The 115,343-nt window shown below is 56.6% G+C and carries 96 protein-coding genes and 1 tRNA gene (2 of these 97 running past the window's edge); 56 read left to right on the top strand and 41 right to left on the bottom strand.

Annotated features, from left to right (window positions below):
• The 3 genes in view from ACQG1Y_RS15840 to ACQG1Y_RS15830 are tightly spaced (each overlapping or abutting the next) and all read left to right on the top strand, a layout consistent with a single transcriptional unit that may run on beyond the window.
• Positions 1–1,212, top strand: the 3' portion of a protein-coding gene (locus ACQG1Y_RS15840) for a PTS ascorbate transporter subunit IIC (RefSeq protein ID WP_017383437.1). It extends 180 nt beyond the left edge of the window; the window shows 1,212 of its 1,392 coding nt (coding positions 181–1,392); the start codon falls outside the window, past its left edge; the stop codon is at positions 1,210–1,212.
• Positions 1,209–2,039 carry a transketolase gene (locus ACQG1Y_RS15835; protein WP_015572264.1) on the top strand — a complete coding sequence of 277 codons (831 nt, stop codon included), beginning with the start codon at positions 1,209–1,211 and terminating at the stop codon, positions 2,037–2,039. The genes ACQG1Y_RS15840 and ACQG1Y_RS15835 overlap by 4 nt, the downstream gene beginning before the upstream one ends.
• On the top strand, positions 2,032–2,985 hold the full coding sequence (locus tag ACQG1Y_RS15830; RefSeq protein ID WP_015572265.1) for a transketolase family protein: 954 nt from the start codon (positions 2,032–2,034) through the stop codon (positions 2,983–2,985). Before ACQG1Y_RS15835 ends, ACQG1Y_RS15830 begins: the two co-directional genes overlap by 8 nt.
• 108 nt (positions 2,986–3,093) lie before the next feature.
• On the opposite strand, the gene pta is transcribed toward ACQG1Y_RS15830, so the two are convergent.
• On the bottom strand, positions 3,094–5,235 hold the full coding sequence (pta, locus tag ACQG1Y_RS15825; RefSeq protein ID WP_017383435.1) for a phosphate acetyltransferase: 2,142 nt from the start codon (positions 5,233–5,235) through the stop codon (positions 3,094–3,096).
• Positions 5,236–5,310: 75 nt separating this feature from the next.
• The gene (ackA, locus tag ACQG1Y_RS15820) at positions 5,311–6,513 is read right to left on the bottom strand and encodes an acetate kinase (RefSeq protein ID WP_015572267.1); all 1,203 of its coding nucleotides are present in this window, start codon (positions 6,511–6,513) and stop codon (positions 5,311–5,313) included.
• Positions 6,514–6,850: 337 nt separating this feature from the next.
• Between ackA and yfbV the strand changes: the two genes are divergently transcribed.
• The 4 genes from yfbV (at position 6,851) to ACQG1Y_RS15800 (ending at position 10,472) form a co-directional block, all read left to right on the top strand.
• Entirely contained in the window at positions 6,851–7,306 is a 456-nt protein-coding gene (yfbV, locus tag ACQG1Y_RS15815; RefSeq protein ID WP_017383434.1) for a terminus macrodomain insulation protein YfbV, read from the top strand.
• A 92-nt stretch (positions 7,307–7,398) separates the two neighbouring features.
• Positions 7,399–7,893: a YfbU family protein gene (locus ACQG1Y_RS15810; protein ID WP_003861461.1), complete on the top strand. Its 495-nt coding sequence runs from the start codon at positions 7,399–7,401 to the stop codon at positions 7,891–7,893.
• An 11-nt stretch (positions 7,894–7,904) separates the two neighbouring features.
• Positions 7,905–8,564 carry a sugar phosphatase gene (locus tag ACQG1Y_RS15805; protein WP_003861463.1) on the top strand — a complete coding sequence of 220 codons (660 nt, stop codon included), beginning with the start codon at positions 7,905–7,907 and terminating at the stop codon, positions 8,562–8,564.
• 75 nt (positions 8,565–8,639) lie between these two features.
• Positions 8,640–10,472, top strand: a complete 1,833-nt coding sequence (locus ACQG1Y_RS15800; RefSeq protein WP_368740624.1) for an SLC13 family permease — start codon at positions 8,640–8,642, stop codon at positions 10,470–10,472.
• Between the two features lie 80 nt (positions 10,473–10,552).
• Here the strand turns inward: ACQG1Y_RS15800 and yfbR are convergent, their stop codons facing one another.
• Complete coding sequence (yfbR, locus tag ACQG1Y_RS15795; protein ID WP_426736798.1) at positions 10,553–11,152, bottom strand: 5'-deoxynucleotidase; 600 nt, start codon at positions 11,150–11,152, stop codon at positions 10,553–10,555.
• Positions 11,153–11,269: 117 nt separating this feature from the next.
• Positions 11,270–12,484 carry an alanine transaminase AlaA gene (alaA, locus tag ACQG1Y_RS15790; protein WP_003861471.1) on the bottom strand — a complete coding sequence of 405 codons (1,215 nt, stop codon included), beginning with the start codon at positions 12,482–12,484 and terminating at the stop codon, positions 11,270–11,272.
• A 937-nt stretch (positions 12,485–13,421) separates the two neighbouring features.
• Here alaA and lrhA point away from each other — a divergent pair.
• The 14 genes from lrhA to nuoN all read left to right on the top strand — a co-directional run bounded on the left by lrhA (position 13,422) and on the right by nuoN (position 30,027).
• Entirely contained in the window at positions 13,422–14,360 is a 939-nt protein-coding gene (gene lrhA, locus ACQG1Y_RS15785; protein ID WP_017693002.1) for a transcriptional regulator LrhA, read from the top strand.
• A gap of 631 nt (positions 14,361–14,991) precedes the next feature.
• Complete coding sequence (gene nuoA / locus ACQG1Y_RS15780) at positions 14,992–15,432, top strand: NADH-quinone oxidoreductase subunit NuoA (protein ID WP_003861475.1); 441 nt, start codon at positions 14,992–14,994, stop codon at positions 15,430–15,432.
• Between the two features lie 15 nt (positions 15,433–15,447).
• The gene (gene nuoB, locus ACQG1Y_RS15775) at positions 15,448–16,122 is read left to right on the top strand and encodes an NADH-quinone oxidoreductase subunit NuoB (protein ID WP_003861482.1); all 675 of its coding nucleotides are present in this window, start codon (positions 15,448–15,450) and stop codon (positions 16,120–16,122) included.
• Positions 16,123–16,211: 89 nt separating this feature from the next.
• Complete coding sequence (gene nuoC, locus ACQG1Y_RS15770) at positions 16,212–18,014, top strand: NADH-quinone oxidoreductase subunit C/D (protein WP_003861484.1); 1,803 nt, start codon at positions 16,212–16,214, stop codon at positions 18,012–18,014.
• 2 nt (positions 18,015–18,016) lie between these two features.
• The gene (gene nuoE / locus ACQG1Y_RS15765; protein ID WP_368740625.1) at positions 18,017–18,517 is read left to right on the top strand and encodes an NADH-quinone oxidoreductase subunit NuoE; all 501 of its coding nucleotides are present in this window, start codon (positions 18,017–18,019) and stop codon (positions 18,515–18,517) included.
• Positions 18,514–19,851 carry an NADH-quinone oxidoreductase subunit NuoF gene (gene nuoF / locus ACQG1Y_RS15760; RefSeq protein WP_003861487.1) on the top strand — a complete coding sequence of 446 codons (1,338 nt, stop codon included), beginning with the start codon at positions 18,514–18,516 and terminating at the stop codon, positions 19,849–19,851. The genes nuoE and nuoF overlap by 4 nt, the downstream gene beginning before the upstream one ends.
• Before the next feature lie 55 nt (positions 19,852–19,906).
• Positions 19,907–22,630, top strand: a complete 2,724-nt coding sequence (nuoG, locus tag ACQG1Y_RS15755; protein ID WP_426736796.1) for an NADH-quinone oxidoreductase subunit NuoG — start codon at positions 19,907–19,909, stop codon at positions 22,628–22,630.
• The gene (nuoH, locus tag ACQG1Y_RS15750; RefSeq protein ID WP_003861490.1) at positions 22,627–23,604 is read left to right on the top strand and encodes an NADH-quinone oxidoreductase subunit NuoH; all 978 of its coding nucleotides are present in this window, start codon (positions 22,627–22,629) and stop codon (positions 23,602–23,604) included. Before nuoG ends, nuoH begins: the two co-directional genes overlap by 4 nt.
• A 14-nt stretch (positions 23,605–23,618) precedes the next feature.
• The gene (gene nuoI, locus ACQG1Y_RS15745; protein WP_426736794.1) at positions 23,619–24,161 is read left to right on the top strand and encodes an NADH-quinone oxidoreductase subunit NuoI; all 543 of its coding nucleotides are present in this window, start codon (positions 23,619–23,621) and stop codon (positions 24,159–24,161) included.
• Between the two features lie 10 nt (positions 24,162–24,171).
• A complete protein-coding gene (gene nuoJ, locus ACQG1Y_RS15740) occupies positions 24,172–24,726 on the top strand; it encodes an NADH-quinone oxidoreductase subunit J (protein WP_003861493.1) in 555 nt (184 codons plus the stop codon).
• Positions 24,723–25,025, top strand: coding sequence for an NADH-quinone oxidoreductase subunit NuoK (gene nuoK, locus ACQG1Y_RS15735; protein WP_003861496.1), 303 nt, complete (start codon positions 24,723–24,725; stop codon positions 25,023–25,025). The genes nuoJ and nuoK overlap by 4 nt, the downstream gene beginning before the upstream one ends.
• Positions 25,022–26,863: an NADH-quinone oxidoreductase subunit L gene (nuoL, locus tag ACQG1Y_RS15730; protein ID WP_003861497.1), complete on the top strand. Its 1,842-nt coding sequence runs from the start codon at positions 25,022–25,024 to the stop codon at positions 26,861–26,863. Before nuoK ends, nuoL begins: the two co-directional genes overlap by 4 nt.
• A gap of 170 nt (positions 26,864–27,033) precedes the next feature.
• Positions 27,034–28,563 (top strand): NADH-quinone oxidoreductase subunit M, encoded by a 1,530-nt coding sequence (gene nuoM / locus ACQG1Y_RS15725; RefSeq protein ID WP_003861498.1) that lies wholly within the window; start codon positions 27,034–27,036, stop codon positions 28,561–28,563.
• A 6-nt stretch (positions 28,564–28,569) separates the two neighbouring features.
• Positions 28,570–30,027 carry an NADH-quinone oxidoreductase subunit NuoN gene (gene nuoN / locus ACQG1Y_RS15720; protein WP_015572273.1) on the top strand — a complete coding sequence of 486 codons (1,458 nt, stop codon included), beginning with the start codon at positions 28,570–28,572 and terminating at the stop codon, positions 30,025–30,027.
• Between the two features lie 164 nt (positions 30,028–30,191).
• On the opposite strand, the gene ACQG1Y_RS15715 is transcribed toward nuoN, so the two are convergent.
• The gene (locus ACQG1Y_RS15715) at positions 30,192–31,196 is read right to left on the bottom strand and encodes a chemotaxis protein (protein ID WP_015572274.1); all 1,005 of its coding nucleotides are present in this window, start codon (positions 31,194–31,196) and stop codon (positions 30,192–30,194) included.
• A 64-nt stretch (positions 31,197–31,260) separates the two neighbouring features.
• The gene (gene rbn, locus ACQG1Y_RS15710; RefSeq protein ID WP_015572275.1) at positions 31,261–32,178 is read right to left on the bottom strand and encodes a ribonuclease BN; all 918 of its coding nucleotides are present in this window, start codon (positions 32,176–32,178) and stop codon (positions 31,261–31,263) included.
• A 71-nt stretch (positions 32,179–32,249) separates the two neighbouring features.
• Here rbn and ACQG1Y_RS15705 point away from each other — a divergent pair, with 71 nt between their 5' ends.
• The 8 genes from ACQG1Y_RS15705 to menE all read left to right on the top strand — a co-directional run bounded on the left by ACQG1Y_RS15705 (position 32,250) and on the right by menE (position 40,161).
• Positions 32,250–32,714: a GNAT family N-acetyltransferase gene (locus ACQG1Y_RS15705; protein WP_368740627.1), complete on the top strand. Its 465-nt coding sequence runs from the start codon at positions 32,250–32,252 to the stop codon at positions 32,712–32,714.
• 50 nt (positions 32,715–32,764) lie between these two features.
• Entirely contained in the window at positions 32,765–33,070 is a 306-nt protein-coding gene (elaB, locus tag ACQG1Y_RS15700) for a stress response protein ElaB (protein ID WP_017693006.1), read from the top strand.
• 86 nt (positions 33,071–33,156) lie between these two features.
• Positions 33,157–34,452: an isochorismate synthase MenF gene (menF, locus tag ACQG1Y_RS15695; protein ID WP_316374294.1), complete on the top strand. Its 1,296-nt coding sequence runs from the start codon at positions 33,157–33,159 to the stop codon at positions 34,450–34,452.
• An 88-nt stretch (positions 34,453–34,540) separates the two neighbouring features.
• Complete coding sequence (menD, locus tag ACQG1Y_RS15690) at positions 34,541–36,211, top strand: 2-succinyl-5-enolpyruvyl-6-hydroxy-3-cyclohexene-1-carboxylic-acid synthase (RefSeq protein WP_045347871.1); 1,671 nt, start codon at positions 34,541–34,543, stop codon at positions 36,209–36,211.
• A complete protein-coding gene (gene menH / locus ACQG1Y_RS15685) occupies positions 36,208–36,984 on the top strand; it encodes a 2-succinyl-6-hydroxy-2,4-cyclohexadiene-1-carboxylate synthase (protein WP_368740629.1) in 777 nt (258 codons plus the stop codon). The genes menD and menH overlap by 4 nt, the downstream gene beginning before the upstream one ends.
• Positions 36,981–37,838, top strand: a complete 858-nt coding sequence (gene menB, locus ACQG1Y_RS15680; protein ID WP_003859452.1) for a 1,4-dihydroxy-2-naphthoyl-CoA synthase — start codon at positions 36,981–36,983, stop codon at positions 37,836–37,838. The genes menH and menB overlap by 4 nt, the downstream gene beginning before the upstream one ends.
• On the top strand, positions 37,838–38,803 hold the full coding sequence (gene menC / locus ACQG1Y_RS15675) for an o-succinylbenzoate synthase (RefSeq protein ID WP_062938275.1): 966 nt from the start codon (positions 37,838–37,840) through the stop codon (positions 38,801–38,803). The genes menB and menC overlap by 1 nt, the downstream gene beginning before the upstream one ends.
• Positions 38,800–40,161 (top strand): o-succinylbenzoate--CoA ligase, encoded by a 1,362-nt coding sequence (gene menE, locus ACQG1Y_RS15670; protein ID WP_032654327.1) that lies wholly within the window; start codon positions 38,800–38,802, stop codon positions 40,159–40,161. The genes menC and menE overlap by 4 nt, the downstream gene beginning before the upstream one ends.
• On the opposite strand, the gene ACQG1Y_RS15665 is transcribed toward menE, so the two are convergent.
• The 3 genes from ACQG1Y_RS15665 to ACQG1Y_RS15655 are packed head-to-tail and all read right to left on the bottom strand — an operon-like array spanning position 40,162 to position 43,111.
• On the bottom strand, positions 40,162–41,676 hold the full coding sequence (locus tag ACQG1Y_RS15665) for a tripartite tricarboxylate transporter permease (RefSeq protein WP_015572280.1): 1,515 nt from the start codon (positions 41,674–41,676) through the stop codon (positions 40,162–40,164).
• 11 nt (positions 41,677–41,687) lie between these two features.
• A complete protein-coding gene (locus ACQG1Y_RS15660; protein ID WP_047741417.1) occupies positions 41,688–42,119 on the bottom strand; it encodes a tripartite tricarboxylate transporter TctB family protein in 432 nt (143 codons plus the stop codon).
• Between the two features lie 11 nt (positions 42,120–42,130).
• On the bottom strand, positions 42,131–43,111 hold the full coding sequence (locus ACQG1Y_RS15655; RefSeq protein WP_006811363.1) for a Bug family tripartite tricarboxylate transporter substrate binding protein: 981 nt from the start codon (positions 43,109–43,111) through the stop codon (positions 42,131–42,133).
• Between the two features lie 152 nt (positions 43,112–43,263).
• On the opposite strand from ACQG1Y_RS15655, the gene tctD reads away from it, so the two are divergent.
• The 4 genes from tctD (at position 43,264) to ACQG1Y_RS15635 (ending at position 47,299) form a co-directional block, all read left to right on the top strand.
• Positions 43,264–43,938: a transcriptional regulator TctD gene (gene tctD, locus ACQG1Y_RS15650; protein ID WP_006811361.1), complete on the top strand. Its 675-nt coding sequence runs from the start codon at positions 43,264–43,266 to the stop codon at positions 43,936–43,938.
• Entirely contained in the window at positions 43,925–45,334 is a 1,410-nt protein-coding gene (locus ACQG1Y_RS15645) for a sensor histidine kinase (protein WP_032654323.1), read from the top strand. Before tctD ends, ACQG1Y_RS15645 begins: the two co-directional genes overlap by 14 nt.
• Before the next feature lie 128 nt (positions 45,335–45,462).
• Positions 45,463–46,005 carry a YfaZ family outer membrane protein gene (locus ACQG1Y_RS15640; RefSeq protein WP_017383419.1) on the top strand — a complete coding sequence of 181 codons (543 nt, stop codon included), beginning with the start codon at positions 45,463–45,465 and terminating at the stop codon, positions 46,003–46,005.
• Positions 46,006–46,099: 94 nt separating this feature from the next.
• Complete coding sequence (locus ACQG1Y_RS15635) at positions 46,100–47,299, top strand: nicotinamide mononucleotide deamidase-related protein YfaY (protein ID WP_017383418.1); 1,200 nt, start codon at positions 46,100–46,102, stop codon at positions 47,297–47,299.
• A 31-nt stretch (positions 47,300–47,330) separates the two neighbouring features.
• Here the strand turns inward: ACQG1Y_RS15635 and glpC are convergent, their stop codons facing one another.
• From glpC to glpA, 3 genes are read right to left on the bottom strand one after another with little or no spacing between them, the layout of a single operon-like run.
• Positions 47,331–48,521, bottom strand: coding sequence for an anaerobic glycerol-3-phosphate dehydrogenase subunit GlpC (gene glpC, locus ACQG1Y_RS15630; protein ID WP_368740631.1), 1,191 nt, complete (start codon positions 48,519–48,521; stop codon positions 47,331–47,333).
• Positions 48,518–49,735 carry a glycerol-3-phosphate dehydrogenase subunit GlpB gene (gene glpB / locus ACQG1Y_RS15625; RefSeq protein WP_368740632.1) on the bottom strand — a complete coding sequence of 406 codons (1,218 nt, stop codon included), beginning with the start codon at positions 49,733–49,735 and terminating at the stop codon, positions 48,518–48,520. Before glpB ends, glpC begins: the two co-directional genes overlap by 4 nt.
• Complete coding sequence (gene glpA / locus ACQG1Y_RS15620) at positions 49,725–51,353, bottom strand: anaerobic glycerol-3-phosphate dehydrogenase subunit A (RefSeq protein WP_062938276.1); 1,629 nt, start codon at positions 51,351–51,353, stop codon at positions 49,725–49,727. Before glpA ends, glpB begins: the two co-directional genes overlap by 11 nt.
• A gap of 250 nt (positions 51,354–51,603) precedes the next feature.
• On the opposite strand from glpA, the gene glpT reads away from it, so the two are divergent.
• The gene (gene glpT, locus ACQG1Y_RS15615; protein WP_003859423.1) at positions 51,604–52,956 is read left to right on the top strand and encodes a glycerol-3-phosphate transporter; all 1,353 of its coding nucleotides are present in this window, start codon (positions 51,604–51,606) and stop codon (positions 52,954–52,956) included.
• An 11-nt stretch (positions 52,957–52,967) separates the two neighbouring features.
• The gene (gene glpQ, locus ACQG1Y_RS15610; protein ID WP_368740633.1) at positions 52,968–54,029 is read left to right on the top strand and encodes a glycerophosphodiester phosphodiesterase; all 1,062 of its coding nucleotides are present in this window, start codon (positions 52,968–52,970) and stop codon (positions 54,027–54,029) included.
• An 83-nt stretch (positions 54,030–54,112) separates the two neighbouring features.
• Here the strand turns inward: glpQ and yfaE are convergent, their stop codons facing one another.
• From yfaE to ubiG, 4 genes are all read right to left on the bottom strand, one after another.
• Positions 54,113–54,367: a class I ribonucleotide reductase maintenance protein YfaE gene (yfaE, locus tag ACQG1Y_RS15605; protein ID WP_003859419.1), complete on the bottom strand. Its 255-nt coding sequence runs from the start codon at positions 54,365–54,367 to the stop codon at positions 54,113–54,115.
• The gene (gene nrdB / locus ACQG1Y_RS15600; protein WP_026080618.1) at positions 54,367–55,497 is read right to left on the bottom strand and encodes a class Ia ribonucleoside-diphosphate reductase subunit beta; all 1,131 of its coding nucleotides are present in this window, start codon (positions 55,495–55,497) and stop codon (positions 54,367–54,369) included. Before nrdB ends, yfaE begins: the two co-directional genes overlap by 1 nt.
• Before the next feature lie 108 nt (positions 55,498–55,605).
• Positions 55,606–57,891 carry a class 1a ribonucleoside-diphosphate reductase subunit alpha gene (gene nrdA, locus ACQG1Y_RS15595; protein ID WP_368740634.1) on the bottom strand — a complete coding sequence of 762 codons (2,286 nt, stop codon included), beginning with the start codon at positions 57,889–57,891 and terminating at the stop codon, positions 55,606–55,608.
• 349 nt (positions 57,892–58,240) lie between these two features.
• Positions 58,241–58,969, bottom strand: a complete 729-nt coding sequence (gene ubiG / locus ACQG1Y_RS15590) for a bifunctional 2-polyprenyl-6-hydroxyphenol methylase/3-demethylubiquinol 3-O-methyltransferase UbiG (RefSeq protein WP_006811346.1) — start codon at positions 58,967–58,969, stop codon at positions 58,241–58,243.
• A gap of 146 nt (positions 58,970–59,115) precedes the next feature.
• Between ubiG and gyrA the strand changes: the two genes are divergently transcribed.
• Positions 59,116–61,752, top strand: coding sequence for a DNA topoisomerase (ATP-hydrolyzing) subunit A (gyrA, locus tag ACQG1Y_RS15585; protein WP_015572288.1), 2,637 nt, complete (start codon positions 59,116–59,118; stop codon positions 61,750–61,752).
• Positions 61,753–61,887: 135 nt separating this feature from the next.
• Positions 61,888–64,734 carry a two-component system sensor histidine kinase RcsC gene (gene rcsC / locus ACQG1Y_RS15580; protein WP_017693023.1) on the top strand — a complete coding sequence of 949 codons (2,847 nt, stop codon included), beginning with the start codon at positions 61,888–61,890 and terminating at the stop codon, positions 64,732–64,734.
• Between the two features lie 84 nt (positions 64,735–64,818).
• Here the strand turns inward: rcsC and rcsB are convergent, their stop codons facing one another.
• Both rcsB and rcsD read right to left on the bottom strand, forming a co-directional pair.
• Positions 64,819–65,469 (bottom strand): response regulator transcription factor RcsB, encoded by a 651-nt coding sequence (rcsB, locus tag ACQG1Y_RS15575; protein ID WP_003859405.1) that lies wholly within the window; start codon positions 65,467–65,469, stop codon positions 64,819–64,821.
• 16 nt (positions 65,470–65,485) lie between these two features.
• Positions 65,486–68,158 (bottom strand): phosphotransferase RcsD, encoded by a 2,673-nt coding sequence (gene rcsD, locus ACQG1Y_RS15570; RefSeq protein WP_017383411.1) that lies wholly within the window; start codon positions 68,156–68,158, stop codon positions 65,486–65,488.
• Positions 68,159–68,902: 744 nt separating this feature from the next.
• Between rcsD and ACQG1Y_RS15565 the strand changes: the two genes are divergently transcribed.
• From ACQG1Y_RS15565 to mgtE, 6 genes are all read left to right on the top strand, one after another.
• Positions 68,903–69,997: a porin OmpC gene (locus ACQG1Y_RS15565; RefSeq protein ID WP_045327789.1), complete on the top strand. Its 1,095-nt coding sequence runs from the start codon at positions 68,903–68,905 to the stop codon at positions 69,995–69,997.
• Between the two features lie 114 nt (positions 69,998–70,111).
• A complete protein-coding gene (apbE, locus tag ACQG1Y_RS15560; RefSeq protein WP_015572290.1) occupies positions 70,112–71,167 on the top strand; it encodes an FAD:protein FMN transferase ApbE in 1,056 nt (351 codons plus the stop codon).
• A 72-nt stretch (positions 71,168–71,239) separates the two neighbouring features.
• Positions 71,240–72,298, top strand: coding sequence for a bifunctional DNA-binding transcriptional regulator/O6-methylguanine-DNA methyltransferase Ada (gene ada / locus ACQG1Y_RS15555; RefSeq protein ID WP_047636913.1), 1,059 nt, complete (start codon positions 71,240–71,242; stop codon positions 72,296–72,298).
• Positions 72,298–72,948 carry a DNA oxidative demethylase AlkB gene (gene alkB, locus ACQG1Y_RS15550; protein WP_015572292.1) on the top strand — a complete coding sequence of 217 codons (651 nt, stop codon included), beginning with the start codon at positions 72,298–72,300 and terminating at the stop codon, positions 72,946–72,948. The genes ada and alkB overlap by 1 nt, the downstream gene beginning before the upstream one ends.
• Positions 72,949–73,024: 76 nt before the next feature.
• The gene (locus ACQG1Y_RS15545; RefSeq protein ID WP_017383408.1) at positions 73,025–74,668 is read left to right on the top strand and encodes a multidrug ABC transporter permease/ATP-binding protein; all 1,644 of its coding nucleotides are present in this window, start codon (positions 73,025–73,027) and stop codon (positions 74,666–74,668) included.
• Positions 74,669–74,808: 140 nt separating this feature from the next.
• The gene (gene mgtE, locus ACQG1Y_RS15540) at positions 74,809–76,245 is read left to right on the top strand and encodes a magnesium transporter (protein ID WP_006811337.1); all 1,437 of its coding nucleotides are present in this window, start codon (positions 74,809–74,811) and stop codon (positions 76,243–76,245) included.
• Here the strand turns inward: mgtE and ACQG1Y_RS15535 are convergent.
• Positions 76,208–77,503, bottom strand: a complete 1,296-nt coding sequence (locus tag ACQG1Y_RS15535) for a SulP family inorganic anion transporter (RefSeq protein WP_040118313.1) — start codon at positions 77,501–77,503, stop codon at positions 76,208–76,210. The genes mgtE and ACQG1Y_RS15535 overlap by 38 nt on opposite strands.
• A 187-nt stretch (positions 77,504–77,690) precedes the next feature.
• Between ACQG1Y_RS15535 and mqo the strand changes: the two genes are divergently transcribed.
• Positions 77,691–79,340, top strand: a complete 1,650-nt coding sequence (gene mqo / locus ACQG1Y_RS15530; protein ID WP_163313247.1) for a malate dehydrogenase (quinone) — start codon at positions 77,691–77,693, stop codon at positions 79,338–79,340.
• Positions 79,341–79,474: 134 nt separating this feature from the next.
• On the opposite strand, the gene eco is transcribed toward mqo, so the two are convergent.
• Entirely contained in the window at positions 79,475–79,984 is a 510-nt protein-coding gene (eco, locus tag ACQG1Y_RS15525) for a serine protease inhibitor ecotin (protein WP_032648923.1), read from the bottom strand.
• Between the two features lie 202 nt (positions 79,985–80,186).
• Between eco and ACQG1Y_RS15520 the strand changes: the two genes are divergently transcribed.
• Complete coding sequence (locus ACQG1Y_RS15520; protein WP_006811332.1) at positions 80,187–80,447, top strand: DUF2534 family protein; 261 nt, start codon at positions 80,187–80,189, stop codon at positions 80,445–80,447.
• Between the two features lie 66 nt (positions 80,448–80,513).
• Here the strand turns inward: ACQG1Y_RS15520 and ACQG1Y_RS15515 are convergent.
• From ACQG1Y_RS15515 to ACQG1Y_RS15505, 3 genes are all read right to left on the bottom strand, one after another.
• A tRNA-Pro gene (locus ACQG1Y_RS15515) sits at positions 80,514–80,590 on the bottom strand.
• Positions 80,591–80,663: 73 nt separating this feature from the next.
• Complete coding sequence (gene yejM / locus ACQG1Y_RS15510; protein ID WP_017383404.1) at positions 80,664–82,424, bottom strand: LPS biosynthesis-modulating metalloenzyme YejM; 1,761 nt, start codon at positions 82,422–82,424, stop codon at positions 80,664–80,666.
• 19 nt (positions 82,425–82,443) lie between these two features.
• Positions 82,444–82,671, bottom strand: coding sequence for a YejL family protein (locus tag ACQG1Y_RS15505; protein WP_001135586.1), 228 nt, complete (start codon positions 82,669–82,671; stop codon positions 82,444–82,446).
• Between the two features lie 134 nt (positions 82,672–82,805).
• On the opposite strand from ACQG1Y_RS15505, the gene yejK reads away from it, so the two are divergent.
• Positions 82,806–83,813: a nucleoid-associated protein YejK gene (gene yejK, locus ACQG1Y_RS15500; RefSeq protein WP_017693031.1), complete on the top strand. Its 1,008-nt coding sequence runs from the start codon at positions 82,806–82,808 to the stop codon at positions 83,811–83,813.
• 51 nt (positions 83,814–83,864) lie between these two features.
• Here the strand turns inward: yejK and rplY are convergent, their stop codons facing one another.
• On the bottom strand, positions 83,865–84,149 hold the full coding sequence (gene rplY / locus ACQG1Y_RS15495) for a 50S ribosomal protein L25 (RefSeq protein ID WP_015572298.1): 285 nt from the start codon (positions 84,147–84,149) through the stop codon (positions 83,865–83,867).
• A gap of 125 nt (positions 84,150–84,274) precedes the next feature.
• On the bottom strand, positions 84,275–86,035 hold the full coding sequence (locus ACQG1Y_RS15490) for a DEAD/DEAH box helicase (RefSeq protein WP_368740635.1): 1,761 nt from the start codon (positions 86,033–86,035) through the stop codon (positions 84,275–84,277).
• A 151-nt stretch (positions 86,036–86,186) separates the two neighbouring features.
• Here ACQG1Y_RS15490 and rsuA point away from each other — a divergent pair, with 151 nt between their 5' ends.
• The 3 genes from rsuA (at position 86,187) to ACQG1Y_RS15475 (ending at position 88,730) form a co-directional block, all read left to right on the top strand.
• A complete protein-coding gene (gene rsuA / locus ACQG1Y_RS15485) occupies positions 86,187–86,894 on the top strand; it encodes a 16S rRNA pseudouridine(516) synthase RsuA (RefSeq protein ID WP_017383401.1) in 708 nt (235 codons plus the stop codon).
• A 15-nt stretch (positions 86,895–86,909) separates the two neighbouring features.
• A complete protein-coding gene (locus ACQG1Y_RS15480; RefSeq protein ID WP_426736786.1) occupies positions 86,910–88,109 on the top strand; it encodes a Bcr/CflA family multidrug efflux MFS transporter in 1,200 nt (399 codons plus the stop codon).
• A 276-nt stretch (positions 88,110–88,385) separates the two neighbouring features.
• Positions 88,386–88,730: a YejG family protein gene (locus tag ACQG1Y_RS15475; RefSeq protein WP_003859372.1), complete on the top strand. Its 345-nt coding sequence runs from the start codon at positions 88,386–88,388 to the stop codon at positions 88,728–88,730.
• 3 nt (positions 88,731–88,733) lie between these two features.
• Here ACQG1Y_RS15475 and yejF read toward each other — a convergent pair whose 3' ends face one another.
• From yejF to ACQG1Y_RS15430, 9 genes are all read right to left on the bottom strand, one after another.
• Positions 88,734–90,323: a microcin C ABC transporter ATP-binding protein YejF gene (gene yejF, locus ACQG1Y_RS15470; RefSeq protein ID WP_032103234.1), complete on the bottom strand. Its 1,590-nt coding sequence runs from the start codon at positions 90,321–90,323 to the stop codon at positions 88,734–88,736.
• A 1-nt stretch (position 90,324) separates the two neighbouring features.
• Positions 90,325–91,350 carry a microcin C ABC transporter permease gene (locus ACQG1Y_RS15465; protein WP_017693033.1) on the bottom strand — a complete coding sequence of 342 codons (1,026 nt, stop codon included), beginning with the start codon at positions 91,348–91,350 and terminating at the stop codon, positions 90,325–90,327.
• Entirely contained in the window at positions 91,350–92,444 is a 1,095-nt protein-coding gene (locus ACQG1Y_RS15460) for a microcin C ABC transporter permease YejB (protein WP_126291498.1), read from the bottom strand. Before ACQG1Y_RS15460 ends, ACQG1Y_RS15465 begins: the two co-directional genes overlap by 1 nt.
• Before the next feature lie 9 nt (positions 92,445–92,453).
• Positions 92,454–94,259, bottom strand: a complete 1,806-nt coding sequence (locus ACQG1Y_RS15455; protein WP_017383396.1) for an extracellular solute-binding protein — start codon at positions 94,257–94,259, stop codon at positions 92,454–92,456.
• 75 nt (positions 94,260–94,334) lie between these two features.
• A complete protein-coding gene (locus ACQG1Y_RS15450) occupies positions 94,335–95,888 on the bottom strand; it encodes a cyclic di-GMP phosphodiesterase (RefSeq protein WP_033487356.1) in 1,554 nt (517 codons plus the stop codon).
• Between the two features lie 127 nt (positions 95,889–96,015).
• Positions 96,016–96,585, bottom strand: a complete 570-nt coding sequence (mepS, locus tag ACQG1Y_RS15445) for a bifunctional murein DD-endopeptidase/murein LD-carboxypeptidase (protein ID WP_003859364.1) — start codon at positions 96,583–96,585, stop codon at positions 96,016–96,018.
• Between the two features lie 415 nt (positions 96,586–97,000).
• Positions 97,001–97,714, bottom strand: a complete 714-nt coding sequence (locus tag ACQG1Y_RS15440) for a phosphatase PAP2 family protein (protein WP_017693036.1) — start codon at positions 97,712–97,714, stop codon at positions 97,001–97,003.
• Between the two features lie 33 nt (positions 97,715–97,747).
• On the bottom strand, positions 97,748–98,734 hold the full coding sequence (locus tag ACQG1Y_RS15435) for a CobW family GTP-binding protein (RefSeq protein ID WP_017383393.1): 987 nt from the start codon (positions 98,732–98,734) through the stop codon (positions 97,748–97,750).
• A 123-nt stretch (positions 98,735–98,857) separates the two neighbouring features.
• Entirely contained in the window at positions 98,858–100,324 is a 1,467-nt protein-coding gene (locus ACQG1Y_RS15430; RefSeq protein ID WP_257438329.1) for a mannitol dehydrogenase family protein, read from the bottom strand.
• A 205-nt stretch (positions 100,325–100,529) separates the two neighbouring features.
• On the opposite strand from ACQG1Y_RS15430, the gene uxuA reads away from it, so the two are divergent.
• Positions 100,530–101,720: a mannonate dehydratase gene (uxuA, locus tag ACQG1Y_RS15425; protein WP_017383391.1), complete on the top strand. Its 1,191-nt coding sequence runs from the start codon at positions 100,530–100,532 to the stop codon at positions 101,718–101,720.
• A gap of 116 nt (positions 101,721–101,836) precedes the next feature.
• On the opposite strand, the gene yeiP is transcribed toward uxuA, so the two are convergent.
• Positions 101,837–102,409, bottom strand: a complete 573-nt coding sequence (yeiP, locus tag ACQG1Y_RS15420; protein WP_003859355.1) for an elongation factor P-like protein YeiP — start codon at positions 102,407–102,409, stop codon at positions 101,837–101,839.
• Positions 102,410–102,573: 164 nt separating this feature from the next.
• On the opposite strand from yeiP, the gene ACQG1Y_RS15415 reads away from it, so the two are divergent.
• Positions 102,574–102,828: a YkgJ family cysteine cluster protein gene (locus ACQG1Y_RS15415; protein WP_003859353.1), complete on the top strand. Its 255-nt coding sequence runs from the start codon at positions 102,574–102,576 to the stop codon at positions 102,826–102,828.
• On the opposite strand, the gene setB is transcribed toward ACQG1Y_RS15415, so the two are convergent.
• Together setB and ACQG1Y_RS15405 are read right to left on the bottom strand one after the other, a co-directional pair.
• The gene (gene setB / locus ACQG1Y_RS15410) at positions 102,825–104,006 is read right to left on the bottom strand and encodes a sugar efflux transporter SetB (RefSeq protein ID WP_141414248.1); all 1,182 of its coding nucleotides are present in this window, start codon (positions 104,004–104,006) and stop codon (positions 102,825–102,827) included. The genes ACQG1Y_RS15415 and setB overlap by 4 nt on opposite strands.
• 103 nt (positions 104,007–104,109) lie before the next feature.
• A complete protein-coding gene (locus ACQG1Y_RS15405; RefSeq protein WP_139152869.1) occupies positions 104,110–104,343 on the bottom strand; it encodes a hypothetical protein in 234 nt (77 codons plus the stop codon).
• A 21-nt stretch (positions 104,344–104,364) separates the two neighbouring features.
• Between ACQG1Y_RS15405 and fruB the strand changes: the two genes are divergently transcribed.
• The 3 genes from fruB to fruA are packed head-to-tail and all read left to right on the top strand — an operon-like array spanning position 104,365 to position 108,135.
• Positions 104,365–105,495 carry a fused PTS fructose transporter subunit IIA/HPr protein gene (fruB, locus tag ACQG1Y_RS15400; protein WP_017693041.1) on the top strand — a complete coding sequence of 377 codons (1,131 nt, stop codon included), beginning with the start codon at positions 104,365–104,367 and terminating at the stop codon, positions 105,493–105,495.
• Entirely contained in the window at positions 105,495–106,433 is a 939-nt protein-coding gene (gene fruK / locus ACQG1Y_RS15395; RefSeq protein ID WP_006811313.1) for a 1-phosphofructokinase, read from the top strand. The genes fruB and fruK overlap by 1 nt, the downstream gene beginning before the upstream one ends.
• Positions 106,434–106,449: 16 nt before the next feature.
• Positions 106,450–108,135: a PTS fructose transporter subunit IIBC gene (fruA, locus tag ACQG1Y_RS15390; protein WP_015572312.1), complete on the top strand. Its 1,686-nt coding sequence runs from the start codon at positions 106,450–106,452 to the stop codon at positions 108,133–108,135.
• 74 nt (positions 108,136–108,209) lie between these two features.
• Here fruA and nfo read toward each other — a convergent pair whose 3' ends face one another.
• Together nfo and ACQG1Y_RS15380 are read right to left on the bottom strand one after the other, a co-directional pair.
• Entirely contained in the window at positions 108,210–109,067 is an 858-nt protein-coding gene (gene nfo / locus ACQG1Y_RS15385; RefSeq protein ID WP_023295060.1) for a deoxyribonuclease IV, read from the bottom strand.
• Positions 109,068–109,131: 64 nt separating this feature from the next.
• The gene (locus tag ACQG1Y_RS15380) at positions 109,132–110,178 is read right to left on the bottom strand and encodes a YeiH family protein (RefSeq protein WP_017383388.1); all 1,047 of its coding nucleotides are present in this window, start codon (positions 110,176–110,178) and stop codon (positions 109,132–109,134) included.
• A 97-nt stretch (positions 110,179–110,275) separates the two neighbouring features.
• On the opposite strand from ACQG1Y_RS15380, the gene yieE reads away from it, so the two are divergent.
• Positions 110,276–111,142, top strand: coding sequence for a DNA-binding transcriptional regulator YeiE (gene yieE, locus ACQG1Y_RS15375; RefSeq protein ID WP_017383387.1), 867 nt, complete (start codon positions 110,276–110,278; stop codon positions 111,140–111,142).
• A 180-nt stretch (positions 111,143–111,322) separates the two neighbouring features.
• Entirely contained in the window at positions 111,323–112,792 is a 1,470-nt protein-coding gene (locus ACQG1Y_RS15370; protein ID WP_006811308.1) for an amino acid permease, read from the top strand.
• Positions 112,793–112,846: 54 nt separating this feature from the next.
• Here the strand turns inward: ACQG1Y_RS15370 and ACQG1Y_RS15365 are convergent, their stop codons facing one another.
• Positions 112,847–114,832, bottom strand: coding sequence for a ligand-gated channel protein (locus ACQG1Y_RS15365; protein ID WP_015572315.1), 1,986 nt, complete (start codon positions 114,830–114,832; stop codon positions 112,847–112,849).
• Positions 114,833–115,099: 267 nt separating this feature from the next.
• A protein-coding gene (gene fghA / locus ACQG1Y_RS15360) for an S-formylglutathione hydrolase (protein WP_141414245.1) crosses the window boundary here: on the bottom strand, positions 115,100–115,343 show its final stretch. It continues 584 nt past the right edge of the window; 244 of the gene's 828 nt are visible here — the last part of the coding sequence; its start codon lies off the right edge, out of view; the stop codon is at positions 115,100–115,102.

Genomic DNA, 115,343 nt, shown 5'->3' with positions numbered 1-115,343 from the left:
GTGGGCTCTTTAAATCCGCTCGGCGGTATGTTTGAGCACGCCTTTAATATTCAGGGCATTATTCCCAACAATGAAGCTATTGTATCGATTGCCCTGGAGAAATATGGCGCTTCCACCGCGCTCATTATGGCCTTCGGGATGGTGGCGAATATTATTGTCGCGCGCTTTACCCGCCTGAAATACATCTTCCTCACCGGGCATCACACCTTCTACATGGCATGCATGATCGGCGTGATCCTGACGGTTGCAGGCTTCGAGGGGGTCGGGCTGGTCTTTACCGGTTCGTTGATCCTCGGCCTGATTATGGCCTTCTTCCCGGCGATTGCGCAGCGCTATATGAAGCGTATTACCGGCAACGATGAGATCGCCTTCGGTCATTTCGGTACGCTGGGCTACGTGCTGTCCGGCTGGATTGGCAGCAAGGTCGGGAAAGGCTCGCGCTCCACCGAAGAGATGAACCTGCCGAAGAACCTTAGCTTCCTGCGTGACAGTTCAATCTCCATCTCCCTGACCATGATGATTATCTACCTGATCATGGCGGTGAGCGCCGGACGTGAGTACGTGGAGGCCACCTTCAGCGGCGGCCAAAACTACCTGGTATACGCCATCATTATGGCCATCACCTTCGCGGCAGGCGTGTTCATCATCTTGCAGGGCGTGCGCCTGATTCTGGCGGAAATCGTCCCGGCCTTTACCGGCTTCTCGGAAAAACTGGTGCCCAATGCGCGGCCTGCGCTGGACTGCCCGGTAGTCTACCCGTATGCGCCAAACGCGGTGCTGATTGGTTTCCTGTTTAGCTTCCTCGGCGGGATTGTTGGGTTGTTCATCTGCGGTCAGTTTAGCTGGGTGCTGATCCTCCCGGGCGTCGTTCCGCACTTCTTCACCGGCGCAACGGCGGGCGTGTTCGGTAACGCCACCGGTGGACGCCGCGGGGCAATGATTGGCGCCTTTGCTAACGGCCTGCTGATCACCTTCCTCCCGGTCCTGCTGCTGCCTGTTCTGGGCGCAATTGGCTTTGCGAATACGACCTTCTCGGACGCTGATTTTGGTGCGGTCGGGATTGTGCTGGGCAACCTGGCACGCTTCCTGTCGCCGCTTGCCATCACCGGACTGGTTGTTGTGTTGTTCGCGCTGCTGGTGGCCTACAACGTCTTCGCTAAAAACAAACCTGCCAGCGGTAACGCGCAGGAAAACCCCGGAGCCAAATCATGAATGAGAATGAAATAACCGACCTGGCGCGTCAGATCCGCCTTGAGACGCTGAAATCCCTTACGCAGCTGGGTTTTGGTCACTACGGTGGCAGCATGTCAGTCGTTGAAACGCTGGCCGTTCTGTACGGCGCGGTGATGAAAATTGACCCGGCCGATCCGGACTGGCCAGAGCGCGATTACTTTGTGCTGTCGAAAGGCCATGCGGGGCCGGCGCTGTACAGCACGCTGGCGATTAAGGGCTACTTCCCGATTGAAGAGCTGAGCACGCTGAACCAGAACGGGACGCGTCTGCCAAGTCACCCGGATCGCCTGAAAACACGCGGCGTGGATGCCACCACCGGTTCACTGGGGCAGGGGATCTCCATCGCTGGCGGCATGGCGCTGTCGCACAAGCTGGCAGGTAGGCCAAACCGGGTGTTTTGCATCGTTGGCGACGGAGAACTGAATGAAGGGCAGTGCTGGGAAGCCTTCCAGTTTATCGCTCACCATCGACTGAACAACCTGACGGTATTCGTGGACTGGAACAAACAGCAGCTCGACGGCGAGCTGGACGAAATCATCAGCGCCTTCGACCTGGAAGGCAAATTCCGCGCCTTTGGTTTTGACGTGGTGACGGTGAAAGGGGATGACATTCCGGCGCTGCTGGAGGTGACCGCGCCGATCCCTGAGGCTGATGCGCGTCCGCGGGTGGTGATCCTCGACAGCATCAAAGGGCAGGGGGTGCCATACCTGGAACAGCTCAGCAACTCGCATCACCTGCGATTAACCGAGGAGAGCAAAGCGGCGCTTAACGAGACGATTCGCCAACTGGAGGCTTCACATGATTAAGGTTGCACCGACAGGACAGAAAGATGCCGTTGAGATGCGTAAGGTCTACGCGGGTTTTGTGGCAAAACAGATTGAGGCCGGGAGCGAGATCATTGCGCTCGAAGCGGATCTGATGAGTTCGATGGCGATGGACGGCGTAGCGCGTGATTATCCACAGCACGTTATCAACTGCGGCATTATGGAGGCCAACGTGATTGGGACGGCCGCCGGGCTGTCGCTCACCGGACGTAAGCCGTTCGTCCATACCTTTACCGCCTTTGCCAGCCGTCGCTGCTTCGACCAGCTGTTTATGTCCCTGGACTACCAGCGCAATAACGTGAAGGTGATTGCCTCGGATGCGGGCGTGACGGCCTGCCACAACGGCGGGACGCATATGTCTTTTGAGGATATGGGCATCGTGCGCGGTCTGGCGCATTCAGTGGTGCTGGAGGTGACCGATGCGGTGATGTTCGAAGATGTGCTGCGTCAGCTTATCGACCTGGAAGGCTTTTACTGGGTAAGGACCATCCGTAAACAGGCGCCGAGCGTGTATGCCCCGGGGTCAACCTTCACCATCGGCAAGGGCAACGTGCTGCGCGAGGGAACCGATATTACCCTGATTGCTAACGGCATTATGGTGGCGGAAGCGCTGGAGGCGGCGCGCCAGCTGGAGCAGGAGGGGGTAAGCGCAGCGGTCATCGACATGTTTACCCTGAAGCCCATCGATCGGATGCTGGTGAAAAATTATGCCGAGAAAACCGGGCGTATTGTGACCTGCGAAAATCACAGCATTCACAACGGGCTGGGGTCGGCGGTGGCGGAAGTGCTGGTGGAAACCTGTCCGGTGCCTATGCGGCGGGTGGGGGTGAAGGAACGGTATGGACAGGTGGGTACGCAGGACTTCTTGCAGAAGGAGTATGGCCTGACGGCACATGACATTGTGTCGGCGGCGCGGGAGCTGCTGTAATAAAAAAGGCGACCATTTGTGGTCGCCTCTCTTGCCGGATGGCGCTTCGCTTATCCGGCCTATAAAACCGTAGGCCCGGTAAGCGCTAGCGCCACCGGGCTTTTTAGCTTACTGCTGCTGCGAAGACTGGATCGCGGTCAGCGCGATGGTGTAGACGATATCGTCAACCAGCGCACCACGGGACAGGTCGTTCACAGGTTTGCGCATGCCTTGCAGCATTGGCCCGATGGAGATCAGGTCTGCTGAACGCTGTACCGCTTTATAGGTGGTGTTACCGGTGTTCAGATCCGGGAAGATGAACACGGTAGCGCGACCTGCAACCGGCGAGTTCGGCGCTTTGGATTTCGCCACGTCAGCCATTACCGCGGCATCGTACTGGAGCGGGCCGTCGATCATCAGATCCGGACGTTTTTCCTGTGCAATGCGGGTCGCTTCACGGACTTTCTCTACGTCACTACCTGCACCAGAGGTGCCGGTGGAGTAGGAGAGCATCGCGACGCGTGGTTCGATACCGAAGGCAATCGCGGAGTCCGCAGACTGGATAGCGATTTCTGCCAGCTGCTCTGCGGTTGGGTCCGGGTTGATCGCGCAGTCGCCGTAAACGTAAACCTGTTCAGGCAGCAGCATGAAGAACACGGAAGAGACCAGAGAGCTGCCCGGTGCAGTTTTGATCAGCTGCAACGGTGGACGGATGGTATTTGCGGTGGTGTGAACCGCACCGGAAACCAGACCGTCAACTTCGTCCTGCTCCAGCATCAGCGTACCCAGCACCACGTTGTCTTCCAGCTGCTCGCGCGCAACGGCTTCGGTCATGCCTTTGTTCTTACGCAGCTCAACCAGACGGGCAACGTAGCTTTCGCGGACCACGTCAGGATCAACGATTTCGATGCCCGCGCCGAGCTCAACGCCCTGAGACGCCGCAACGCGGTTGATCTCATCCGGGTTACCCAGCAGCACACAGGTCGCGATACCGCGCTCTGCACAGATGGCTGCCGCTTTAACGGTACGTGGTTCGTCGCCTTCTGGCAGAACCACGCGTTTGCCCGCTTTACGCGCCAGCTCGGTCAGCTGGTAACGGAAGGCTGGAGGAGACAGACGACGGCTGCGCTCGGAGGTCGCGGTCAGGGATTCGATCCAGTCTGCGTTGATGTAGCCCGCAACGTATTCCTGAACTTTCTCGATACGCTCGTGGTCATCAACCGGCACTTCGAGGTTGAAGCTTTGCAGGCTCAGGGAGGTCTGCCAGGTGTTGGTGTTCACCATGAAGACTGGCAGGCCAGTGGCGAACGCACGTTCGCACAGCTTGCTTACGCGTGGGTCCATCTCGTAGGCGCCGGTCAGCAGGATCGCGCCGATCTCCACGCCGTTCATCGCGGCCAGACAGGCTGCAACCAGCACGTCCGGACGGTCTGCGGAGGTTACCAGCAGGGAACCTGCACGGAAGTGCTCCAGCATGTGTGGAATGCTACGTGCGCAGAAAGTTACGGACTTCACGCGGCGGGTGTTGATATCGCCTTCGTTGATCACGGTGGCGTTCAGGTGACGCGCCATATCGATTGCACGGGTGGCAATCAGATCGAAGCTCCATGGCACCGCGCCCAGAACAGGCAGCGGGCTGGAATCCTGCAACTTAGCCGGGTCAACTTTGATGACTTTCGCTTTGGAAGAGTCGTCAAAAATTTCGGACAGGTCAGGACGCGTACGGCCCTGCTCATCTACTGGCGCGTTCAGCTTGTTAACAATCACGCCGGTGATGCTGGTGTTTTTCGCACCGCCGAAGCTGCTGCGCGTCAGTTCGATACGCTCTTTCAGCTGCTCTGGGGTATCCGTGCCCTGAGACATCACGAAAACGATCTCTGCGTTCAGGGTTTTCGCGATTTCAAAGTTCAGAGACTGGGCAAACTGGTGTTTACGGGTTGGGACCAGGCCTTCAACCAGCACCACTTCCGCGTCCTGCGCGTTTGCGTGGTAGTTGGCAATGATCTCTTCCATCAGCACGTCTTTCTGGTTGCTGGAGAGCAGAGATTCAACGTGGCTCATCTTCAGCGGTTCAGCCGCTGGCAGATTGGAGTTCTTGCGAACGATGGTGGTGGTCTGGTCTGGCGCATCGCCACCGGCACGTGGCTGGGCGATAGGCTTAAAGACGCTCAGACGAACGCCTTTGCGTTCCATAGCGCGGATCACGCCGAGGCTGACGCTGGTCAGGCCGACGCTGGTTCCGGTAGGGATCAGCATAATAGTACGGGACACGGTTTATCCTCTTTCGTTACCGCCGCGTTGGGCGGGTTACAAAACAGCACCGCCAGCATTGCTGGCGGTGTGGAATCAGGCAGTCAGGCGGTGCGCGTCTTGCGCGATGACCAGCTCTTCGTTAGTTGGGATAACGATAGCAGGGCGGGTGCCTTCTTTGTTGATGAAGCCAGACTTGCCGAAGCGGGCAGCCAGGTTACGCTCATGATCAACTTCGAAGCCCAGAACGCCCAGTTTGCCCAGGGACAGTTCACGTACCATTGCCGCGTTCTCACCGATACCGCCGGTGAAGATAACAGCATCCAGACGGCCTTCCATCAGCGCGGTGTAAGAACCGATGTACTTCGCCAGACGGTGGCAATAAACGTCCATTGCACGTTTAGCGTCAGCTTTTTCTGCGTAATTGTCTTCAACGTAACGGCAGTCGCTGGTGACCTCGGTCAGGCCCAGCAGGCCAGACTCTTTGGTCAGCATTTTGTTGATGTCGTCAACGCTCATGCCCAGGGTGTCGTGCAGGTGGAAGATGATCGCCGGGTCGATATCACCGGAACGGGTACCCATCACCAGACCTTCCAGCGGGGTCAGACCCATAGAGGTGTCAACACACTTACCGTTGCGGATAGCGGAAACAGAACCACCGTTGCCCAGGTGGCAGGTGATGATGTTGACTTCTTCAACCGGCTTGTTCAGCACTTTTGCGGCTTCCTGAGTCACATAGAAGTGGCTGGTGCCGTGTGCGCCGTAACGACGGACGCCGTGCTCTTTGTACAGGCTGTATGGCAGGGCATAGAGGTAAGACTCTTCCGGCATGGTCTGATGGAACGCGGTATCAAACACGGCCACGTTTTTGTCTTTCAGGCTCGGGAAGGATTTCAGTGCTTCAGCGATACCGATCAGGTGAGCCGGGTTATGCAGCGGTGCGAAAGACGCAGAGTCTTTGATACCCTGGATCACGGAGTCGTCGATTACCACGGAACTGGTGTATTTTTCGCCGCCGTGGACGATACGGTGACCAATTGCGGTCAGCTGAGCAGACAGTTCTGGTTTTTGTGCCAGAATAGTGTTAACGATAAAGTTCAGCGCTTCACTGTGAGCGGCGCCTGCACCTAAAGCCGCTTCTTGTTTGCTGCCGTCCATCTTCCACTTGATACGTGCTTCAGGCAGATGGAAACATTCGGCCAAACCAGAGAGGTACTCGTCACCGTTGAGCGCATCGATGATGGCGAATTTCAGTGAGGAGCTACCGCAGTTCAGAACCAGTACTAACTTACTCGACATGGAAGTACCTATTATTGATACGTGGCTAAAAAAACGTCAGTGAGTCTAAAAGCGTAACGCATGCTGACCCAGACATTTATGATTAACATCATGCCAAACAAACATTCTGGCAGGATGGAAGAAATACCTATGATTTTAAGCCATTTTGAACATTTTTCAGACAATGGCATAATATGCGATAATTTGACGAGTTAACGCTTATCGTCTACGGCCCTATCAGGCTGGCACAGGATACCCGATACGGGGTAGCGATGACAAAATATTTTGAACGTTGTCATAGCCTGTTGTGGTTTTGCACGAAAATTTTAATTTTTATATGTGAAGTTGAGGTACAGCCATGTCGACACCCGAAATCCCGTCCGTGAACTTTTTTAGTCTGTTTCGTCGGGGACAGCATTACGCAAAGACATGGCCGATGGAAAAGCGCCTCGCGCCCATGTTTATTGAAAATCGCACTATTCGCGCCACGCGCTATGCGATTCGCTTTATGCCCCCAATTGCCGTTTTTACCCTGTGCTGGCAGATAGCGTTAGGTGGACAGCTTGGCCCTGCCGTCGCGACGGCGCTTTTTGCGTTAAGCCTGCCGATGCAGGGGCTATGGTGGTTAGGCAAACGTTCCGTCACGCCACTTCCGCCTTCTGTTTTACACTGGTTTTATGAAGTGCGTGGAAAACTGGAGGAGGCGGGCCAGGCGCTGGCACCGGTTGAAGGCAAGCCAGACTATCAGGCGCTGGCGGATACCCTCAAGCGTGCGTTTAAACAGCTTGATAAAACATTCCTCGATGACTTGTGATTGATCATCGAAACGACGACCAAAAGAAGGCACAGTAACAATCAGTTACCGTGTCTTTTTTTTACAGTGCAATGCGCTACAGGAGTCGAAAGATGGAAATGACCCATGCTCAACGTCTGATTTTGTCTAACCAGTACAAGATGATGACTATGCTTGATCCCGATAACGCTGCGCGCTACAGCCGCCTGCAAACCATTGTTGAACGTGGTTTTGGCTTGCAGATGCGCGAACTGGATCGCGAATTTGGCGAACTGAAAGAGGAAACCTGCCGTATCGTTATCGACATCATGGAGATGTACCATGCGCTGCATGTGTCCTGGACCAATCTGAAGGACCAGCAGACCATTGACGAGCGCCGCGTGACGTTCCTGGGCTTTGATGCTGCGACGGAAGCGCGCTATCTGAGCTATGTACGCTTTATGGTGAATACCGAAGGGCGTTACACCCATTTTGATGCGGGTACGCACGGCTTCAACGCCCAGACCCCGATGTGGGATAAGTATCAACGTATGCTGAGCGCGTGGCACGCCTGTCCGCGTCAGTACCATTTAAGCAGCAACGAAATTCAACAAATCATTAATGCCTGACGGAGGTGTGTGTGCAGTGTAAAGGTTTTCTGTTTGATCTGGACGGTACGCTGGTGGATTCGCTACCGGTGGTGGAGCGCTCGTGGTGCCACTGGGCCGACCGGCACGGCATCGACCATCAGGACGTACTGAATTTCATCCATGGCAAACAGGCCATTACCTCATTGCGGCACTTCCTTGCGGGACGTTCTGAGGAAGAGATTCAGGCGGAGTTCCGCTATCTTGAGCAGATTGAAGCTACCGATACCGAAGGCATCACCGCGCTGCCCGGTGCGCGTGAACTGCTTGAGCACCTGAATGAAGCGCAGATCCCGTGGGCTATCGTCACCTCCGGCTCGGTTCCCGTCGCGCATGCCCGTCATAAGGCGGCAGGTTTACCGACGCCGGACGTCTTCATTACCGCTGAGCGCGTGAAGCGCGGCAAGCCTGAACCGGATGCGTTCCTGCTCGGCGCTGAACTGCTTGGCCTTGCGCCAGCGGAGTGCGTGGTGGTGGAAGACGCGGCAGCAGGCGTGCTGGCCGGGCTGAACGCCGGAAGCCACGTCATTGCCGTTAACGTCCCGGCGGGTTCCCCCCGGCTGGAGGAGGCGGATTTCGTGCTTAACACCCTGACCGCCATCGACGTCTCGAAGGCGTCAGACGGAGTTGTAACCGTCTCGCTAAAAATGTAATCCCATGATATAGCCCCGCATTACCGGGGCTTTTTTATGGCAGAATTGCTTCTCCTCCACTGACAAGGACATGTTGTGAACGGTGAACTGATTTGGGTCCTGAGCCTGCTGTTAATCGCCATCATTCTTTTTGCCACGGGCAAGGTGCGCATGGATGCCGTCGCCCTGTTTGTGATTGTCGCATTCGTTCTGAGCGGTACTCTTTCCCTGCCGGAAGCCTTTTCCGGGTTTAGCGATCCCAACGTTATTTTGATTGCCGCCCTGTTTATTATTGGCGACGGGCTGGTACGCACCGGCGTGGCGACGATGATGGGGTCGTGGTTGGTTAAGGTGGCGGGCAGCAGCGAAACCAAAATGCTGATTTACCTGATGCTGACGGTCGCCGGGCTGGGCGCGTTTATGAGCTCTACGGGCGTCGTGGCCATCTTTATTCCGGTCGTGCTGAGCGTCTGCATGAGGATGCAGATCTCCCCGTCGCGGCTGATGATGCCGTTGAGCTTCGCCGGGCTCATCAGCGGCATGATGACGCTGGTCGCAACGCCGCCGAACCTCGTCGTGAACAGCGAACTGATCCGTGAGGGGCTTGAGGGGTTTAGCTTTTTCAGCGTTACGCCGATCGGGCTGGTGGTACTGGTGATGGGCATTATCTATATGCTATTGACCCGTTTCGCGCTGAAAGGGGAGAAGAAGGATAAAGCCAAAGAGGGCTGGAAGCGGCGCTCTTTCCGCGATCTGATTAAAGAGTATCGTCTGACCGGGCGTGCCCGACGTCTGGCTATCCGCCCGGGATCGCCTATGGTGGGGCAGCGGCTGGATGACCTTAAGCTACGCGAACGCTATGGCGCGAACGTCATCGGGGTTGAGCGCTGGCGTCGTTTTCGTCGGGTGATCGTTAACGTGAACGGGGTGTCAGAGTTTCGCGCGCGTGACGTCCTGCTGATTGATATGTCCACCGCGGACGTGGAACTGCGGGAGTTTTGTAGCGAGCAGCTGCTGGAGCCGATGGTCCTGCGCGGCGAGTATTTCTCTGACCAGGCGCTGGATGTGGGAATGGCCGAGGTGTCGCTGATCCCGGAATCGGAGTTATTGGGCAAAACCGTGCGTGAAATCGGCTTTCGTACCCGCTATGGCCTCAACGTGGTGGGCCTGAAGCGCGATGGCGTAGCCCTTGAAGGGGCGGTGGTGGATGAGCCGATCCTGCTGGGGGATATCTTCCTCGTGGTCGGCAACTGGAAACTGATTAGCCAGCTCGGGCAGAAAGGCCGCGATTTTGTGGTGCTGAATATGCCGATTGAAGAGAACGATGCATCACCGGCGCACAGCCAGGCGCCCCATGCGATTTTTTGCCTGGTATTGATGGTCGCGCTGATGCTGACGGACGAGATCCCTAACCCGGTGGCGGCGATAATCGCCTGTCTGTTAATGGGCAAATTCCGCTGTATTGACGCCGAAAGCGCTTACAAAGCGATTCACTGGCCGAGCATCATTCTCATCGTCGGGATGATGCCCTTCGCCCTGGCGCTACAGAAAACCGGCGGGGTGGATTTGATCGTGAAAGGCTTAATGGACGCGGGAGGGGGATATGGTCCGTACCTGATGATGGTTTGCCTGTTCGTCATGTGCGCCACCATTGGTTTGTTCATCTCCAATACCGCAACGGCGGTGCTGATGGCGCCCATTGCGCTGGCGATGGCAAAATCGATGGGCGTTTCGCCGTATCCGTTTGCGATGATCGTTGCGATGGCGGCGTCCGCGGCATTTATGACGCCGGTCTCTTCCCCGGTCAATACGCTGGTGCTGGGGCCCGGGAATTATAGGTTCAGTGATTTCGTGAAGCTGGGTGTGCCGTTCACCGTGCTGGTGATGTTGGTGTGCGTGGTATTGATACCGGTCCTGTTTCCGTTCTGAGCATTTTGCCGGGTGGCGGCTACGCCTTACCCGGCCTACAACCCCGTAGGCCCTGCAAGCGCAGCGCCGCTGGGCGAAAATCAGAGTGGCGAATCCTGGCTAATCTCATCCAGCGACAAATGGAAGCTCGGCACAAACACGCGCATAAAGTAGTCCATCTCTTCGCTGCGACGGGATTCCAGCGTTTTTTCCAGACGCGTTTTTGCCAGTAAAAATTCGTTATTCCCGGCGGATAACTCTTCCAGACACTTCAGGTAGGCGCACAGCGCATCGGCCTGCTTAACCAGGGATTTCTCCTCTTCCGTATACTGGTGCTCATCGATCAGCGGCCCGAAGATATCGCGCAGCTCTTCAGGCACCATGTCGATCAGCTTCTGCTGGGCAATCTTCTCAATGGCCTTATATTCCTGGGCAATCTGCGAGTTGAAATATTTCACCGGCGTAGGCAGATCCCCGGTCAGCACTTCCGATGCATCGTGATACATCGCCAGCAGGGCGATACGTTCGACATTCACCTGCCCGTTGAATTTGCGGTTTTTAATCGCGGCCAGCGCGTGCGCGACCATGGCAACCTGCAAACTGTGCTCAGACACATTCTCAGTGCGCACGTTGCGCATCAGCGGCCAGCGGTTGATGAGTTTCAGGCGGGAGAGGTGGGCAAAGAAATGACTCTGACTCATAGGTTACCTTATGTCTTCACTGCGACAGACTTCATTGTGCGGGGAGGGGAGGGAAGATGCAAATTTGCGGATGTTGTAGGCCGGGTAAGCGCAGCGCTACCCGGCGAAAAGTCAGCGTTACTGATGGTACCCGGAGAGGAAGCGCCCGAAGCGGCTGATGGCCATCTCGAGATCGTCTTCGCGCGGCAGGGTGACGATACGCACGTGATCCGGCCACGGCCAGTTAAACGCCGTCCCCTGAACCAGCAGCACTTTTTCCTGCAACAGGAAGTCGAGCACCATTTTCTGGTCGTCGTGAATATTGAAGCGCTTCGCGTCGATTTTCGGGAACATGTACAGCGCGCCGTTAGGCTTCACGCAGGAGACGCCCGGAATATCATTAATCAATTCCCATGCGCGGTTGCGCTGTTCATACAGGCGGCCGCCTGGAACGATAAACTCGCTGATGCTTTGATAGCCGCCGAGAGCTGTCTGGATCGCATGTTGCGCCGGTACGTTGGCGCACAGACGCATGGATGCCAGCATCTCCAGCCCTTCAATGTAGCCTTTCGCATGTTTTTTCGGACCGTTCAGTACCATCCAGCCCTGACGGAAACCGGCAACGCGGTAAGTTTTAGACAGTCCGTTAAAGGTTACCGTCAGCAGATCGGGTGCCAGCGCGGCGATAGAGTGGTGCTGCGCCGCGTCGTACAGGATCTTGTCGTAAATCTCGTCGGCAAAGATGATCAGGTTGTGCTGGCGGGCGATCTCGACGATCTCCATCAGCAGCTCTTTTGAATAGACCGCACCCGTCGGGTTATTCGGGTTAATGATCACGATACCCCGGGTGCGCGGGGTAATTTTGGCGCGAATATCATCCAGATCCGGGAACCAGTCAGAGGATTCGTCGCACAGGTAGTGCACCGCTTTACCGCTGGACAGGGACACCGCAGCTGTCCACAGCGGATAATCCGGGGCAGGAACCAGCATTTCATCGCCGCTGTTCAGGAGCGCCTGCATCGCCTGAACGATCAGCTCCGAGACACCGTTGCCAATGTAGATATCTTCAACGGTGACGTCGCGCATACCGCGAGCCTGATAGTGCTGCATGATGGCTTTACGGGCGGAATAAAGCCCTTTTGAATCGCAGTAGCCTTGTGCAGTGGGCAGGTTACGGATCACATCCACCAGGATCTCATCCGGCGCTTCAAAACCAAATGGCGCGGGGTTGCCGATGTTGAGTTTCAGAACCTTATTGCCTTCCTCTTCAAGGCGTTTTGCCTCTTTGAGTACCGGGCCACGGATGTCGTAACAGACGTTGTCGAGCTTGCTGGATTTTTCGATAGGGGACATGAACCTTTAACCTTTTCGCTATTATTGCAACTTCCTGCCGTGGAAGTGAGCACGGAACAATGTACTCCCACCGCGCTTCGTTTTGAAGGGCGCACAGAAGAAGATTTCGTCCAACCGGGCAATGCCGCGGTGATCGCTTACTCTAACGACGGAGTGATTTTGTGCCTGAATTTATCGTGATAAAGAGGGGTGTTGGGTTGTTTGTGCTAAAAATTTCATATAAAGATGAATATTATTCTGGAATAAATAAAAAGACGATTCGGGCTGATGCATTAGTCCCCCTGAGTGACCATTCGTAAAACCTGAATGCTAAGATACCGATTGCCATATTAGCAAAGCCAGGTTAAAAGTTACTCATGTGAAATTAATGTTAAGGGTTATTAATGAATGGCCTGAATCTAAATTAAACTTTATTTATTATTAACGACGAAAATGCAACTTTCGTTAATTTTAATAAAAAGAGTGTAGTTGCTTATCATTGGCGGTAAATCCTTAATATTGCAATAAGACTTATAAATATAGTGGATTTGGGTTAAGATGTGTTTCGGGAATGCAGCATAGCGATAGGCCTGTTACGTATATCGGATACTGCTTTCCTGTATTAATCGATTGTTATTGTTAAAATTATCTCTGGCTGATTGGGTAAGTCACATCTTGCTACGTTGCCAACGCTGCGATATAGATGGCAGAAAACATGTCTTACTCTTTATGGTATTAACATCGACCTGCAAACAACGAAATATCCTGGACGCAAGAGAATAAAAATAACGTCATGAAACGTGATTTCTGACTGGTGATATACCGCAGTACAATAACTATCTGTCAGGCAGTCTGCCGGGCCGGGATGCGAGGGAAACTCTTCAGAAGGAATTGCTTAACTGTTACACACAGCTTCAACCCGGGCAGCTCCGCACGAGCAACCTGAAAGTGAAAAGATATGATAAATGCAAATCGTCCGATAATGAATCTCGACCTCGATCTGCTGAGAACGTTTGTTGCGGTCGCCGATCTCAACACTTTTGCAGCAGCTGCTGCCGCCGTTTGCCGTACCCAGTCCGCCGTGAGTCAGCAAATGCAGCGGCTGGAACAACTGGTTGGTAAAGAGCTTTTTGCGCGTCATGGACGTAATAAGCTTTTAACAGAACATGGTATTCAGCTTCTGGGTTATGCCAGAAAGATACTGCGCTTTAATGATGAAGCCTGTATGTCATTAATGTTTAGCAACCTTCAGGGAGTGTTAACATTAGGGGCGTCAGATGAATCAGCAGATACCATTTTACCCTTCCTTCTCAACCGAATTAGCTCGGTTTATCCGAAGCTTGCCCTGGACGTTAGCGTTAAACGCAATGCCTTCATGGTTGAGATGCTGAAAGAAAACGAGGTTGACCTGGTGGTCACCACGCATCGACCTGGCCAGTTTGACAGCCTGACGCTGCGTACTTCTCCAACGCACTGGTACTGTGCCGCGGAGTATGTATTGCAGAAAGGTGAGCCGATACCCCTGGTCCTGCTGGACGATCCGAGTCCGTTCCGCGATATGGTGCTGGCTGCGCTCAACGAAGCCGGTATTCCATGGCGCCTGGCGTACGTGGCGTCAACCTTGCCCGCAGTGCGAGCGGCGGTGAAGGCCGGGCTTGGCGTAACGGCCCGTCCGGTGGAGATGATGAGCCCCGATCTGCGTGTGCTGGGTCAATCCGAGGGACTCCCGTCGTTGCCGGATACGGAGTACCTGCTGTGCCATAACGCCGCCAGCAACAACGAGCTGGCAAAAGTGGTGTTCGAGGCAATGGAAAACTACCACAATCCATGGCAGTACGCGCCTGTTACTCCCGAAGGAGGGGACGACTCCCTGATCGTGGAAGGGGATTTTGAGTGATCATTCCCTCAAAATTCTCGTAACAAAATGTAAGTGCAAAAAAGAGCCACTCGCATGATTTTTTCCTGCGAGTGGTTTTTTTTGCTATTCATAACCGTGAACAGAGCAGGGATAAAGCAAATACCGCTTATTTATCAATGCAGAAAATGTTTTTGGTTAAGATGTAAACAATACCTGTTCTAACTTACCTCATACCCCGCCGATGTTAAAAAAACAGGAAATATGTTGCTGTTTTTTTGATTGAATTAACAAAAGCGTGTCTCAGATCAAGAAAATACTCCCATTTAGGGGGAGGAATCGTTGGCAAATCCTGTCAAAATAGGAGGGTTATTTTTTTTACTTCCAAAACGGACACGATTCAACAAGATGCATTTGACGGAAAGTCATGTACCCACCAGGGTTAAAGGGCACCAAATGTTAATGAGAATCGCACGTTGTAATTTAATGTGAAGAAACCTTTGTTAAAGTTGACAAAAGGTTATAGAAAGGAGTAAAAAACCCCATCATTTTGCTGTCTATGTCTCATTTCTGACAGTTAGTGTAAGGTTATTTTGTTCCTCCCCATGAATCGATGTGATACCCATCTGCCAGCAAGAGCAGTGTCGTCGGTATCACTTTTGATGAGTAAGCAATGAGTATGTCAACATCCACAGAAGTCATCGCTCATCACTGGGCATTCGCAATCTTTCTTATTGTAGCCATTGGCCTGTGCTGCCTGATGTTAGTCGGCGGCTGGTTCCTGGGCGGTCGCGCCCGCGCAAGGCACAAAAACACACCTTTCGAATCAGGTATTGATTCAGTAGGTACCGCTCGCTTACGCCTGTCTGCCAAGTTCTACCTGGTAGCCATGTTCTTCGTCATTTTTGACGTGGAAGCGCTTTACCTCTTCGCGTGGTCTACCTCCATTCGCGAAAGTGGTTGGGTGGGCTTTGTCGAGGCCGCAATTTTCATTTTAGTGTTACTGGCCGGTCTGGTTTATCTGGTGCGTATTGGCGCGCTGGACTGGACACCTGTGCGTTCACGCCGTGAACACATCAACCCGGAAAACAGTATCTCTAATCGTCAGCAGTAACAGCGAGGCAACAAGATGGATTATACGCTCACCCGCATAGATCCTAACGGTGAGAATGACCGTTACCCCCTGCAAAAACAGGAGATCGTAACCGACCCCCTGGAGCAAGAAGTCAACAAAAGCGTGTACATGGGCAAGCTCGAACATGCCATGCACGACATGGTCAACTGGGGTCGTAAGAACTCCATCTGGCCATACAACTTTGGCCTTTCTTGCTGCTACGTTGAAATGGTGACGTCATTCACTGCGGTGCATGACGTTGCGCGTTTTGGGGCCGAGGTACTGCGTGCTTCTCCACGTCAGGCTGACCTGATGGTGGTGGCCGGGACCTGCTTTACCAAGATGGCACCAGTTATTCAGCGTCTTTATGACCAGATGCTGGAGCCAAAATGGGTTATCTCCATGGGCGCATGTGCAAACTCCGGCGGTATGTACGACATTTATTCCGTTGTGCAGGGCGTTGATAAGTTCATTCCGGTGGATGTGTACATCCCGGGCTGCCCGCCGCGTCCAGAGGCCTATATGCAGGCGCTGATGCTGCTCCAGGAGTCAATTGGTAAAGAACGCCGCCCGCTTTCATGGGTTGTTGGCGATCAGGGTGTCTATCGCGCGAACATGCAGTCTGAGCGCGAGCGTAAACGTGGTGAACGTATTGCCGTCACCAACCTGCGTACGCCTGACGAAATTTAATTTGCGCCTGTGGGCCTGGAGAACACCTTCGCATATCACTACTCAAATAGCGCGAAGCCAGGCTTAACAGTCACCACGGACCATTTGCAATGGTGAACAATATGACCGACTTAACCGCGCAAGAAGCCGCCTGGCAGACCCGGGATCATCTCGATGACCCCGTCATTGGCGAACTGCGCAACCGTTTTGGGCCGGATGCCTTTACTGTTCAGGCCACCCGCACCGGGGTACCCGTTGTTTGGGTGAAGCGTGAGCAATTACTGGAAGTTGTCGATTTCCTCAAGAAATTGCCAAAACCTTACGTCATGCTGTTTGACTTACACGGCATGGACGAACGTCTGAGAACGCACCGCCAGGGTCTCCCTGCTGCGGATTTTTCCGTTTTCTACCACCTGATCTCAATAGACCGCAACACGGATATCATGCTCAAGGTGGCATTGTCTGAAAACGACATGCATCTGCCGACGATCACCAAACTTTTCCCGAACGCCAACTGGTACGAGCGTGAAACCTGGGAAATGTTCGGCATGACCTTCGACGGCCACCCGCATCTGACGCGCATCATGATGCCGCAGACCTGGACCGGCCACCCGCTGCGTAAAGACTACCCGGCACGCGCCACTGAATTTGACCCGTTTGAGCTGACCAAAGCCAAGCAGGATCTGGAGATGGAAGCGCTGACCTTCAAGCCGGAAGACTGGGGCATGAAGCGCGGCACCGAAAACGAGGACTTCATGTTCCTCAACCTCGGTCCAAACCACCCTTCTGCGCACGGTGCATTCCGTATTATCCTTCAGCTTGACGGTGAAGAAATTGTCGACTGCGTCCCTGACATCGGCTACCACCACCGTGGTGCCGAGAAGATGGGCGAGCGTCAGTCCTGGCACAGCTACATTCCGTACACCGACCGTATCGAATACCTCGGCGGCTGCGTGAACGAAATGCCATACGTGCTGGCCGTTGAGAAGCTGGCAGGCATCACCGTCCCGGATCGCGTTAACGTGATTCGCGTGATGCTGTCTGAACTGTTCCGTATTAACAGCCACCTGCTGTACATCTCCACGTTCATTCAGGACGTCGGCGCGATGACGCCGGTCTTCTTCGCCTTTACCGACCGTCAGAAAATCTACGATCTGGTGGAAGCGATTACCGGTTTCCGTATGCACCCGGCCTGGTTCCGCATCGGCGGTGTGGCGCACGATCTGCCGCGCGGCTGGGACCGCCTGCTGCGTGAATTCCTCGACTGGATGCCGAAACGTCTGGCGTCTTACGAGAAAGCCGCGCTGCGTAACTCCATCCTGAAAGGCCGTTCTCAGGGCGTTGCTGCCTACGGCGCGAAAGAAGCGCTGGAGTGGGGAACCACAGGTGCAGGTCTGCGTGCGACGGGTATTGATTTCGACGTGCGTAAAGCCCGTCCTTACTCTGGTTACGAGAACTTCGACTTTGAAGTCCCGGTTGGCGGCGGCGTATCCGACTGCTATACCCGCGTGATGCTGAAAGTGGAAGAGCTGCGCCAGAGCCTGCGCATCCTTGAGCAGTGCCTCAACAACATGCCGGAAGGCCCGTTCAAGGCGGATCACCCGCTGACGACGCCGCCACCGAAAGAGCGCACGCTGCAACATATCGAAACCCTGATCACCCACTTCCTGCAAGTTTCCTGGGGCCCGGTCATGCCGGCACAGGAATCCTTCCAGATGATTGAAGCGACCAAGGGTATCAACAGCTACTACCTCACCAGCGACGGCAGCACCATGAGCTACCGCACCCGCGTGCGTACGCCAAGCTTCGCGCACTTGCAGCAGATCCCGGCCGCCATTCGCGGCAGTCTGGTCTCCGACCTGATTGTGTATCTGGGTAGTATCGATTTTGTTATGTCAGATGTGGACCGCTAATTATGCACGAGAATCAACAACCACAAACCGAGGCTTTTGAGCTGAGTGAAGCAGAGCGTGCCGCCATTGAGCACGAGATGCACCACTACGAAGACCCGCGTGCGGCGTCCATTGAAGCGCTGAAAATCGTACAGAAACAGCGTGGTTGGGTGCCGGATGGGGCGATCTACGAGATCGCAAAAGTGCTGGGCATTCCGGCAAGTGACGTAGAAGGCGTAGCCACGTTCTACAGCCAGATCTTCCGTCAGCCGGTAGGCCGCCATGTGATCCGCTACTGTGACAGCGTGGTCTGCCACATCACCGGTTATCAGGGCATTCAGGCTGCGATTGAGAAGAAACTCAATATCAGGCCGGGCCAGACCACCTTCGACGGACGCTTTACTCTGCTGCCAACCTGCTGCCTGGGTAACTGCGACAAGGGGCCGACCATGATGATTGATGAGGACACTCACAGCCATCTGACGCCGGAAGCGATTCCTGACCTGCTGGAGCAGTACAAATGAAAACTGTAATTCGTACTGCTGAGACGCATCCGCTGACCTGGCGTCTGCGTGATGACAAACAGCCGGTCTGGCTCGACGAATATCAGAGCAAAAACGGCTATGCCGGCGCGCGTAAAGCCCTTGGCGGCATGGCGCCGGACGACATCGTTAACGCGGTGAAAGAGTCTGGCCTGAAAGGCCGCGGCGGCGCGGGCTTCTCCACCGGTCTGAAGTGGAGCCTGATGCCGAAAGATGAATCCATGAACATCCGTTACCTGCTGTGTAACGCCGATGAGATGGAGCCGGGTACCTATAAAGACCGCCTGCTGATGGAACAGCTGCCGCACCTGCTGGTGGAAGGCATGCTGATCTCCGCGTTCGCGCTGAAAGCGTACCGTGGCTACATCTTCCTGCGCGGTGAATACATCGAAGCGGCTGAAAACCTGCGTCGCGCGATTGCCGAAGCCACTGAAGCCGGTCTGCTGGGTAAAAACATCCTGGGCACCGGGTTTGACTTCGAGCTGTTCGTGCACACCGGTGCCGGGCGTTATATCTGCGGTGAAGAAACCGCGCTGATTAACTCCCTGGAAGGCCGCCGCGCGAACCCGCGCTCCAAGCCACCGTTCCCGGCAAGCTCCGGCGTGTGGGGTAAACCGACCTGCGTCAACAACGTCGAAACCCTGTGCAACGTCCCGGCGATCCTCGCGAACGGCGTGGAGTGGTATCAGGGCATCTCCTCAAGCAAAGATGCCGGTACCAAGCTGATGGGCTTCTCCGGTCGCGTGAAGAACCCTGGCGTCTGGGAGCTGCCGTTCGGCACCACCGCACGCGAAATTCTTGAAGACTACGCCGGCGGCATGCGCGATGGCCTGAAATTCAAAGCCTGGCAGCCGGGTGGGGCAGGGACGGACTTCCTGACCGAAGCCCACCTTGACCTGCCAATGGAGTTCGAAAGCATTGGTAAAGCAGGCAGCCGTCTGGGTACCGCGCTGGCGATGGCCGTCGACCACGAGATCGGCATGGTATCCCTGGTGCGTAACCTGGAAGAGTTCTTCGCCCGCGAGTCCTGCGGCTGGTGTACACCGTGCCGTGATGGTCTGCCGTGGAGCGTGAAGATCCTGCGTGCTATCGAACGTGGCGAAGGCCAGCCTGGCGATATCGAGACACTTGAGCAACTGTGTCGATTCTTAGGGCCGGGTAAAACCTTCTGTGCCCACGCACCGGGCGCCGTCGAGCCGCTGCAAAGCGCGATTAAATATTTCCGCGACGAATTCGAAGCAGGCATCAAGCAGCCGTTCAGCAATACCCATTCGATCAATGGTATTCAGCCGAACCTGCTGAAAGCGCGCTGGTAAAAAACAGAATTTTGATTAACGCTCGGTTTCGGCCGAGCCAACTGGAAGCATGCTAATGGCTACGATTCATGTAGACGGCAAAGAATACGAAGTCAACGGGGCGGACAACCTGCTGGAAGCTTGTCTGTCTCTTGGCCTCGATATTCCGTACTTTTGCTGGCATCCGGCGCTGGGCAGCGTCGGTGCTTGCCGCCAGTGTGCGGTGAAGCAATATCAAAACGCGGAAGACACGCGTGGTCGCCTGGTGATGTCCTGTATGACGCCAGCCGCCGAAGGCACCTTTATTTCGATTGATGACGAAGAAGCCAAACAGTTCCGTGAAAGCGTGGTGGAGTGGTTGATGACCAACCACCCGCACGACTGTCCGGTGTGTGAGGAGGGCGGTAACTGCCACCTTCAGGATATGACCGTCATGACCGGTCACAGCTTCCGTCGCTATCGCTTTACCAAGCGTACCCACCGTAACCAGGATCTGGGGCCGTTCATCTCTCACGAAATGAACCGCTGCATCGCCTGCTACCGCTGCGTGCGTTATTACAAAGATTATGCAGACGGACAGGATCTGGGCGTATATGGCGCGCATGACAACGTCTACTTCGGTCGTCCGGAAGACGGTACGCTGGAAAGCGAATTCTCCGGTAACCTGGTAGAAATCTGTCCGACCGGCGTATTCACGGATAAAACCCACTCTGAACGTTACAACCGTAAATGGGACATGCAGTTTGCGCCAAGCATCTGCCAGCAGTGCTCCCTTGGCTGTAACACCAGCCCGGGTGAACGTTACGGCGAACTGCGTCGTATCGAAAACCGTTACAACGGTACAGTTAACCACTACTTCCTCTGCGACCGCGGTCGTTTCGGCTATGGCTATGTGAACCTGAAAGACCGTCCGCGTCAGCCGGTTCAGCGCCGTGGCGATGACGTCATTACCCTGAACGCTGAGCAGGCGATGCAGGGCGCGGCAGATATTCTGCGTCAGTCGAAGAAAGTGATCGGCATCGGTTCCCCGCGCGCCAGCATCGAAAGCAACTTCGCGCTGCGGGAGCTGGTTGGGGCGGAAAACTTCTATACCGGTATCGCCCAGTGCGAGCAGGAACGTCTCCAGCTGGTGCTGAAAGTGCTGCGTGAAGGCGGCATTCATACGCCTGCGCTGCGCGAAATCGAATCTTATGATGCGGTTCTGGTGCTGGGTGAAGACCTGACGCAGACTGGTGCACGCGCGGCTCTGGCGGTTCGTCAGGCGGTGAAAGGCAAAGCACGTGAAATGGCAGCGGCGCAGAAAGTGGCTGACTGGCAGATTGCGGCCATTCTTAACATCGGCCAGCGCGCGAAGCATCCTCTGTTTGTGACTAACGTCGACAACACCCGTCTGGACGATATCGCCGCGTGGACCTACTGCGCGCCGGTTGAAGATCAGGCGCGTCTCGGCTTTGCCATTGCCCACGCGCTGGACAGCAACTCGCCGGCCGTTGAACTGGATCGCGACCTGCAAAACAAGGTCGATGTGATTGTTCAGGCACTGGCGGGGGCGAAGAAACCTCTGATTATTTCCGGTACCAACGCCGGTAGCGCTGAAATCATTCAGGCCGCAGCGAACGTTGCCAAAGCCCTGAAGGGCCGCGGCGCTGACGTCGGTGTGACTATGATTGCCCGTGCGGTGAACAGCATCGGTCTGGGTATGATTGGCGGCGGCTCGCTGGAAGACGCGTTAAGCGAACTGGAATCCGGTGCCGCTGACGCCGTTGTGGTGCTGGAAAACGACCTGCATCGCCATGCTTCTGCCGCTCGCGTTGACGCCGCGCTCTCCAGAGCGCCGCTGGTGATGGTTATCGACCATCAGCGCACCGCGATCATGGACAAAGCGCACCTCGTGCTCTCTGCGGCAAGCTTCGCAGAAAGCGACGGGACGGTGATCAACAACGAAGGCCGCGCCCAGCGTTTCTTCCAGGTTTATGACCCGGCCTACTACGACAGCAACACCGTGATGCTGGAAAGCTGGCGCTGGCTGCACTCTCTGCACAGCACCGTGCAGAGCCGTGAAGTGGACTGGACACAGCTCGACCACGTTATTGACGCGGTTGTTGAGAAACTGCCTCAGCTGGCGGGCATTAAAGACGCCGCGCCTGACGCAAGCTTCCGCATTTGCGGCCAGAAACTGGCGCGTGAGCCGCACCGCTACAGCGGTCGTACCGCGATGCGCGCCAACATCAGCGTGCACGAACCGCGTCAGCCGCAGGACAAAGACACCATGTTTGCCTTCTCGATGGAAGGGAACAACCAGCCGTCTGCGCCGCGTTCGCAAATCCCGTTTGCATGGGCACCGGGCTGGAACTCCCCGCAGGCATGGAACAAGTTCCAGGCTGAAGTGGGTGGTCACCTGCGCCACGGCGATCCGGGCGTGCGTCTGATTGAAGCCTCCGAAACCGGTCTGGACTTCTTCACCACCGTTCCGGCGAGCTTCCAGGCGCAGGAAGGTCACTGGCGTATTGCACCGTACTACCATCTGTTCGGTAGCGACGAAATGTCCCAGCGTTCTCCGGTATTCCAGCAGCGTATGCCGCAGCCGTACATCAAGCTCAACCCGGCGGATGCCGCGAAGCTTGGCGTTAACGCGGGTGCGAACATTGCCTTTAGCTACGACGGCCAGACAATCAGCCTGCCGCTGATTATTTCTGAACGCCTGTCAGCAGGGCTGGTGGGTCTGCCGATGGGTATGCCTGGCATCGCGCCGGTCCTGGCGGGTGCGCATCTTGATAACCTTCAGGAGGCAAAAGCATGAGTTGGTTAACGCCGGATCTTATCGACATCCTGCTGAGCATTCTGAAAGCGGTTGTGATTCTGCTGGTGGTCGTCACCTGCGGCGCGTTCATGAGCTTTGGTGAACGTCGTTTGCTCGGTCTGTTCCAGAACCGTTACGGACCGAACCGCGTGGGCTGGGGTGGTTCACTCCAGCTGGTCGCCGACATGATCAAGATGTTCTTTAAAGAGGACTGGGTTCCGCGCTTCTCGGACCGCGTGATCTTTACGCTGGCGCCGATGATCGCCTTCACCTCGCTGCTGCTGGCGTTTGCTATCGTTCCGGTCAGCCCGACCTGGGTGGTGGCTGACCTGAACATCGGCATTCTGTTCTTCCTGATGATGGCAGGCCTCGCGGTTTACGCGGTGCTGTTCGCAGGCTGGTCCAGTAACAACAAATACTCGCTGCTGGGTGCGATGCGTGCTTCCGCGCAGACGCTGAGCTACGAAGTGTTCCTGGGTCTCTCTCTGATGGGCGTGGTGGCGCAGGCCGGTTCATTTAACATGACCGACATCGTCAACAACCAGGCCGACATCTGGAACGTTATCCCGCAGTTCTTTGGGTTTATTACCTTTGCCATCGCGGGCGTGGCGGTGTGTCACCGTCACCCGTTTGACCAGCCAGAAGCCGAACAGGAACTGGCCGACGGTTACCACATTGAATATTCCGGTATGAAGTTCGGTCTGTTCTTCGTGGGCGAGTACATCGGTATCGTCACCATTTCCGCGTTGATGGTAACGCTGTTCTTTGGTGGCTGGCATGGCCCGTTCTTACCGCCGTTCATCTGGTTCGCGCTGAAAACCGCGTTCTTCATGATGATGTTCATTTTGATTCGCGCAGCGTTACCGCGTCCGCGTTATGACCAGGTAATGTCCTTCGGCTGGAAAGTGTGCCTGCCGCTGACGCTCGTCAACTTGTTGGTAACGGCGGCTGTCATTCTCTGGCAGCAGCCATAAGGGGCTTTGAGATCATGACCTTAAAAGAATTATTGGTAGGTTTCGGCACCCAGGTACGCAGTATCTGGATGATCGGCCTGCATGCGTTTGCCAAACGCGAAACCCGGATGTACCCGGAAGAGCCGGTATATCTGCCGCCGCGCTACCGTGGACGTATCGTGCTGACGCGCGACCCGGACGGTTCCGAGCGCTGCGTTGCCTGTAACCTGTGTGCGGTAGCGTGTCCGGTGGGCTGTATCTCTCTGCAAAAAGCAGAGACGGTAGACGGCCGCTGGTACCCTGAGTTCTTCCGCATCAACTTCTCACGCTGCATTTTCTGCGGTCTGTGTGAAGAAGCGTGCCCAACCACGGCGATTCAGCTGACTCCAGACTTCGAGCTGGGTGAGTACAAGCGTCAGGATCTGGTGTACGAGAAAGAGGATCTGCTGATTTCCGGTCCGGGCAAATACCCGGAATATAACTTCTACCGGATGGCGGGTATGGCAATCGACGGCAAAGATAAAGGCGAAGCAGAGAACGAAGCTATGCCTATCGACGTCAAGAGCCTGTTACCGTAAGGAGAGGGCAATGGAATTCGCTTTTTATATCTGTGGCCTTATCGCCATCCTGGCTACGCTGCGAGTGATCACGCACACCAATCCGGTGCATGCGCTGCTGTATTTAATCATCTCGCTGCTGGCTATTTCCGGGGTGTTCTTTGCGCTTGGCGCGCACTTCGCTGGTGCGCTGGAAATCATCGTCTACGCTGGGGCCATCATGGTGCTGTTTGTGTTCGTGGTGATGATGCTGAACCTGGGCGGCTCTGAAATTGAGCAGGAACGTCAGTGGTTAAAACCGCAGGTGTGGATTGGTCCGGCAATTTTGTCGGCCATCATGCTGGCGGTGATTGTTTACGCCATTCTGGGCGTCAACGACCAGGGTATCGACGGGACGCCAATCAGCGCGAAAGCCGTGGGTATCACCCTGTTTGGTCCGTACGTTCTGGCGGTTGAGCTGGCCTCAATGCTGCTGCTGGCGGGTCTGGTTGTGGCCTTCCACGTTGGCCGCGAAGAGCGTGTCGGCGAGGTGCTGAGCAACCGCACTGACGACCGCGCGAAAAGAAAAACGGAGGAACGCGCATGATCCCCTTAACACATGGACTGATCCTCGCTGCGATTTTATTCGTTCTGGGCTTAACCGGTCTGGTTATCCGCCGCAATCTGCTGTTTATGCTGATCGGTCTGGAAATCATGATCAACGCTTCCGCGCTGGCCTTTGTGGTCGCCGGCAGCTACTGGGGCCAGACCGATGGTCAGGTGATGTACATTCTCGCCATCAGCCTCGCGGCTGCTGAAGCGAGTATTGGCCTGGCGCTGTTGCTACAGCTCCATCGTCGCCGCCAGAACCTGAACATCGATTCAGTAAGTGAGTTGCGTGGATGAACATGCTTGCCTTAACCATTATTTTTCCGCTGATTGGCTTCGTGCTGCTGGCGTTTTCTCGCGGCCGCTGGTCTGAGAATCTGTCTGCCACCGTGGGCATTGGCTCTATCGGCCTGGCTGCGCTGGTCACAGCGTATGCGGGTATCGACTTCTTTAACAATGGACGTCAGGCCTACAGCGTACCGCTGTGGAACTGGATGTCGGTCGGTAACTTCAACATCGGTTTCAACCTGGTGCTGGATGGTCTGTCTCTGACCATGCTCTCCGTAGTTACCGGCGTCGGTTTCCTGATCCACATGTTCGCCTCCTGGTACATGCGCGGTGAAGAGGGATACTCCCGCTTCTTCGCCTACACCAACCTGTTTATCGCCAGCATGGTGGTTCTGGTGCTGGCCGATAACCTGCTGCTGATGTATCTGGGCTGGGAAGGCGTGGGTCTGTGTTCTTACCTGCTGATCGGTTTCTACTACACCGATCCGAAGAATGGCGCAGCGGCCATGAAAGCGTTCGTCGTGACCCGTGTGGGTGACGTGTTCCTCGCTTTCGCGCTGTTCATTCTTTACAACGAACTGGGCACGCTAAACTTCCGCGAAATGGTGGAACTGGCGCCGGCGCACTTCGAAGCAGGCAACAACATGCTGTGGTGGGCAACGCTGATGCTGCTGGGTGGCGCTGTGGGTAAATCCGCGCAGCTGCCGTTGCAGACATGGCTGGCCGACGCGATGGCGGGTCCAACCCCTGTCTCCGCGTTGATCCACGCCGCGACCATGGTCACCGCCGGTGTCTACCTGATTGCGCGTACCCATGGCCTGTTCCTGATGACCCCGGAAATTCTGCATCTGGTGGGTATTGTCGGTGCGGTTACGCTGGTGCTGGCAGGCTTTGCCGCGCTGGTGCAGACCGACATCAAGCGCGTGCTCGCATACTCCACCATGAGCCAGATTGGCTACATGTTCCTGGCGCTGGGCGTTCAGGCGTGGGACGCGGCCATTTTCCACCTGATGACGCACGCGTTCTTTAAAGCGCTGCTGTTCCTCTCATCCGGTTCGGTGATTCTGGCCTGCCACCACGAGCAGAACATCTTCAAAATGGGCGGACTGCGTAAGTCCATCCCGCTGGTGTATGTCTGCTTCCTGGTAGGCGGCGCGGCGCTGGCGGCACTGCCGCTGATCACCGCGGGCTTCTTCAGTAAGGACGAAATCCTTGCGGGCGCCATGGCGAATGGTCATATCAATCTGATGGTTGCGGGTCTGGTCGGTGCGTTTATGACCTCCCTGTACACCTTCCGTATGATTTTCATCGTCTTCCACGGTAAAGAACAAATTCACGCTCACGCAGGGAAGGGGATTACCCACCACCTGCCGCTGATTGTGCTGCTGGTCCTGTCCACCTTCGTTGGCGCGATGATTGTGCCACCGTTGCAGGGCGTACTGCCGGCGACAACCGAGCTTGAGCACGGTCGCGTTCTGACGCTTGAAATCACCTCCGGCGTAGTGGCTATCGCGGGCATCCTGATTGCCGCATGGCTGTGGCTGGGCAAACGCACGCTGGTGACTGCCGTTGCCAACAGCGCGCCGGGCCGTCTGCTGGGCACCTGGTGGTACAACGCATGGGGCTTCGACTGGCTGTACGACATGATCTTCGTGAAGCCGTTCCTGGGCATTGCGTGGCTGCTGAAGCGCGATCCACTGAACAGCCTGATGAATATCCCGGCGATCCTCTCCCGCTTTGCAGGTAAAGGCCTGCTGTTCAGCGAGAACGGTTATCTGCGCTGGTATGTGGCGTCCATGAGCATCGGTGCGGTTGTCGTACTGGCGCTGCTGATGGTGTTGCGTTGATTTTGAGTTAGCGGGGATTGTCGGGTGGCGCTAGCGCTTACCCGACCTACGGACCGTAGGCCCGGTAAGCGAAGCGCCACCGGGCAAAAGGCCCCGCACTCAAACGTGAATTTTGTCGAATTCGTTGAAAATCGGTCCCTGAGGGACTTTAACAAGGAATAAAAATCGCCATGTTACTACCCTGGCTAATATTAATTCCCTTCATCGGCGGCTTCCTGTGCTGGCAGACTGAACGCTTTGGCGTGAAGATGCCGCGCTGGATCGCGCTGATCACCATGGGATTGACGCTCGCGCTTGGTCTGCAACTCTGGTTGCAGGGTGGCTACTCACTGACCCAGTCCGCGGGCCTTCCGCAGTGGCAGTCTGAGTTCATTCTGCCGTGGATCCCACGTTTCGGTATTACGATCCACCTCGCGATTGACGGTCTGTCGCTGCTGATGGTGGTGCTGACCGGTCTGCTCGGCGTTCTGGCGGTACTCTGCTCCTGGCGAGAAATCGAAAAATACCAGGGCTTCTTCCACCTGAACCTGATGTGGATCCTGGGCGGCGTGATCGGCGTGTTCCTGGCCATCGACATGTTCCTGTTCTTCTTCTTCTGGGAGATGATGCTGGTGCCGATGTACTTCCTGATCGCGCTGTGGGGCCACAAGGCATCCGACGGTAAAACGCGTATCACGGCGGCCACCAAGTTCTTCATCTACACCCAGGCGAGTGGTCTGGTGATGTTGATTGCCATCCTGGCGCTGGTATTTGTGCATTACAATGCGACCGGCGTGTGGACCTTCAACTACGAAGACCTGCTGAAGACCCCGATGTCTCACGGTGTGGAATACCTGCTGATGCTCGGCTTCTTCATCGCCTTCGCGGTGAAAATGCCGGTCGTACCGCTGCACGGCTGGCTGCCGGACGCGCACTCTCAGGCGCCAACGGCGGGTTCCGTTGACCTGGCGGGTATCTTGCTGAAAACGGCGGCCTACGGTCTGCTGCGTTTCTCCCTGCCGCTGTTCCCGAACGCCTCCGCAGAGTTCGCGCCGATTGCCATGTGGCTGGGCGTGATCGGTATCTTCTACGGTGCATGGATGGCCTTCACGCAGTACGACATCAAACGTCTGATTGCTTACACCTCCGTTTCCCACATGGGCTTCGTGCTGATTGCCATCTACACCGGCAGCCAGCTGGCGTACCAGGGGGCGGTGATCCAGATGATTGCGCACGGCCTGTCCGCTGCCGGTCTCTTCATCCTGTGTGGTCAGCTGTACGAACGTCTGCATACCCGCGACATGCGTATGATGGGCGGCCTGTGGGGCAAAATGAAATGGCTGCCGGCGCTCTCCATGTTCTTCGCGGTGGCGACTCTGGGTATGCCGGGTACCGGTAACTTCGTCGGCGAGTTTATGATCCTGTTCGGCAGCTTCAACGTGGTACCGACGATCACCGTCATCTCCACCTTTGGTCTGGTGTTTGCCTCCGTGTACTCGCTGGCGATGCTGCACCGCGCTTACTTCGGTAAAGCGAAGAGTGAAATTGCTGCACAAGAACTGCCGGGGATGTCGCTGCGTGAGCTGTTCATCATCCTGCTGCTGGTCGTACTGCTGGTGCTGTTGGGCTTCTATCCGCAGCCGATTCTGGATACCTCGCACTCCGCGATGGGTAACATCCAGCAGTGGTTTGTTAATTCTGCTTCTACTACAAGGCCGTAATTCGCCATGACAATAACTCCACAACAACTGATCGCGCTGCTACCGCTGCTGATCGTCGGATTGACGGTGGTGGTTGTGATGCTCTCCATTGCGTGGCGACGCAATCACTTCCTGAATGCGACCCTGTCCGTTCTGGGTCTGAACGCTGCGTTAGTTTCCCTCTGGTTTGTTGGCCAGGCGGGAGCGATGGACGTCACGCCGCTGATGCGCGTTGACGGTTACGCCATGCTCTACACCGGTCTGGTGCTGCTGGCGAGCCTGGCAACCTGTACCTTTGCGTACCCGTGGCTCGAAGGTTACAACGACAACAAAGAAGAGTTTTACCTGCTGGTACTGATTGCCGCACTGGGCGGTATTCTGCTGGCGAACGCGAACCACCTGGCCGCGCTGTTCCTCGGTATTGAGCTGATCTCACTCCCGCTGTTCGGCCTGATTGGTTACGCTTTCCGCCAGAAGCGCTCTCTGGAAGCGGCAATCAAGTACACGATCCTGTCTGCTGCCGCGTCGTCGTTCCTGCTGTTTGGTATCGCGCTGCTGTACGCACAGACGGGTAATCTCTCCTTCATGGCGCTCGGTAAGAGCCTTGGCGACGGCATGATGCATGAGCCGCTGCTGCTGGCGGGTCTGGGCATGATGATTGTTGGCCTTGGCTTTAAACTCTCACTGGTTCCGTTCCACCTGTGGACGCCAGACGTATACCAGGGTGCCCCTGCACCAGTCTCGACCTTCCTGGCGACGGCGAGCAAAATCGCTATCTTCGGTGTGGTCATGCGTCTGTTCCTGTACGCCCCGGTGGGTGACAGCGAAGCGGTCCGCGTGGTGCTGGGCATTATCGCGTTCGTGTCCATCATCTTCGGTAACCTGATGGCGCTGAGCCAGACCAACATCAAGCGTCTGCTGGGCTACTCCTCTATCTCCCATCTGGGTTACCTGCTGGTGGCGCTGATTGCGCTGCAAAGCGGTGAGATGTCGATGGAAACTGTGGGCGTCTATCTGGCCGGTTACCTGTTTAGCAGCCTCGGCGCGTTCGGCGTGGTGAGCCTGATGTCCAGCCCGTACCGTGGCCCGGATGCGGATTCCCTGTTCTCCTACCGTGGTCTGTTCTGGCACCGTCCGATTCTGTCTGCGGTAATGACCGTGATGATGCTCTCTCTGGCGGGTATCCCGATGACGCTGGGCTTTATCGGTAAGTTCTACGTGCTGGCCGTCGGTGTGCAGGCGGGTCTGTGGTGGCTGACGGCGGGTGTCGTTATCGGCTCCGCGATTGGTCTCTACTACTACCTGCGCGTTGCCGTGAGCCTGTACCTGAGCGCGCCTCAGCAGCTCAACCGCGATGCGCCGTCCAACTGGCAGTATAGCGCCGGCGGTATCGTGGTGCTGATCTCCGCGCTGCTGGTGCTGATCTTCGGTATCTATCCGCAGCCGCTGATTGATATCGTGCAGCGCGCGATGCCGCTGATGTAAAAACAAAAAACCCGCCTCGGCGGGTTTTTTATTGTTTTCTCCCTCTCCCCGTGGGAGAGGGCCGGGGTGAGGGCACCAGCCCGCACAGAGTAAAACATGCCCAGCGGCGCTACGCTTGCAGGGCCTACGGGTCCTGTAGGTCGGGTAAGCGTAGCGCCACCCGACTAAGCCAGCTGCTTGCGGCTAATCAACGGCCCTTCAATCTTCTTCATCGAGCGGTCCAGCACCTCTTCAATTACCGACGACAGCTCGTTCAGCTCAAACTTCGCCACATAGCCGTCCGCCTTCACTTTGCGAATATGATCTTCGTTCGCGTTGCCGGAAAGAGACGAGTGGATCACCACCGGAATATCTTTCAGTACCGGGTCGGATTTGATTTTTCGCGTCAGCGTAAATCCGTCCATCTCCGGCATTTCGAGGTCGGTTAATACCAGGGCAATCTTATCGGTAACGGGAACGCCCTCGGCCTGTGCCTGCGCGGCCAGCTGAGTGATTTTCTCCCACGCGTCTTTGCCGGTGATATGCAGCTGGGCCGGGATCTCCATCGCCTGCAATCCCTTCTCCAGCATTGAGCGCGCTACTTTTGAATCTTCTGCAACAATCGCGACAGAGCCAGGCTTGATGTTGAATTTGGTGGTTTCCAGATGGGTGGCGTGCAGATCGTGGTTCGCCGGGGTGATGTCGTACAGGATCTGCTCCACGTCCAGCACCATCGCCAGATCGTTGGTATCGGTCTTCTCGTCCAGACAGGCAATGCTGGTGATGTAGCGACCGCTGACGGCGGTTTCCGCGGCGTGCACCTGCTTCCAGTCCAGACGCATGATGTTTTCCACCGATTCCACGGCAAACGCCTGCACGCTGCGGGCATATTCGGTGATCAGCAGGATGTTCAGCCCGGTGGCTGGTTTGCAGCCGGCGACGGCGGCCAGATCGATCACCGGGATCACCTGGTCACGAATGTTCACCATCCCCATCAGCGGAGACTTCATTCCCGCCGGTTTGGTGAAGGTCGGCATCGGCACAATTTCGCGCAATTTGAATACGTTGATGCCGAACAGCTCGGATTTATTTTCGTTCAGAGAGGTGCCAAGACGGAACAGCAACAGTTCAAAACGGTTGGACAGGGTCAGGTTTGCCCTGTCATCAATATCTTTCTGGAAATTATCCATTCTACCCTCAAGAGAAATGCTGGCCTTTTAATCGTTATCGGCACGCTGAGGGAAAAATGAAGGACTAAACGCTGACCTGAGCAAAATCTTCCGCCAGCTCGCATGCCGGAAATACTTCCCGGCACTCTGCCAGCAGGCTTTCAGCGCCGCGGACGTCATAGCGTGAGCTGACGTGAGTAACAATCAGTTTCCGGACGCCAGCCTCACGTGCCAGCTGCGCCGCCTGACGCGTAGAGCTGTGCCCCCGGCTGTTGGCTTTTTCTTCCATCGCCGCTTCCAGCGTCGCCTCATGCACCATCACATCTACACCTCTGGCAAGCCTGAGCGCCGAAGGGCAGGGGGCGGTATCCCCAAAAATAGCCAGTTTTTTGCCCGGCTGCGGTGGGGCGAGGTAATCCTGACCGTTGATGACGCGCCCGTCTTCCAGCGTGACGGTCTCGCCGTGCTTCAGACGCTGGAACAGCGGGCCTGGTTTCACCCCATCAGCCTGCAACGCGGCGGCGTTCAGCGCCCCGGGCTTGTCATGCTCCTCAACGCGATAGCCGTAGCATTCCACCGGATGGTTAAGCGGGTAAGCGCGCACCAGGTAATCTCCGTCATCGAACACCAGACCCTCGCCGATCTCTAACACCTCCAGCGGATAATCGGTCCACGAGCCGCTCAGGCGCAGCGTGGTTTCAACGAATTCCTGAATACCCGCGGGGCCATAAATGGTCAGCGGGTTAGCGTTACCGGCCATCGAACGGCTGCACAGCAGGCCCGGCAGGCCAAACAGATGGTCGCCGTGCAGATGGGTGATAAATATTTTATCCACTTTCCCCGGGTGGTATGAGGTATGCAGCAGCTGATGTTGCGTACCCTCGCCGCAGTCAAACAGCCACAGCCCACCGCGGGTAGGATGCTTAAGATCCAGCAGAATCGCCGTCACGTTTCGTGAGCGGGTTGGCACCCCGGCGGACGTACCCAGAAAAATCAGTTCCATAACGCAATCAGCCCTTTGCCGAATGGGAAGGGGTTTAGTATAACGTGATGAACACCAGGAAGGAGAAACACATGATCCAGTGGCAAGATCTACACCACAGCGAACTGACCGTGCATTCACTCTACGCCCTGCTCAAGCTGCGCTGCGAAGTCTTTGTGGTTGAACAAACCTGCCCGTATCAGGATATCGACGGCGATGACCTGATCGGCGAGAACCGGCACATCCTCGGCTGGCGCGATAACGAGCTGGTGGCGTATGCGAGGATTCTGAAAAGCGAAGAGGATTTTGACCCTGTAGTCATTGGCCGCGTCATTATCAGCGGCCGCGCGCGCGGTGAAAAGCTGGGCTATCAGCTGATGGAAAAAACGCTGGACGCATGCCAGAAACAGTGGCCGGACAAGGCGTTATACCTGGGCGCGCAGGCGCATTTGCAATCATTCTATGGCCATTTTGGTTTTACCCCGGTCACGGACATTTACGACGAAGACGGCATCCCACACATCGGCATAGCACGCGAAGCGAAACAGGCGCAATAGCAATACGTTGTCTATAGTTAGCGGACTGGTGTACTAACATGGAGAAAAATATGTCATTTCAATCCTGGGATACCCGAGTCGACGACGACCTGACGCTGCTAAGCGAAACGCTGGAAGAAGTGCTGCGCTCTTCAGGCGATCCTGCCGATCAGAAGTACATTGAGCTCAAAGCCCGCGCCGAGCAGGCGCTGCATGACGTGAAAAACCGCGTCAGTAACGCATCCGACAATTACTACTACCGCGCCAAGCAGGCGGTTTATCGTGCTGACGATTATGTGCATGAAAAACCGTGGCAGGGCATTGGGGTCGGTGCGGCCGTAGGGCTGGTGCTGGGTCTGCTGTTAGCCCGTCGTTAAGCCGGTAAACCACTCCCTACACGTGGGTACTGCTATTTATCGTCAGTACCCCGTATAATATAAGGCTTTAACAGGGAGAGGTTCGCGTGCACTCGATTTTCCTCGCGTTGCAAAGCCTGCGTACTCAGCTTGCGCTAGCATTGCCAGCTACACCCGGTTTACGCCATTTCGATGTCTCTTTCCCGTTAAACGACGCCTTCGATCCGCTGGCCTGGCTCGGTGTGCAGCGATGCTATCCTCAGTTTTACTGGCAACAGCGCAGCGGTGATGAAGAACTTGCCGCGCTCGGAAGCCTCGCCCATTTCGATTCTCTGGCCTCTGCCTCGCGGTTTTTGCACACCCACGACGTAGCCAATGACACCCGTATCTGCGGCCTGAACGCCTTCAACCCGGCGCAGGGCAAGTTGTTTTTACCGCGCCTTCTCTGGCGACGGTCTGGCGGGGTCGCCACGCTGCGTCTGCAACTGTGGAGCGAAACGTCGCTGCGGGAAGATGCCCGTGAGGCGCTGAATTTTGTCGATAACCTGTGCGACGCCGCGCCGATCCGCCCGTTGTCCGTGCAGATTGTGCAGGAAACCCATCATCCGGAAAAACCGGAATGGCTGGCGTTGATTCGTCAGGCGACGGATACCCTTGCTCGCGGCGATTTTGAGAAAGTGGTCCTCGCACGTGCTACAGACGTGCATTGCCAGCAGCCCGTGAACGCCATCGCGCTGATGGCTGCCAGCCGCGCGCTAAACCTCAACTGCTATCATTTTTGTATGGTCTTTGACGCCAGCAACGCGTTCCTCGGCTCGACGCCCGAACGCCTGTGGCGGCGACGCGGCACGCTGCTGCGTACTGAAGCGCTGGCAGGCACCGTCGCCAGCCATTCTGACGATAAGCAGGCCCAGCGTCTGGGCGACTGGCTGATGAATGACGACAAAAATCAGCGGGAAAATATGCTGGTGGTGGAAGATATCTGCCAGCGTCTTCAGCACCATACCCGGACGCTGGAGATCCTGCCTGCGCAGGTGCTGCGTCTGCGCAAGGTGCAGCATTTACGTCGCTGTATCTGGACCGAACTTAAACAGCCTGACGACGAGCAGTGCCTGCATATTCTGCAACCGACGGCGGCGGTGGCCGGGCTGCCGCGACAGGCGGCGCGAGAATTTATTGCGAAAGTGGAGCCGTTTGACCGGGAGTGGTACGCCGGGTCGGCGGGCTATTTATCGCGCGATCAAAGCGAATTCTGTGTGGCATTACGCTCCGCCCGCGTTCACGACGCTGCGCTGCGTCTTTATGCGGGGGCGGGCATCGTCAGCGGCTCCGATCCGGAGCAGGAGTGGCAGGAGATCGAAAACAAGGCCGCCGGGCTGCGTTCCCTTCTCCTAAGGGATTAATACTGATTCGTGCAATCCCGATTCATATCAAAATTCTGACTTTTTCTATTATTTATACTGTGTCGCATTCTTGATACTGGACAATCTCATGTCAGTAAGTTCTTTTAACCGACGCTGGGCGGCGGTGATCCTTGAAGCCCTGACCCGTCATGGTGTCAGGCATGTGTGTATTGCCCCGGGCTCTCGCTCCACGCCGCTCACCCTTGCTGCCGCGGAAAACCGGGCTTTTATTCACCACACCCATTTTGATGAGCGGGGTCTGGGCCATCTGGCGCTCGGGCTGGCGAAAGTCAGCAAAGCGCCCGTGGCGGTGATAGTCACCTCCGGCACGGCGGTGGCGAACCTGTATCCGGCGCTGATAGAAGCGGGATTAACCGGCGAAAAGCTGATTTTACTCACTGCCGACCGTCCCCCGGAACTTATTGACTGCGGTGCTAATCAGGCGATTCGTCAGCCTGGCATTTTTGCCTCGCATCCTTCACAGACGGTCTCGTTGCCGCGCCCCACCCAGGATATTCCCGCCAGCTGGCTGGTCTCAACCCTCGACCACGCCATGAACGCACTGCGCAGCGGCGGGCTGCACATTAACTGCCCGTTTGCCGAGCCGCTGTACGGTGAAATGAACGATACTGGCCTCGTCTGGCAACAGCAGCTGGGAGACTGGTGGGAGAGCGAAAAACCCTGGCTGCGCGAGCAGACGCATCTGGAAAGCGCAAAACAGCGCGACTGGTTCTTCTGGCGCCAGAAGCGCGGCGTGGTGATTGCCGGGCGGATGAGTGCGGCGGAAGGCAAGCTGGCGGCGGAGTGGGCTCAAACGCTTGGCTGGCCGCTGATTGGTGACGTGCTTTCCCAGACGGGTCAGCCGCTGCCCTGCGCCGACCTCTGGCTGGGTAACGCGAAAGCGGTTACCGAGCTGGCGCAGGCGCAGATTGTCGTCCAGCTGGGATCGAGCCTGACGGGGAAGCGTCTGCTCCAGTGGCAGGCCACCTGTACCCCAGAAGAGTACTGGCTGGTGGATCCGCTCGAAGGACGCCTTGACCCGGCGCACCATCGCGGCCGCCGTCTGGTGAGCAACATTGACAGCTGGCTGGAATTGCATCCGGCGGAAAAACGCAAACCCTGGGCGGTGGAGATCCCGGCGCTGTCACGTCAGGCGTGGGAACTCACCAAAACGCAGTGCGAGGCGTTCAGTGAAGCCGGGCTTGCGCACCGTATCCGCAAATATCTTCCCGAGCAGGGACAACTTTTTGTCGGTAACAGCCTGGTGGTGCGCCTGATTGACGCCTTTTCGCAGCTGCCGGCGGGTTATCCGGTGTACAGCAACCGGGGTGCGAGCGGCATTGACGGCCTGATCTCCACCGCCGCTGGCGTACAGCGGGCCAGCGCGAAATCCACGCTGGCGATTGTGGGGGATCTCTCAGCCCTCTACGATCTCAACGCGCTGGCGCTCCTGCGTCAGGCGTCGGCCCCGTTCGTGCTGATTGTTGTGAACAATAACGGCGGGCAGATTTTCTCGTTGCTGCCGACGCCGCAAAGCGAGCGTGAGCGCTTCTATCTGATGCCGCAAAACGTGCAGTTCGAACATGCCGCCGCCATGTTCAGCCTGAAGTACCATCGCCCGGAAAACTGGGACGCGCTGGAGACGGCGCTGAACACCGCCTGGCGGCAGCCTGGCGCGACGCTGATTGAGCTGGTGGTAAACGATGCTGACGGCGCGCAGAAGCTGCAACATCTGCTTGCGCAGGTGAGTCACCTGTGATCCTCGCAGGCGTCTCCCAGCCAGGAAAACCAGGCTACCCCTGGCTGGTTTTCCTGCACGGTTTTTCCGGCGACTGTCGCGAGTGGCAGGCTGTCGGGGCGTCGCTGCATGACTACCCCCGGCTCTACATTGACCTGCCCGGGCACGGTGGTTCAGCGGATACGGGCGTGACGGGGTTTGCAGAGGTAAGTGAATTGCTCTCGCATACCCTTGTTAGTTACAACATACTAAGATACTGGCTCGTGGGGTACTCCCTCGGCGGCCGCATTGCGATGTTCCATGCCTGTCAGCATCCTGCGGGGTTAGACGGGGTGATTGTGGAAGGTGGGCACCCGGGCCTGCAAGACGCCGATGCGCGCCAGGCCCGGCTGACCTCTGACCGCCATTGGGCATCACGGTTTTGCAGTGAGCCGCTGGAGGCCGTCTTTGCCGACTGGTATCAACAGCCGGTCTTTGCCTCACTTACGGATGATCAGCGCAGGGCGCTGATAGCGCTGCGCAGCCGGAACAACGGCCCGAGGCTGGCAGAGATGCTGGAGGCCACCTCGCTTGCCGTTCAGCCTGATTTACGTCCCGCGCTCATCGCGCGTGATTTTTCTTTTGACTATCTCTATGGCGAACGTGACGGGAAGTTTGCAGCTATCGCCGCTGAACTTAACGCCACGCGTCATGCTATCCCTCACGCCGGACACAACGCCCACCGGGACAACCCGGACGCGGTTGCCGCGAGTCTGGCTCAGATACTGCGTTATCGAACAAAGGACACGCTATGATCTATCCTGATGAACACATGCTTTACGCGCCGGTTGAATGGCAGGACTGCTCCGAAGGCTACACCGACATTCGTTACCACAAATCCGCCGATGGTATCGCCAAAATCACTATCAACCGTCCACAGGTGCGCAACGCGTTTCGTCCGTTGACCGTAAAAGAGATGATCCAGGCGCTGGCGGATGCCCGCTACGATGACACTATCGGCGTCATCATCCTCACCGGGGAAGGGGAGAAAGCCTTCTGCTCCGGCGGCGATCAGAAAGTCCGCGGTGACTACGGCGGATACCAGGATGATGCGGGCACGCACCACCTGAACGTGCTGGATTTCCAGCGCCAGATCCGCACCTGTCCAAAACCGGTGGTCGCGATGGTGGCAGGGTATTCCATCGGCGGCGGTCACGTGCTGCACATGATGTGTGACCTGACGATCGCGGCGGAAAATGCCATTTTCGGTCAGACCGGCCCGAAAGTCGGCTCTTTCGACGGCGGCTGGGGCGCGTCCTATATGGCGCGCATTGTCGGTCAGAAAAAAGCCCGCGAAATCTGGTTCCTGTGCCGTCAGTACAACGCCCAGGAAGCGCTGGATATGGGGCTGGTTAACACCGTGGTGCCGATCGCCGATCTGGAAAAAGAGACCGTGCGCTGGTGTCGCGAAATGCTGCAAAACAGCCCAATGGCGCTGCGCTGCCTGAAAGCGGCCCTCAACGCCGACTGTGACGGTCAGGCGGGCCTTCAGGAGCTGGCAGGTAACGCCACCATGCTGTTCTATATGACCGAAGAGGGTCAGGAAGGGCGCAACGCGTTCAACGAAAAACGCCAGCCAGACTTCAGCAAATACAAACGGAACCCGTAATGCGTTGCGCGCAGGTTTACCGCTGGCAGATACCGATGGACGCGGGCGTGGTGCTGCGTGAACGGCGGTTAAAAACCCGTGACGGCTTTTGCGTGCATCTCCGGCAGGGCGAGCGGGAAGGGTGGGGCGAAATCGCCCCGCTTCCGGGTTTTAGCCTGGAAACGCTGGACGAGGCGCAGGCTGCGCTGATGGCCTGGACGTACGAATGGCGTGAGGGAGCAGTTCCGGCGCTGCCGGACGTTCCTTCCGCCGCGTTCGGCATCAGCTGTGCGCTGGCAGAGCTGGACGGCAGTTTACCGGACGCGGCGAACTATCGCGCCGCGCCGCTCTGTACCGGCGATCCGGATGAACTTTTCGCGCTCCTTTCCGCGATGCCTGGCGAGAAGGTGGCGAAAATAAAGGTTGGCCTGTACGAAGCAGTGCGCGACGGAATGGTGGTTAACCTGTTACTGGAAGCCATTCCCGATCTGCACCTGCGCCTGGACGCCAACCGCGCCTGGACGCCGCTCAGGGCGCAACAGTTTGCGAAGTACGTCAACCCGGCGTACCGCAGCCGCATCGCGTTTCTTGAAGAGCCGTGCAAAACGCGCGACGACTCGCGCGCCTTTGCCCGGGAAACCGGCATTGCCATTGCCTGGGATGAGAGCCTGCGCGAAGCCGATTTCGCGTTTGCCGCCGAGCCGGGCGTCAGGGCCGTGGTGATTAAGCCAACGCTGACCGGCAGCCTCGACAAGGTGCGCGAGCAGGTTGCGGCGGCCCATGCCGCAGGGCTGACGGCGGTGATCAGTTCATCCATCGAATCCAGCCTCGGCCTGACGCAGCTGGCGCGCATCGCTGCATGGTTAACGCCGGACACCGTTCCCGGTCTCGATACGCTAAACCTGATGCAGGCCCAGCTGATTCGTCAGTGGCCTGGCAGCGCCTTGCCGTGCCTCGACGTCGGGGCGCTGGAGCCACTGCGATGAGTTTTACCGACTGGCCGTGGCGGCACTGGCGCACCCGGAGTGCCAATAAACCCGCGCTGCGTTTAGACGATATAACGCTCAGCTGGTCTCAGCTGGGCGAGCGTATCGATCGTCTCGCAGCCGGTTTTCAATCTCAGGGCGTTACGGACGGTGACGGCGTCATGCTGCTCGCCCACAACCACCCGCAGACCCTGCTGGCCTGGCTGGCGCTGCTTCAGTGCGGTGCCCGCATTTTGCCGGTGAACCCTCAGCTTCCCCGTCCGCTGCTGGACGTCCTCCTGCCGCAGATGACCCTGCGCTTTGCGCTGGTGCTTAACGGTGAGTATGACGGTCTGCCCGGTCTGGTATTAAGAGAGGGCGAGGGGCAGGGCGGCGTGACGTGGCGGGCAGAACGGCTGGCCTCAATGACGCTCACCTCTGGCTCCACCGGCTTGCCGAAAGCGGCGGTGCACACCTGTGCCGCCCACCTTGCCAGCGCAAAGGGCGTGCTGGCGCTGATGCCTTACGGCGGTAGCGATGACTGGCTGCTCTCTCTGCCGCTGTTTCACGTCTCCGGTCAGGGGATTTTGTGGCGCTGGTTGCAGGGCGGAGGCCGTCTCACCGTGCGTGAAAAACAGCCGCTGGAGCAGGCGCTACAGGGCTGTACCCACGCCTCGCTGGTGCCAACGCAGCTGTGGCGGCTGCTTAATTCACACCATCCCGTCGCTCTGAAAGCCGTGCTGCTCGGCGGGGCGGAAATCCCCGTTGCGCTGACCGAACAGGCGCGCGAGCAGGGGATCCGTACGTTCTGCGGCTACGGTCTGACCGAGTTCGCCTCCACCGTCTGCGCCAAAGAGGCCGACGGCGCGCCGGACGTGGGCAGCGCGCTGCCGGGCAGAGACGTTCAGGTGGTGAACGGTGAAGTCTGGATCCGGGCGGAAAGCATGGCGGCGGGCTACTGGCGAGACGGCGCATTATTGCCGCTGGTCAATGAGCAGGGCTGGTTCGCCACCCGCGATCGCGGCGAGTGGCATGACGGACGCCTGACCATTCTGGGCCGAATGGACAATCTCTTTTTCAGCGGCGGAGAAGGGATCCAGCCCGAAGCGCTGGAGCGCGTTATCGCCACGCATCCGCAGGTAAGCCAGGCGTTTGTCGTTCCGCTGGATGATGCCGAGTACGGGCAACGTCCGGTGGCGGTAGTGGAATGCGAGCCGGGCACGGATATCACGCTGCTGCCGGAGTGGGTTCAGGGCAGGCTGGCGCGCTTTGAGCAGCCGGTACACTGGCTGGCGCTGCCGTCAGAACTGAAAAATGGCGGGATTAAAATCTCCCGCCAGGCGTTAAAGCAGTGGGTCAATGCCCTGTTGAGGGGCTAATCAGCCGATATCCGGCTGCGGTTTGTGCTGGCGTCGGCGGATCCAGCGCAGCACCGGCGGCACGACAATCACCATAATCGCCATTGCCAGCAGGATCTTCGTCACGCTGCTCTCCCACAGGATCCCCATGTTGCCATTGCTGATGGAGAGGGCGCGGCGCAGGTTCTGCTCCAGCATTTCCCCCAGCACAAACCCTAAAATCAGCGGCGACATCGGGAAGTGCATCTTGCGCAGAATGTAGCCCAGCACGCCGAGCAGCACCATCAACACCAGGTCGAAGGTGGTGCTGTGCACCGCGTACACCCCAACCGCAGAGACGGCGGCGATGGCCGGGACCAGGAACCACAGGGGAATGGTCAGCATGCGGGTGAACAGGCCGATCAGCGGGATGTTCATTACCAGCAACATCACGTTGGCGATCAGCAGGGCGGCAATTAAACCCCAGACGATATCGGGCTGCTCGGTAAACATCGCCGGACCCGGGGTGATGTTATAGAGCGTCAGCGCGCCCATCATTACCGCCGTGGTGCCGGAGCCCGGCACGCCGAGGGTCAGCATCGGGATAAACGAGCCGCAGGCCGAGGCGTTATTCGCCGCCTCCGGCGCCGCCACGCCGCGGATATCGCCTTTGCCGAAGCTGTCGCTGTTACCGCTCAGCTTTTTCTCGGTCATGTAGGTGATAGCGCTGGCGATAGTAGCCCCCGCGCCGGGCAGAATGCCGACGAAGAAACCGATCACCGACGAACGCAGGGTGGCGCCAATACACTGCGCCCCCTCTTTGGCATTAAAGAGCATACGTCCGGTTTTACGCACCAGCGTCTGCCCGCTGCTGGTATGCTCCAGCATCAGTAAGATTTCTGAGACAGAAAACAGACCAATCACCACGACGATAAACTGCACGCCGTCGGAGAGATGAACGCTGTCGAAGGTAAAACGATAAACCCCGGTGTTGGCATCCACGCCGACGGTCGCCAGACTGAGGCCAATCAACGCAGACAAAAACGACTTCAGCGGATTCTGCGCCATCATGCTGCCGAGACAGGCGATGGCGAACACCATCAGGGCAAAATACTCGGCCGGACCAAACGCCAGCGACCACTGGGCCAGCGCCGGGGCGAAGAGGATGATGCCGCCAATGGCGATCATGGAGCCAAAGAACGAGCTGACGGCAGAAATAGAGAGCGCCACGCCGCCGCGCCCCTGCTGCGCCATCGGGTAGCCATCCAGCGCGGTCATAATGGCGGCGGCATCACCGGGCACGTTAAGCAGAATCGAGGAAATACGCCCCCCGTATTCGCAGCCGATATAGACCGTCGCCAGCAGGATCAGCGCCGATTCCGCAGGCAGGTGCAGCGCAAAGGCCAGCGGCAGTAAAATCGCCACGCCGTTGATAGGGCCAAGGCCCGGCAGCAGGCCGACGATGGTCCCGACGAAACAGCCGATCAGGGCGATCACCAGGTTTTCCGGGGTCATCGCTACCGCGAACCCCTGAGAGAGATAGATCCAGGTATCCATAGCGTGCTCCGTTAGTTAAACCATGCGCCGAGCGGCAGGGTCACGTCCAGCAGGCGGTCGAAGGCGTACCAGAGTAAAATGCCCAGTACGACCCCGGAGATCCCCGCCGCAGGCAGCGAGGCGTTAAACAGTATGCCAATCACCATCGTCAGCAGGGCGGTGGCAATCGGGAAGCCGAGCCACTCAAAGCCCGACGCATACATCAGCAGGACAATTACCATTACCAGCAGACGTTGCAGCGTACGGCGTGGCGGCCACTCCACGGTATCCGGATGGCGCAGCAGCAGCGCCACCGAGCAGAGCAGCATCAGGCCGACTATGCCGACGGGGAAGGGGCGTGGCCCCACGGGTTCATAGCTGTATTCGCTGTGGATCTGCCAGGCGACGAACATGCCGCCAATGCAGAGCAGCAGCCATATCCCGGCAAAAATGCGATCGCTCATAGCGCCTCCGGTTATTTCGCCAGACCAAAGGCTTTCGCCTGTTCTCGGTAGTCATTCACCTGTTTTTTGACATACTCGTCCAGCTGCTTGCCGTTCAGGTTAAACTCAAACAGCCCGCGCAGATCGCGCTGTTTTTTGAACTCCTCGGTTTGCTGAAGTTTTGCGAAGGTATCCACCCACCACTGGTACTCGGCGTCGGTCACTTTTGGCCCGACGAAGAAGCCGCGGATGATCGGCCAGACCAGGTTATAACCCTGCTCTTTAGCGGTTGGGACGTCTGCCAGCTGGCCCGGCAGACGGTTTTCCGAGAAGACCGCCAGCACGCGGATCTTATCCCCGCTCAGGTAGGGCACCATTTCGCTGAGATCGCCCGATACCGCCTGGACGTGATTGCCCATCAGCGCCGTCACCGGCTCGCCGCCGCCTTCAAAGGCCACGTAACGCATCTTGTGCGGATCCACTTTGGCCTGCTGCGCCAGCAGCGCGGCTTTCATCCAGTCCTGGCTGCCGATAGAGGCGCCCGCGCCAATGACCACGCTGTTCGGATCTTTTTCCATGGCGGTCAGCAGATCTTTCAGGGATTTCCATGGGGAGTCCGCGCGCACGGCGATCATGCCGTAATCGGTGCCTACGGTGGCGAGCCAGCGCACGTCATTCACGTCATAACGACCAAATTTCCCCTGCGACAGGTTTAGCAGCGAACCGCCGGAGAAGGCCACCACGGTGCCCGCTTCGGCAGGGCGCTGCGCGACGATGGCGTTATAGGCTACCGCGCCCACGCCGCCGGGCATGTAGGTGACGCGCATCGGTTTTTCAATGGCCTTCGTCTCCAGCAGGCTGACCTGAATCAGCTTACAGGTCAGGTCGAAGCCGCCGCCGGGTTTGGCCGGGGCGATACATTCGGTACGGGATGGCGCGTCCTGCGCCTGGACGACAGAGGCACTCAACAGCAATACGCTTGCAGCAAGGGTAGAAAGTAATTGTTTTTTCATCGTTTATCCTCACGCCGGAGAACCGGGAGTACGGGTACGGGTGTATTTTTTCTGATTATGTGAACCACCTTGTAGCGGTTCCGTTGCGTGATTGTTAAAACAATAACCTTTCATTTCCCTTTCACTGCGACACCAACTTTACAGGATGTGATATGCGTCTCTTACTGGCGGAAGATAATCGTGAGCTGGCTCACTGGCTGGAAAAAGCGCTGGTACAAAACGGATTTGCCGTGGATTGCGTCAACGATGGACGGGCGGCCGATCATCTTTTGCAGGGAGAAAACTATGCCGTCGCGATCCTTGATATCGGTATGCCCGGCTTCGACGGGCTGGAGGTGGTGCATCGCCTGAGAAAGCGCGGGCAGACGCTGCCGGTGCTGTTTCTTACCGCCCGCAGCAACGTGGCAGACAGGGTGAAGGGGCTGAATGCCGGGGCGGATGACTACCTGCCGAAACCGTTCGAGCTGGAGGAGCTTGATGCCCGCCTGCGCGCGCTGCTGCGCCGCAGCGAAGGACGAACCCAGGAGCGCCAGCGGCTGGGAGAGCTGGAGTACGATGATGAAGGCTTTTTTCTGCTGCGCGATGAACCCCTTTCCCTCACGCCGCGCGAACTCTCTTTGCTGAAGGTGCTGATGCACCGCCGGACCCGTCCCGTCTCCCGGCAACAGCTTTTCGACCAGGTATTCAGCCTGAACGACGACGTCAGCCCCGAGAGCATCGATCTCTATATTCACCGCCTGCGTAAGAAGCTGACCGGCAGCGGGGTGCGGATCATTACCCTCCGGGGGCTGGGCTACGTGCTGGAGTGCGGCGATGAGGTGGGTTAAGCCGCAGTCGCTTTACCTGCAACTTTTGCTTTTTCTGGGTTTGCCGCTGCTGCTGTTATGGGGGCTGTCAGCCTTTAACAGCTACGTTAGCGCGTTACAGGCGGCGACGCAGGCCTATGACCGCACGCTGTTATCCTCGGCGCGCACGGTGTCAGAGCGGCTGGTGGTGCACAACGGTAAACTCCAGGTGAACGTGCCCTGGGTCGTGCTCGACAGCTTCGAGCTGAACATGAACGATCGCCTCTATTACAAGGTCGTGGACCCTGACGGGCGGACGATCTCCGGCTACGACGATCTGCCGAATATGCCTCCCTCCACGTCGCGCACTACACACTATCCGGCGCTGGCGTGGTTTTATCATACCGAGTATCGCGGACAGGCGATCCGCGTGGCGAAGCTGCTCCAGCCGGTTAACGAGGACAGTGTGTTCGGGATGGCGGAGATCTACGTCGCCGAAACGTTGCAGTCGCGGCGCTATCTGGCCACTCAGCTGCTGTTTTCCTCGCTCGTGTCGCAGGGGCTGCTGGTGCTGCTGACGCTGGTCCTGACCGCGTGGCTGCTGCGTCGCGTGCTGCGCCCGATGCGGCAGCTCTCGTCCCTGATGGTGCGCCGTGAGCCGGGGCTGCTGGCTCCGCTGCCGGAGTTATTGCCCTGGTCGGAAACGCGGCTGCTGATTGTGGCATTTAACCGCTATATCGACAGGTTACGTGGCGTGCTTTCGCGGCAGGCGCGCTTTAACGCTGACGCCTCACACCAGCTCAAAACGCCGCTGGCGGTGCTGAAAACCCAGGTATCGGTTGCCCTGACGCGTAACGATCCGGCGCTGTGGCAGGAGAGCTTACGGGCGATGAACGTCACGCTGGATAACACCATCGTGCTGACGGAAAGGCTGTTGCAGCTTTCGGCGGTGAAGCGAAAAGAGCAGGGGGAGCGACAGTTTGCGCCTGTCGATCTGGTACAGGTGGTGCAAAACTGCTGCTTTTCCCGGCTGGCGCAGGCGCGCAGCAAGGGTATCGATCTCGGTTATGACGGCGTACAGCAGCCGGTAATGATTGAGGGGGATGACGTGTTGCTGGGCGAACTTTGCGCCAACCTGCTGGAGAACGCGATCAAATACACACCGGAGCAGGGCGTCGTGACGGTGTACCTGCGCACGGCTAACGATGCCGTTGAGCTGAGCGTGGAGGACAGCGGACCGGGCATTGCTGAAGACCAGATCTCCCAGGCCATGCTGCCGTTTCATCGGCTGGATAACGTGGGCGATGCCGCCGGGTCCGGCATTGGCCTGGCGCTGGCTAACGATATTGCCCGCCTGCACCGCAGCCATCTTCAGCTGATGCCCAGTGAAAATCTGGGTGGGCTGAGCGTGAAAATGCGCTTTCTGATGCTGGTATAAATGCCGATATTATCAAATCGTGACAAACTAATTGCCCGCCGCACGCGGAGTCCATTGATCACACAGGCAGTCAGGTTAAAATCTCGCGGTTTTGGACATCTCTGAATAAATTGTGCGGGATCACGACAATGAAAAAAGTGGCATTAATGGGCTTAAGCGGCCTGATGTTTGTTTCAGCAGCGGCAAACGCAATTTCCTTCAACGGCTCGGCGGGACAAGATTATACCCATCTGGGCTTTGGTCTTGGCACGGATAGCGCAGGCCTGGCAATGACCGGCGGCTGGACGCACAACGACGACGATGGGGATGCGGCAAGCCTGGGCCTCGGCTTCAACGTGCCGTTGGGTCCCTTCCTGGCGACCGTCGGCGGTAAAGGCATTTACACCAACCCGAACGACGGCGACGAAGGCTACGCGGCGGCAGTGGGTGGCGGCTTGCAGTGGAAAATTGGCGACAGCTTTGGCCTGTTCGGTGAGTACTACTACTCCCCGGATTCCCTCTCCAGCGGTATCGACAGCTATCAGGAAGCTAATGCCGGCGCGCGCTGGACCATCATGCGTCCGATCACCATCGAAGCGGGCTATCGCTATCTGAACCTGGCCGGTAAAGACGGCAACCGCGACAACGCCCTGGCAGACGGCCCGTACATTGGCGTGAGCGCCGGTTTCTAATCCTCTCGGCGCGGCGTTCAGTCGCGCCAGTTTCTCTCTTCCCCCGGTCTTCGATTGCGCTATAGTGTTTTGACCATTGAAATGGGAGAACACAATGATAAATGTGGAAATGTTATCCACTGGCGACGAAGTGCTGCATGGGCAAATCATTGATACCAATGCCGCCTGGCTCGCCGATCTCTTCTTTGAGCAAGGATTACCGTTAACGCGCCGCAACACCGTAGGTGACAATCTTGAGTCGCTGGTCAACGTTCTGCGCGAGCGCAGCGAACGCTGCGACGTGCTGATTGTGAACGGCGGGCTGGGACCCACCAGCGACGATCTCAGCGCGCTGGCCGCCGCCACGGCCAAAGGCGAAGGCCTGGTTCTGCACGAGGCGTGGCTGGCACAGATGGAGCGCTTTTTCTCCGGGCGTGGCCGCGTGATGGCCCCCAGCAACCGCAAGCAGGCAGAAATTCCCGCCAGCGCGGAACTGATTGATAACCCGGTCGGCACCGCCTGCGGGTTTGCCGTTCAGCTGAACCGCTGCCTGATGTTCTTCACCCCGGGCGTGCCGTCGGAATTTAAAGTGATGGTCGAGCAGCAGATCCTGCCGCGCCTGCGCGCGCGCTTTACGCTGCCTGAACCGCCGCTGTGCCTGCGTCTGACCACCTTTGGTCGCTCGGAAAGCGATCTGGCCCAGAGCCTCGATCACCTGCAACTGCCTCCTGGCGTGTCGATGGGCTATCGCTCCTCCATGCCGATTATTGAACTGAAGCTGACCGGACCGGCGTCAGAGAAAGCCGCCATGCTGGCGCTGTGGCCGGAAGTGCAGCGCGTCGCCGGGGAAAGCCTGATTTTCGAAGGAACGGAAGGGCTGCCGGCGCAGATCGCAGGGCATTTGCAGTCCCGCCAGCTGAGCGTGACGTTAAGCGAGCAGTTTACCGGTGGGCTTCTGGCGCTTCAGCTTACCCGGGCGGGTGCGCCGCTGCTGGCCAGTGAAGTGGTGCCGTTCCAGCAGGAGACGCTGGCGCAGACCGCGCGCTGGGCGTCCGAGCGCAGAGTGAAGCATTTCGCCGGGCTGGCGCTGTTTGTGGGCGGGCTGGATGAGGAGCATCTCAACTTTGCCCTTGCAACGCCGGAAGGGACGCACGCCCTGCGGGTCAGGATGAGCATTACCCGCCACAGCCTGGCCGTGCGTCAGGAGGTGTGCGCGATGATGGCGCTGAACATGCTGCGCCGCTGGCTGAACGGGAAAGAGGTCGCCAGCGAGCACGGCTGGATCAACGTCGTCGAATCGCTGTTCGTAGAGTGAGAGTGTGCCGGGGGCGTGTCCCCGGCAACGGTTACGCCAGCGCTTTTGCCAGCAAGGTAATGGGATGTTCACAGCGTTTGCTGGTGGACATCTCGATCTGCCACTTGCAGGTTTCACAGTCCGTCACCACGATATCTGCGCCGCTCTCTTCAATCTGCCGGAACAGCGGCGCGCCAATGGCCTGTGAGGTTGGGTAGTTTTCACGCTTGAAGCCGTAGGTGCCAGCGATGCCGCAGCAGCGTGAGTCCAGCACCGTCAGCTCCAGCCCCGGGATCAGCCGCAGCAGCTCAAGCGTATAGATCGACCAGCCCATCTTCTCCATATGACATGGCGTGTGATACACCACTTTCAGCGGCAATTTGCCCAGCGGTAACGTCTGACCGCTGTCCAGTTTGCGCCAGAGAAAACGGGTCGCCAGCTCAATGTGCTCGCGCAGGCCGGTGTTATCCACATCCAGCAGATGCGGATATTCATCGCGCAGCGTGAAGGTGCAGGTTGACGACGTCGCCAGTACCGGTATCCCTTTGTCGACGATCGCCTCGCGTAAAGAGGTGACGTTGCTGCTCGCCTGCTTGCGCGCTTTGTCGATGAAGCCGTTGGCAATCAGCGGAACGCCGCAGCACTTTTCTTTGCTCAGCAGCTGAACGCCCGTTCCCATGGCGTTCAGCACTTTCAGCAGGTCTTTCCCCAGCTGCGGATGGTTGTAGTTCACGTAGCAGCCGTGGAAGAAGGCGACCTGCTCAGCGAACTGCGCCTGTTCTGCCGCCACGGATTTATACCAGCGGCGGAAAGTGCCGTGAGAATATTTTGGCAGGCTGCGGTGGTGGTCGATTTTGAGCGTCGCATCCAGCAGCCTGCGCACCGGTTTCAGGGCGGTGGAGGCATTGACGACCGGCGCGAAAGGCGTCGAGAGGCTACCCATCAGATCGGTGTGGCTCAGTATCGCGTCACGCAGCGTCGGTTTTTGCGTACTGTAGCGGGCGCGGGCGCGCTGGATGATATCGCCTATTTTCACGTCCGACGGGCAGGCAACTTCGCAGCGTTTGCAGTTGATGCAGTATTTCAGCGCCTCGTCGTAGAGCGCGCCATCCTTCAGGCGCAGACGCTCCCCGTCGGGACCGGCCTGTTTCGGGCCGGGATAGCGCGGATCGACGCCGCTGACCGGGCAAACCGTGGTGCAGACCGTGCATTTGATACAGCTTTCAAATCGGGTGTCGTTCATTGTGCTCCCTCCCTGCGCTGGATAATCTGCTCCGCGACATGCAGCGCAGTGACGGCGCAGACGCCGCCACCGCAGCCCTGCGCCACGGGATCGTACCCGCCCAGAACCGAGCCGATGGCGTAAAGATTTTCAACCGGTTCCCCGCCCAGCCGCGGGCGCAGTTGGCTGTCGACGATCACGCCGAACTGCTGCCAGGGCTGCGGGGTGAAGAAATCGCTTTGATACCAGTCCGCGCGGGAAGCGCTTTGCCGGACGTCCAGACCGAGGATCGCCTCACGCACGCCATCCCGGCTGCTCAGCAGACCGTTGCTGAAGAAACTGCCGCTTGCCAGCACCGTAAAGCGTGCGTGAAGCGGGATGTCGCCGTGGTTGCGGGTCCAGATTTCGCTTACCGCGCCCTCAGCCAGGGTGATTTTTTTCACCTCGTCGCCTGCCATCCAGACGCCACCCTGGGCAACAAACTGACGCTGAAGCTGGGTGTGCAGACGAATGCCGGGCACGGAAGGGGGGAGCGTCGGCAGTAAACCGAGCGTACAGGGCAGGCGCGCCGAGAGCCAGCGCCAGAGCCGGTTGTCCGTTAAGCCAAAACAGGCGGGCATAAACAGGGCGTCGCAGGTCTCGCCGAGCGGTTGAAGCGCCGCGTACAGCTGCGGCCAGTAACTTTCATTATCCAGCAGGCGGGCAATGTTCACCGCACGAAACTCGCTGGGGTTTTCGCGCAGCACGTCGAGTTCGGGGAGATCAATCTCCGCCGTATCCACCTGAACACCCTGCTGTCTGAGAGACGCGGCGGCCAGATGCGGCTGGAAATCGAGGAAGCCGCTGATCCCCACCACCCGCACGCGCTCGGCAGCGATGGGGGCGACAGGCACCTCTTCCGGGCTAAGCCAGGCGGCGCGCAGGGTGCCGAGCGGCGTGACGCGCTGATGATTTTGCTCGGCGTCACCCTGCATGCGTGCGCCGCAGGTGGTGAGCAGGTGTTCGGTTTCGCAGGCAAAGCGGGCCATATTCTCTGCGCCCGTCAGGCGGTAGGGATGTTCAGGCGGCAGATCGGCGAACGATAGCGCGCCCAGTAAATCCAGCGAGCCGGAAGAGAAGTGCAGGGCACTCTGACCGCGAGTGACAATGGCGCAGCGCAGACCCCGCTGCGTCAGTTTGAGGCCGCACAGCAGGCCCGCCAGTCCCCCACCCACAATCACGGTATCAAATTTCATGGTTGTGCTCCTTCTCCAGACCGCAAAGCCCCTGATAGACCCAGCGGGTAAACTCGCTTTCGCGCAGGGCATCGCCCCAGGCGACGGGCTGAATGCCTTTCCAGCGCTCGTTTAAAAAATCGCTGAGCTGGGCAAGCGACTGGGTTGACGTGGTGGCGTGAAAACGTTGCAGCAGCCCGGCGGCACGGCAGGCGCACAGCTCCCCCTGACAGGTGCCCATCCCGACGCGCGTGCGGCGGCGTAAATCGAGCAGGTTGTTCACCGTCAGGTTTTCCACGGCATACTGCACCTCGCCTGCGGTCACGGCTTCGCATTCGCACACCAGGCTGCGGCTGAGTCGCCCTTCACCGAGCCAGGTTGGGGTGCGGTCGCCGTGGCGGTAAATCGCTGAACCGCGAAGCGGGGCAGGAAGTGAAATGATTTTGTGCAGCGTTTTTTCTGTCGATTGTTGCGAGCCGGGCAGAGCCTGTTCCGCCGTCACGCACGGTGCGGTGTTGCCGAGCTTACGGCAGATGGCATCGGTGGCCCACTGGGCCATCAGCCGATAGGTCATCAGCTTGCCGCCAGTAATGGTGATAAACCCGTCCATGCCGTCGCGTTCGGCGTGATCGAGCAGCACGATGCCGCGGCTGACGTTACGCCCGCTCGGATCGTTATCGCTGGCGACGAGGGGACGCACGCCCGCGTAGGCACGCAGAATACGCGTCTGCGCCATCACCGGGGCCAGCTTTTCCCCTTCGCGCAGCAGGATATCCACCTCTTCAGCGGTGACGCGGTTGTAATCAATTTCGCTGTAGTCCACATGCATTGAGGTCGTGCCGATTAACGAAATGGTGTCCCCCGGCACGAGGATATCGGCGTCAGACGGTTTACGGCAGCGGTTGATGACATGGTTATTGATGCGGTGGTCGAGGATCAGCAGCGAGCCTTTCGCCGGGAACATGCGCACCGACAGGTCCGCGTATTCCGCGATGCGCTGGCCCCAGATCCCCGCCGCGTTGACCACGACGGCGGCATACAGCTCGCGGTGTTCGTTGTACTGCGCATCAAACACGCGCACTCCGCGCACGGTATTACCTTCACGAATAAGCCCGGTGACGTGATGCCCGGTCAGGATCTGGGCGCCATGTTCCCGCGCGTCGAGCATATTGGCGGCGGTCAGGCGGAAAGGATCAACGGTTCCGTCCGGTACTTTTACCGCGCCCAGTAACGCCGGGTTTACCGAGGGTTCAAGACGGCGCGCCTGCGCAGGATCGATCGCCTCGGCCTGAATGCCTGCCGCCGTGCAGGCGGTGATAAAGGTTTGCTGAAAGCCGAGATCATCTTCGGGAAGGGTGATAAAAAGACCGTTGGTCGGTTCAACGCAGTGGCGGGCGATGCGCCTGAGGATCTGGTTTTCAGCGATACACTCGCGTGCTGACTCAGCGTCAGTGACCGCATAGCGGGCGCCGCTGTGCAACAGACCGTGATTACGTCCCGTCGCGCCGGTGGCGATATCGTGGCGTTCCAGAAGCGTGACGCTCAATCCCCGCAGGGCGCAGTCGCGTGCGATGCCGGCACCCGTCGCGCCACCGCCAATGATAATCACATCGCTGAAGCTTGGATCGTGAATTGTCATTGCCTTTCCTCTATGTTCGTTTTTTAGCATTTAGCCACATTGATCGTGTGGTTTGTTTGATTTCGAACATAAACGCGCGAAATTCGAAAGTGAAACGTGATTTCATGCGCTTTTTTGCGCATTCTGTCATATTTCTGTAACAATCTGTGCGTTGATTCACAGTAACATTCACCGTGATTTCTTAACATCGCCGCCTCTGTAGCCGGGCGCGAGATGCCCGGTCATTTTTTGAAAGGCCACGGAGGCTGTTATGCTCAGTATCTTTAAACCTGCGCCACATCGGGCGCGACTGCCAGAGGCAGAGATTGATCCTCTCTACCGCCGTCTGCGTTGGCAAATCTTCCTCGGGATCTTCTTCGGGTATGCAGCGTACTATCTGGTACGTAAAAACTTTGCGCTCGCCATGCCGTACCTGGTGGAGCAGGGCTTCTCTCGCGGCGATCTGGGATTTGCGCTGTCGGGGATCTCCATCGCGTACGGTTTTTCGAAGTTTATTATGGGGTCGGTGTCGGATCGTTCGAATCCGCGCGTGTTCCTGCCCGCCGGTCTGATCCTCGCGGCAGCGGTGATGCTGTTCATGGGCTTTGTGCCGTGGGCGACCTCCAGCATTGCCATCATGTTCGTGCTGCTGTTCCTCTGCGGCTGGTTCCAGGGGATGGGGTGGCCGCCATGCGGACGCACCATGGTTCACTGGTGGTCACAGAAAGAGCGTGGTGGAATTGTATCTGTGTGGAACTGCGCACATAACGTCGGGGGCGGGCTTCCGCCGCTGCTGTTCCTGCTGGGGATGGCCTGGTTCAACGACTGGCATGCCGCGCTCTATATGCCAGCCTTTGGCGCCATTCTGGTGGCGATTATCGCCTTCGCTCTGATGCGCGACACCCCACAGTCCTGCGGCCTGCCGCCGATTGAAGAGTACAAAAACGACTACCCGGATGATTACAGCGAGAAGCACGAAGAAGAGCTGACGGCAAAGCAGATCTTCATGAAGTATGTGCTGCCGAACAAGCTGCTGTGGTACATCGCGGTGGCGAACGTATTTGTCTACCTGCTGCGTTACGGCATTCTCGACTGGTCGCCAACCTACCTGAAAGAGGTGAAGCACTTCGCGCTGGATAAATCCTCCTGGGCCTATTTCCTGTATGAATACGCGGGCATTCCCGGCACGCTGATCTGTGGCTGGATGTCGGACAAAGTGTTTAAGGGCAACCGTGGGGCGACGGGCGTGTTCTTTATGACGCTGGTCACCATCGCGACGGTCGTTTACTGGCTAAACCCGCCGGGTAATCCGGGTGTGGATATGGCCTGTATGATCGTCATCGGCTTCCTGATTTATGGTCCGGTTATGCTGATTGGTCTGCATGCCCTGGAGCTGGCGCCGAAGAAAGCGGCAGGCACGGCGGCAGGCTTTACCGGTCTGTTTGGCTACCTCGGCGGTTCAGTGGCGGCAAGTGCCATCGTCGGTTACACCGTCGACTTCTTCGGCTGGGACGGCGGCTTTATGGTGATGATTGGCGGCAGCGTGCTGGCTGTTCTGCTGCTGGTTGTTGTGATGATTGGTGAAAAACGTCACCACGCCGAAGTGCTGGCGCGTCGTCAATAAGGAGCATTGCGATGAAATTAACTCAGTTAGCGACAGGCCTGCTGCTGGCGGGCCTGATGACAGGCTCCGCGCTGGCGGCGGATAAGATCGTGATCGCCCACCGTGGCGCCAGCGGTTATCTGCCGGAGCATACGCTGCCGGCAAAAGCGATGGCCTATGCCCAGGGCGCGGATTATCTGGAGCAGGATCTGGTGATGACGAAGGACGACCAGCTGGTCGTTCTGCATGACCACTATCTTGACCGCGTGACGGACGTGGCGGAACGTTTCCCGGATCGCGCCCGTAAAGATGGTCGCTACTACGCCATCGACTTCACGCTGGCGGAGATCCGCTCGCTGAAGTTTACCGAGGGCTTCGAGATTGAAAACGGTAAGAAGGTACAGGTCTATCCGGGACGTTTCCCGATGGGCAAGTCTGACTTCCGTATTCACACCTTCGAAGAGGAGATCGAGTTTGTTCAGGGGCTGAACCACTCGACAGGAAAAAATATCGGTATCTACCCGGAAATCAAAGCGCCGTGGTTCCACCATCAGGAAGGGAAGGACATTGCCGCGAAGACGCTGGAGGTACTGAAAAAGTACGGCTACACCAGCAAGCAGGATAAGGTTTTCCTGCAATGTTTCGACGCCGCGGAACTGAAGCGCATCAAAACCGAGCTGGAGCCGAAAATGGGGATGGATCTCAATCTGGTGCAGCTGATTGCGTATACCGACTGGAATGAAACCCAGGAAAAACAGCCGGACGGGAAGTGGGTGAACTACAGCTATGACTGGATGTTTAAGCCGGGCGCGATGAAGCAGATTGCGCAGTACGCCGACGGCATCGGGCCGGATTACCACATGCTGGTGGCGGAAGGCTCAACGCCGGGTCACGTGAAGCTGACGGCGATGGTGAAAGAGGCGCATGCGAGCAAGATGCAGGTGCATCCGTATACCGTTCGTGCAGACCAGCTGCCGGCGTATGCGACGGACGTGAATCAGCTTTACGACGTGCTGTATAACCAGGCGGATGTGGACGGGTTGTTTACGGATTTCCCGGATAAAGCGGTGAGCTTTTTGAAGGATAAACGCTGAAATTGCCGGGTGGCGGCTGCGCCTTACCCGGCCTACGAACTGCGGTTTTGTAGGTCGGGTCAGCGAAGCGCCACCCGACATAATTACATCTCGATCTCAATATCGCCTTTTGCCCGGCAGCAGCAGGGCAAAATTTCCCCTTCGCTGATAAAGGCCAGCGGTTCGGTCAGCCAGTCTACCTGGCCTGCGACCAGACGGCAGCGGCAGGAGCCGCAGTAGCCTTCACGACACTGGTACTCTACTTCTACCTGATGCGCTTCAAGCGCCACCAGCAGAGAAGGGTGCTCTTCCTGGCACAACACCTCTGTACCAGAAAGGCTCAGCGTTACGCGGCTCATCAGAGCTGGAAATCGCTCAGGTCGTCGGTGTTGACTTCAGAATCAATCTGACCGACCAGATAAGAACTCACTTCCACTTCCTGCGGCGCAACCTGCACGTTATCGGACACCAGCCAGGTGTTGATCCACGGAATCGGGTTAGAGCGCGTCTGGAATGGCAGATCGAGACCCACAGCCTGCATGCGGATGTTAGTAATGTACTCCACGTACTGGCACAGAATGTCTTTGTTCAGGCCAATCATGGAGCCGTCGCGGAACAGGTAGTCTGCCCACTCTTTCTCCTGCTGGGCGGCCAGCACGAACAGATCGTAGCATTCCTGCTTGCACTCTTCGGCAATCGCAGCCATTTCCGGGTCGTCCGCGCCGCTGCGCAGCAGGTTCAGCATGTGCTGAGTCCCGGTCAGATGCAGGGCTTCGTCACGGGCGATCAGGCGGATGATTTTGGCGTTGCCTTCCATCAGCTTGCGCTCGGCAAAAGCGAAGGAGCAGGCGAAGCTTACGTAGAAGCGGATTGCTTCCAGCGCGTTGACGCTCATCAGGCACAGGTACAGCTGCTTTTTCAGGGCCCGCAGGTTTACGGTAATGGTTTTGCCGTTCACGTTATGCGTGCCTTCGCCCAGCAGATGCCAGTAGCTGGTCATCTCGATCAGCTCGTCGTAGTAGTGCGCAATGCCTTCCGCGCGCTTCTGGATCTGCTCGTTGGTGACGATATCGTCAAAAACCACCGCCGGATCGTTCACGATGTTGCGGATGATGTGGGTGTAAGAGCGGGAGTGGATCGTCTCGGAGAACGCCCAGGTCTCTACCCAGGTTTCCAGCTCAGGAATCGAGATCAGCGGCAGCAGCGCCACGTTTGGACTACGACCCTGGATGGAGTCCAGCAGCGTCTGGTACTTCAGGTTGCTGAGAAAGATGTGCTTTTCGTGTTCCGGCAGCGCCTGGAAATCGATACGGTCGCGGGAAACGTCAACTTCTTCCGGACGCCAGAAGAAGGAGAGTTGCTTTTCAATCAGCTTTTCGAAGATGTCATATTTTTGCTGATCGTAGCGTGCCACGTTGACCGGCTGGCCGAAGAACATCGGCTCTTTGAGCTGGTCGTTTTTCGTCTGTGAAAAGGTGGTATATGCCATTGCGGTGAGTCCTGTGGTGTTATTTCCCCTCACCCCGGCCCTCTCCCACAGGGAGAGGGGGAAAGAGTTCCCTCTCCCTGTGGGAGAGGGTTAAGGTGAGGGAATTTATTAGATCTTACATGCGCCGCTTTCGCAGCCATCGTCCTGAATTGACGGCACCAGGTCGTCCTGGGCGTCTTCCGCACCATCACGGGTGTTGTGATAGTACAGCGTTTTCACGCCAAATTTGTAGGCGGTGAGCAGGTCCTTCAGCAGTTGCTGCATCGGAACCTTGCCAGACGGGAAGCGCGTTGGGTCGTAGTTGGTATTGGCAGAGATCGACTGGTCGATAAACTTCTGCATGATACCCACCAGTTGCAGATAGCCGTCGTTGTTTGGCATTTCCCACAGCAGCTCGTAGTTGTCACCCAGCGTTTCGTAATCCGGCACCACCTGACGCAGCACGCCGTCTTTCGACGCTTTGATGCTGACGTGGCCGCGCGGTGGCTCAATACCGTTGGTGGCGTTGGAGATCTGCGAAGAGGTCTCGGACGGCATCAGGGCAGAGAGCGTGGAGTTACGCAGGCCGTGAGTTTTAATGGACTCGCGCAGGCCTTCCCAGTCGAGGTGCAGCGGCTCGCTGACGATCGCATCCAGGTCTTTTTTGTAGGTGTCGATCGGCAGAATGCCTTTCGCGTAGGTGGTTTCGTTGAACCACGGGCACGCGCCTTGCTCTTTCGCCAGCTCGTTAGAGGCTTTCATCAGGTAGTACTGGATCGCTTCGAACGTCTGGTGCGTCAGATTGTTGGCGCTGCCGTCGGAGTAACGCTTGCCGTTTTTCGCCAGCCAGTAGGCGAAGTTGATCACGCCGATACCTAAAGTGCGACGGCCCATTGCGCCGCGTTTTGCCGCCGGGATTGGGTAATCCTGGTAATCCAGCAGGGCGTCGAGCGCACGAACCGCCAGCACCGCCAGCTCTTCCAGCTCGTCCAGGCTCTTAATCGCACCCAGGTTGAACGCGGACAGCGTACAAAGCGCGATTTCACCGTTTTCGTCGTTCACGTCTTCCAGCGGTTTAGTCGGCAGGGCGATCTCCAGGCACAGGTTGGACTGGCGCACTGGTGCAACCACCGGATCGAACGGGCTGTGGGTGTTGCAGTGGTCAACGTTCTGGATGTAGATACGGCCGGTAGAAGCACGTTCCTGCATCATCAGGGAGAACAGATCGACCGCTTTCACGCGCTGCTTGCGGATGCTGTCGTCTTTTTCATATTTGGTGTACAGACCCTCGAACTCGTCCTGATCGGCGAAGAAGGCGTCGTACAGACCCGGGACGTCGGACGGGCTGAACAGGGTGATGTCTTCCCCTTTCAGCAGACGGGTGTACATCAGCTTGTTGATCTGCACGCCGTAGTCCATGTGGCGCACGCGGTTGCCTTCCACGCCGCGGTTGTTCTTCAGAACCAGCAGACTTTCCACTTCCAGGTGCCACATCGGGTAGAACAGGGTCGCTGCACCACCACGCACGCCGCCCTGAGAGCAGGATTTTACTGCCGTCTGGAAGTGCTTGTAGAACGGAATACAGCCGGTGTGGAACGCTTCACCGCCGCGGATCGGGCTGCCCAGCGCACGGATACGGCCGGCGTTGATGCCGATACCGGCACGCTGGGAGACGTATTTCACGATGGCGCTGGAGGTCGCGTTGATGGAATCCAGGCTGTCACCACACTCGATCAGTACGCAGGAGCTGAACTGACGGGTAGGGGTACGCACGCCAGACATGATTGGCGTAGGCAGAGAAATCTTGAACGTAGAGACCGCATCGTAGAAACGCTTCACGTAGTCCAGACGGGTTTCACGCGGGTAATTAGAGAACAGGCAGGCGGCCACCAGAATATAGAGGAACTGGGCGCTCTCGTAGATTTCGCCCGTCACACGGTTCTGAACCAGGTATTTGCCTTCGAGCTGCTTCACCGCCGCGTAGGAGAAGTTCATGTCGCGCCAGTGATCGATAAACCCGTTCATCTGCTCGAACTCTTCTTCCGTATAGTCTTCCAGCAGATGCGTGTCGTATTTGCCCAGCTCGACCATTTTAACTACGTGATCGTAAAGCTTCGGCGGCTCGAACTGGCCGTAGGCTTTTTTACGCAGGTGGAAAATCGCCAGACGCGCAGCGAGGTACTGATAATCCGGTGCGTCGCGGGAGATCAGATCTGCCGCGGCTTTGATAATGGTTTCGTGGATATCAGACGTTTTGATGCCGTCGTAGAACTGAATGTGAGAACGCAGTTCAACCTGGGAGATAGATACGTTGTTCAGTCCTTCTGCTGCCCAGTCGAGAACTCGATGGATTTTGTCCAGATTGATACGCTCGGTGGTACCGTCGCGCTTTGTCACCAGCAGACTCTGATTCATGTGGGTTTTTACCTGTCCGTGAAATAAAAAAATATCCCCCGCTTATCCACAGAACCGTCTTGTGACTAACTCTGTGGATAAATACTACATATAGGGGTTTTGCGATAAGAAGAACGCTATATGGTGAGTATTCTAGTATCGAATCTTTTCAGCACAAGGGTTGATTTTGACGTTAAATTGAGGTTGTGAAAGGGTAAAAAAGGCTAAGTCCTCGTGCCGTAAGGCCTGGAAGAGATGTCAATAATTAAGAAAAAAAATTCAAAATTTGATCGAGTGCTGATTTCTTCAACGGGAGGTCAGAATTGCGCAACATGATGTCGCGCAATCATTATAAGAATAACGGATGACGTTAGTCGTTTTTGGCGGTTGTGTGCAACATATAGTTAACATCCACACCTGGAGCAAGTTTGAATTTATCCGTCAGCGGATTGTAGTGCAGGCCCGTCATGTGCTGCTCCTTAAGCCATGTCTGGTCAACCCAGCCCAGCAGTTCTGCAGGCTTGATGAACTTCTTCACGTCGTGCGTCCCTTTCGGCACCATGCGCAGCACGTATTCCGCGCCTACCACGGCCATCAGCCAGGCTTTGCCGTTGCGGTTGATGGTCGAGAAGAAGACCTGTCCACCCGGTTTCACCAGTTTTGCACAGGCGCTGACCACCGACTGCGGATCGGGAACGTGCTCCAGCATCTCCATGCAGGTCACCACGTCATACTGGTGCGCATGTTTTGCCGCGTGCTCTTCCACGGTTTCCTGGACATATTCTACCTGTACGCCGGACTCCAGCGCATGAAGACGCGCAACCTGTAGAGGTTCGAAGCCCATGTCCAGACCGGTGACGGTGGCCCCTTCACGCGCCATACTTTCCGCCAAGATGCCGCCGCCGCAGCCGACGTCGAGCACTTTCTTACCGAACAGACCGCCGGAACGCTCCGCGATATAGCCCAGACGCAGCGGGTTAATACGATGCAGAGGTTTGAACTCACCTTCGAGATCCCACCAGCGGGACGCCACCGCTTCAAATTTGGCAATCTCTTCGTGGTCAACGTTGTGAGCCACCGGGGATTTTTCGGCATTCATGGGCGCTTTTACTCCTTATTTAGCAAGACAAATGAGTATATCAGGCAATCCCTGTGAATAAAGCGTATAGGTTTACCTGTATCACCGCGGCTGTGTTATAATTTGCGACCTTTGAATCCGGGATACAGTAGAGGGATAGCGGTTAGATGAGCGACCTTGCGAGAGAAATTACACCGGTTAACATCGAGGAAGAGCTGAAAAGCTCCTATCTGGACTATGCGATGTCGGTCATTGTTGGCCGTGCGCTGCCGGACGTCCGCGATGGCCTGAAGCCGGTACACCGTCGCGTACTATACGCCATGAACGTATTGGGCAATGACTGGAATAAAGCCTACAAAAAATCTGCCCGTGTCGTTGGTGACGTAATCGGTAAATACCATCCTCATGGTGATTCCGCGGTGTACGACACCATTGTCCGTATGGCGCAGCCCTTCTCGCTGCGTTACATGCTGGTAGATGGTCAGGGTAACTTTGGTTCTATCGACGGCGACTCCGCCGCGGCAATGCGTTATACGGAAATCCGTCTGGCGAAGATTGCCCATGAGCTGATGGCTGACCTGGAAAAAGAGACGGTTGATTTCGTTGATAACTACGACGGCACGGAAAAAATTCCTGACGTTATGCCAACGAAGATCCCAAACCTGCTGGTGAACGGTTCGTCCGGTATCGCCGTCGGTATGGCAACCAACATTCCACCGCACAATATCACGGAAGTGATCAACGGCTGCCTGGCCTACATTGACGATGAAGACATCAGCATTGAAGGGCTGATGGAACACATCCCGGGCCCGGACTTCCCGACGGCGGCAATCATCAATGGCCGTCGCGGTATTGAAGAAGCGTACCGCACCGGTCGCGGCAAGATTTACATCCGTGCCCGCGCCGAAGTGGAAGCGGACGCTAAAACCGGCCGTGAAACCATTATTGTTCACGAGATCCCGTATCAGGTGAACAAAGCGCGACTGATTGAAAAAATCGCCGAGCTGGTAAAAGAAAAACGCGTTGAAGGCATCAGCGCGCTGCGTGACGAGTCTGATAAAGACGGTATGCGCATCGTGATTGAAATCAAGCGCGACGCGGTGGGTGAAGTTGTGCTGAACAACCTTTACTCCCAGACTCAGCTTCAGGTCTCCTTCGGTATCAACATGGTTGCGCTGCATCATGGCCAGCCGAAGATCATGAACCTGAAAGAGATCCTGAGCGCGTTCGTGCGTCACCGCCGTGAAGTGGTGACCCGTCGTACCATCTTCGAACTGCGCAAAGCGCGCGACCGTGCCCATATCCTTGAAGCACTGGCCGTTGCGCTGGCGAACATCGACCCGATCATCGAGCTGATCCGCCGTGCGCCGACGCCGGCAGAAGCGAAGGCGTCGCTGGTTGCGCGTCCATGGGATCTGGGCAACGTGGCGGCAATGCTGGAACGTGCCGGTGATGACGCTGCGCGTCCTGAGTGGCTGGAACCGGAATTCGGCGTGCGTGACGGCCAGTACTACCTGACTGAACAGCAGGCCCAGGCGATTCTGGATCTGCGTTTGCAGAAACTGACCGGCCTTGAGCATGAAAAACTGCTCGACGAGTACAAAGAGCTGCTGGAGCAGATTGCCGAGCTGCTGCATATCCTGGGTAGCGCAGAGCGCCTGATGGAAGTGATCCGTGAAGAGCTGGAACTGGTTCGCGATCAGTTCGGCGACGAGCGTCGCACCGAAATCACAGCCAATAGCTCTGATATCAACATTGAAGATCTGATCAACCGCGAAGACGTGGTAGTGACGCTGTCTCACCAGGGCTACGTGAAGTATCAGCCGTTGACCGACTACGAAGCACAGCGTCGTGGCGGTAAAGGCAAATCTGCGGCACGTATTAAAGAAGAAGACTTCATTGACCGTCTGCTGGTGGCCAACACCCACGACACGATCCTCTGCTTCTCCAGCCGGGGCCGTCTGTACTGGATGAAAGTCTATCAGCTGCCGGAAGCGAGCCGTGGCGCGCGGGGTCGTCCTATCGTCAACCTGCTGCCGCTGGAAGCGAACGAACGTATCACCGCTATTCTGCCGGTACGCGAGTACGAAGAGGGCGTGAACGTCTTTATGGCGACCGCGAGCGGTACCGTGAAGAAAACCGCGCTGACCGAGTTCAGCCGTCCACGTTCTGCCGGGATCATCGCGGTGAACCTGAACGAAGGCGATGAGCTGATCGGCGTGGATCTGACCTCCGGTTCTGATGAAGTCATGCTGTTCTCTGCCGCCGGTAAAGTGGTGCGCTTTAAAGAGAACGCCGTGCGCGCTATGGGTCGTACGGCGACCGGCGTGCGTGGTATCAAGCTGGCGGGTGAAGACAGCGTGGTTTCCCTGATCGTTCCTCGTGGCGAAGGCGCAATCCTGACCGTCACCCAGAACGGCTACGGTAAACGTACGGCGGAAAGCGAATACCCGACCAAGTCACGCGGCACGCAGGGCGTTATCTCCATCAAAGTGACCGAGCGCAACGGTTCCGTTGTTGGCGCGGTGCAGGTGGACGACGCGGACCAGATCATGATGATCACCGATGCCGGTACGCTGGTGCGTACCCGCGTGTCTGAGATCAGCGTGGTGGGTCGTAACACCCAGGGCGTAATCCTCATCCGCACTGCGGAAGATGAAAACGTCGTCGGTCTGCAACGCGTTGCTGAGCCGGTGGATGACGAAGAGCTCGACTCTATCGACGGCAGCGTTGCGGAAGGGGATGATGAAATCGCCCCGGAAGCGGACACCGATGATGAAGCAGCGGATGACGCTGACGAGTAACGTCTCCTGACGCATAAAGGGCCGGTTTCCGGCCCTTTTGTTTTGCGCAAGCAGACAAGTGAACGTTGCGACAAGCCGCGTTTACCGCTACCTTAACCACATTCTTTTTGACCCCGACGGCGGAGCCTCGCCCCTTTGAAATACCTCGTCTCCTTTCGTACCACGTTAAAAGTCTCTCGCTATCTGTTTCGGGCGCTTGCGCTACTGCTATGGTTGCTGGTGGCACTGCTCTCGGTGTTTTACATCGTTAACGCGTTACACCAGAAAGAAGCGGAGATCCGCCAGGAGTTTAACTTAAGCTCGGATCAGGCTCAGCGCTATATCCAGCGCACGTCTGACGTGATGAAAGAGCTTAAGTATATTGCTGAGAATCGACTCACGGCGGAGAACGGCATTCTTGCTATCCGCGGTCGGGATGAAAAAACCGAAGTACCTGATTTCGAACCGCTCTTCCCGGACTCCGATTGTTCCGCCATGAGCAAAGCCTGGCGTGGTTCACTGGAGTCCCTGTCATGGTTTATGCGCTACTGGCGCGATAATTTCTCGGCCGCCTACGATCTGAACCGTGTCTACCTGATTGGCAACGAAAATCTCTGCATGGCGGATTTCGGCCTGCGGGATATGCCCGTCGAACGCGAAGACGCGCTGAAAAGTCTGCATGAGCGTATAGTGAAATACCGCAATGCGCCTCAGGAAGAGCGCGGGAACAACATCTTCTGGATAAGCCAGGGGCCGCGCATGGGCGTCGGCTATTTCTATGCCCTGACTCCGGTTTACCTCGGAAACCGCCTGCAAGCGCTGCTGGGGATTGAACAAACCATCCGTATGGAAAACTTCTTCACGCCGGGCAGTCTGCCGATGGGCGTGACCATTCTGGATGAAAACGGCCATCCGCTCATCTCCCTTACCGGGCCTGAAAACCGCCTGAAGGTGGAACCCAGCTGGATGCAGGAGCGGTCATGGTTTGGCTATACCTCCGGGTTCCGCGAGCTGGTGCTGAAGAAAAGTTTACCGCCATCGTCGCTGAGCATTGTCTACTCGCTGCCGGTGGACAAGGTCCTGGAGCGCATTCGCATCCTGATCCTTAACGCCATTTTGCTGAACATCGCGGTAGGCGTCGCGCTGTTTATGCTGGCGAGAATGTATGAGCGGCGGATCTTTATTCCGGCGGAAGCGGATGCTCAGCGTCTGGAAGAGCATGAGCAGTTTAACCGTAAAATTGTCGCCTCGGCGCCGGTGGGGATCTGCATTCTGCGTACTCAGGACGGGACAAATATCCTCAGTAACGAGCTTGCCCATAACTACCTGAACATGCTCACGCATGAAGACCGCCAGCGGTTAACCCAGATCATCTGCGGTCAGCAGGTTAACTTTGTGGATGTGCTGACCAGCACCCACACCAACCTGCAAATCAGCTTCGTCCATTCTCGCTACCGCAATGAAAACGTGGCCATTTGCGTGCTGGTGGACGTCTCTGCGCGCGTGAAAATGGAAGAGTCATTGCAGGATATGGCGCAGGCGGCGGAGCAGGCCAGTCAGTCGAAATCGATGTTCCTCGCGACCGTCAGCCATGAGCTGCGAACGCCGCTCTACGGCATTATCGGTAACCTCGACCTGCTCCAGACCAAAGAGCTGCCGAAAGGCGTCGACCGGCTGGTGACGGCCATGAACAACTCGTCCAGCCTGCTGCTGAAAATCATCAGCGATATTCTCGATTTCTCTAAAATTGAATCCGAGCAGTTGAAAATAGAGCCGCGCGAGTTCTCCCCGCGCGAAGTGATGAACCATATCTGCGCTAACTACCTGCCGCTGGTGGTGCGTAAACAGCTTGGGCTGTACTGCTTTATCGAGCCGGATGTGCCGCTGACGCTGCATGGCGATCCGATGCGTCTGCAACAGGTCATCTCAAACCTGCTGAGCAACGCCATCAAATTTACCGATATCGGCTGTATTGTGCTGCACGTCTGTCGGGCAGGGGAGTACCTGACCATTCGCGTGCGCGACACGGGTGTTGGCATTCCGGCGAAAGAGGTCGTTCGCCTGTTCGATCCGTTCTTCCAGGTGGGAACCGGCGTCCAGCGTAATTTCCAGGGGACCGGGCTAGGTCTGGCGATTTGCGAGAAGCTTATCAGTATGATGGATGGAGATATCTCCGTCGATACAGAGCCAGGCATGGGCAGCCAGTTCACCATTCGTATTCCGCTCTATTCGGCGCACTATCCGGCGAAAACCACCGTCGACGGGCTGAGCGATAAGCACTGCTGGCTGGCGGTGCACAACGCCTCCTTACATGATTTCCTGACCTCGATGCTGACCAGCAGCGGCGTGCGGGTTTCACGCTACGAAGGCCAGACGCCGGACGCGGATGACATGCTGATCACTGACGTTGAGCCGGAGCAGGCGTGGGCGGGGCGCGGCGTAGTGATGTTCTGCCGCCGTCATATCGGTATTCCGCTTGAGCGTTCGCCTGGGGTATGGGTGCACAGCGTGGCGACACCGCACGAGCTGCTGGGCTTGCTGGCGCGTATTTACAGCGTGCAGCTTGAGGACAGCGACGGCGCCACCGTGCTGGCTTCCCCTGATGAGCTGGCGTCGGTGAACGACGATATGATGATTCTGGTCGTCGACGATCATCCGATTAACCGTCGTCTGCTCGCAGATCAGCTTGGCTCTCTGGGCTATCAGTGTAAAACGGCCAATGATGGCGTGGATGCCCTGAATGTCTTAAGTAAGAACCATATTGATATTGTGCTCAGCGATGTGAACATGCCTAACATGGACGGCTACCGTCTGACGCAGCGTATCCGACAGCTGGGGCTGACGCTGCCGGTGGTAGGGGTGACAGCCAACGCGCTGGCGGAGGAGAAGCAGCGCTGTCTGGAGTCGGGAATGGACAGCTGCCTGTCGAAGCCGGTCACGCTGGATGTACTGAAGCAGACGCTATCCGTGTATGCGGAGCGGGTACGAAAAGCGAGACAATAAAAAAGGCCCGAAAGGGCCTTTTTTATTTCTCCGGCGGCTGTAGGCCGGGTAAGCGCGAGCGCCACCCGGCGTAGACAGCGAAGATCAATCTTTGTCCGTTGCGCTCAGCGTCACGGAAGAGAGATAGTTCAGTAGGGCGATATCGTTATCCACACCCAGCTTCATCATTGCGGATTTTTTCTGGCTACTGATGGTTTTAATACTGCGGTTCAGCTTTTTGGCGATTTCAGTGACCAGGAAACCTTCAGCGAACAGACGCAGAACTTCACTCTCTTTAGGCGAAAGACGCTTGTCGCCATAGCCACCCGCGCTGATTTTTTCAAGCAGGCGTGAGACGCTCTCAGGAGTGAATTTCTTCCCTTTCTGTAGCGCCGCCAGCGCTTTTGGCAGATCGGTAGGTGCGCCTTGTTTCAGCACAATCCCTTCAATATCGAGATCCAGAACGGCGCTCAGGATCGCTGGGTTATTGTTCATGGTCAGAACAATGATCGAAATGTCCGGGAAGTGGCGTTTAATGTATTTGATGAGCGTGATCCCATCACCGTACTTATCTCCAGGCATGGAGAGATCGGTAATGAGCACGTGCGCATCAAGTTTAGGCAGATTGTTAATGAGGGCTGTGGAATCTTCAAATTCACCGACTACATTCACCCACTCGATCTGTTCAAGTGATTTGCGAATACCGAACAGTACAATCGGATGGTCATCGGCAATAATTACGTTCATATTGTTCATGTATAAGGCTACCTTGCTACAGCAAGCTCTTGACGTAAGCGTCAATGTCGCTGATGTATTTTTCAATGCCAGAGGCATCTTTCTCACGAATTAGATGTTCCAGCGTTTCACATAACTGCTTGCCGGGAACCAGATTAAGCATGGCAAACACCCCTTTAAGCCGGTGTGCTGTCTGTGCCAGCGCTGCAAAATCCTGCGCAGCGGACTCAGTATACAACCGCTTAACATCATCTGGTACTGTATCAACGAAGAGCGAATAATATCCGCTGGCATGGAGTTCGGCATTTTCATCGCCGCCTAACGGTGACTCCAGGATCTCTTCCTGCGCCAGATTCTCTTCAATCAGTTGTAATACAGCTTCCTGCATTGCATTGCTCATATTAAAGTTGACGCGCAGCTGCCCAGGGCCGATTTTCCGCACGCCTGGCTCATCATCGCTTAAAAGCAAGCCTGAGGCAGTAAGATTAGACGGATTATCAGTTAAAAATAGATCAAATTCTTGACTCGCGAGCCTTTCGTCCGGGGTAATGCAGGACGCCCCCCAGTTTTCCAGCTGACGAACGACGATATTTCGGATCTCACTGGAGGTCACATCCACCATCACCACCACATCGTCCAGCAGACGCTCTTCATCCTCTTCCTGGGGATTCGCCGCCATTTTCACGTGTAAAGAGTAGCGGGTGCCGAGGGATTCGCGGGCCTTAATGTTCAGATGACCGCCCAGCTTACGCGCCAGCTGATCGCAGAGCCAGAAGGTGAGGGCATTCGCCTTACCGTAGTGGTCGCGCTGGGTATCGTTCAGGAACGGGAAGTGCAGGTTATCAATTTCGCTCACTGTGACGCCTTCGCCCGTATCCAGAATGCGGAACGTCAGACGATCGTCGGTGGACTCATCGGTGCTGACTTCAAGGGTGATCTTGCCGATCTGCGTCGTGGTGACGGCATACTGTATCAACATCATCAGGATGCGACGCAGGGCATCGCGATCGCCGTGACGTTCGTCGTTGGCCGGTAAATGGTTGTTGATCAGCAGCTGGAGTCCCTTGCGCTTGATCACCGGCAGGACTTCCGGCACCACCTCATCAATCAGGTCCTGGATGGAGAAGAGCGTAGGGGTGCCCTTCCAGATGTCATTCTCCAGCATGTTCGCAAGCTGGATTTCGTCCACCAGACGAACCAGGGAGTCGGCCTGGCTGCTGAGCTGTCGGCTTTCCGGCGTGCTCAGATCAGCAATCTGCGTGGCGAGTGACTTCAACGGTTGTTTAAAGGCATCGCCAATATTTTGCATAAACGCCGCGCGGCCATGTTGGTTTTTCTCGTACAGCCTTTGCGCCTGCTTGAGCTTTTTATTCACCAGCACTTCGCGATCCTGATCGCGAATGATGAAGATTTGCGTGCGCGAGGCGACCTGACTGCGGAACTGACGGATCTCATACAGTTCATTATTAACGGTGGCCTGAATAACGCCCTGGTGCTGGTCCGCCATGGCCGTAATATTTTGCAGGTTAAGATGCGGCAGAAGGTGATCGGCAATTTTATTGCTCATTACCGTGCGGTTAGCCTCCTGGTCGTGAACGAGCACCCCAAGCGGCAGCACGGAAATAATCTCTTCATTCAGGGCACGAAGAATGCGCAACTCGTTGCTGGTCCCGGCTGATACCGACGTCGAGTCGCTCTGGCGGCCCGACTGGAAACGGAAGGTGCTGTAGCCAAACAGCGCCAGCGCCAGCAGGCCAATATTCAGCAAAAGCGGCAGCAGAATGTTTTGCAGAGTATCAAGCATCAGGGTGCCAAAAGGCACCTGCCACACCAGACGCATACCGGTTGAGTTGAGCGATGAGGCAATCTCAATCTTTGAGCCATTAAAGGAGATCGCTACGCTGTCCGCGCCTTCTTTATCCGACGGCGTGCGCATATTTTGGGTGCTGTTGTCTGGCTCCAGACGGAAACTGTCCAGCGGCATATCCGGTGGGATGAGATCGTTAATCGGCAGGTCGAAGGCAACCACGGTCGCCAGATGGCCCGGCTGGTTAAAGGTGGTTCGCAGCGTAAAGTAGTGGCCATTCTGCCAGGCAAGACGGCGTAATGACGAGAAACTTTCGCGCTCGTCCAGCGCGTTGGCCTGTTGCAGCATTTCTGCCCGACGGGAATCCACAATACTGCCAACGGTGGTCTCTTTAAAGCCGGACGAAAGATCCTTAAGCGGCAGGGTCGAGATCAGGATCATGCTGTTGTCCTGACCATTCAGGTAATACATTGACCACGGTACGGTCTCGGCGCCCCACAGGGTGTCCAGATAGGAGGAGATCCGCTGCGTCATCTCAAGCGTTGCGCTGTCGTGCGAGCCGAAAATCAGGGCTTCCGTCTTGCGCTGCGGTTTTTCAAGGTAATACACATCCTGCTTAAGGCGCGTTTCCTGCAACCCTTCGCCTGACGAGGTGGCAGGCGCGGCAGCGATATTGTCGTAGATTTGCCAGGTCGCATAGCGCCACGTATCAATGCGCTTGTGCACCGCATGGGTGATATCGACGATTTGATAGCTTTTATCTTTAAGCCAGGTATTAACGGCGCTCTGAACCATCACCCCCATTGTGACTAACAGCACAACGATCAACAGAAGAAAGAAACGGGTGATGCTGCCCGGTAGAAGGGAGAATTTGCTCGGGGCGGTAGTTTCAGTCTGACTCATCGATGTGTTTAACCCGTAATGGCCGCGCGGTAATGGGATAGGGCAGTATAAAGGGTAATAACTGAATTTCCAGCGTCGTTAACGGTATGACCTTGACTTTTTATCCGGGTAACCGGCTTCAACGTCCCCGGATGAAAGGTGTACAAAACCCCGTGAAATGTATAAATACGCGATCGCACCGGCAGGAAAATAGCACGAATAAACAAGAAATTAATTTCAATAGCATAAAAAAGAATTCAGCGAAAGCCGGAATCTGGATTTAGTTAATAGTCGTTATCATTTCTGAGGGGTAGCACATAAAATGTAGACTGACGTAAAGAAAGGTAAAAAAAAACCGAATGCGAAGCATCCGGTTCAATTAGGGATAAACAGACATTCAGAACTGAATGACGGTAATAAATAAAGTTAATGATGATAGCGAGAGTTATTTTAGTGGTGTTGAAGGGAATTTTTTTGTCATTCAGTGCTGTACCGTTTTTTAAGCTAATCACTTGTATTAAATAGAATATATTTTTGCTTTGATTATCCGTGCTATATTTTTAAACTATTTATGCTCTGTAAAAGTTCCTTCAAATTTACAAATTGAAACATGTTGATGGTAAAGTGAAACATCTTCAAAGTTTTCGTATCATATTCCTGTTGGATTATTCTGCATTTTTGAGGAGAATGAACTTGCCGACTGGTTAAGAGGGTTGACCAGTAAGCAGTGGTAAATAATAAGGCATATAACAGAGGGTTAATAAAATGAAAGTTAAAGTACTGTCCCTCCTGGTACCAGCTCTGCTGGTGGCAGGCGCAGCAAATGCGGCTGAAATTTATAACAAAGACGGCAACAAATTAGATCTGTACGGTAAAGTGGATGGTCTGCACTATTTCTCTGATGACGACAGTGCAGACGGCGACCAGACCTACATGCGTCTGGGCTTCAAAGGCGAAACTCAGGTTAACGACCAGCTGACCGGTTACGGCCAGTGGGAATACCAGATCCAGGGTAACTCTGGTGAGAACGAAAACAACTCATGGACGCGTGTGGCGTTCGCAGGTCTGAAATTCGCTGATGCGGGTTCATTCGACTACGGTCGTAACTACGGCGTTGTTTACGATGTGACTTCCTGGACCGACGTTCTGCCGGAATTCGGCGGCGACACCTACGGTTCTGACAACTTCATGCAGCAGCGTGGTAACGGCTTCGCGACCTACCGTAACCAGGACTTCTTCGGTCTGGTTGATGGTCTGAACTTCGCGTTGCAGTACCAGGGTAAAAACGGCAGCGCAAGCGGCGAAGGCCAGACCAACAACGGTCGTGACGCGCTGCGTCAGAACGGTGATGGCTACGGCGGCTCTCTGACCTACGATCTGGGCGAAGGCTTCGCACTCGGTACGGCAGTTACCAGTTCTAAACGTACTGCTGACCAGAACGCTGCGGGCTACTACGGTGAAGGCGATCGCGCAGAGACCTACACCGGTGGTCTGAAATACGACGCGAACAACATCTACCTGGCTGCACAGTATACTCAGACTTACAACGCGACCCGTGCGGGCGACCTGGGCTGGGCTAACAAAGCGCAGAACTTCGAAGTGGTTGCGCAGTATCAGTTCGACTTCGGTCTGCGTCCATCCGTGGCATACCTGCAATCTAAAGGTAAGGACCTGGAAAACGGCTACGGCGACCAGGATCTGCTGAAATATGTTGATGTTGGCGCGACTTACTACTTCAACAAAAACATGTCCACCTACGTTGATTACAAAATCAACCTGGTTGATGAGAACGACTTCACTCGCGCAGCAGGTATCGGTACTGACGATATCGTCGCGCTGGGTCTGGTTTACCAGTTCTAATTGCTCATACAGCGACAAAGGGGCCATCAGGCCCCTTTTTTCATGCTTTTTTAGGGTCTTACAAATACGCTGTTTTAGTGTACTCTTGCCGCCCTGGCATGAGGATAATAACCAATGGATATGACTTTTTTACGCGCCAGCGTTCTGGCGACTTTTTTACTCCTGACTGCGTGTGACTCTTCCACACAGCCCGCAAAAATCGACGCACCCGCCGCGACGGTGCTGGAAGGGAAAACCATGGGGACCTTCTGGCGCGTCAGCGTGATGGATATTGATAAATCCCGCGCTGAAGAATTACGCGGTAAAATTCAGGCGCAGCTGGATGCCGACGATCAGCTACTCTCTACCTATAAAAATGACTCAGCGCTGATGCGTTTCAATCGCTCCAGCAGCACCTCGCTGTGGCCGGTGAGCGAAGCGATGGCCGATATCGTCACGGAATCCATGCGCGTGGGCTACAAAACCAATGGCGCAATGGATGTGACCGTGGGGCCGCTGGTGAACCTGTGGGGATTTGGCCCCAACAAGCAGCCGGTGACTACACCCGATCAAGCCGCCATCGACGACGCCCGCGCCCGTACAGGGTTACAGCATCTGGCGGTGATCTCCCAGTACGGTCAGCAATACCTGCAAAAAGATATTCCCGACCTGTTTGTCGATCTCTCCACGGTAGGCGAGGGGTATGCTGCGGATCATCTCGCGGCCCTGATGGCGCAGGAAGGCATTCCGCGTTATCTGGTTTCCGTCGGGGGCGCGCTCGTCAGCCGGGGCATGAACGCCAGCGGCAGGCCGTGGCGAGTGGCCATCCAAAAACCAACCGATCAGCAGAACGCGGTGCAGGCGATTGTCGACATCAACGGGCACGGTATAAGCACCTCCGGAAGCTACCGCAACTATTACGAGCTGGATGGCAAACGTATCTCGCACGTGATTGATCCGCAAACCGGACGCCCGATTACCCACAACCTGGTGTCCGTGACGGTGATAGCCCCAACCGCGCTGGAAGCGGATGCCTGGGATACCGGATTGATGGTGCTCGGCACGGAGAAGGCCAAAGAGGTGGTGCGTCAGGAAGGGCTGGCCGTCTATATGATCACCAAAGAGGCTGACGGATTTAAAACCTGGAGTTCGCCGCAGTTCAACAGCTTCCTGGTGAGCGAAAAAAATTAAAAAGCAAGGTTGCGGGTTTTTGTTCGGTGGCGTTCAGGCAAGCTGAGCGTATGCTTGTAAGAGGAGCCGATAATGAAAAACACAACCTATCTTACCGATGAGGATCGCTGGCAGGCCGTACTGGCCCGCGATCCGCGTGCGGATAACCAGTTTGTCTTTGCCGTGCAGACGACCGGCATTTATTGTCGTCCGTCCTGCCGCGCCCGCCACGCGCTGCGTAAAAATGTCTGCTTTTATCCTGATGCTCACCAGGCCGCGCAGGCGGGTTTCCGCCCCTGTAAGCGCTGTAGGCCAGACCAGGTCGACCCTATGGCGCAGAAAAAGGCCAACATTGCGCTGGCCTGTCGACTGCTTGAACAGGATGCCGCGCTGAACCTGGAGGCACTGGCGCAGCAGGTTGCCATGAGTCCGTTCCATTTCCACCGCTTGTTTAAATCCGTCACCGGCATGACGCCGAAAGCATGGCAGCAGGCCGCGCGTGAACAACGCCTGCGCACCCTGCTTGCACAGGGCGGTAAAATCACCGACGCCGTACTGGCCGCTGGCTTTCCGGACGGCAGCAGCTACTACCGTAAAGCCAACGGCGCGCTGGGCATGACGGCAAAACAGTACCGCAACGGAGAGGCTGCGGTCCGCTATGCCATCAGTGACTGCTCGCTGGGCCGCTGTCTGGTGGCGGAAAGCGAGCGCGGGATCTGCGCAATACTGCTGGGTGATGACGACGCCGGGCTGACGGCTGAGCTGCTGTCACTGTTTCCGCTTGCCGTCCGTGAACCGATGGAAGGCGCGTTTGCCGGGCGTGTTCGGCAGGTTATTGCCTCTGTCGACAGCCGCGCGACGCCGCTGACGCTGCCGCTGGATATCCGTGGTACCGCCTTCCAGCAGCAGGTCTGGCAGGCGCTGCGGGATATCCCCTGCGGTGAAACGGCAAGCTATCAGCAGGTGGCGAAGGCCATTGGTAAACCCAATGCCATACGTGCCGTGGCGGGGGCCTGCGGTGCCAACAAACTGGCGATAGTCATCCCCTGTCACCGCGTGGTGCGTAACGACGGTGCGCTGTCGGGTTATCGCTGGGGAGCAGCGCGTAAGATGCTATTGTTGAAACGTGAGGCGAACAACCCGGAGGGATAATGCTCGATCTTTTTGCTGATGCTGAACCCTGGCACGAGCCGCTCGCGCCGGGGGCGACGATCCTGAGACGCTTCGCGCTTTCCCGCGCGGCGGCGCTGTTCGACGGTATTGATGCCGTTTCCGCTTGTTCGCCATTTCGCCATATGGTTACGCCGGGCGGGTATACCATGTCCGTGGCGATGACCAACTGTGGCGAACTGGGATGGGCGACGAATGAGCGGGGCTATGTATATGCCGCGAACGATCCGCTGACGGATCAGCCGTGGCCGCCGATGCCGGAGGCGTTTCAGGCGCTGTGTCATGACGCCGCCGTGGCGGCCGGCTATCCTGATTTTCGACCCGATGCCTGTCTTATCAACCGCTATGCCGTTGGGGCAAAGCTCTCCTTGCATCAGGATAAGGACGAGCCAGACCTGCGCGCGCCGATCGTCTCGGTATCCCTTGGGCTGCCCGCTGTCTTTCAGTTTGGCGGCCTGCGGCGCAACGACCCGCTCAAACGGCTGATGCTGGAGCATGGTGATGTGGTGGTCTGGGGCGGTGAATCACGGCTTTTTTACCACGGTATTCAGCCGCTTAAACCTGGCGATCACCCGGTGGCGGGGGCATTTCGCTACAACCTCACGTTCCGTCAGGCGGCATACAGAGAATAAAAATAAGAATTATTCTTGATGTGTGTGAAAGGCAGTTTACACTGCTGGCTGATTTTTCTTGTCCGGATTGCTCTGCATGCAACTACTTCTTCTTGTCTGGCGGCAGTATCGCTGGCCTTTTATCGCGGTGATGGCGTTAAGCCTTGCCAGCGCGGCGCTGGGGATCGGCCTGATTGCCTTCATTAACGTGCGTTTGATCGAAATGGTAGACACGTCACTCTCCGTCCTGCCGGAATTTCTGGGTTTACTGCTGCTGCTGATGGCAGTCACGCTCGGGTCACAGCTGGCGCTGACCGCCCTCGGCCACCATTTCGTTTTCCGTCTGCGCAGTGAGTTCATCAAACGGATCCTTGATACTCAGGTGGAACGCATCGAGCAGCTGGGAAGTGCCTCTCTGCTGGCGGGGCTGACCAGCGATGTGCGCGCCATTACCATCGCCTTTGTGCGCCTGCCGGAGCTGGTGCAGGGGATCATCCTGACATTTGGCTCGGCAGCCTATCTCGCCTGGCTCTCCAGCAAAATGCTGGCGGTAACGGCGCTGTGGATTGTTATTACCATCTGGGGCGGGTTCCTGCTGGTATCACGCGTCTATAAGCACATGGCAGTGCTGCGCGAAACGGAAGACAAGCTCTATAACGATTATCAGACGGTGCTGGAAGGGCGCAAAGAGCTGACGCTGAACCGCGAGCGTGCCGAGCATATCTTCAACCATCTTTATATCCCGGATGCGCACGAATATCGTCATCACATTATCCGCGCCGATACGTTCCACCTGAGCGCCGTGAACTGGTCCAACATCATGATGCTGGGCGCGATTGGTCTGGTGTTCTGGATGGCGAACAGCCTGGGGTGGGCGGATACCAACGTGGCGGCAACCTACTCCCTGACGCTGCTGTTTTTACGCACGCCGCTGCTGTCGGCCGTTGGCGCACTGCCGACGCTGCTGAGCGCTCAGGTTGCCTTCAACAAGCTGAAGAAATTCGACCTTGCGCCGTTTAAGGCTGAGTTCCCGCGCCCGCAGGCCTTCCCGAACTGGCAAACGCTGGAGCTGCGTAACGTTACCTTCCGCTATCAGGATAACGCCTTCTCCGTAGGGCCGATAAACCTGACCATTCATCGCGGCGAACTGCTGTTCCTTATCGGCGGCAACGGCAGCGGCAAATCTACGCTGGCGATGCTGCTGACGGGCCTCTACCAGCCGCAGGCGGGTGAAATTTTGCTGGATGGTAAAGCGCTGAGCGCGGAGAAACCGGAGGACTACCGCAAGCTCTTCTCGGCGGTATTTACCGACGTCTGGCTGTTCGACCGGCTGCTGGGACCGGAAGGGCAGCAGGCGGATCCGGCGCTGGTGGAGAAGTGGCTTGCGCACCTGCAAATGTCGCACAAGCTGGAGCTCCAGGATGGTAAAATCCTGAATCTGAAGCTGTCGAAAGGGCAGAAGAAGCGCGTGGCGCTGCTGCTGGCCCTGGCCGAGGAGCGTGACATCATCCTGCTGGATGAGTGGGCCGCCGATCAGGACCCGCACTTCCGTCGCGAGTTTTATCAGGTCCTGCTGCCGCTGATGCAGGCGATGGGAAAAACCATTTTTGCCATCAGCCATGACGATCACTACTTCATTCACGCCGACCGTCTGCTGGAGATGCGCGACGGCAAGCTGAGCGAGCTGACCGGCGATGAGCGCGATGCGGCGTCACGGGACGCGGTGGCGCGTACGGCCTGATTGCAATTGTGCCGGGTGGCGCCCGGCACACTAATTTTTCATATATGCCGTTTTTTTCTCCATCCCGACCCGCCGTTTATTCTTATTTACATATCCCCGCGCTATGCTTAACGCCAACTCATTTAATGGATTTATGATTGATGTCGGTATTAAAGAAAAACAGCGCCAGGCAGCGTGACCAGGAGCGTGCGCGGCTCATCTGGCTCCTGACGACCGATAAAGCGGTCACGTCAACGTTATTGGGTAAGCTAACCCTGGCTGAGCAATATGATGTCGGCACGCTGGCCGACGATATTGCTGAGGTAGGTGCGCTGGTTGCACATTTACCGCCCCCGGACCTGGCGGACACCCTGGAGGCATTGCCTTCCGAAGAGCGCCACGCCCTGTGGCGGCTGGTGCAGGATCACGAGCGCGGTCAGGTATTGCTTGAAGCCTCGGAAAACGTCTGGGATGACCTTATCGATGAGATGAGCGACCGGGACATTCTTGACGCCCTGCAAACGCTGGATATCGATGAGCAGATTTACCTCGTTCAGCATCTTCCGCGCAACCTGACCGGACGCCTGCTGGCTTCCCTGCCTGCTGAAGAGCGGGCGCGCGTGCGTCAGGTGATGCACTACGAGAAAAACAGCGTCGGCGCGATCATGGAGTTTGGCGTCATCACCGTGCGCCCGGACGTCACCCTGGGTACGGTGCAGCGCTATCTTCGTCGCCTGGGCAGTATGCCGGACAACACCGATAAACTGTTCGTCACCTCGCGGGATAAAACTCTGCTCGGGGAGCTGGAGCTGAAAACGATCCTGCTGAACAGCACCCAGCAGCGGGTGAGTGAGGTCATGGAAACCGAGCCGATGGTCTTCTCGCCGGAAGACGATGCCGAAAAAGCGGCGCGTACCTTCGAACGTGATGACCTGGTGAGCGCGGCGGTGGTGGATTCGGTGGGCAAGCTGATGGGGCGTCTGACCATCGATGAGATCGTTGACGTGGTCTATGAAGAGACCGATAACGACCTGCGTGCCCTTGGCGGGATCAGTGCCGAAGATGACGTTCATGCCTCCGTCGGCAAGGCCGTCAAAACGCGCTGGGCGTGGCTCGCCATCAATTTATGCACCGCGTTCGTGGCGTCCCGCGTTATTGACGGCTTCGAACATACCATTTCCCAGCTGGTGGCCCTGGCGTCGCTGATGCCGATTGTGGCGGGGATCGGCGGGAACACCGGCAACCAGACTATCACCATGATCGTTCGCGCCCTGGCGCTGGAAAACATACAGCCGGGTAATTTCTCGTGGCTGATTTTCAGGGAGATGGGCGTCGCGCTGATTAACGGCCTGGTCTGGGGCGGCATCATGGGCGGCATTACCTGGTGGCTGTATGATGATATGGCGCTGGGCGGGGTCATGATGCTGGCGATGGTGCTGAACCTGCTGGTGGCGGCGATGATGGGCGTGATTATCCCGTTGACCATGACCCGGCTGGGGCGCGACCCCGCGGTGGGGTCGAGCGTGATGATCACCGCCATTACCGATACCGGCGGTTTCTTTATTTTTCTTGGACTGGCGACGATTTTTCTTCTGTAGCCAGCGCTTTTTGCTTAAGTCGGGCAGGGAGGATGAACATCATCATAATCCCGCCCAGCACGCCAATTGCCAGGTTGCCGGTGAAAACCGTTGCCACAACCGTCACCAGCATCACGACGGTTTCAGCCACCGGCGCGTTTTTCAGCGTTCCGGGCTGAACGCTATGCCAGCTAAAGGTCTTGACGGCCACAATGGCCATAATTCCCGCCAGTACCGCCATCGGAATTTTGGCCATCACCTCGCTGAGCGCCGTAACCAGCACCAGCAGTACGATGCCCGCCGCAAGGGTGGAGATACGGCTTCTGCCTTTCCCCATCTCCACGTTAACGATGGTCTGCCCAATCATCGCGCAGCCCGCAATGCCGCCGTAGAACCCGGCCATAATATTGCCCACGCCCAGTCCGATGCTCTCGCGGCGCTTACTGGAGGGGGTAGCGGTCAGCTCGTCCACCAGTTTTGCCGTCAACAAGGATTCCAGCAGGCCAACGAAAGCGATACTTAGCGCGCACGGCCAGATGATGCTCAGGGTTTCCAGATTGAGCGGCACCAGCAGTTGCGTAAAGCCCGGCAAACCGCCGCCCATGGAACCTTCATCCCCTACCGTCGGCAGGATTTGCCCGCTGGTGACGGTGAACAAAGTCAGCAGCACAATGGCAATCAGCGGGGAGGGCACGCTTTTGATATAGCGTGGCACCCAGAGCACAATCAGCAGCGTCAGCACGAACAGGCCCACAATCAGCGGGCTTCGGCTCCAGAAATGGGGCACCTGGGCAAAGAAAATCAAAATGCCAAGGGCGTTAACAAACCCGGTCATCACCGACTGGGGAATAAAGCGCATCAGCCGCGCCATACCCAGCGCGCCGAACAGGATCTGAATCACGCCTGCCATCACCACCGCGGGCAGAATGTACTGTACGCCGTGTTGATGGACCATCGGCCCAATCACCAGCGCGACGGAACCTGCCGCCGCCGTCACCATGGCCGGACGCCCGCCGAGCAGGGAAAGGGCGAAACAGAGCACCACGGAGGCGATAAGGCTCACTTTCGGATCCACGCCCGCGACCACGGAAAACGAAATCACTTCCGGGATCAGCGCCAGCGCGGTGATCACACCGGCCAGGGTTTCGCGCATCAGACGGTGAGGCGAACGTAAAACAGTGGCGACATGGCCTTCTTGAGGTACAGACGAGTGGGGTAATGACATAACAATTCGCTGGTAGGGGCAGGCTTCCGTGCGCGCGATCACAAAGTGCAGCATGATAGCCAGGAAAATCGTCGGGTGCCAGCCTGTCTGCCAAATCCCTACAAACAATCCATCATTAAATTTCACAATTACAATAATTTCGTAACCTTTAAACAATATTTAAAAGTTGCTACCGTGCCACCGCAGCGTGTTTCACCTGTAATTTCCACGCATCAAGCACTATTCAACTAAGGCATAAATGATGAAAAAAATGACTGCCGTGCTCTTTTCTCTGGCCGTGGGGCTGAACGTCGTCTCGATGGCGGCGAAGGCTGACGCACCAAAAGAGCAGGAAACGGATGTCCTTTTAATTGGTGGCGGCATCATGAGCGCCACGCTGGGAACGTATCTTCAGGAATTAGAGCCGAACTGGTCCATGACCATGGTCGAGCGCCTCGATGGCGTGGCACAGGAAAGCTCTAACGGCTGGAACAACGCCGGGACGGGGCACTCGGCACTCATGGAACTGAACTATACGCCGCAGAAAAAGGACGGTTCCATTAGTATCGAGAAGGCGGTAGAGATCAACGAAGCGTTCCAGATCTCACGTCAGTTCTGGTCTCACCAGGTGAACAGCGGTGTGTTGCACAATCCACACTCCTTCATCAACACCGTACCGCACATGAGCTTTGTGTGGGGCGATCAAAACGTCAACTTCCTGCGCGCGCGCTACGCTGCCCTGCAACAGAGCACGCTTTTCCGCGGGATGAAATACTCTGAAGATCACGCTCAAATCAAAGAGTGGGCGCCGCTGGTCATGGAAGGCCGCGATCCGAACCAGAAAGTAGCGGCGACCCGCACTGAAATTGGTACTGACGTTAACTACGGTGAAATCACCCGTCAGCTGGTGTCCTCTCTGAAGAAAAAAGAGAACTTTAACCTGCAACTCAGCTCCGAAGTGCGTGGTTTCAAGCGCAACGCGGATAACAGCTGGAGCGTGACCGTTGCCGATCTGAAAAACAACGAAGCCGAGCATGTGATTAAGGCGAAGTTCGTGTTTATCGGTGCGGGCGGCGCGGCGCTGAAACTGTTGCAGGAGTCCGGTATTCCGGAAGCGGACGACTACGCGGGCTTCCCGGTCGGCGGCCAGTTCCTGGTGTCGGAAAACCCGGAAGTGGTTAACCGTCATCTGGCTAAAGTGTACGGTCAGGCCTCTGTGGGCGCACCACCGATGTCCGTTCCGCATATCGACACCCGCATGCTGGACGGTAAGCGCGTAGTGCTGTTCGGGCCGTTTGCCACATTCTCCACCAAATTCCTGAAAAACGGTTCCCTGTGGGATCTGCTGAGCGCGACCACGACGTCAAACGTTAAGCCAATGATGGACGTGGGGCTGGATAACTTCGATCTGGTGAAATACCTGATTAGCCAGGTGATGCTCTCTGATGAAGAACGCTTCGAGGCGCTGAAAGAGTACTATCCGCAGGCGAAGAAAGAAGACTGGCGTCTGTGGCAGGCGGGTCAGCGCGTGCAGATTATCAAACGCGATCCGAAAGAGGGCGGCGTGCTGCGTCTGGGCACCGAAGTGGTAAGCGACAAGGATGGCACCATTGCCGCGCTGCTGGGGGCATCTCCGGGGGCGTCTACCGCTGCGCCAATCATGCTGCACCTGATGGAAAAAGTGTTTAAGGACAAAGTATCCAGCCCGGAATGGCAGGCGAAGCTGAAAACCATTATTCCATCCTACGGTACGAAGCTGAACGGTAACGTTGAAGCCACGGAACAAGAGCTGGAATACACCAGCCGCGTTCTGCAACTGCAATACGTCAAACCACAGGCTGCGGATGCTGCGCCACAGGCAGAGCTGAAACCTCAGGCGGAAAGCAAGCCGGTAGCGGATATCGCGCTGTAAGGTAAACGCAAAACGGTAACATCTGTTACCGTTTTTAGTGTTTTCTCCCTCTCCCGGTGGGAGAGGGTTGGGGTGAGGGCACCAGAACGCACCCTTTCCAGGTCGGGTAAGCGAGAGCGCCACCCGACTTATTTTTAACGAACTACCGCTTGTCCTACCGTCTCATCCGCTTTCCATACGCGATATTTCACATCCACGTTTTCCGGCGTGTATACGACGATCGGCAGCTTGCTGTTATAGCGCAGCAGACTGTTATCACCCAGATACGCGGTAATAAATTTCTTCTCTTTCTTGCCGTCCGGGCACGCCATCATGGTGGAGACTGGCGAGGTTACTTTGTCGAAAACATAGTAGTCATAGCCCCAGCCTTCCAGCGTTTTGCTTTCCAGCTGGCCGCCCAGACGATGCTGATTGCAGTCCACTTCCAGCGTCTGGCCGATTAACAGCTCAACTTTGAAATTTGCTTCATCCTGCTGAGCCGGGAGCTGAATAACCTGGCGCTTCATCCCTTTGTCCGCTTGCGGATACGGAGCAACTTTTTCCAGCGGCTGCTCTTTCTGGGTTTCGCTGGCGAAAGCACTGGTGCTGGCGCACGCAGCGGCGATGAGGGCGATGGCAAATTTAGGTGCGTTTTTCACTGTCATTCCTTTTTGTTAAAACGATCCTGGAAAGACTAACATATAGCACGTGAATAGTTGGCGCAATTTACTCATATTTTCATTTTAAATGGAGTAATGCACTGCTTTTATGTTCATTTATTGGTGTTTAATGCTGTGTTGGAGTCGATGCGGCAATCGTGTTATTTTACGCGTTAATTATTGTTATTCATTTGTAAAGGGAGGGGAGATGGTACGGGAAAAACTGAAGACACCTGAAGGCCGCAAGTTCCTGCTGGCGTTACTGGTTGTGTTTATGATTGCTGCTGCATGCGTGGGGCGAGCAACCATTGTCGGTGTGATTGAGCAGTACAACATCCCGCTCTCTGCCTGGACAACCAGCATGTTTGTCCTGCAATCGGCGATGATCTTTGTTTACAGCCTGGTGTTCACCGTCCTGCTGGCGATTCCGCTGGGGATTTTCTTTCTCGGTGGGCGTGAAAAACACTAAGCATTGCGCATGCGGAGACAGGCAATAAAAAACCAGCCATAAGCGGCTGGTTTTTTTATGTAGTTTTGGTCGGCACGAGAGGATTTGAACCTCCGACCCCCGACACCCCATGACGGTGCGCTACCAGGCTGCGCTACGTGCCGACGCATAAAAGGAATACTACTCGATTCCTTTTTGAATGCAAGGGGCAAGCAACGCTAACTGATTCATAAATAATCAGTTAGCGATAAAGCGCTTCTCGTCTGTCAGCACCTGCAACAGCAAACTGAGCTGCGGCTTCTGGTCTTTCAGCTTCTCACCTTCGAGGTTATACGTCTGGTAATTGCCATTGCTGTTCAGCACCAGGGACAACGTTGGCGTGGTCACCACCAGCGTGTTTCCGCCAGCAGCCGTGACCCAGTTATGACGCCGCGTGGCGCTAAAGAGGTCTTGTCCCTGCGAGTACTCAATTGCCGGTGTGCTGACGTGCAGCAGCCGTTGCATTAACGTGGTCATGACGTCTTTATGGTCGGTGAGCATGTTGATGCGCTGCGCGGGAGTGCCCGGCCAGTGGATCACCAGGGGAACATGCAGGTTCGGACGCGACCACTCCATGCCCTTCGCCTCGTCGCCGAGCGGCACGCCATGCCCCGCCGTGATAATCACGACCGTATTATCCAGCTTGCCCGCGTCGCGCAGGGCGGTCAGCACGCGGCCGATCTGCGCATCGACATCGCCCGCCGCACGGCTATAGCGGCGCGCGAAGCCTTTCTGATTGCTGTCATCAAGCGTTGTGCCGTTAAACGCAACCCAGGAGAACCAGCGGTTATCTTCCTGCGCATAGCGCTTCAGCCAGTCTATCCACTGGTCAGCGGTCCGATCGTCAGACTGGCTCTGCGCGGCGGGCAGTGAGAAATCAGACAGCAGCGCCTGGCGGTACAGCGAGCTGTTGAAACCATCAGAGGCGAACAGCCCCAGCTGGTAGCCCTGCTGATTAAGCCCGGTAATCAATGCCGCCGGAATACGGGCCGACAGCACGCCGTCCATATAGCTCGGTGAAATGCCGTAGAACAGGCCGAAAATACCCGCGTCGGTCGAATTACCGGAGCTCATATGCTGAGTGAATACGATGTTGTTCTCAGCGAATTCAGCCAGCGCTGGCATCTGCTTCTCATAGCGGGAATAGTTCAGGCCATCGACGGTAATCAGCAGCACGTTCTGACCGCGGCCCATGTCGCGATATTTCAGATCGCTCAGGGGATACTGCACGCTGACCGCTTCCGGATTACCCTGTTCGACCAGACGACGCTGATACTCCTGCGCGTCCAGCAGGCCGTGTTTTTCGAGGAAACGACGCGCCGTCATCGGATAGGAGAGCGGCAGGTTCGCGCGCTGCATGGTAATCGGGCGGTAGAAGTTCGCATCTGCCCAGATATACATCAGGTGCGAACCGATAAATGAGGCGAAAAAGAGCGCCGCGACGGGCTTCGCATAATGGCGGCGTCGGGTCAGACTGCGGAGTTTTTGCCAGCTCCACGTGGCGAACAGCATTTCGATCAGCAGGATAATCGGCACGCTGATAAACATCAGCTGCCAGTCGCGCGCGGTCTCGTTCTGATCCGGGTTAATCACCAGCTCCCAGACAACAGGATTCAGGTGCAGGTGGAAGCGGGTAAAGACTTCGCTGTCGATCAGCAACAGCGTCATGCCCGCCGTCGCAAGAATGGCGGACAGGAAGCGCATCAGCCGCTGCGACATGACGATAAACGTCAGTGGGAACAGGATCAGCAGATAGGTGGCGAAGACCAGAAAGCTAAAGTGACCAACAAGGCTCATCCACGAGTAGATGCGCCCGGTTAACGTGGTTGGCCAGTCCGCCACAAACAGATAACGGCAGCCGAGCACCATCGCCAACAGAATGTTGAACAGGGCAAACCAGTGCCCCCAGCTGACCATCTGGGAGACTTTTTCACGGTAGCGCTGACGATTCGTCACCATAAACTGTTGTTCGTTTCCCTTAGTGTGCCTGGTCGTCGCTAACGGAGGACTGCAAAGCCTGGGCGAAAGATTTGGCGATCGCCTGACGCTGAGCCGGAGCAACGCTGGTATTGATCAGGTTGGTAACCATATTTCCCAAAACCATCAGGGAGAGATCGGTTGGCGTTTTATGTTTTTCCAGTACGTTGACCAGCTCACTGAGCAATTGTTCAACGTGTTCGTCACTGTAGCGGGAATGTTGTGGCATAAATCAAAATCAGTTTGTTGAGAGAAGGGCGACATATTACCGTAGCAACAGCTTTTTTTCCCCTTTTTTATCTTCTGTTGCACACATGCGTTGGTGGTGGTTGAATACCGCCCGGTCTAAAAGGAGAGTTTATCATGAGTCTGGAAATCAACCAGATTGCCTTGCACCAGCTTATCAAGCGTGATGAGCAAACCCTTGAAGTGGTGCTGCGCGATTCGTTACTGGAACCAACGCCTACCGTTGTCGAGATGATGGCGGAGTTGCATCGCGTCTACAGCGCGAAAAATAAAGCCTATGGCTTGTTCAGCGAAGAGAGCGAACTGGCGGATAGCCTGCGCCTGCAACGTCAGGGCGAAGAGGATTTCCTGGCATTCAGCCGCGCTGCTACTGGCCGTCTGCGTGACGAGCTGGCGAAATATCCCTTCGCCGATGGCGGTATCGTCCTGTTCTGCCACTACCGCTATCTGGCGGTAGAGTATCTGCTGGTCACCGTGCTGAATAACTTAAGCAGTATGCGCGTGAACGAGCAGCTGGATATCAGCTCAACGCACTACCTGGATATCAACCATGCGGATATTGTGGCGCGTATCGATTTAACCGAATGGGAAACCAACCCGGAATCAACGCGCTATCTGACCTTCCTTAAAGGCCGCGTGGGCCGCAAAGTGGCGGATTTCTTTATGGACTTCCTCGGCGCCAGCGAAGGGCTGAATGCCAAAGCGCAGAACAAAGGTCTACTCCAGGCGGTGGATGACTTTACGGCTGAGGCGCAGCTTGATAAATCTGAGCGTCAGACCGTGCGTCAGCAGGTTTACAGCTACTGCAACGAGCAGTTACAGGCCGGGGAAGAGATTGAGCTGGAGTCGCTGTCCAAAGAGCTGGCAGGCGTCAGCGAAGTCAGCTTCCAGGAATTTACTGCGGAAAAAGGCTATGAGCTGGAAGAGAGCTTCCCGGCGGATCGCAGTACGCTGCGTCAGCTGACGAAATTTGCCGGTAGCGGCGGTGGGTTAACCATTAACTTTGATGCCATGCTGCTCGGGGAACGTATCTTCTGGGACCCGGCCACCGACACGCTGACCATTAAAGGCACACCGCCGAATCTGCGCGACCAGCTTCAGCGTCGCACTTCAGGCGGTAAGTAACAGCCATAAAAAAACCCCGCAAACGCGGGGTTTTTCTCGACAGGTTTGCGATTACGCGCGAACGAAGTCGATGTGAGTCAGTTTTGGCTTGAACGCGTGACGCTGAACAGCCTGAACTTTCACTTTTTCTTCTTTACCGTCAACAACGATGGTCAGAACTTCGCTGTAGAATTCAGCTTTGTTCTGCATGTTCCATACTTTGTCGTGATCCAGTTCAATAGCAACTGGAGCAGCTTCGCCACCGTAAACGATAGCCGGGAACTTGTTTGCGGTACGCAGGCGGCGGCTCGCACCCTTACCCTGCACGTTACGTACTTCTGCTTCGATAGTGAACATTGATTTCTCTCTGTATTTAAAACCCTACTACAGGCGACCCAGCAGCAGGTGAGTGTTCTGCCTCACGGATGTGAAGCGGGCGGCATTTTATACTCAAATGGCTCGCGCATCAACGAAAAGTCCCGTTAACCGCGCAATTCGTTTGCCCGGCGAAAGCGTCCTTCATAGTCAAAGACCTTCTCACGCACCCGCCAGAACTGCCCTTTTTTGCGGGCGACAACAAAATCAGGATGGCGCAGTAACGCCTGCTGGCGCACGATATCGGCCACGGTTAGCCAGCGCAGCGGTACGCCAGGCGTGCGGGTATGCGGGCGGATAAAGAGCTGCTCGAACGCGGTGCGCTGGGCGGGCGTCTGAACCCGGAACCGCTCGCTGACGTCTGCGCCATCCTCGTCGTAGTAGGTAATTTTTAGCCACTCGCCTTTTTCATCCGCGCCGGGCTGTAAGGCCATGCCGGAACAGCGCAGCACCAGCGCATCTTTCAGCTTCAGCGCCGCTTTCAGCATGTCGTCCGGGTCAACCAGGACCGTGTCGCACTCTCGACAGCGGCGGGCGGCAATGTCGTTTTCGGCATTGCACTGCGGGCAGTTTTTGAAGCGGAAGCGGAAGTCACACTGTTCGCGATGGCCTTCATCGTCTTCAAACCAGCCCTGACAGCGGCGGCCAAAATGTTCGATCAGCGTGCCGTCGGCGGTGGTTTTCCCCCAGAAGGTGTTGGCAAACCCGCAGGCAGGGCAAAAAACCTGAACGGGCACGTTGTCGCTCTTGCCTTTTGGCGTGCCGACTTCCGGCGAATAGAGATCGTGCGGGTTACCGGCGTAATCAAGGATCAGACAGTCGGTTTTGCCCGGCGCCAGACGCAGCCCGCGGCCAACAATCTGCTGATACAGGCTGACGGATTCCGTCGGGCGAAGAATCGCAATCAGGTCGACGTGCGGGGCGTCAAAGCCGGTGGTTAGTACGGAGACATTCACCAGATAGCGGAACCGCTGAGCTTTGAAGTCCTCAATCAGGCTGTCGCGCTCCAGGCCGGGGGTTTCACCGGTAATTAACGCCGCGTCGTCGGCGGGCAGCAGCCCCGTAATTTCGCGCGCGTGTTCGACAGTGGCAGCAAAAATCATCACCCCTTTGCGCGTTTGCGCGAACTCTTCAATCTGGCTGATGATATGCGGCGTGATCCGCTTCTGTTTTTTCAGCTCATGGTTAAGATCTGCCTCGCTGAACAGCCCGTTGCTCTGCGCCTGTAAACGGCTGAAATCGTACTGCACGACGGGCATATCCAGCCGCTCCGGCGGCGTCAGGTAGCCGTGCTTGATCATGTAGCGCAGCGGAAGCTCATAGATACAGTCGCGGAACAGGGCCTTTTCATCGCCACGCACCATGCCGTGATAATGAAACTGATAAATCCAGCCCTTGCCCAGACGAAACGGCGTGGCGGTGAGGCCAAGCAGACGGAGGTGAGGATTCACCTTTTTCAGATGAGTGAGGATTTGCTGATACTGGCTGTCGTCGTCATCGCTGATGCGGTGACACTCATCGACAATCAGCAGGGAAAACTCGCTGCGAAACAGTTCCAGGTTGCGCGCAACGGATTGTACGCTGCCAAACACCACTTTTCCGTGGCTCTCTTTGCGCTTCAGTCCGGCGGCAAAAATGTCGGCCTCCAGGCCGAGCGCGCAATATTTGGCGTGGTTTTGCGCCACCAGCTCTTTGACGTGCGCCAGCACCAGCACGCGTCCGCGGGCCAGGCGCGCCAGTTCGGCAATCACCAGGCTTTTACCGGCTCCGGTCGGGAGAACGATGGCGGCGGGCTCCCGATGCTTGCGAAACCAGGCGAGGGTGGCATCAACGGCTTCCTGCTGATAGGGGCGTAATGTGAACGTCATGGCTTCTCTATTCAGTTAACTCGCATATAGTATGCCACGAAACTTTTTCCCTTGAGTGGCGCAACCAGACCATTATACTGAACTGTTTCTGACTGCTTCTTTTTCGGACGCGTAGTCCGACTTCCAGCACCATTAAGGCTAAAAAGATTTCATGCGACTTGATAAGTTTATCGCTCAGCAACTCGGCGTAAGCCGCGCTATTGCCGGGCGTGAAATTCGCGCCAGCCGCGTAACCGTGGACGGCGACATTGTGAAAGACAGCGCTTTTAAACTCCAGCCTGAGCACCAGGTGGAGTATGACGGCAACCCGCTGACCCAGCAGAATGGCCCGCGCTACTTCATGCTCAACAAACCGGAAGGTTACGTCTGTTCAACGGACGATCCGGATCACCCGACGGTGCTCTATTTCCTCGACGAACCTGTGGCGCACAAGCTGCATGCGGCAGGGCGACTGGATATCGATACTACCGGCCTGGTGCTGATGACCGATGACGGCCAGTGGTCGCATCGCATCACCTCCCCGCGCCATCACTGTGAGAAAACCTATCGGGTGATGCTTGAGTCTCCGGTCTCGGATGACACGGCAGAGCAATTCGCGAAAGGCGTTCAGCTGCATAATGAGAAGGATCTGACCAAACCGGCGGTGCTGGAAATCCTCACCCCCACGGACGTCCGTCTGACCATCAGTGAAGGCCGCTACCATCAGGTAAAGCGGATGTTTGCCGCCGTGGGCAACCACGTTGTGGGGCTGCATCGTGAACGTATCGGCGCGATTGAACTCGATCCAGACCTGGCCCCAGGGGAATATCGCCCGCTGACGGAAGAAGAGATTGCCAGCGTCGGGCTGCCTTCACGCTAAATTCAGGAGAACCCTGTGACCACCAGGCCACACTCGTCGTTTAAAATTGTATTTATCCTTGGCCTGCTGGCCATGCTGATGCCGCTGTCTATCGATATGTATCTGCCCGCGCTGCCGGTGATTTCCGCGCAGTTTGGCGTACCGGCAGGCAGCGCGCAGATGACGCTCAGCACCTACATTCTTGGTTTTGCCCTCGGTCAGCTCTTTTATGGACCAATGGCCGACAGCCTGGGGCGTAAACCGGTTATCCTGGGCGGGACATTGATATTTGCCGCGGCGGCGGTGGCCTGCGCGCTGGCGCAGAGTATCGATCAGCTGATTGTGATGCGCTTCTTCCATGGCCTGGCGGCGGCTGCGGCAAGCGTGGTGATTAACGCGCTGATGCGCGACGTCTACCCGAAGGAAGAGTTCTCACGCATGATGTCGTTCGTCATGCTGGTCACGACAATTGCGCCGCTGGTCGCCCCCATGGTGGGCGGGGCGGTCCTGGTGTGGTTCAGCTGGCATGCGATTTTCTGGATCCTGGCGATTGCCGCGCTGCTGGCCTCGGTGATGATCTTCGTCTTTATCGATGAAACGCTGCCGGTCGAGCGCCGTCAGAAGTTCCACGTTCGCACCACGCTTGGCAACTTTGCCTCGCTGTTTCGCCATAAGCGTGTGCTGAGCTATATGCTGGCCAGCGGCTTCAGCTTTGCCGGAATGTTCTCGTTCCTGAGCGCGGGGCCGTTTGTGTACATCGAACTGAACCATGTGTCACCCCAGCATTTTGGTTACTACTTCGCGCTGAATATTGTGTTCCTGTTTGTGATGACCATTATCAACAGCCGCTTTGACCGGCGGGTTGGGGCGCTGAATATGTTCCGCGCCGGGCTGTGGATCCAGTTCGTGATGGCTATCTGGCTGGTATTGAGCGCGTTGCTGGGCGTCGGTTTCTGGGCGCTGGTGGTGGGCGTGGCGGCGTTTGTCGGCTGCGTGTCGATGGTTTCATCCAACGCGATGGCGGTGATCCTCGACGAATTTCCGCATATGGCGGGCACCGCCTCGTCGCTGGCAGGAACGTTCCGTTTCGGAATTGGCGCGATAGTCGGGGCGCTGCTCTCGACGGCGACGTTTAATACCGCCTGGCCGATGCTGTGGGCGATTGCCCTCTGCGCGACCTGCTCCATTCTCTTCTATCTTTACGCCAGCCGGCCGCGAAAGACGGCGCATAAATGACCACTTAAGGCCCGTGACGGGCCTTTTTGTTGACCCATATCAACCAACCCTCCGTTCGTTTACCCTGTGTTTGTTTCTTTTATGTAAAATCTATTTATGTAAAAAGTCACATCATTGTATTTAAAAAGGTTGAGTTAGATCGCAGAAACGGGTACATATAGCGCCGACGCGAGCCTGCAACGCCTATAAAATCCGCTAAACAGTGCAGGTTGGCGATGATGTGTTACTATAAATGTAAATAAATTGTGAAGTAAATTTGCTTCCGGGGATCTGAACGTGAATACATTACAACTCTCCATTGTCCATCGCTTGCCCCAGAGCTATCGCTGGTCGACGGGTTTTGCAGGTTCGAAAGTTGAACCGATTCCGCAAAGCGTTGCCGGGGAGGATAATTGTCTGGTGGCCCTCAAACTGCTCAGCCCGAGCGATGAAAATGCGTGGCCGGTCATGGAACGTCTCAGCCAGGCGCTGACGGACATCGAAGTGGACAGCTCCGTGCTGGAATGCGAAGGTGAGCCGTGCCTGTTTGTTAACAGCCAGGATGAGTTTGCCGCCACCTGTCGTCTGAAAAACTTCGGCGTGGCCATTGCCGAGCCGTTCTCCGGTCAATATCCTTTCTGAGTGCTAGTCAGCGGACAATAGCTGGCGTGTGTAATCCTGCGTCGGCGCGGTGAATACGCGCTGGCACTCTCCCTGCTCAACGACTTCTCCCTGCCGCAATACCACCACCTGATGGCAAAGCGCACGCACCACCTGTAAATCGTGGCTGATAAAGATATAGGCCAGCCGATGCTTTTCCTGTAGCCCCTTCAGCAGCGCCAGAATTTGCGCCTGCACGGTGCGGTCCAGGGAAGAGGTTGGCTCGTCCAGCACGATCAGCTCCGGTTTCAGGATCAGCGCGCGGGCAATCGCTATACGCTGGCGCTGTCCGCCGGAAAACTCAGCCGGATACCGGTGCCGGGTCTCGGGATCTAAACCCACTTCCGCCATCACCCGCATCACGTCGATTTCACGCTGTTGCGCCGTCATGGTCGGCTGGTGGACGCGCAGGCCCTCCTCAATAATCTGTAATACGCTCAGGCGCGGGTTAAGCGAAGAGTTTGGATCCTGAAATACCACCTGCATCCGCGGGCGCACGGGAAGCATCATCCGGCGATTCAGGTTTTGCAGCGGCATGCCGTCAAAAACAATGCTTCCCTGAGAGGCGATCAGGCGCAGCAGCGCCAGGCCGGTGGTGCTTTTGCCTGAACCGGACTCGCCCACAAGCCCAAGCGATTCGCCCGGACGCAGAGCGAAGCTCATGTCTTTCAGAACATGATTGTGATCGACCACGCGACGCAAAATGCCTTTGCGGATCGGGAATGACACCGACAGCCCCTCAACCCTCAGCAACGGCGCGCTGTCAGCGTTAAGCGGAACCGGGTCGCCAGCGGGTTCGCTATCGAGCAGGCGCTGTGTATACGGGTGCTGAGGCGCGCTCAGCAGGGCGGATGCCCGGTTCTGTTCCACGCAGCGGCCGTTTTGCATCACGGCCACCGCGTCAGCGAGCTTTTTCACGATGCTCAGGTTGTGCGTAATAAACAGCAGGCTCATGTTCAGCTCGTCGCGCAGTTCGCGCAGCAGTTGCAGAATTTGTGCCTGTACCGTGACGTCCAGCGCGGTAGTAGGTTCATCGGCAATCAGCAGTTCGGGGCGCGTGAGCAGGGCCATCGCAATCATCACGCGCTGGCGCTCGCCGCCGGAAAGCTGGTGCGGGAAATCGTTCAGCCGTTTCGCCGCATTACGGATACCGGTGCGTTCAAGGCAGTCCAGAATTTCACCCCGCGCTGCCTCTTTACGCATTCCCCGATGAAGTGACAGCACTTCATAGAGCTGTTTTTCCAGGGTATGCAGTGGGTTGAGCGACACCATCGGCTCCTGAAAAATCATGGCGATGTTGTTGCCACGAATGCCGCGCAGGGTTTGCTCGTCAGCGTTCAGCAGCGATTGTCCATGGAACAGAATATCCCCCTGCGGATAGCTGACCGGCGGGGAAGGGAGCAGGCGCAGCACCGACAGCGCCGAAACGCTCTTACCGGAGCCGGATTCCCCGACCAGCGCCAGCGTCTCTCCGCGCTGGATCTGCAACGATAAATCCGTCACCACCGTGCGTGATTCGCCCTGTTTTGAAAACGCAATCGACAGGTTCTCTATACTCAGAAGAGGCCGGGTCATGTCATACCGCCTTGTTGGGATCGAAGGCATCGCGCACGGCTTCGCCAATAAAAATCAGCAAGGAAAGGAGCACCGCCACGGAGAGGAATGCGGCGATGCCCAGCCAGGGGGCCTGGAGATTGTTTTTGCCCTGCAACAGCAGTTCGCCAAGGGACGGTGAGCCCAGCGGCAAACCGAAACCAAGAAAATCAAGCGACGTCAGGGTGGTAATGGAGCTGCACAAAATAAACGGCAGGAAGGTGAGGGTCGCCACCACCGCATTGGGAAGCATGTGACGGAAGATGATTGCGCCATCGCTCACGCCTAACGCCTGCGCAGCGCGAATATAGTCGTAATTCCGCGTACGCAGAAACTCCGCGCGCACCACGCCGACCAGCGCCATCCAGCCGAACAGGACGGTGATCCCGAGCAGCCACCAGAAGCCAGGCTGTACCACGCTGGACAGCAGGATAATCAGAAACAGCGTCGGCATACCGGACCAGACTTCAATCACGCGCTGTCCCCATAAATCTATTTTACCCCCGTAATAGCCCTGCACGGCGCCCGCCACAACGCCCATTACGCTGCTAAAGAGCGTCAGCAGCAGCCCAAACAGGAGCGAGATGCGGGTGCCATAGAGAATGCGCGCCAGCACATCGCCGCCGTTGGCGTCCGTTCCCAGCCAGTTTTGCGCGGAAGGCGGCGAAGGGAAGGGGGTGGACGTGGCGAAGTTAATACTGTTCGCGCCAAAACGAATCGGCGCCCAGATAGCCCAGCCGTGCTGCGCTATCTGTTCACGTAACCAGGGATCCTGGTACTCGGCTGGCGTCGCAAACGGGCCGCCAAAATCGCTTTCGCTGTAGGTGGCCAGCACCGGTACATACCAGCGGTCTTTGAAATGCACCAGCAGGGGTTTATCGTTGGCAATCAGTTCCGAACACATACTTAAGGCGAACAGGACGGCGAAGATCCACAGCGACCAGTAGCCGCGACGGTTGTGGCGAAAGCGCGCCCAGCGGGCCTGATTGACGGGGCTTAAACGCGACATCAGCGACCCTCAAAATCGATACGGGGATCGACCAGCGTATAGCTGATATCGCTGATGATGTTCAGCAGCAGGCCGATCAGGGTGAAAATGTAGAGTGTGCCAAACATCACCGGATAATCACGGGAGACGGTGGCCTCATAGCCCAGCAGCCCTAATCCGTTGAGCGAGAACATCACCTCTATCAGCAGCGAGCCGGTAAAAAACATACTGATGAACGTGGCGGGGAAACCGGCAATCACCAGCAGCATGGCGTTACGAAAAACGTGCTTCCACATGATCTGCTTTTCACCGACGCCTTTGGCGCGCGCGGTGACGACGTACTGTTTGCGGATCTCATCAAGAAAGGCGTTTTTGGTCAGCATCGTAAGCGCCGCAAAACCGCCGATGACCGTCGCCAGCACCGGAAGCGTGATGTGCCAGAAGTAATCGGTGATTTTCTGATACCACGGCAGGGTGCTGAAATCCGCAGAGACCAGCCCGCGCAGCGGGAAGAGGTCGAAATAACTGCCGCCGGCGAAAAAGACAATCAGCAGCACGGCAAACAGAAACGCCGGGATAGCGTAGCCGATGATAATGAATGTGCTGCTCCAGATATCGAAACGGCTACCGTTGTAGACCGCTTTTCGGATCCCCAGCGGAATGGAGACCAGATAAATAATCAGCGTCCCCCACAGTCCGAGCGTGATGGAAACCGGCAGGCTTTGTTTGATCAGGGTTAACACCGAGGCGCTGCGAAACAGGCTGTCGCCAAAATCGAAACGGACATAATCCCAGAGCATCCTGAAATAACGCTCGTGCAGCGGCTTGTCAAAACCATAGCGATGGGTGATCTCGGCGATCACCTCCGGATCCAGTCCGCGACCGCCCCGGTAGTGGCTTTCACTGATGTTGCCCACGCCCGTCCGGGCATGGCTGGCCCCCATTCCTTCACCGACGCCGCCCGGCATGCCGCCAGCGTGACCAAATTCTATTGCCGCAATTGCCTGGTCCACCGGACCGCCGGGGGCGATCTGGACGATAAAAAAGTTAATGGTAATGATGGCCCACAGCGTCGGGATCACTAACAGCAGCCGGCGGATAAGATAAGCGCCCATCGTCACTCCTTAACGCCGCTCTGCGGGCAGTTTTGCGGCTTTATTCACGTCATACCACCAGGTGTCAAAGCCGAGGGTGTAGACCGGGCGAACGGCAGGCAGGGAGAATTTATCCCAGCGGGCCACGCGATCTTCGCCCATATACCACATCGGCAGCATGTAATAGTTCCAGGTTAAGACCCGATCGAGCGCGCGGCCAAGCGGCAGAAGCTTGTTCTTATCGCCCTGAGCGGCGACAATTTTTGCAATCAGCGCATCAATCACCGGGCTCTTTACGCCCGGGGCGTTGTACGAGGAGTCGATATACCCCGATGCCCAGGAGATTTGCAGATCTGAACTCGGCCACGGCTGCGCGGCCCACAGGGTCTGCATCATGTCGTAATCGCGACTGCGCTTGCGGTTGGTTAACTGGGCCATATCGACCTGGCGGATATTCATGGTGACGCCAAGCCGGGCAAGGTTCTTCTTAAATGGCAGCACCCACTGATCGTTTGCGCCGGAGGCAATCAGCAGTTCGAAGCTGAGCGGTTTACCGGTTTGCACATTAACCCGTTGCCGATTTTTCAGCACCCAGCCAGCATCATCCAGCAGGTTGCTGGCTTTCAGCAGGTTGTCCCGGTCGAACCCGTTTCCGTCGGATTTGGGCGGTTCAAATACGCGGGTGAACACCTCCGGCGGGAGCTCCGCTTTCATTGGCGCCAGCAAAACCAGCTCGTCCGCGTGGGGATAATCACGGGCGGCATATTCAGTATTCTGGAAATAGCTGTTCGCCCGGCTGTAGGCTCCGTAAAACAGCGCTTTGTTCATCCATTCGAAATCAAACGCCAGGGTAATGGCTTCACGCACCCGACGATCGGAAAAAACCGGGCGCTGAATATTAAACGCCAGCCAGCGCGTGTCCTGCGCGGATTCGTTTTTGTGTTCGTCTTTAACGATATAGCCTTTCGCGAAATTTTTTCCGATATAACGGGTCGCCCAATTTTTGGCGCTGTTCTCGACACGTAAATCAAACGCGCCCGCCTTAAATGCCTCGAAGGCCACGTTATCATCCAGGTAGTAGTCGTAGCGGATTGTATCGAAGTTCCAGCGGCCCCGGTTTACCGGCAGCGTGGCTGCCCAGTAATCTTTCACCCGGGAATAGATCACGTACTGGCCCATTCGCCAGTCGGTAATGCGATACGGCCCTCCGGCCAGCGGCGGGGTAGAGAGGGGATCGCTCAGCTTATGATTTTTCCAGAAGGATTCGGGCATGACGGGCAGGGAGAACAGGCTCAGCATATTCTCTTTGTTCGGCTCAGGGAGTTCGATTCGCACGGTCAGCGGGGCGATGGCTTTCACCGTGGTGCCCTTGTACACCAGACGAAACTGCGGCACGCCTTCGGTCATAAATTTATGAAAGGTGAATGCCACGTCACGGGCGCTAACCGGCGTACCGTCGTGAAAACGCGCACGCGGATTAATCGCGATTTCTGCCCAGCTGAAATCATCGGCGTAACGCACGTTCTCAGCAACCAGGGGATAATAGCTGCCGGGCTCGTCGTCGGAGGTGACGAACAGCGTGTCATAGAGGGATTCGGTACGCGCTGCCGCCACGCCGCGCAGGGCAAAGCGGTTAAAGTTGTCAAACGTTCCCGTGGCGGAAAGCGTCACGTTTCCGCCTTTCGGGGCGGCGGGGTTAACGTAATCGTAGTGGTTAAAGTTAACCGCGTACTTCGGCTCGCCAATGACGGCAAAGGCCGTGCTCTCTTTGATGGTCTGCGCCTGGCTCGACAGGCTCACCAGCGCCAATAGCGTCAACACAACGCGCATAATCATAGTGCGGCGGATCCCTTTGTTCACAGGCAGGCTTGGTTGAACAGAATAATAAGGGACAGCGCCGTGATTGTGAAATTATTCCCCGAGCGTGATGTCGGGTTGCCACGTCCTGAACTGCTCCAGCGGCATCGGGCGGCCGATCCAGTAGCCCTGAAGATAGTTCACGCCATGCTCGCGCAGCCACGCCGCCTGCTCCGGCGTTTCAACACCCTCGGCAACGGTTAACATATTCAGGCGTTCTGCCAGCGTCAGCACCGCGTCAAGCACTGGCGAGGTGACGGTTTCAGTCCCGATGGCATTCACGAAGCCACGGTCAATTTTCAGGTAATCCATCGTGAAGCGTTCCAGATAGATCAGCGCGCTGTGGCCGGTGCCAAAATCATCGATGGCAATTTCAAAACCTTCTTCGTGCAGCCATTCGAACAGCTGATTAGCCTCGCGGTGGTTGATCATATCGCGCTCGGTTATTTCCAGCACAATCTGGAAGTGATCGGGTGGAAGGGCGGCGGCAAACGCGCGCATATCCTCTTTAAAGCTTTCCGCATGCAGATGCCCGGGCGCGATGTTGATCCCAAACTTGGCCCCAGGCGGGAGCACCGTTTGCAGGACAGGGGCATCGCGGATAATCAGGTCAAAAAGATGCAGCGTCAGCGGGACAATCAGCTTCTGCGCTTCAGCGAAATTAATAAAGGCATCCGGTGGAATTTCTCCCATCACCGGATGCTTCCAGCGCATCAGGACTTCCAGCCCGGTCATTTTGAGCGACTGCGCATCCACGACGGGTTGATAGACCACGTAAAACTGGTCGCGTTTGATGGCCGTTAGGATCTCTTTCCCCGGATTAAGACGGATAGTAAGAATATAGAAATTTAACAGGCCCGCCGCAATACCGCAGACCAGGCCGAAAAACAGGGCGTACAGCACATCATCGGTCGTCCAGGCTTCCGCATAAACATGGATGGTCAGAGGCACATTTTTCAGCGTGGCGGTACGGACCGGGATATCAGGCAAATCACGTGCAGGGACCAGCGTTCCGGAATGGGTTGATAACGCATAATCGCCAATAATGATGGAAATACCGGCAAACTCATCCTGTCTTGAGGTGTAGAGGAGATAAGGAGTCAGGTTAAGATTAACGGAGGTAAATACACCGCCGTCCTTCACCAGTGGGTTGCGATACCAGATGGCAATCGCGGGCTTGTCCGGCAGCATGGGAGTGCCCGGCAGGAGCGCCATATCAACCTGTTTATTGATGTGCAGTTCAGGAATAAGCGCTTCCAGAGGGACATTCATCGGGCCGGTGGCGGAAGAGCAGTAGGCGTTTTTATCCCTGACCAGCAAAAAGGCGCGCACGTTGATGCTAAAGGCCGCCCGGGAGGTCAGGGCGGCACTCACTTCCTCGCAGCTGTTCAGCGTGAGTGGCTGGAGTGTATCAATCGACATTTTGAGCTCATCGAAATAGCTCTCCATGTAGACGCTTAAATCGGTAATAAGGGTATCGAATCTGACGTCTCGCTTGTGGTAACTCCAGTAAAACTGTAATGCTCCCAGGAGCAGGGCAGTGAATAACCCCGTAAGGAAACTGAGAAACAGAATCTTGCGGTTGCTGGAGAAGTAGCGGGTAAACATAGATGTCGTGATTCCTGAAATGCCGCTGGATAGTTATCAGTGTAACGGGCAAAAAAAAACACTGCCGGAGCAGTGCTTTTTTTATCGTATCGCCAGCCAAGGGATAACCAACGATACGACAGCAATATTAACTACGGCTCAGAACGCGGCGAGCTTCGTTGTAGCGCTTCTTCCAGTAAGGTTCGTTCATGCTGGAAATCGTCACACCACTGCTGGTGGAAGCATGGACAAACTGATCGTTACCGATATAGATGCCAACGTGTCGACCGGTTGAACCCGCTCTGAACAGGACTAAATCGCCCGTGCGCAGTTTAGTGCGCGAAATGGATTTGCCCATTTCCTGCTGCTCATAAGTAGAACGCGGAAGGTCTAACCCAAACTGCTCACGGAACGTACGCTGTACGAACGCGGAACAATCGATGCCTTTCTTGGTGCTGCCGCCCAGACGGTAACGCACGCCTTTCCAGTCAGCATACTGATCCATAATACGCGACTTAACGTCGAGATTACGTACCATATTTTCAAATTCATCCTGAGAGGCTTGCAGTGAAGAGGAATCTTCCATTCCCACAACACGCGTCTCAGGATGCATATTCTTCGCGGTATTCGTCGTACTACATGCCGAAAGCAGAACCGCCACTGCAATCGCCGGGATCCCCCGCAAGATATATCTCAAGATTGGTTGAGATTTGACCATTTTGTTTGTTTTCCCTTGAAGTCCTTAACGAAAATATCGTTATAAAAATGCCAACCGTGACGAGACTAATAATCTGTTCACAATGAGACAATTCTTTATGGTGAAAACTGTGGCTCAACGCACAAAATTATTCACCATGATAATAATTATCTCAGTGGGGCAAAACGAGTTCGAGGTTAACCGATTGCACGGGGTATTGCGAGCAAAAAAGTCCGTTTTTTTATAAGAAAATGTGATACACAAAGTTACAGCGCGGAATTGCTCAAAATGCCGCCATTCATATCGGTAATCCCTGCAATTGCTTCATTTTTATCACGAATTGTATGACGGGGTGATGACAGCGTTGAATGACGCCGAAAAGAAGTGACGCAGGGATCGAAAACGATCCCTGATGAATGGTGTTAATTTTCGTTATTTATTTGTTTCCAGCTTGTTTAAATTTGCCAGGAAGATAGCGATCAAAAATGCCTATTATGCGATCGCTCAGTGGGGTCATCAGCACCCACGGTAAACCAATTAACACCGCCGTGAGGGAGCCTACGGCGATATCTGTCAGCCAGTGAGCGCCAATCATCACCCGCGGGAATGCAAATACCACCACAATAACCAGGGCGATGGTGAAGGCTTTTTTACCAAAATAGCGCAGCATGAAGCCTGCAAAAATCAGCAGCATCATACCGTGGTCGCCCGGGAAACTGTCCTTCGAGGCATCTTTGGTTGGAATATGAAGCAGCTCGCTGACGCGGTTAATATTCGGGAAAAAGAGCGAAGGACTGGCGCGTTTAACCGGCATCAGATGCTGCGCCAGCTGGTTGATAATCACGGCCGTCAGCAGCATCACCAGGCCGATAATCAGAATACGGCGACGACCCGTTTTGTCTTCCTTCAGCCAGAAGGAGAGCATCAGACAGCCCATTGCCAGCAGCGAACAGCCGTCAAACGCGCGGTTGTTGGTGATCGCCACCAGCCACAGGAAGGCTTCACTCTTCGCCAGCGCCTGGTTAAAGAAGTGGAACAGCCCGGAATCCAGCGGGAACCAGAAACCGTGATCCGCCGGGATATACCAGGAGAAAAAGATCGCCAGGCCGGCAGCGTTGAGCAATAAAATAGCAGGAAGTCGAGTCGTCATAGTCTTCAGCAATGTGTGAAATCAGGGGCAACGTTAGCCGCCCAAACTTAAACGAAGCTTCAACAGGCTTGACTGGAGGGCATTCCAGTCGGTATTAACCGCACTAATTAACTCTATCCGGCTGTCGGGTGGCGCGACGTTCTGGGTTTCAATAAAGAAATCCTCGCCCTGACGGTTAATGCGCACCAGACCATCCGGAGTGCGCATGATTCCTTTTACCCGCTCAACCGGCGCGAGTCTCGCCCATTCCAGTATACCAATGGTGTCGAAAACCGTATCGGCATCGAAGATCCACCCGCAGGCCTGATGCCCCTGGCCGCTGTTCAGGTTGCGACGCCAGCGCTGATGCTCCGGCAGGCTCAGTGCAGCCAGGCCTTGCTTCGCGCCGTGGCTATGCGAATGCTCAGCGCTGGCAGGCAGTTGCGTCTGGTTGAGGCGGGGAAGGTCGAGCAGGGCGCCATCAATGTTGCCCTGGGTCGTCTGCACATACTGACGTCCACCGCCAGCCTGCTGCCACCAGGACTGGAACGCGGCCTGACTCTCAGCTGTCGCGCGATCGGATTTATTCGCCACGATAATATCTGCCGAGGCGAGCTGGTCGCGGAAATTGTCATTATTGATCGCTTTTTCATCCAGCAGCTGGCGGGGGTCGAGCAGGCAAAGTGTCGCACGCAGCTCAAGCCAGGGCTCGTATACCGGGGCGGTCAGTAAATCAAGGATTTGCTTAGGATGACCCAGCCCGGTGGGCTCAATCAGCAGACGGTCCGGCTTGCCCTGACGCAGCAGCGTATTAAGCCCAACCTGCATCGGCAGACCATTCACGCAGCACATACACCCGCCCGGGATCTCTTTCACCATCGCGCCGCTGTCGGCGAGCAACGCGCCGTCGATCCCCACTTCGCCAAATTCGTTGACCAGCACGGCCCACTTTTCCGCCGGGTCTTTATTGGCCAGCAAATGCAGAATGGACGTAGTTTTACCGCTGCCGAGAAAACCGGTGATCAGGTTGGTTTTGGTCACGTGCGCTCCGATAAATAATTGTGATGTAGTAACAACTATCTATCATCCTGACGAAAAAATCGGGCATTGAGAAGAGGGAGGGCGAACGGAGCACAAAACCGTTCGCCTTAAACGCAATAATCGCTAAATTTTTAACGTTTCGATAACGGCCTGGCGCGCGCCGAGCCGGACGAGGCGCTGGTACGCGCTGGTGATTGCCTCGACAAAGACAGGGTTTTGCGGCAGGTCGTCGCCAAAGATTTCATTTAGCGTCAGCAGGGCGCTAACGCGTTCTGCGTAGCTGCTGGTAGCGACAATGGCCTGAAACTTGTCGCTCAGCGGATCGCGTACGTCAATGGCGTTGCCCTGTTCGTCCGTACCGCTGACGTAGCGCATCCAGCCCGCCACCCCCAGCGCCAGTAATGGCCAGGCGGTGTTACGCTCAAGATGCATGCGGATCCCCTCCAGCATGCGCTGAGGCAGCTTCTGGCTGCCGTCCATGGCGATTTGCCATGTACGATGCTGTAGGGCCGGGTTGGCGAAGCGGTCAAGCAGGCTGTCAGCATAGGCTGTCAGATCAACGTTGGTGATGCGCAGCGTAGGGGCCTGCTCATTCAGCATCAGCCTGCGGGCAGCCTCGCGGAAACTGTCGTCCTGCATACATTCATTTATGTGCGCGTAGCCGGCAAGGTAGCCCAGATACGCGAGGAAGGAGTGGCTGCCGTTCAGCATCCGCAGCTTCATCTGCTCCCAGGGCAGGACATCCTCAACCATCTGTACGCCTGCCACCTCCCACTCCGGACGCCCGGCGACAAAGTTATCTTCCACTACCCACTGAATGAACGGTTCACAGCTGATGGCGCAGGGATCCTCAACGCCAAGTTCCTGGGTGATTTCCGCGAGTGAGGCGTCGGTGGCGGCGGGCACGATTCGGTCGACCATGGTACCAGGGAAGCTCACGTGCGCCTCGATCCATGCGGCCAGCTCTGCGGAACGCTTTCCGGCCATGCCGAGAACGGCATTTTTCACCACATGGCCGTTGTCGGGAATATTGTCGCAGGAGAGCACGGTAAACGCCGGCAGGCCCCGCTCGCGGCGGCGATGAAGGGCTTCAACCAGAATACCCGGCGCGGAATGCGGCTCAGACGGGTGCTCAAGATCGTGCAGGATGCGGCTGTTCCGCATATCCAGTTTTCCCGTCGCCGGATCGATGCAGTAGCCTTTTTCGGTAATGGTGAGGGAGACAATTGCCACCTGCGGTTCGCAGAATTTCTCAATAATGGCTGCCAGCGAGTCGAGTTTGGCGTTCAGGCACTCTTTTACCGCACCGATAATAATGGGCTGATTGCCTTCGGCACCTTTCTCCAGCACGGTAAACAGATGATCCTGCGCCCGGAGCTGGCCCATAAGGACATCGCCGCTAAAGAGGCTAATCTCACAAATTCCCCAGTCGCCTCCTTTGGCATTCAGTACCCGGTTTGTTAACAACGCCTGATGCGCCCGGTGGAACGCGCCAAAACCGAAATGGACGATGCGGGAGCGTAACTGCTCGCGATCGTAGCGGGGCTGCTGGACATGAGCAGGAAGCGCGGTGGAGGCAATAGTCTTCATGTAATACACACCTGATTAACCATTAATTAACAATGCTAGTGTAAAGTTATATGACAACAAATTAAATTGGTAAGCCGTAAATATCCCTGTTATGTGAGTTTGATCAATCAATGCCGCGTGCTGTATTGACCACTTCGATTAAACATGTATGGTAGTCGTCATTGAGGTAACACATATTGGTATAACAACTTGAGAGGGTGGGGCAATGGAACAAACCTGGCGTTGGTACGGGCCGAACGATCCGGTTTCTCTTGATGATGTGCGTCAGGCTGGCGCAACGGGTGTGGTCACGGCGCTGCATCATATTCCGAACGGTCAGGTGTGGCCGGTGGAGGAAATCCAAAAGCGTCAGGCTCAGCTGGCAGAGAAGGGATTAACCTGGTCTGTTGTGGAAAGTATTCCGGTTCACGAAGATATTAAAACCCACTCCGGTGAGTGTGATACCTGGATTGCGAATTATCAGCAGAGCATTCGTAACCTGGCAGCCTGTGGTATTGATACCGTCTGCTACAACTTTATGCCGATCCTGGACTGGACGCGTACCGACCTGGAATATGAAATGGCCGATGGTTCGAAGGCGCTGCGTTTCGATCAAATCGCTTTTGCGGCTTTCGAGCTGCACATTCTGAAGCGTCCGGGGGCGGAAGCAGACTACACCGCAGAAGAGCAGCAGCAGGCGCTGGCGTGGTTCAATGCCGCCGGTGAAGCGGACATTGAGAAGCTGGTTCGCAATATCATCGCGGGCCTGCCGGGGGCGGAAGAGGGTTATACCCTCGATCAGTTCCGCGCGCGCCTGGCGGAATATGGCGATATCGATAAAAACCAGCTGCGTGAAAACATGGCGCACTTCCTGCGCGCTATTGTGCCGGTGGCAGAAGAAGTCGGCGTGCGGCTTGCGGTTCATCCTGACGATCCACCGCGCCCTATCCTCGGCCTGCCGCGTATCGTGTCTACGATTGAAGATATGCAGTGGCTGAAAGAGACGGTGGACAGCATCTACAACGGCTTTACCATGTGTACGGGCTCGTATGGCGTGCGGGCGGATAACGATCTGGTGCGGATGATCGAAACCTTCGGCGATCGCATTCATTTCACCCACCTGCGTGCAACCTGCCGTGAAGAGAACCCGAAAACCTTCCACGAAGCAGCCCATCTTGGCGGCGACGTGAACATGGTTGCGGTGGTGGATGCCATTCTCTCTGAAGAGGTACGTCGTAAGCAGGCGGGGGATGTGCGTCCAATCCCGTTCCGTCCGGATCACGGGCACCAGATGCTGGACGATCTGCGCAAGAAAACGAATCCAGGGTATTCGGCGATTGGCCGTCTGAAAGGGATGGCGGAAGTGCGCGGTATCGAGCTGGCGCTGAAAATGACGAAGTATCCTGAACTGCTGTAAAGGTTGTTGCCGGGTGGCGGCTGCGCCTTACCCGGCCTACAAAAACACAAAAACCGGCATCAGAGCCGGTTTTTTGTAGGCCCGGTAAGCGTAGCGCCACCGGGCGAAAAGCACGATCAGTCAGCACGACCCATATAGCGTTTTTCTTCGATATGGATACGGATTTTCTCGCCCGCTGACAGGTACTCTGGCACCTGTACGACCAGACCGGTAGTCAGGGTAGCCGGTTTGTTACGCGCACTTGCAGACGCGCCTTTGATGCCCGGCGCCGTTTCAACAATTTCCAGATCAACGGTCTGCGGCAGCTCCAGCGCCAGCAGCACGCCATCCCAGGTCAGCACCTGCATGTCCGGCATCCCACCCTCTGGAATAAACAGCAGCTCTTCTTCGATCTGATCTTTGGTGAAGATATACGGGGTGTAATCTTCTTTATCCATGAACACGTATTCGTTGCCGTCGATGTAGGAGAAATCAACGTAGCGACGGGTCAGGGTCACGGTATCGACGATATCGTCGCCTTTAAAACGTTCTTCCACTTTCAGGCCGGTGCGGACATCGGAGAAACGCATTTTGTACAGCGTTGCTGCGCCGCGGGCGCTGGGTGCCTGAATGTCGATATCTTTCACAATCAGCAGTTTGCCGTTGTAATTCAGTACCATACCTTTCTTAATTTCGTTCGCTCTTGGCATTGCAGTAATCCTGTTTACGGGAGGTAAAAAATATCGCGCCAAATTACTCGCGCGCGGCCTTTCAGGCAAGCGGAATTCGTGGGTTTTGCTATCAATACATAAAAGGTGTTACTGTGCGCGCAATGCCCGACTGCGCGGGCATCTGCCACCAACAGAGAGCATGTATGGATTGTCGTTCCGACTGTGGCGCGTGCTGTACCGCACCGTCCATCTCAAGCCCCATTCCAGGCATGCCGGAGGGCAAGCCTGCCAATACCCGCTGCGTTCAGCTCTCTGACACTAACCTGTGCATGATCTTTGGCTCGCCCCTGCGCCCGAAGGTGTGCTCCGGGCTCCAGCCAACCGCCGAAATGTGCGGCAGTACGCGCCAGCAGGCCATCACTTATCTGCTTGAGCTGGAAGCGCTCACCGCGCCTTAAACATCTTTGATTCGCGTCAGGCAGCTCAGCGTCAGGACGCACATCACCAGCGCAATCCAGAACACCGTATGATAGTTCCAGATTTCAGCCACAACGCCCGCCAGTGAGCCTGCAATAATCCAGCCCACGCGGGTGGTATTAGTATAAAGGGTGGTGGCAGAGCCTGCCTGACCCGGCATCAGATCCTGGAAGTAGAGCATGCCGATACCGGCCAGGATACCGATGTAAATGGCGTTCAGCAGCTGTAAAGCAAGAAGCAGGGCTGGCGTATGAACCGTCAGCATACCGACATAAAACAGCAGCCCGGCTACGGCGGCGACGCGCATCAAAAAGCGCTTGCCGAAGCGCTTCGCGTAATAGCCCGCAATCAGCATGGTGGGGATCTCAAGCCCCGCGGCGGTTCCCATCATGATCCCGGCCAGCTTCTCCGGCAGATGCAACTCGTCAATAATAAACAGCGGCATATTAATGATATAGAGGCTGTTGGTTCCCCACATTAGCGTACAGATAATGAATAACAGCAGCGCGTCGCGCCGGTTACGTCGCGGAGCTTCCAGCGTACCGGTCGCCACTTTCGGCTCTTTGCGCATGGAGGGCAGAAAGAACCAGACCATTGCGCCGCATACCACGAAGGCCACGGCTGCGCTGAGGTACATCACCGTAAAGCCAAAACCCATCGCCAGCGCGTAGGCGAGCGGGGGGCCAACCACCCAGGCCAGCGACACCTGCGCGCGCAGTATCGAGCTGAACATCACCGCTTCTCGCCCGGTGCGGTCGGCATGCTCGCGGGCAAGGGCGAACATCTGCGGGTTGGCGGTCGAGCCGAAACTGCTCAGGAAGACGCCCACGAACAGCAGAATGAAGTAGTTACGGTTCCAGGCAAACAGCAGGCAGGCAAACACCCCGAGCAGGCAGCAAAAAACGATCAGGCTTTTGCGATCGCCTTTGCGGTCTGAACGCCCGGCTAGAAACTGGCTGACGAAAATGCCGATGATGGCGCTCCCGGTGAAGAAGAAGCCAACCATCGCCGGGCGGGCGTGAACTTCGTTGGTCAGAAACAGGCTCAGCGTAGGCGTTTGTAACGCACCGGCAATACCGGTGAGAAAAGCAACGATCAAAAACGCCGTTGACGTCAAATCAAAAGGCTTTGGTGAGGCGGCAGCGGGGGTGTTATGCATGTTCAGTCTTTGCGAGTAACAGAGAGAGGCGGAGTTTACGCCGCCTGTCAATAAATAAACAGAGGGCAAAATCAAGATTGCCACAATAAATCAAAATAGCATTTCAGTTTATCGCCGTTTCGCTGAAGCGTGCTGAACCTGTTTGCTGAACATCAGCAAAAACCTCCCGACTGAAGAAGAAATGTGCTGCACTTCTAAATTCTGCAACAAGAAATGTAACTTTTCTTGCAACCTTTTGTAGAAAAGACAAGACTTCTTGAAACGTTTCAGCGCTATCTTGCCTGTCCTGACGAAGCAGGTTAGCGCCTATTTTCTCAGTTAAGCTGAAACGATTCAATTTCAGCAGGAGAGGAGAATCATGTTCCAGTTATCTGTTCAGGATATTCACCCGGGCGAACAGGCCGGGAATAAAGAAGAGGCTATTCGCCAGGTCGCCGCTGCGCTCGTGCAGGCTGGCAACGTGGCTGACGGCTACGTCAACGGCATGCTGGCGCGTGAACAGCAGACCTCCACCTTCCTCGGTAACGGTATTGCAATTCCGCACGGCACCACGGACACCCGCGATCAGGTGCTGAAAACCGGCGTGCAGGTCTTCCAGTTCCCGCAGGGCGTGCTGTGGGGCGAGGGTCAGGTGGCTTATGTGGCGATCGGCATCGCGGCCAGCGGTGACGAACACCTGGGCCTGCTGCGTCAGCTGACGCACGTGCTGAGTGATGATGCCGTCGCGGAACAGCTTAAATCCGCCACCACTGCTGAAGAGCTGCGTGCCCTGCTGATGGGCGAAAAACAGAGCGAAGCGCTGAAGCTGGATAATGAAACCCTGACGCTGGACGTCGTTGCGTCCGATTTGTTGACGCTCCAGGCGCTGAACGCGGCCCGCCTGAAAGAAGTGGGAGCGGCAGATACCACTTTTGTGACGCGCGCCATCAATGATAAGCCATTAAACCTGGGTCAGGGCATCTGGCTGAACGACAGTGCGGAAGGCAACCTGCGTAGCGCTATCGCGGTCAGCCGTGCTGCGGTTGCCTTTGAGACAGACGGCGAACGCGCCGCGATGCTGGTAACGGTCGCCATGGCGGACGATCAGCCGGTATCCGTGCTGAAGCGTCTGGGCGATCTGCTGCTGAACAATAAAGCTGAAAAACTGCTGAACGCAGACGCGGCGACGGTGCTGGCCCTGCTGACCAGCGACGATGCGCTGACGGATGACCTGCTGAGCGCAGAGTACGTGGTGCGTAACGAACACGGCCTGCATGCCCGTCCGGGCACCATGCTGGTGAATACCATTAAACAATTTGCAAGTGAGATCACCGTGACCAATCTGGACGGTTCGGGTAAACCAGCCAACGGGCGCAGTCTGATGAAAGTTGTCGCGCTGGGCGTGAAGAAAGGCCATCGTCTGCGCTTTACCGCGCAGGGTGCGGATGCTGAACAGGCGCTGAAAGCGATTGGCGACGCCATCGCGGCCGGTCTGGGGGAGGGCGCATAATGAGCAGACGTGTTGCGACCATTACGCTGAACCCGGCTTACGATCTGGTGGGTTTCTGCCCGGAAATTGAGCGTGGCGAAGTCAACCTGGTGCGGACGACCGGCCTGCATGCCGCAGGAAAAGGGATTAACGTGGCGAAGGTGCTGAAAGATCTCGGCATCGACGTCACCGTAGGCGGCTTCCTCGGTAAAGACAACCAGGATGGTTTTCAGCAGTTGTTCAGTGAACTGGGCATCGCTAACCGTTTTCAGGTTGTGCAGGGCCGTACCCGCATCAACGTTAAGCTGACCGAGAAAGACGGTGAAGTGACCGATCTGAACTTCTCCGGCTTCGAAGTGACCCCGGCTGACTGGGAGCGCTTTGTTGCCGATTCCCTGAGCTGGCTGGGCCAGTTTGACATGGTGTGCGTCAGCGGCAGTCTGCCGTCCGGCGTCAGCCCGGAAGCGTTCACCGACTGGATGACGCGCCTGCGCAGCCAGTGCCCGTGCATTATTTTCGACAGCAGCCGCGACGCGCTGGTCGCCGGTCTGAAAGCCTCGCCATGGCTGGTTAAGCCTAACCGCCGCGAACTGGAGATCTGGGCGGGCCGTAAGCTGCCAGAATTAAAGGATGTGATTGACGCTGCCCATGCGCTGCGCGAGCAGGGTATCGCTCACGTGGTGATTTCGCTGGGTGCAGAAGGTGCCCTGTGGGTGAACGCCTCCGGGGAATGGATTGCCAAACCGCCTTCAATGGAGGTGGTCAGCACCGTGGGTGCCGGGGATTCGATGGTTGGCGGCCTGATCTACGGTCTGCTGATGCGCGAATCCAGTGAACATACCTTACGTCTTGCTACCGCCGTTGCGGCCCTGGCCGTGAGCCAGAGCAATGTCGGTATTACCGATCGTACCCAGTTAGCCGCGATGATGGCGCGCGTTGACTTAAAACCTTTTAACTAACAGCAGGAGAGGAATAATGAAAACGCTGCTGATCATTGACTCCGGTCTCGGACAGGCTCGTGCCTATATGGCGAAGACCCTGCTGGGCGCGGCGGCACAAAAAGCGCACCTGGATATCATTGATAACCCGGGTGATGCTGAAATGGCGATTGTTCTGGGCGACAAAATCCCCGCGGACAGCGCCCTGAACGGTAAAAAAGTGTGGCTGGGTGATATTAATCGCGCGGTGGCACACCCTGAACTGTTTCTGAGCGAAGCAAAAGGTCATGCGACGGTTTACAGCGCACCTGTTGAGGCGGCGCCGGTTGCCGCCGCTGGGCCGAAACGCATTGTTGCGGTAACGGCCTGCCCGACAGGTGTGGCGCACACCTTTATGGCGGCTGAAGCCATTGAAACCGAAGCGAAAAAACGTGGCTGGTGGGTGAAGGTTGAAACCCGCGGCTCTGTTGGTGCGGGCAATGCCATCACGCCGGAAGAGGTGGCGGAAGCCGATCTGGTGATTGTGGCGGCGGATATCGAAGTGGATCTGGCGAAGTTTGCCGGCAAGCCGATGTACCGTACCTCTACCGGCCTGGCGCTGAAGAAGACCGCGCAGGAATTTGATAAGGCGCTGGCAGAAGCCAAACCGTATCAGGCAACCGGTGCGGCTAAAACTGCGACCGAAGGGAAAAAAGAGTCTGCGGGCGCGTATCGTCACCTGCTGACCGGCGTGTCCTACATGCTGCCGATGGTGGTGGCGGGCGGCCTGTGTATTGCGCTCTCCTTCGCCTTTGGTATCGAGGCGTTTAAAGAGCCGGGCACACTGGCGGCCGCGTTGATGCAGATTGGCGGCGGCTCCGCGTTTGCGTTGATGGTGCCGGTGCTGGCGGGCTTTATCGCCTTCTCCATTGCTGACCGTCCGGGTCTGACGCCGGGTCTTATCGGCGGTATGCTCGCCGTGAGCACCGGTTCTGGCTTTATCGGCGGTATCATTGCCGGTTTCCTCGCCGGTTATGTGGCGAAGCTGATCAGCTCGAAGCTGAAGCTACCGCAGAGTATGGAGGCGCTGAAACCTATCCTGATCATCCCGCTGATTTCCAGCCTGGTGGTCGGTCTGGCGATGATTTACCTGATTGGTAAGCCGGTCGCGGGCATTCTGGAAGGTCTGACCCACTGGCTGCAAACCATGGGGACGGCGAACGCGGTGCTGCTGGGCGCAATCCTCGGCGGTATGATGTGTACCGACATGGGTGGTCCGGTAAACAAAGCGGCATATGCGTTTGGCGTTGGCCTGCTAAGTACCCAGACCTACGCGCCGATGGCGGCGATCATGGCGGCCGGTATGGTGCCTCCGCTGGCGCTCGGTCTGGCGACGATTATTGCCCGCCGTAAGTTCGATAAAGCGCAGCAGGAAGGCGGTAAAGCGGCGCTGGTGCTGGGCCTGTGCTTCATCACCGAAGGCGCAATCCCGTTTGCGGCACGCGATCCAATGCGTGTTCTGCCGTGCTGCATCGTGGGTGGTGCGGTGACGGGGGCTATCTCCATGGCGGTAGGTGCGAAACTGATGGCGCCGCACGGCGGTCTGTTCGTCCTGCTGATCCCTGGCGCCATCACGCCGGTACTGGGTTATCTGCTGGCGATTGTTGCCGGTACGCTGGTGGCAGGCCTGTCTTACGCGGTGCTGAAGCGCCCGGAAGCGGAAGTGGTCGCAAAAGCAGCCTAAAAGAGGTGTCGGGTGGCGGCTTCGCCTTACCCGACCTACAAAAAAAGCCGGGTGCGTAAGCAGCCCGGCTTTTTTTATGCCGCCTGGTCAGCGGTTTGCTGCGCCTTCAGCCAGGCAATCTCTTCCGCCCAGATATCCGGGTTAATGGTTTCGAGCACCATCGGAATACCGTCGAAGCGGGCGTCCTGCATGATAAAGCGGAACGCATCATGGCCGATGTTGCCTTCGCCCAGGCTGTGGTGGCGGTCAACGCGGCTGCCGAACGCGCTTTTCGCATCGTTTAAGTGCATACCGCGAAGGTATTTAAAACCGACAATACGCTCGAACTCCTCGAAGGTATTTTTCGTGGCCTCGGTTGTGCGCAGGTCATAGCCAGCGGCAAAGGCGTGACAGGTATCGATGCACACCCCCACGCGGGATTTATCTTCCACGCCGTCGATGATCGCCGCCAGATGCTCAAACTTAAAGCCGAGGTTGCTGCCCTGACCGGCAGTATTCTCAATCACCGCCGTCACGCCCTGGGTTTTATCCAGCGTCATGTTGATGGACTCGGCGATGCGCGCCAGACAGGCGTCTTCGTCAATCTGCATCAGATGGCTGCCGGGATGGAAGTTCAGCAGCGTCAGCCCCAGCTGTTCACAGCGCTGAACCTCATCCAGGAACGCTTCGCGGGATTTTTCCAGCGCCTCGGCAACCGGGTGACCGAGGTTAATGAGGTAGCTGTCGTGGGGAAGGATTTGGCCAGGCCCATAGTGGTATTTCTCACAGGCGGCTTTGAAATCATCAATCACTTCAGCGGTGAGCGCTGCGGCGCGCCACTGGCGCTGGTTTTTGGTGAACAGGGCGAAAGCGGTCGCCTCGATTTCGGCGGCGCGAATGGCGGCATTCGCAAGGCCACCGGCAGCGCTGACGTGCGCTCCAACATATTTCATAAAAAGACTCCTGTTAACCCGAAATGCCTATGATAGCGGGTTAACAGGAGAAGGACGAGATGGTTTATGCCAACAGGCTGTGCACGGCGAGGTTAATCGCACCACCGCCAACGATTAGCCAGATGAACAGCACCAGCGCCATCAGCAGCGGTTTCGCGCCGGCTTTTTTCAGCGCGCTGACGTGTGTGGTGACGCCCAGCGCCGCCATCGCCATCGCCAGCAGGACCGTATCCAGCGTCACCAGCATATCCACCATCGCTTTTGGCAGCAGGTGGAAAGAGTTGAAGACAGCGACCACGATGAACAGGATCGCAAACCACGGAATGGTGATTTTGCTTTTCTCGCTGCCGCCTGCCGGAGCAAGTTGTTTAACCCGCGCCGCGAGGAAAATCAGGAACGGGGCCAGCATCATCACGCGCAGCATTTTGGCGATGACCGCCGCGTTTTCCGCTTCCGGGTTAATGGCGTGACCTGCCGCCACCACCTGCGCCACTTCGTGCATGGTTGAGCCGATATAAATGCCGTAGGTTTCCGGACTAAACCAGTGCGCCACCAGCGGATACATGGCCGGATACAGGAAGATCGCCAGCGTACCGAAGATAACTACCGTCGCGACGGCAACCGTGACTTTACTGGCTTCGGCTTTAACGACGGGTTCTGTTGCCAGTACCGCCGCCGCGCCGCAGATGCTGCTACCCGCACCGATCAGCCAGCTGGTCTGTTTGTCCAGCCCAAAGATCTTCTGGCCGATAAAGCACGCCAGTAAAAAGGTGCTCGAAAGGGTCAGGACGTCAATGGCAATCCCGCTGACACCGACATCCGCAATCTGCGAAAAGGTGAGACGGAAGCCATAAAGGATGATCCCGAGACGTAATAAATGCTGCTTGGCGAAAATCACGCCGCCGTCGCAGGATTTCCAGATGTGTGGATAAACGGTGTTCCCGACCACCATGCCAAGCAGAATGGCCAGCGTCAGGGCGCTGAACCCTGCGCCGGCAACCGCCGGTATACTCCCGCCCCATAAAGCCACGCCGGTAACCACGGCGCTGAGCGCGAGACCCGGCACGAAGTGCCACACTGTACGATGATGTTGTAAGGTGATTTCTGACATAACCTTCTCCTTTGTCTGGCTAAAGGTTACGGCGCTCTGGCTTAAAAATAAAATTGATTATATATTTATAATCAATCTTTATAAGTGGTAAGCAACCATGCACATTACATTGCGTCAGCTGGAAGTTTTTGCCGAGGTGCTGAAAAGCGGCTCGACAACCCAGGCGTCACAAATGCTGGCGCTCTCGCAGTCCGCCGTTAGCGCGGCCTTGACCGATCTTGAAGGGCAACTGGGCGTTCAGCTTTTCGACAGGGTAGGAAAGCGGCTGGTGGTGAACGAACATGGCCGCCTGCTGTACCCGCGTGCCCTGGCCTTGCTGGAGCAGGCAACGGAGATCGAACAGCTGTTCCGCGAGGACAACGGCGCTATTCGCGTCTACGCCAGCAGCACGATCGGTAACTACATCCTGCCGGAAGTGATTGCCCGCTACCGCCGGGATTTTCCGACCCTGCCGCTGGAAATGAGCGTCGGCAACAGCCAGGACGTGATCAACGCGGTGATCGATTTCCGCGTGGACATCGGGCTTATCGAAGGGCCGTGCCACAACGTGGATATCATTGCGGAACCCTGGCTGGAGGATGAGCTGGTGGTGTTTGCCTCCCCGGCCTCTTCTTTACTCCAGGGCGAGGTGACGCTGGAGCGTCTGGCGCAGGCGCAGTGGATCCTGCGAGAGCAGGGCTCCGGCACGCGTGAGATTGTCGATTATCTGCTGCTGTCCCATCTGCCGCAGTTCCAGTTAGGGATGGAGTTAGGTAACTCCGAGGCGATTAAGCATGCGGTGCGTCATGGCCTGGGCATTAGCTGTCTTTCCCGACGGGTGATTGCCGAACAGCTGGAGACCGGCTCTCTGGTTGAGATCCCCGTTCCGCTGCCGAAGCTGGTGCGCACGCTGTGGTGCATCCATCATCGTCAGAAACACCTTTCCAGCTCGCTCCAGCGTTTTCTGCGCTACTGCGCCATTTAACGTTCCCCGGTGGCGCTTCGCTTACCGGGGCTATGTGCGCTTATCACCCCACATTTTTATGCTTTACTTATAATCCTGGCCGAGTCATGAAGCTCTCTTATAACTGAGCATTTCTGCCGGAAGCAACGCAGATCGTCTGCTACAATCGCGCCTCATTTATTGAATGGACAGCATTTTCACATGGTTTCAGAAACTAAAACCACAGAAGCGCCCGCGCTACGTCGCGCACTTAAGGCGCGTCACCTGACGATGATCGCCATTGGCGGCTCCATCGGTACGGGTCTTTTCGTTGCCTCTGGCGCAACAATTTCGGCAGCCGGCCCGGGTGGGGCATTATTCTCTTATATCCTGATTGGCCTGATGGTCTACTTCCTGATGACCAGCCTGGGTGAACTGGCGGCATACATGCCGGTGTCTGGTTCGTTTTCGACCTACGGACAAAAATACGTTGAGGAAGGCTTCGGCTTCGCGCTGGGCTGGAACTACTGGTACAACTGGGCGGTGACCATCGCCGTTGACCTCGTCGCCGCACAACTGGTGATGACCTGGTGGTTCCCGGACACGCCAGGCTGGATCTGGAGCGCCCTGTTCCTGGCGGTCATCTTCCTGCTGAACTACATCTCCGTGCGCGGCTTTGGCGAAGCGGAATACTGGTTCTCTTTGATTAAAGTGGCAACCGTCATCATCTTTATCGTCGTCGGTGTGGCGATGATCGTTGGTATTTTCAAAGGGGCTGAACCGGCGGGCTGGAGTAACTGGACTATAGGCGATGCGCCGTTTGCCGGGGGCTTCTCGGCGATGATTGGCGTGGCGATGATTGTCGGTTTCTCCTTCCAGGGTACCGAGCTGATTGGTATCGCGGCCGGTGAATCCGAAAACCCGGAGAAGAACATTCCGCGCGCGGTGCGTCAGGTGTTCTGGCGTATCCTGCTGTTCTATGTGTTCGCGATCCTGATTATCAGCCTGATTATTCCGTATACCGACCCAAGCCTGCTGCGTAACGATGTGAAAGACATCAGCGTCAGCCCGTTCACGCTGGTCTTCCAGCACGCGGGTCTGCTCTCTGCCGCGGCGGTGATGAACGCGGTGATCCTGACGGCGGTACTGTCTGCGGGTAACTCCGGGATGTACGCCTCCACCCGCATGCTCTACACCCTGGCCTGCGACGGTAAAGCGCCGCGTATTTTCTCGAAACTGTCTCGCGGTGGCGTGCCGCGCAACGCGCTGTATGCGACCACGGTGATTGCGGGTCTCTGTTTCCTGACCTCCATGTTCGGCAATCAGACGGTCTACCTGTGGCTGCTTAACACCTCTGGTATGACGGGCTTCATTGCCTGGCTGGGCATTGCCATCAGCCACTACCGTTTCCGTCGCGGGTACGTCAAGCAGGGTCATGATCTGAATAATCTGCCGTACCGGTCAGGGTTCTTCCCGCTGGGGCCGATCTTCGCCTTCGTTCTGTGCCTGATTATTACCCTGGGTCAGAACTATGAGGCCTTCCTTGCGGACACCATTGACTGGGGCGCCGTCACGGCCACCTATATTGGCATTCCGCTGTTCCTGATCATCTGGTTTGGCTACAAACTGACGAAAGGAACACGCTTCGTTCGCTACAGTGAAATGGATTTCCCGGAACGATTTAAACAATAACCGCACTTCCTCTTTTTTAGCCCGCTCAGTTGAGCGGGCTTTTTTATGGGCAGATCAGAAGCTGTAGGTCATGCCGACGGTGTAGCGACGGCCATCCAGCACGGTGTCATACGTATCGTAATCAATCTGCTTATCGAGCACGTTATACACACCGGCAGTAACCAGCAGGTTTTTGTTGGCGTTGTAGCGCATACCGACATCAACCTGAGTGTAGGACGGCGTACCCTGGGACATTGACGTGCGGCTCAGGTACTCAGACGTTTTACCGCGCAGGTTGAGACGGCTCCAGAATCCGACATCTGGCGTCGCCTGCCAGTCCAGGGTGGTGTTGAACATGTGTTTCGGCATTTTGTTCAGTGGCTTGCCGGAGAACTGGCCGCTCTTCTGCTCAGACTCCGTATAGGTGTAGTTTGCAGTCCAGTTCACATCACGCGTGATCTTCCACCCGAAGGAGGACTCCACACCGCGCATGTTGGCTTTGTCCACGTTGACGCGATCGCTGACGAAATCATAGCTGTGATCGCCAATCGTACAGGCGGGATCGGCGCTGCTGTTACAGCGGCGAACTTCCGTAATCTTGTCCTTGAAGTCGGTATTAAACAGCGTTACGCCGGCATTCAGGTTATCGTTGTTATCCCAGAGCAGGGCGAGCTCTTCGCTCAGACTCTTCTCTGGTTTCAGATCCGGGTTGCCAACGATGATACCGTCAAGACGGCCGCCACCCGTTACCTGGCCCCAGCTGGCAGACGACTGACGCAGATCCGGCGCACGATAGCCAGCCGAAACCCCCCCTTTTAACGTCCACTGATCGGCCAGGTGCCATACGCCGTAACCGCGCGGCGTCCAGTTAGTACCGTAGTTTTGGTCTTTGTCCATACGCAGGCCGCCGGTCAACGTAAAGCTTTCCGTCATTGCCCATTCATCTTCGGCAAACAGGGCCCAGCTCCAGCGCGTCAGTTTGTTCAGGCCGTCAGCAGCTTCCAGCTGATTACCCTTGTCGCGCAGTTTCTCATAACGATACTGCCCGCCGAGGGTCAACGTATGATCGCCGAGGAAAATCTGGTTCTGGTTGTTGAAGGTGGTGTTATAGGAGCGCATTTTGCGACCTGGATTATTGGTCTCTTCCTGCTGGATATAGCTGGTGGTATTGAAGTCGTCGTAATACCCGCTGTGCGTTAAGGAGTAGGTCGTGTGCTCATAGCGCGAGTCGCTTTTGGTATTTGGCGTACAGGTTGTTCCCCGGCAGGTTTCAGCCGCTTTCGACATCCCCGGGGTGCTGTTTCTGTCCTGAAGCTCGCGAGCAAAGTCGAGGTCGAAATCGTTCTTCTCGTCCGGCGTGAAGTTCAGCGTAATGCCACCGTTACGCATTTTCTGCTCGTTATAGCCGTTCACGATTTTATCTTCTGCGCGGCGTGACAACAGCCCCGTCACTTTTGCGCCCAGCAGTCCGTCGATCAGGGGACCAGAAGCGTAGGCGTTGGTCTGGAAGATATCGCCGGAATCATTGTTTTCCTGGAAGGTCGCATCGCCATGCAACGAACCGGTCCAGGCTTTAGTGTTCGAGACTTTTTTGGTAATGACGTTAATTACGCCACCCATAGCATCGGAGCCGTAAAGCGAGGACATCGGGCCGCGGATGACCTCGATGCGCTCAATGGACTCCAGCGGCGGCAGCCAGCCTTGTTCAATACCCGAGTTGTCGCTGTTGGGGCGGGTGCTTCGCGTACTGACGCGTTTGCCGTTCACCAGGAACAGGGTGTACTGAGAGGCCATGCCGCGAATACTGATATCACTGCTGCTCCCGCCGCCAGTGACGACAACGCCCGGGACGTCTCTCAGGGCATCGGTAACATCACGGTAGGCTTTATCTTCAATCTGCTGTTTTGAAATCACAGAGATGGAGGCGGGGGCATTCTGGATTTTTTGTTCAAAACCCGTCGCGGTGACGACAACGGTGTCCTGATCGGCTGCGTGAACGAAGGGGGAACATGTGGCAGCGCCAATGGCGACGGCCAGGAGCTTAATGCGCGGTATTGTCATTTGTACATTCCGTATAAAAATGAATAAAACTCCATCGGGATAACCCTGAGAACTGTATGTTTTTGTCTTGTAAGAACTCTTTGAGATGGAGAAGAGCCTGGAATTGTACAAAAGAATGTAGAATTGTAAACACAAATGATAATTGAAATCATTTGTGTTTGGGTGTCGGAGACAGAAATCAGGCTGGATTCAAGCGGATAGAAGTATGTAAAGAGGGGGAGGGGAAGACCCGGTAGGCAGGAGGCGCTACCGGGCAAAAGGCGGAACTTATCTGAACAGATGCTCCGCATGGAAGCGGAGATGATCCTCAATAAAGGACGCCATGAAGTAATAGCTGTGGTCGTATCCCGGCTGAATGCGCAGCGTTAGCGGCCAGTCCTTCATGCGCGCGGCTTCCGCCAGCACCGCAGGCTGTAGCTGTCCGGCGAGGAACTGATCCGCATCGCCCTGATCGATAAGCATCGGGATCGCATTCACCGAATCGCTCGCCAGCATCAACGCGCAGCTGTCC

It is taken from the genome of Enterobacter cloacae complex sp. 397G4 (assembly GCF_050031515.1).
GTDB classification, from domain to species: Bacteria; Pseudomonadota; Gammaproteobacteria; order Enterobacterales; family Enterobacteriaceae; genus Enterobacter; species Enterobacter hormaechei_C.
This window is presented reverse-complemented; position numbering and strand designations above follow the sequence as displayed.

What these genes read in the sequence shown, in the direction of transcription:
- ACQG1Y_RS15835 (WP_015572264.1), top strand. Translation starts at nt 1,209, where the DNA reads ATGAATGAGAATGAAATAACCGACCTGGCGCGTCAGATCCGCCTTGAG.
- ACQG1Y_RS15830 (WP_015572265.1), top strand. Translation starts at nt 2,032, where the DNA reads ATGATTAAGGTTGCACCGACAGGACAGAAAGATGCCGTTGAGATGCGT.
- ackA (WP_015572267.1), bottom strand. Translation starts at nt 6,513, where the DNA reads ATGTCGAGTAAGTTAGTACTGGTTCTGAACTGCGGTAGCTCCTCACTG.
- yfbV (WP_017383434.1), top strand. Translation starts at nt 6,851, where the DNA reads ATGTCGACACCCGAAATCCCGTCCGTGAACTTTTTTAGTCTGTTTCGT.
- ACQG1Y_RS15810 (WP_003861461.1), top strand. Translation starts at nt 7,399, where the DNA reads ATGGAAATGACCCATGCTCAACGTCTGATTTTGTCTAACCAGTACAAG.
- yfbR (WP_426736798.1), bottom strand. Translation starts at nt 11,152, where the DNA reads ATGAGTCAGAGTCATTTCTTTGCCCACCTCTCCCGCCTGAAACTCATC.
- alaA (WP_003861471.1), bottom strand. Translation starts at nt 12,484, where the DNA reads ATGTCCCCTATCGAAAAATCCAGCAAGCTCGACAACGTCTGTTACGAC.
- lrhA (WP_017693002.1), top strand. Translation starts at nt 13,422, where the DNA reads ATGATAAATGCAAATCGTCCGATAATGAATCTCGACCTCGATCTGCTG.
- nuoA (WP_003861475.1), top strand. Translation starts at nt 14,992, where the DNA reads ATGAGTATGTCAACATCCACAGAAGTCATCGCTCATCACTGGGCATTC.
- nuoB (WP_003861482.1), top strand. Translation starts at nt 15,448, where the DNA reads ATGGATTATACGCTCACCCGCATAGATCCTAACGGTGAGAATGACCGT.
- nuoC (WP_003861484.1), top strand. Translation starts at nt 16,212, where the DNA reads ATGGTGAACAATATGACCGACTTAACCGCGCAAGAAGCCGCCTGGCAG.
- nuoE (WP_368740625.1), top strand. Translation starts at nt 18,017, where the DNA reads ATGCACGAGAATCAACAACCACAAACCGAGGCTTTTGAGCTGAGTGAA.
- nuoF (WP_003861487.1), top strand. Translation starts at nt 18,514, where the DNA reads ATGAAAACTGTAATTCGTACTGCTGAGACGCATCCGCTGACCTGGCGT.
- nuoG (WP_426736796.1), top strand. Translation starts at nt 19,907, where the DNA reads ATGGCTACGATTCATGTAGACGGCAAAGAATACGAAGTCAACGGGGCG.
- nuoH (WP_003861490.1), top strand. Translation starts at nt 22,627, where the DNA reads ATGAGTTGGTTAACGCCGGATCTTATCGACATCCTGCTGAGCATTCTG.
- nuoI (WP_426736794.1), top strand. Translation starts at nt 23,619, where the DNA reads ATGACCTTAAAAGAATTATTGGTAGGTTTCGGCACCCAGGTACGCAGT.
- nuoJ (WP_003861493.1), top strand. Translation starts at nt 24,172, where the DNA reads ATGGAATTCGCTTTTTATATCTGTGGCCTTATCGCCATCCTGGCTACG.
- nuoK (WP_003861496.1), top strand. Translation starts at nt 24,723, where the DNA reads ATGATCCCCTTAACACATGGACTGATCCTCGCTGCGATTTTATTCGTT.
- nuoL (WP_003861497.1), top strand. Translation starts at nt 25,022, where the DNA reads ATGAACATGCTTGCCTTAACCATTATTTTTCCGCTGATTGGCTTCGTG.
- nuoM (WP_003861498.1), top strand. Translation starts at nt 27,034, where the DNA reads ATGTTACTACCCTGGCTAATATTAATTCCCTTCATCGGCGGCTTCCTG.
- nuoN (WP_015572273.1), top strand. Translation starts at nt 28,570, where the DNA reads ATGACAATAACTCCACAACAACTGATCGCGCTGCTACCGCTGCTGATC.
- ACQG1Y_RS15715 (WP_015572274.1), bottom strand. Translation starts at nt 31,196, where the DNA reads ATGGATAATTTCCAGAAAGATATTGATGACAGGGCAAACCTGACCCTG.
- rbn (WP_015572275.1), bottom strand. Translation starts at nt 32,178, where the DNA reads ATGGAACTGATTTTTCTGGGTACGTCCGCCGGGGTGCCAACCCGCTCA.
- ACQG1Y_RS15705 (WP_368740627.1), top strand. Translation starts at nt 32,250, where the DNA reads ATGATCCAGTGGCAAGATCTACACCACAGCGAACTGACCGTGCATTCA.
- elaB (WP_017693006.1), top strand. Translation starts at nt 32,765, where the DNA reads ATGTCATTTCAATCCTGGGATACCCGAGTCGACGACGACCTGACGCTG.
- menD (WP_045347871.1), top strand. Translation starts at nt 34,541, where the DNA reads ATGTCAGTAAGTTCTTTTAACCGACGCTGGGCGGCGGTGATCCTTGAA.
- menB (WP_003859452.1), top strand. Translation starts at nt 36,981, where the DNA reads ATGATCTATCCTGATGAACACATGCTTTACGCGCCGGTTGAATGGCAG.
- menC (WP_062938275.1), top strand. Translation starts at nt 37,838, where the DNA reads ATGCGTTGCGCGCAGGTTTACCGCTGGCAGATACCGATGGACGCGGGC.
- menE (WP_032654327.1), top strand. Translation starts at nt 38,800, where the DNA reads ATGAGTTTTACCGACTGGCCGTGGCGGCACTGGCGCACCCGGAGTGCC.
- ACQG1Y_RS15665 (WP_015572280.1), bottom strand. Translation starts at nt 41,676, where the DNA reads ATGGATACCTGGATCTATCTCTCTCAGGGGTTCGCGGTAGCGATGACC.
- ACQG1Y_RS15660 (WP_047741417.1), bottom strand. Translation starts at nt 42,119, where the DNA reads ATGAGCGATCGCATTTTTGCCGGGATATGGCTGCTGCTCTGCATTGGC.
- ACQG1Y_RS15655 (WP_006811363.1), bottom strand. Translation starts at nt 43,111, where the DNA reads ATGAAAAAACAATTACTTTCTACCCTTGCTGCAAGCGTATTGCTGTTG.
- tctD (WP_006811361.1), top strand. Translation starts at nt 43,264, where the DNA reads ATGCGTCTCTTACTGGCGGAAGATAATCGTGAGCTGGCTCACTGGCTG.
- ACQG1Y_RS15645 (WP_032654323.1), top strand. Translation starts at nt 43,925, where the DNA reads ATGAGGTGGGTTAAGCCGCAGTCGCTTTACCTGCAACTTTTGCTTTTT.
- ACQG1Y_RS15640 (WP_017383419.1), top strand. Translation starts at nt 45,463, where the DNA reads ATGAAAAAAGTGGCATTAATGGGCTTAAGCGGCCTGATGTTTGTTTCA.
- ACQG1Y_RS15635 (WP_017383418.1), top strand. Translation starts at nt 46,100, where the DNA reads ATGATAAATGTGGAAATGTTATCCACTGGCGACGAAGTGCTGCATGGG.
- glpC (WP_368740631.1), bottom strand. Translation starts at nt 48,521, where the DNA reads ATGAACGACACCCGATTTGAAAGCTGTATCAAATGCACGGTCTGCACC.
- glpB (WP_368740632.1), bottom strand. Translation starts at nt 49,735, where the DNA reads ATGAAATTTGATACCGTGATTGTGGGTGGGGGACTGGCGGGCCTGCTG.
- glpA (WP_062938276.1), bottom strand. Translation starts at nt 51,353, where the DNA reads ATGACAATTCACGATCCAAGCTTCAGCGATGTGATTATCATTGGCGGT.
- glpT (WP_003859423.1), top strand. Translation starts at nt 51,604, where the DNA reads ATGCTCAGTATCTTTAAACCTGCGCCACATCGGGCGCGACTGCCAGAG.
- glpQ (WP_368740633.1), top strand. Translation starts at nt 52,968, where the DNA reads ATGAAATTAACTCAGTTAGCGACAGGCCTGCTGCTGGCGGGCCTGATG.
- yfaE (WP_003859419.1), bottom strand. Translation starts at nt 54,367, where the DNA reads ATGAGCCGCGTAACGCTGAGCCTTTCTGGTACAGAGGTGTTGTGCCAG.
- nrdB (WP_026080618.1), bottom strand. Translation starts at nt 55,497, where the DNA reads ATGGCATATACCACCTTTTCACAGACGAAAAACGACCAGCTCAAAGAG.
- nrdA (WP_368740634.1), bottom strand. Translation starts at nt 57,891, where the DNA reads ATGAATCAGAGTCTGCTGGTGACAAAGCGCGACGGTACCACCGAGCGT.
- ubiG (WP_006811346.1), bottom strand. Translation starts at nt 58,969, where the DNA reads ATGAATGCCGAAAAATCCCCGGTGGCTCACAACGTTGACCACGAAGAG.
- gyrA (WP_015572288.1), top strand. Translation starts at nt 59,116, where the DNA reads ATGAGCGACCTTGCGAGAGAAATTACACCGGTTAACATCGAGGAAGAG.
- rcsB (WP_003859405.1), bottom strand. Translation starts at nt 65,469, where the DNA reads ATGAACAATATGAACGTAATTATTGCCGATGACCATCCGATTGTACTG.
- rcsD (WP_017383411.1), bottom strand. Translation starts at nt 68,158, where the DNA reads ATGAGTCAGACTGAAACTACCGCCCCGAGCAAATTCTCCCTTCTACCG.
- ACQG1Y_RS15565 (WP_045327789.1), top strand. Translation starts at nt 68,903, where the DNA reads ATGAAAGTTAAAGTACTGTCCCTCCTGGTACCAGCTCTGCTGGTGGCA.
- apbE (WP_015572290.1), top strand. Translation starts at nt 70,112, where the DNA reads ATGGATATGACTTTTTTACGCGCCAGCGTTCTGGCGACTTTTTTACTC.
- ada (WP_047636913.1), top strand. Translation starts at nt 71,240, where the DNA reads ATGAAAAACACAACCTATCTTACCGATGAGGATCGCTGGCAGGCCGTA.
- alkB (WP_015572292.1), top strand. Translation starts at nt 72,298, where the DNA reads ATGCTCGATCTTTTTGCTGATGCTGAACCCTGGCACGAGCCGCTCGCG.
- ACQG1Y_RS15545 (WP_017383408.1), top strand. Translation starts at nt 73,025, where the DNA reads ATGCAACTACTTCTTCTTGTCTGGCGGCAGTATCGCTGGCCTTTTATC.
- mgtE (WP_006811337.1), top strand. Translation starts at nt 74,809, where the DNA reads ATGTCGGTATTAAAGAAAAACAGCGCCAGGCAGCGTGACCAGGAGCGT.
- ACQG1Y_RS15535 (WP_040118313.1), bottom strand. Translation starts at nt 77,503, where the DNA reads ATGCTGCACTTTGTGATCGCGCGCACGGAAGCCTGCCCCTACCAGCGA.
- mqo (WP_163313247.1), top strand. Translation starts at nt 77,691, where the DNA reads ATGAAAAAAATGACTGCCGTGCTCTTTTCTCTGGCCGTGGGGCTGAAC.
- eco (WP_032648923.1), bottom strand. Translation starts at nt 79,984, where the DNA reads ATGACAGTGAAAAACGCACCTAAATTTGCCATCGCCCTCATCGCCGCT.
- ACQG1Y_RS15520 (WP_006811332.1), top strand. Translation starts at nt 80,187, where the DNA reads ATGGTACGGGAAAAACTGAAGACACCTGAAGGCCGCAAGTTCCTGCTG.
- yejM (WP_017383404.1), bottom strand. Translation starts at nt 82,424, where the DNA reads ATGGTGACGAATCGTCAGCGCTACCGTGAAAAAGTCTCCCAGATGGTC.
- ACQG1Y_RS15505 (WP_001135586.1), bottom strand. Translation starts at nt 82,671, where the DNA reads ATGCCACAACATTCCCGCTACAGTGACGAACACGTTGAACAATTGCTC.
- yejK (WP_017693031.1), top strand. Translation starts at nt 82,806, where the DNA reads ATGAGTCTGGAAATCAACCAGATTGCCTTGCACCAGCTTATCAAGCGT.
- rplY (WP_015572298.1), bottom strand. Translation starts at nt 84,149, where the DNA reads ATGTTCACTATCGAAGCAGAAGTACGTAACGTGCAGGGTAAGGGTGCG.
- ACQG1Y_RS15490 (WP_368740635.1), bottom strand. Translation starts at nt 86,035, where the DNA reads ATGACGTTCACATTACGCCCCTATCAGCAGGAAGCCGTTGATGCCACC.
- rsuA (WP_017383401.1), top strand. Translation starts at nt 86,187, where the DNA reads ATGCGACTTGATAAGTTTATCGCTCAGCAACTCGGCGTAAGCCGCGCT.
- yejF (WP_032103234.1), bottom strand. Translation starts at nt 90,323, where the DNA reads ATGACCCGGCCTCTTCTGAGTATAGAGAACCTGTCGATTGCGTTTTCA.
- ACQG1Y_RS15465 (WP_017693033.1), bottom strand. Translation starts at nt 91,350, where the DNA reads ATGTCGCGTTTAAGCCCCGTCAATCAGGCCCGCTGGGCGCGCTTTCGC.
- ACQG1Y_RS15460 (WP_126291498.1), bottom strand. Translation starts at nt 92,444, where the DNA reads ATGGGCGCTTATCTTATCCGCCGGCTGCTGTTAGTGATCCCGACGCTG.
- ACQG1Y_RS15455 (WP_017383396.1), bottom strand. Translation starts at nt 94,259, where the DNA reads ATGATTATGCGCGTTGTGTTGACGCTATTGGCGCTGGTGAGCCTGTCG.
- ACQG1Y_RS15450 (WP_033487356.1), bottom strand. Translation starts at nt 95,888, where the DNA reads ATGTTTACCCGCTACTTCTCCAGCAACCGCAAGATTCTGTTTCTCAGT.
- mepS (WP_003859364.1), bottom strand. Translation starts at nt 96,585, where the DNA reads ATGGTCAAATCTCAACCAATCTTGAGATATATCTTGCGGGGGATCCCG.
- ACQG1Y_RS15440 (WP_017693036.1), bottom strand. Translation starts at nt 97,714, where the DNA reads ATGACGACTCGACTTCCTGCTATTTTATTGCTCAACGCTGCCGGCCTG.
- ACQG1Y_RS15430 (WP_257438329.1), bottom strand. Translation starts at nt 100,324, where the DNA reads ATGAAGACTATTGCCTCCACCGCGCTTCCTGCTCATGTCCAGCAGCCC.
- uxuA (WP_017383391.1), top strand. Translation starts at nt 100,530, where the DNA reads ATGGAACAAACCTGGCGTTGGTACGGGCCGAACGATCCGGTTTCTCTT.
- yeiP (WP_003859355.1), bottom strand. Translation starts at nt 102,409, where the DNA reads ATGCCAAGAGCGAACGAAATTAAGAAAGGTATGGTACTGAATTACAAC.
- ACQG1Y_RS15415 (WP_003859353.1), top strand. Translation starts at nt 102,574, where the DNA reads ATGGATTGTCGTTCCGACTGTGGCGCGTGCTGTACCGCACCGTCCATC.
- setB (WP_141414248.1), bottom strand. Translation starts at nt 104,006, where the DNA reads ATGCATAACACCCCCGCTGCCGCCTCACCAAAGCCTTTTGATTTGACG.
- fruB (WP_017693041.1), top strand. Translation starts at nt 104,365, where the DNA reads ATGTTCCAGTTATCTGTTCAGGATATTCACCCGGGCGAACAGGCCGGG.
- fruK (WP_006811313.1), top strand. Translation starts at nt 105,495, where the DNA reads ATGAGCAGACGTGTTGCGACCATTACGCTGAACCCGGCTTACGATCTG.
- fruA (WP_015572312.1), top strand. Translation starts at nt 106,450, where the DNA reads ATGAAAACGCTGCTGATCATTGACTCCGGTCTCGGACAGGCTCGTGCC.
- nfo (WP_023295060.1), bottom strand. Translation starts at nt 109,067, where the DNA reads ATGAAATATGTTGGAGCGCACGTCAGCGCTGCCGGTGGCCTTGCGAAT.
- ACQG1Y_RS15380 (WP_017383388.1), bottom strand. Translation starts at nt 110,178, where the DNA reads ATGTCAGAAATCACCTTACAACATCATCGTACAGTGTGGCACTTCGTG.
- yieE (WP_017383387.1), top strand. Translation starts at nt 110,276, where the DNA reads ATGCACATTACATTGCGTCAGCTGGAAGTTTTTGCCGAGGTGCTGAAA.
- ACQG1Y_RS15370 (WP_006811308.1), top strand. Translation starts at nt 111,323, where the DNA reads ATGGTTTCAGAAACTAAAACCACAGAAGCGCCCGCGCTACGTCGCGCA.
- ACQG1Y_RS15365 (WP_015572315.1), bottom strand. Translation starts at nt 114,832, where the DNA reads ATGACAATACCGCGCATTAAGCTCCTGGCCGTCGCCATTGGCGCTGCC.